At 43.6% G+C, this 115,343-nt stretch carries 108 protein-coding genes, 1 tRNA gene and 1 pseudogene (2 of these 110 only partly in view); 59 read left to right on the top strand and 51 right to left on the bottom strand.

Annotated elements, in window-relative coordinates:
- On the bottom strand, positions 1-212 hold the beginning of the coding sequence (locus SWP_RS21060) for an Rsd/AlgQ family anti-sigma factor (RefSeq protein ID WP_044556158.1). Its footprint begins 256 nt before the window's first position; only the first 212 of its 468 coding nucleotides appear in the window; the start codon lies at positions 210-212; the stop codon falls past the left edge of the window.
- A 525-nt stretch (positions 213-737) separates the two neighbouring features.
- On the opposite strand from SWP_RS21060, the gene hemE reads away from it, so the two are divergent.
- Complete coding sequence (gene hemE, locus SWP_RS21055; RefSeq protein ID WP_020914699.1) at positions 738-1,802, top strand: uroporphyrinogen decarboxylase; 1,065 nt, start codon at positions 738-740, stop codon at positions 1,800-1,802.
- 223 nt (positions 1,803-2,025) lie between these two features.
- A complete protein-coding gene (locus tag SWP_RS21050; RefSeq protein ID WP_020914697.1) occupies positions 2,026-2,238 on the top strand; it encodes a hypothetical protein in 213 nt (70 codons plus the stop codon).
- A 109-nt stretch (positions 2,239-2,347) separates the two neighbouring features.
- Here the strand turns inward: SWP_RS21050 and SWP_RS21045 are convergent, their stop codons facing one another.
- From SWP_RS21045 to SWP_RS21030, 4 genes are all read right to left on the bottom strand, one after another.
- The gene (locus tag SWP_RS21045; protein WP_020914696.1) at positions 2,348-3,889 is read right to left on the bottom strand and encodes a sensor histidine kinase; all 1,542 of its coding nucleotides are present in this window, start codon (positions 3,887-3,889) and stop codon (positions 2,348-2,350) included.
- Positions 3,890-3,938: 49 nt separating this feature from the next.
- Positions 3,939-4,676, bottom strand: coding sequence for a response regulator transcription factor (locus tag SWP_RS21040; protein WP_020914695.1), 738 nt, complete (start codon positions 4,674-4,676; stop codon positions 3,939-3,941).
- Between the two features lie 90 nt (positions 4,677-4,766).
- Complete coding sequence (locus SWP_RS21035; protein WP_020914694.1) at positions 4,767-5,498, bottom strand: spondin domain-containing protein; 732 nt, start codon at positions 5,496-5,498, stop codon at positions 4,767-4,769.
- A 10-nt stretch (positions 5,499-5,508) separates the two neighbouring features.
- Entirely contained in the window at positions 5,509-6,210 is a 702-nt protein-coding gene (locus SWP_RS21030) for a spondin domain-containing protein (RefSeq protein WP_020914693.1), read from the bottom strand.
- Between the two features lie 195 nt (positions 6,211-6,405).
- Between SWP_RS21030 and SWP_RS21025 the strand changes: the two genes are divergently transcribed.
- Positions 6,406-7,209, top strand: coding sequence for an SDR family oxidoreductase (locus SWP_RS21025; RefSeq protein ID WP_020914692.1), 804 nt, complete (start codon positions 6,406-6,408; stop codon positions 7,207-7,209).
- Between the two features lie 306 nt (positions 7,210-7,515).
- Here SWP_RS21025 and SWP_RS21020 read toward each other — a convergent pair whose 3' ends face one another.
- The 3 genes from SWP_RS21020 to purH all read right to left on the bottom strand — a co-directional run bounded on the left by SWP_RS21020 (position 7,516) and on the right by purH (position 11,294).
- Positions 7,516-7,704 (bottom strand): hypothetical protein, encoded by a 189-nt coding sequence (locus SWP_RS21020; protein WP_044556157.1) that lies wholly within the window; start codon positions 7,702-7,704, stop codon positions 7,516-7,518.
- Between the two features lie 515 nt (positions 7,705-8,219).
- Positions 8,220-9,515, bottom strand: coding sequence for a phosphoribosylamine--glycine ligase (gene purD / locus SWP_RS21015; RefSeq protein ID WP_020914689.1), 1,296 nt, complete (start codon positions 9,513-9,515; stop codon positions 8,220-8,222).
- 189 nt (positions 9,516-9,704) lie between these two features.
- Complete coding sequence (purH, locus tag SWP_RS21010; protein WP_020914688.1) at positions 9,705-11,294, bottom strand: bifunctional phosphoribosylaminoimidazolecarboxamide formyltransferase/IMP cyclohydrolase; 1,590 nt, start codon at positions 11,292-11,294, stop codon at positions 9,705-9,707.
- A gap of 327 nt (positions 11,295-11,621) precedes the next feature.
- On the opposite strand from purH, the gene zntR reads away from it, so the two are divergent.
- From zntR to SWP_RS20990, 4 genes are all read left to right on the top strand, one after another.
- On the top strand, positions 11,622-12,125 hold the full coding sequence (zntR, locus tag SWP_RS21005) for a Zn(2+)-responsive transcriptional regulator (protein WP_020914686.1): 504 nt from the start codon (positions 11,622-11,624) through the stop codon (positions 12,123-12,125).
- 2 nt (positions 12,126-12,127) lie between these two features.
- Positions 12,128-13,444 carry an SO_0444 family Cu/Zn efflux transporter gene (locus SWP_RS21000; protein ID WP_020914685.1) on the top strand — a complete coding sequence of 439 codons (1,317 nt, stop codon included), beginning with the start codon at positions 12,128-12,130 and terminating at the stop codon, positions 13,442-13,444.
- A gap of 392 nt (positions 13,445-13,836) precedes the next feature.
- Positions 13,837-14,487: a thiol:disulfide interchange protein DsbA/DsbL gene (locus SWP_RS20995; RefSeq protein ID WP_020914683.1), complete on the top strand. Its 651-nt coding sequence runs from the start codon at positions 13,837-13,839 to the stop codon at positions 14,485-14,487.
- Positions 14,488-14,497: 10 nt separating this feature from the next.
- Positions 14,498-14,911, top strand: a complete 414-nt coding sequence (locus tag SWP_RS20990) for a thiol-disulfide oxidoreductase DCC family protein (protein WP_020914682.1) — start codon at positions 14,498-14,500, stop codon at positions 14,909-14,911.
- Between the two features lie 75 nt (positions 14,912-14,986).
- Here the strand turns inward: SWP_RS20990 and SWP_RS20985 are convergent, their stop codons facing one another.
- A complete protein-coding gene (locus tag SWP_RS20985; RefSeq protein WP_020914681.1) occupies positions 14,987-15,718 on the bottom strand; it encodes a YebC/PmpR family DNA-binding transcriptional regulator in 732 nt (243 codons plus the stop codon).
- Between the two features lie 124 nt (positions 15,719-15,842).
- The gene (locus SWP_RS20980) at positions 15,843-16,760 is read right to left on the bottom strand and encodes a LysR family transcriptional regulator (RefSeq protein ID WP_020914680.1); all 918 of its coding nucleotides are present in this window, start codon (positions 16,758-16,760) and stop codon (positions 15,843-15,845) included.
- A gap of 124 nt (positions 16,761-16,884) precedes the next feature.
- Between SWP_RS20980 and SWP_RS20975 the strand changes: the two genes are divergently transcribed.
- On the top strand, positions 16,885-17,250 hold the full coding sequence (locus tag SWP_RS20975; protein ID WP_020914678.1) for a hypothetical protein: 366 nt from the start codon (positions 16,885-16,887) through the stop codon (positions 17,248-17,250).
- A 90-nt stretch (positions 17,251-17,340) separates the two neighbouring features.
- Here the strand turns inward: SWP_RS20975 and SWP_RS20970 are convergent, their stop codons facing one another.
- Positions 17,341-18,273 (bottom strand): LysR family transcriptional regulator, encoded by a 933-nt coding sequence (locus SWP_RS20970; protein WP_020914677.1) that lies wholly within the window; start codon positions 18,271-18,273, stop codon positions 17,341-17,343.
- A 110-nt stretch (positions 18,274-18,383) separates the two neighbouring features.
- On the opposite strand from SWP_RS20970, the gene SWP_RS20965 reads away from it, so the two are divergent.
- From SWP_RS20965 to SWP_RS20950, 4 genes are all read left to right on the top strand, one after another.
- The gene (locus SWP_RS20965) at positions 18,384-19,457 is read left to right on the top strand and encodes an HlyD family secretion protein (protein WP_020914676.1); all 1,074 of its coding nucleotides are present in this window, start codon (positions 18,384-18,386) and stop codon (positions 19,455-19,457) included.
- Positions 19,457-21,043 (top strand): DHA2 family efflux MFS transporter permease subunit, encoded by a 1,587-nt coding sequence (locus tag SWP_RS20960; RefSeq protein WP_020914675.1) that lies wholly within the window; start codon positions 19,457-19,459, stop codon positions 21,041-21,043. Before SWP_RS20965 ends, SWP_RS20960 begins: the two co-directional genes overlap by 1 nt.
- A 90-nt stretch (positions 21,044-21,133) precedes the next feature.
- Positions 21,134-21,595, top strand: coding sequence for a GNAT family N-acetyltransferase (locus SWP_RS20955; RefSeq protein ID WP_020914674.1), 462 nt, complete (start codon positions 21,134-21,136; stop codon positions 21,593-21,595).
- A 200-nt stretch (positions 21,596-21,795) separates the two neighbouring features.
- Positions 21,796-22,680, top strand: a complete 885-nt coding sequence (locus SWP_RS20950) for a radical SAM protein (protein ID WP_020914673.1) — start codon at positions 21,796-21,798, stop codon at positions 22,678-22,680.
- Positions 22,681-22,697: 17 nt separating this feature from the next.
- Here the strand turns inward: SWP_RS20950 and SWP_RS20945 are convergent, their stop codons facing one another.
- On the bottom strand, positions 22,698-23,534 hold the full coding sequence (locus SWP_RS20945) for a mechanosensitive ion channel family protein (protein ID WP_020914672.1): 837 nt from the start codon (positions 23,532-23,534) through the stop codon (positions 22,698-22,700).
- Positions 23,535-24,006: 472 nt separating this feature from the next.
- On the opposite strand from SWP_RS20945, the gene SWP_RS20940 reads away from it, so the two are divergent.
- Complete coding sequence (locus SWP_RS20940; protein ID WP_020914670.1) at positions 24,007-24,465, top strand: hypothetical protein; 459 nt, start codon at positions 24,007-24,009, stop codon at positions 24,463-24,465.
- A gap of 47 nt (positions 24,466-24,512) precedes the next feature.
- Here SWP_RS20940 and SWP_RS20935 read toward each other — a convergent pair whose 3' ends face one another.
- Positions 24,513-24,728, bottom strand: coding sequence for an HP1242/YdcH family protein (locus SWP_RS20935; protein ID WP_020914669.1), 216 nt, complete (start codon positions 24,726-24,728; stop codon positions 24,513-24,515).
- A 376-nt stretch (positions 24,729-25,104) separates the two neighbouring features.
- Here SWP_RS20935 and udp point away from each other — a divergent pair, with 376 nt between their 5' ends.
- Positions 25,105-25,863, top strand: coding sequence for a uridine phosphorylase (udp, locus tag SWP_RS20930; RefSeq protein WP_020914668.1), 759 nt, complete (start codon positions 25,105-25,107; stop codon positions 25,861-25,863).
- Positions 25,864-25,960: 97 nt separating this feature from the next.
- Here the strand turns inward: udp and SWP_RS20925 are convergent, their stop codons facing one another.
- The gene (locus SWP_RS20925) at positions 25,961-26,713 is read right to left on the bottom strand and encodes an outer membrane protein OmpK (protein ID WP_044556575.1); all 753 of its coding nucleotides are present in this window, start codon (positions 26,711-26,713) and stop codon (positions 25,961-25,963) included.
- 425 nt (positions 26,714-27,138) lie between these two features.
- On the opposite strand from SWP_RS20925, the gene SWP_RS20920 reads away from it, so the two are divergent.
- The 4 genes from SWP_RS20920 (at position 27,139) to SWP_RS20905 (ending at position 30,436) form a co-directional block, all read left to right on the top strand.
- Positions 27,139-27,618 carry an NfeD family protein gene (locus SWP_RS20920; RefSeq protein ID WP_020914666.1) on the top strand — a complete coding sequence of 160 codons (480 nt, stop codon included), beginning with the start codon at positions 27,139-27,141 and terminating at the stop codon, positions 27,616-27,618.
- Between the two features lie 402 nt (positions 27,619-28,020).
- The gene (locus SWP_RS20915) at positions 28,021-28,950 is read left to right on the top strand and encodes an SPFH domain-containing protein (RefSeq protein ID WP_020914665.1); all 930 of its coding nucleotides are present in this window, start codon (positions 28,021-28,023) and stop codon (positions 28,948-28,950) included.
- Positions 28,950-29,891 carry an SPFH domain-containing protein gene (locus tag SWP_RS20910; RefSeq protein WP_020914664.1) on the top strand — a complete coding sequence of 314 codons (942 nt, stop codon included), beginning with the start codon at positions 28,950-28,952 and terminating at the stop codon, positions 29,889-29,891. Before SWP_RS20915 ends, SWP_RS20910 begins: the two co-directional genes overlap by 1 nt.
- A gap of 131 nt (positions 29,892-30,022) precedes the next feature.
- On the top strand, positions 30,023-30,436 hold the full coding sequence (locus tag SWP_RS20905) for an NUDIX domain-containing protein (protein WP_020914663.1): 414 nt from the start codon (positions 30,023-30,025) through the stop codon (positions 30,434-30,436).
- Here the strand turns inward: SWP_RS20905 and SWP_RS20900 are convergent.
- Complete coding sequence (locus tag SWP_RS20900; RefSeq protein WP_020914662.1) at positions 30,420-32,552, bottom strand: putative bifunctional diguanylate cyclase/phosphodiesterase; 2,133 nt, start codon at positions 32,550-32,552, stop codon at positions 30,420-30,422. The two genes, SWP_RS20905 and SWP_RS20900, sit on opposite strands and share 17 nt — an antisense overlap.
- A gap of 489 nt (positions 32,553-33,041) precedes the next feature.
- Here SWP_RS20900 and SWP_RS20895 point away from each other — a divergent pair, with 489 nt between their 5' ends.
- From SWP_RS20895 to SWP_RS20880, 4 genes are all read left to right on the top strand, one after another.
- Entirely contained in the window at positions 33,042-33,395 is a 354-nt protein-coding gene (locus tag SWP_RS20895; protein ID WP_020914661.1) for a RidA family protein, read from the top strand.
- A gap of 102 nt (positions 33,396-33,497) precedes the next feature.
- Complete coding sequence (gene uvrD / locus SWP_RS20890; RefSeq protein ID WP_020914660.1) at positions 33,498-35,663, top strand: DNA helicase II; 2,166 nt, start codon at positions 33,498-33,500, stop codon at positions 35,661-35,663.
- 143 nt (positions 35,664-35,806) lie between these two features.
- Positions 35,807-36,670 carry a 4-hydroxybenzoate octaprenyltransferase gene (ubiA, locus tag SWP_RS20885; protein WP_020914659.1) on the top strand — a complete coding sequence of 288 codons (864 nt, stop codon included), beginning with the start codon at positions 35,807-35,809 and terminating at the stop codon, positions 36,668-36,670.
- Positions 36,671-36,948: 278 nt separating this feature from the next.
- Positions 36,949-37,485 (top strand): hypothetical protein, encoded by a 537-nt coding sequence (locus SWP_RS20880; RefSeq protein WP_020914658.1) that lies wholly within the window; start codon positions 36,949-36,951, stop codon positions 37,483-37,485.
- Here SWP_RS20880 and SWP_RS20875 read toward each other — a convergent pair.
- Positions 37,482-38,399 carry an alpha/beta hydrolase gene (locus SWP_RS20875; RefSeq protein ID WP_020914657.1) on the bottom strand — a complete coding sequence of 306 codons (918 nt, stop codon included), beginning with the start codon at positions 38,397-38,399 and terminating at the stop codon, positions 37,482-37,484. The genes SWP_RS20880 and SWP_RS20875 overlap by 4 nt on opposite strands.
- Before the next feature lie 193 nt (positions 38,400-38,592).
- On the opposite strand from SWP_RS20875, the gene SWP_RS20870 reads away from it, so the two are divergent.
- The 8 genes from SWP_RS20870 to SWP_RS20835 all read left to right on the top strand — a co-directional run bounded on the left by SWP_RS20870 (position 38,593) and on the right by SWP_RS20835 (position 45,519).
- A complete protein-coding gene (locus SWP_RS20870; RefSeq protein ID WP_020914656.1) occupies positions 38,593-39,642 on the top strand; it encodes a hypothetical protein in 1,050 nt (349 codons plus the stop codon).
- 1,257 nt (positions 39,643-40,899) lie between these two features.
- Positions 40,900-41,394 (top strand): hypothetical protein, encoded by a 495-nt coding sequence (locus tag SWP_RS20865; protein ID WP_020914653.1) that lies wholly within the window; start codon positions 40,900-40,902, stop codon positions 41,392-41,394.
- A 73-nt stretch (positions 41,395-41,467) separates the two neighbouring features.
- Complete coding sequence (locus SWP_RS20860) at positions 41,468-41,929, top strand: metal-dependent hydrolase (RefSeq protein WP_266197973.1); 462 nt, start codon at positions 41,468-41,470, stop codon at positions 41,927-41,929.
- Between the two features lie 75 nt (positions 41,930-42,004).
- Positions 42,005-42,526 (top strand): jacalin family lectin, encoded by a 522-nt coding sequence (locus SWP_RS20855; protein WP_143711218.1) that lies wholly within the window; start codon positions 42,005-42,007, stop codon positions 42,524-42,526.
- A 635-nt stretch (positions 42,527-43,161) separates the two neighbouring features.
- On the top strand, positions 43,162-43,626 hold the full coding sequence (locus tag SWP_RS20850; protein WP_020914650.1) for a hypothetical protein: 465 nt from the start codon (positions 43,162-43,164) through the stop codon (positions 43,624-43,626).
- A 231-nt stretch (positions 43,627-43,857) separates the two neighbouring features.
- Entirely contained in the window at positions 43,858-44,748 is an 891-nt protein-coding gene (locus tag SWP_RS20845) for a hypothetical protein (protein ID WP_020914649.1), read from the top strand.
- A gap of 45 nt (positions 44,749-44,793) precedes the next feature.
- The gene (locus SWP_RS20840; protein WP_044556156.1) at positions 44,794-45,027 is read left to right on the top strand and encodes a hypothetical protein; all 234 of its coding nucleotides are present in this window, start codon (positions 44,794-44,796) and stop codon (positions 45,025-45,027) included.
- Positions 45,028-45,114: 87 nt separating this feature from the next.
- Positions 45,115-45,519 carry a hypothetical protein gene (locus tag SWP_RS20835; protein ID WP_020914648.1) on the top strand — a complete coding sequence of 135 codons (405 nt, stop codon included), beginning with the start codon at positions 45,115-45,117 and terminating at the stop codon, positions 45,517-45,519.
- A 125-nt stretch (positions 45,520-45,644) separates the two neighbouring features.
- Here SWP_RS20835 and SWP_RS20830 read toward each other — a convergent pair whose 3' ends face one another.
- From SWP_RS20830 to SWP_RS20760, 13 genes and pseudogenes are all read right to left on the bottom strand, one after another.
- Positions 45,645-46,901: a Y-family DNA polymerase gene (locus SWP_RS20830; RefSeq protein ID WP_020914646.1), complete on the bottom strand. Its 1,257-nt coding sequence runs from the start codon at positions 46,899-46,901 to the stop codon at positions 45,645-45,647.
- Positions 46,902-46,906: 5 nt separating this feature from the next.
- A pseudogene (locus SWP_RS20825) lies at positions 46,907-47,256 on the bottom strand (LexA family protein); the annotation flags it as partial.
- 163 nt (positions 47,257-47,419) lie between these two features.
- Entirely contained in the window at positions 47,420-50,515 is a 3,096-nt protein-coding gene (locus SWP_RS20820; RefSeq protein WP_020914643.1) for an efflux RND transporter permease subunit, read from the bottom strand.
- Complete coding sequence (locus SWP_RS20815) at positions 50,490-51,119, bottom strand: HlyD family secretion protein (protein WP_044556155.1); 630 nt, start codon at positions 51,117-51,119, stop codon at positions 50,490-50,492. Before SWP_RS20815 ends, SWP_RS20820 begins: the two co-directional genes overlap by 26 nt.
- Positions 51,120-51,204: 85 nt before the next feature.
- Positions 51,205-52,725 carry an FAD/NAD(P)-binding protein gene (locus tag SWP_RS20810; RefSeq protein WP_020914641.1) on the bottom strand — a complete coding sequence of 507 codons (1,521 nt, stop codon included), beginning with the start codon at positions 52,723-52,725 and terminating at the stop codon, positions 51,205-51,207.
- A complete protein-coding gene (locus tag SWP_RS20805) occupies positions 52,715-53,923 on the bottom strand; it encodes an MFS transporter (RefSeq protein WP_044556154.1) in 1,209 nt (402 codons plus the stop codon). The genes SWP_RS20810 and SWP_RS20805 overlap by 11 nt, the downstream gene beginning before the upstream one ends.
- Before the next feature lie 4 nt (positions 53,924-53,927).
- A complete protein-coding gene (locus SWP_RS23115; RefSeq protein ID WP_020914637.1) occupies positions 53,928-55,163 on the bottom strand; it encodes an ATP-grasp domain-containing protein in 1,236 nt (411 codons plus the stop codon).
- 17 nt (positions 55,164-55,180) lie between these two features.
- Positions 55,181-56,374 (bottom strand): ATP-grasp domain-containing protein, encoded by a 1,194-nt coding sequence (locus tag SWP_RS20795; protein WP_044556153.1) that lies wholly within the window; start codon positions 56,372-56,374, stop codon positions 55,181-55,183.
- A gap of 115 nt (positions 56,375-56,489) precedes the next feature.
- The gene (locus SWP_RS20790; RefSeq protein ID WP_020914634.1) at positions 56,490-57,767 is read right to left on the bottom strand and encodes an ATP-grasp domain-containing protein; all 1,278 of its coding nucleotides are present in this window, start codon (positions 57,765-57,767) and stop codon (positions 56,490-56,492) included.
- 783 nt (positions 57,768-58,550) lie between these two features.
- On the bottom strand, positions 58,551-59,372 hold the full coding sequence (locus SWP_RS20780; protein WP_020914632.1) for a glutamate racemase: 822 nt from the start codon (positions 59,370-59,372) through the stop codon (positions 58,551-58,553).
- A gap of 891 nt (positions 59,373-60,263) precedes the next feature.
- A complete protein-coding gene (locus SWP_RS20770) occupies positions 60,264-60,842 on the bottom strand; it encodes a nucleoside triphosphate pyrophosphohydrolase family protein (protein WP_020914631.1) in 579 nt (192 codons plus the stop codon).
- Positions 60,843-60,973: 131 nt separating this feature from the next.
- Positions 60,974-61,267, bottom strand: coding sequence for a hypothetical protein (locus tag SWP_RS20765; RefSeq protein ID WP_020914630.1), 294 nt, complete (start codon positions 61,265-61,267; stop codon positions 60,974-60,976).
- Complete coding sequence (locus tag SWP_RS20760) at positions 61,268-61,501, bottom strand: hypothetical protein (RefSeq protein WP_020914629.1); 234 nt, start codon at positions 61,499-61,501, stop codon at positions 61,268-61,270.
- Between the two features lie 368 nt (positions 61,502-61,869).
- Between SWP_RS20760 and nhaC the strand changes: the two genes are divergently transcribed.
- A complete protein-coding gene (gene nhaC / locus SWP_RS20755; protein WP_020914628.1) occupies positions 61,870-63,372 on the top strand; it encodes a Na+/H+ antiporter NhaC in 1,503 nt (500 codons plus the stop codon).
- 60 nt (positions 63,373-63,432) lie between these two features.
- Here nhaC and SWP_RS20750 read toward each other — a convergent pair whose 3' ends face one another.
- The 5 genes from SWP_RS20750 to SWP_RS20735 all read right to left on the bottom strand — a co-directional run bounded on the left by SWP_RS20750 (position 63,433) and on the right by SWP_RS20735 (position 68,399).
- The gene (locus SWP_RS20750) at positions 63,433-64,953 is read right to left on the bottom strand and encodes a winged helix-turn-helix domain-containing protein (RefSeq protein ID WP_228371172.1); all 1,521 of its coding nucleotides are present in this window, start codon (positions 64,951-64,953) and stop codon (positions 63,433-63,435) included.
- Between the two features lie 371 nt (positions 64,954-65,324).
- A complete protein-coding gene (locus tag SWP_RS20745; RefSeq protein ID WP_020914626.1) occupies positions 65,325-65,948 on the bottom strand; it encodes a TlpA family protein disulfide reductase in 624 nt (207 codons plus the stop codon).
- Positions 65,941-66,417: a cytochrome c-type biogenesis protein gene (locus tag SWP_RS20740; protein ID WP_020914625.1), complete on the bottom strand. Its 477-nt coding sequence runs from the start codon at positions 66,415-66,417 to the stop codon at positions 65,941-65,943. The genes SWP_RS20745 and SWP_RS20740 overlap by 8 nt, the downstream gene beginning before the upstream one ends.
- Entirely contained in the window at positions 66,404-66,538 is a 135-nt protein-coding gene (locus SWP_RS24660) for a hypothetical protein (RefSeq protein WP_266197796.1), read from the bottom strand. The genes SWP_RS20740 and SWP_RS24660 overlap by 14 nt, the downstream gene beginning before the upstream one ends.
- A 7-nt stretch (positions 66,539-66,545) precedes the next feature.
- Positions 66,546-68,399 (bottom strand): heme lyase CcmF/NrfE family subunit, encoded by a 1,854-nt coding sequence (locus SWP_RS20735; RefSeq protein ID WP_020914624.1) that lies wholly within the window; start codon positions 68,397-68,399, stop codon positions 66,546-66,548.
- Positions 68,400-69,001: 602 nt separating this feature from the next.
- Here SWP_RS20735 and SWP_RS20730 point away from each other — a divergent pair.
- The 11 genes from SWP_RS20730 to SWP_RS20680 all read left to right on the top strand — a co-directional run bounded on the left by SWP_RS20730 (position 69,002) and on the right by SWP_RS20680 (position 80,148).
- Complete coding sequence (locus SWP_RS20730) at positions 69,002-71,035, top strand: multiheme c-type cytochrome (RefSeq protein WP_020914623.1); 2,034 nt, start codon at positions 69,002-69,004, stop codon at positions 71,033-71,035.
- Positions 71,036-71,107: 72 nt separating this feature from the next.
- Positions 71,108-71,536, top strand: coding sequence for a rhodanese-like domain-containing protein (locus tag SWP_RS20725; protein WP_020914622.1), 429 nt, complete (start codon positions 71,108-71,110; stop codon positions 71,534-71,536).
- 60 nt (positions 71,537-71,596) lie between these two features.
- The gene (locus tag SWP_RS20720) at positions 71,597-72,388 is read left to right on the top strand and encodes an FKBP-type peptidyl-prolyl cis-trans isomerase (RefSeq protein WP_020914621.1); all 792 of its coding nucleotides are present in this window, start codon (positions 71,597-71,599) and stop codon (positions 72,386-72,388) included.
- A gap of 42 nt (positions 72,389-72,430) precedes the next feature.
- Complete coding sequence (locus SWP_RS20715) at positions 72,431-73,147, top strand: formate-dependent nitrite reductase (protein ID WP_020914620.1); 717 nt, start codon at positions 72,431-72,433, stop codon at positions 73,145-73,147.
- A gap of 53 nt (positions 73,148-73,200) precedes the next feature.
- Entirely contained in the window at positions 73,201-73,905 is a 705-nt protein-coding gene (locus SWP_RS20710; RefSeq protein WP_044556150.1) for a 4Fe-4S dicluster domain-containing protein, read from the top strand.
- A gap of 2 nt (positions 73,906-73,907) precedes the next feature.
- Positions 73,908-74,855 carry an NrfD/PsrC family molybdoenzyme membrane anchor subunit gene (gene nrfD, locus SWP_RS20705; RefSeq protein ID WP_020914618.1) on the top strand — a complete coding sequence of 316 codons (948 nt, stop codon included), beginning with the start codon at positions 73,908-73,910 and terminating at the stop codon, positions 74,853-74,855.
- Positions 74,856-74,978: 123 nt separating this feature from the next.
- Positions 74,979-75,464 (top strand): nitrous oxide reductase accessory protein NosL, encoded by a 486-nt coding sequence (locus tag SWP_RS20700; RefSeq protein WP_020914617.1) that lies wholly within the window; start codon positions 74,979-74,981, stop codon positions 75,462-75,464.
- A 20-nt stretch (positions 75,465-75,484) separates the two neighbouring features.
- On the top strand, positions 75,485-76,816 hold the full coding sequence (gene nosD, locus SWP_RS20695) for a nitrous oxide reductase family maturation protein NosD (RefSeq protein ID WP_044556149.1): 1,332 nt from the start codon (positions 75,485-75,487) through the stop codon (positions 76,814-76,816).
- Positions 76,806-77,798 carry an ABC transporter ATP-binding protein gene (locus SWP_RS20690; protein ID WP_020914615.1) on the top strand — a complete coding sequence of 331 codons (993 nt, stop codon included), beginning with the start codon at positions 76,806-76,808 and terminating at the stop codon, positions 77,796-77,798. The genes nosD and SWP_RS20690 overlap by 11 nt, the downstream gene beginning before the upstream one ends.
- On the top strand, positions 77,795-78,640 hold the full coding sequence (locus tag SWP_RS20685) for an ABC transporter permease (protein WP_044556148.1): 846 nt from the start codon (positions 77,795-77,797) through the stop codon (positions 78,638-78,640). Before SWP_RS20690 ends, SWP_RS20685 begins: the two co-directional genes overlap by 4 nt.
- Before the next feature lie 230 nt (positions 78,641-78,870).
- Positions 78,871-80,148: a winged helix-turn-helix domain-containing protein gene (locus tag SWP_RS20680; protein ID WP_044556147.1), complete on the top strand. Its 1,278-nt coding sequence runs from the start codon at positions 78,871-78,873 to the stop codon at positions 80,146-80,148.
- A 531-nt stretch (positions 80,149-80,679) separates the two neighbouring features.
- Here the strand turns inward: SWP_RS20680 and fre are convergent.
- Both fre and ubiD read right to left on the bottom strand, forming a co-directional pair.
- Complete coding sequence (fre, locus tag SWP_RS20675) at positions 80,680-81,390, bottom strand: NAD(P)H-flavin reductase (protein ID WP_020914610.1); 711 nt, start codon at positions 81,388-81,390, stop codon at positions 80,680-80,682.
- 73 nt (positions 81,391-81,463) lie between these two features.
- Positions 81,464-82,945: a 4-hydroxy-3-polyprenylbenzoate decarboxylase gene (gene ubiD, locus SWP_RS20670; protein WP_020914609.1), complete on the bottom strand. Its 1,482-nt coding sequence runs from the start codon at positions 82,943-82,945 to the stop codon at positions 81,464-81,466.
- Positions 82,946-83,500: 555 nt separating this feature from the next.
- On the opposite strand from ubiD, the gene SWP_RS20665 reads away from it, so the two are divergent.
- From SWP_RS20665 to SWP_RS20635, 7 genes are all read left to right on the top strand, one after another.
- Positions 83,501-83,998: a hypothetical protein gene (locus tag SWP_RS20665; protein ID WP_020914607.1), complete on the top strand. Its 498-nt coding sequence runs from the start codon at positions 83,501-83,503 to the stop codon at positions 83,996-83,998.
- Positions 83,999-84,051: 53 nt separating this feature from the next.
- Complete coding sequence (locus SWP_RS20660; protein WP_020914605.1) at positions 84,052-84,642, top strand: hypothetical protein; 591 nt, start codon at positions 84,052-84,054, stop codon at positions 84,640-84,642.
- Positions 84,643-84,946: 304 nt separating this feature from the next.
- Positions 84,947-85,363, top strand: coding sequence for a type IV pilin protein (locus SWP_RS20655; RefSeq protein WP_020914604.1), 417 nt, complete (start codon positions 84,947-84,949; stop codon positions 85,361-85,363).
- Positions 85,364-85,813 (top strand): pilus assembly FimT family protein, encoded by a 450-nt coding sequence (locus SWP_RS20650; RefSeq protein WP_020914603.1) that lies wholly within the window; start codon positions 85,364-85,366, stop codon positions 85,811-85,813.
- On the top strand, positions 85,810-86,223 hold the full coding sequence (locus SWP_RS20645; RefSeq protein ID WP_020914602.1) for a type IV pilus modification PilV family protein: 414 nt from the start codon (positions 85,810-85,812) through the stop codon (positions 86,221-86,223). Before SWP_RS20650 ends, SWP_RS20645 begins: the two co-directional genes overlap by 4 nt.
- Positions 86,223-86,777, top strand: coding sequence for a PilW family protein (locus SWP_RS20640; RefSeq protein WP_020914601.1), 555 nt, complete (start codon positions 86,223-86,225; stop codon positions 86,775-86,777). The genes SWP_RS20645 and SWP_RS20640 overlap by 1 nt, the downstream gene beginning before the upstream one ends.
- An 8-nt stretch (positions 86,778-86,785) precedes the next feature.
- Positions 86,786-88,465 (top strand): pilus assembly PilX family protein, encoded by a 1,680-nt coding sequence (locus SWP_RS20635; RefSeq protein ID WP_020914600.1) that lies wholly within the window; start codon positions 86,786-86,788, stop codon positions 88,463-88,465.
- Positions 88,466-88,519: 54 nt separating this feature from the next.
- Here SWP_RS20635 and SWP_RS20630 read toward each other — a convergent pair whose 3' ends face one another.
- Positions 88,520-89,029, bottom strand: a complete 510-nt coding sequence (locus tag SWP_RS20630) for a TlpA family protein disulfide reductase (protein WP_020914599.1) — start codon at positions 89,027-89,029, stop codon at positions 88,520-88,522.
- Positions 89,030-89,218: 189 nt separating this feature from the next.
- Positions 89,219-89,887, bottom strand: a complete 669-nt coding sequence (gene lepB, locus SWP_RS20625) for a signal peptidase I (RefSeq protein WP_020914598.1) — start codon at positions 89,885-89,887, stop codon at positions 89,219-89,221.
- Between the two features lie 285 nt (positions 89,888-90,172).
- On the opposite strand from lepB, the gene SWP_RS20620 reads away from it, so the two are divergent.
- Positions 90,173-90,263 (top strand) — tRNA-Ser (locus SWP_RS20620).
- A gap of 315 nt (positions 90,264-90,578) precedes the next feature.
- Here the strand turns inward: SWP_RS20620 and SWP_RS20615 are convergent.
- The 7 genes from SWP_RS20615 to SWP_RS20585 all read right to left on the bottom strand — a co-directional run bounded on the left by SWP_RS20615 (position 90,579) and on the right by SWP_RS20585 (position 98,910).
- Positions 90,579-90,971, bottom strand: a complete 393-nt coding sequence (locus SWP_RS20615) for an SAM-dependent methyltransferase (RefSeq protein WP_020914597.1) — start codon at positions 90,969-90,971, stop codon at positions 90,579-90,581.
- Complete coding sequence (locus tag SWP_RS20610; RefSeq protein ID WP_020914596.1) at positions 90,968-91,873, bottom strand: DMT family transporter; 906 nt, start codon at positions 91,871-91,873, stop codon at positions 90,968-90,970. The genes SWP_RS20615 and SWP_RS20610 overlap by 4 nt, the downstream gene beginning before the upstream one ends.
- A gap of 242 nt (positions 91,874-92,115) precedes the next feature.
- Positions 92,116-92,940, bottom strand: coding sequence for a helix-turn-helix transcriptional regulator (locus SWP_RS20605; RefSeq protein WP_020914595.1), 825 nt, complete (start codon positions 92,938-92,940; stop codon positions 92,116-92,118).
- A 181-nt stretch (positions 92,941-93,121) separates the two neighbouring features.
- A complete protein-coding gene (locus tag SWP_RS20600) occupies positions 93,122-94,186 on the bottom strand; it encodes a hypothetical protein (protein ID WP_020914594.1) in 1,065 nt (354 codons plus the stop codon).
- A gap of 67 nt (positions 94,187-94,253) precedes the next feature.
- Positions 94,254-97,169 (bottom strand): TonB-dependent receptor, encoded by a 2,916-nt coding sequence (locus SWP_RS20595; RefSeq protein ID WP_020914593.1) that lies wholly within the window; start codon positions 97,167-97,169, stop codon positions 94,254-94,256.
- Between the two features lie 343 nt (positions 97,170-97,512).
- The gene (locus SWP_RS20590; protein ID WP_044556146.1) at positions 97,513-98,391 is read right to left on the bottom strand and encodes an AraC family transcriptional regulator; all 879 of its coding nucleotides are present in this window, start codon (positions 98,389-98,391) and stop codon (positions 97,513-97,515) included.
- Positions 98,392-98,475: 84 nt separating this feature from the next.
- Entirely contained in the window at positions 98,476-98,910 is a 435-nt protein-coding gene (locus SWP_RS20585) for a DUF3859 domain-containing protein (RefSeq protein WP_020914592.1), read from the bottom strand.
- Between the two features lie 297 nt (positions 98,911-99,207).
- On the opposite strand from SWP_RS20585, the gene SWP_RS20580 reads away from it, so the two are divergent.
- Entirely contained in the window at positions 99,208-99,849 is a 642-nt protein-coding gene (locus tag SWP_RS20580; RefSeq protein ID WP_044556145.1) for a DsbA family protein, read from the top strand.
- A gap of 116 nt (positions 99,850-99,965) precedes the next feature.
- On the opposite strand, the gene SWP_RS20575 is transcribed toward SWP_RS20580, so the two are convergent.
- The 5 genes from SWP_RS20575 to arfB all read right to left on the bottom strand — a co-directional run bounded on the left by SWP_RS20575 (position 99,966) and on the right by arfB (position 102,546).
- Complete coding sequence (locus tag SWP_RS20575) at positions 99,966-100,319, bottom strand: hypothetical protein (protein ID WP_020914590.1); 354 nt, start codon at positions 100,317-100,319, stop codon at positions 99,966-99,968.
- 98 nt (positions 100,320-100,417) lie between these two features.
- Positions 100,418-101,080, bottom strand: coding sequence for an SDR family NAD(P)-dependent oxidoreductase (locus tag SWP_RS20570; protein ID WP_020914589.1), 663 nt, complete (start codon positions 101,078-101,080; stop codon positions 100,418-100,420).
- Between the two features lie 25 nt (positions 101,081-101,105).
- Positions 101,106-101,561, bottom strand: coding sequence for an acetyl-CoA carboxylase biotin carboxyl carrier protein (gene accB / locus SWP_RS20565; RefSeq protein WP_020914588.1), 456 nt, complete (start codon positions 101,559-101,561; stop codon positions 101,106-101,108).
- Positions 101,562-101,576: 15 nt separating this feature from the next.
- Positions 101,577-102,029 carry a type II 3-dehydroquinate dehydratase gene (gene aroQ / locus SWP_RS20560; protein ID WP_020914587.1) on the bottom strand — a complete coding sequence of 151 codons (453 nt, stop codon included), beginning with the start codon at positions 102,027-102,029 and terminating at the stop codon, positions 101,577-101,579.
- A 94-nt stretch (positions 102,030-102,123) separates the two neighbouring features.
- Positions 102,124-102,546 carry an alternative ribosome rescue aminoacyl-tRNA hydrolase ArfB gene (gene arfB / locus SWP_RS20555; RefSeq protein ID WP_020914586.1) on the bottom strand — a complete coding sequence of 141 codons (423 nt, stop codon included), beginning with the start codon at positions 102,544-102,546 and terminating at the stop codon, positions 102,124-102,126.
- A 197-nt stretch (positions 102,547-102,743) separates the two neighbouring features.
- Between arfB and SWP_RS20550 the strand changes: the two genes are divergently transcribed.
- The 6 genes from SWP_RS20550 to SWP_RS20525 all read left to right on the top strand — a co-directional run bounded on the left by SWP_RS20550 (position 102,744) and on the right by SWP_RS20525 (position 110,131).
- The gene (locus SWP_RS20550; protein ID WP_020914585.1) at positions 102,744-103,103 is read left to right on the top strand and encodes a SpoIIAA family protein; all 360 of its coding nucleotides are present in this window, start codon (positions 102,744-102,746) and stop codon (positions 103,101-103,103) included.
- A 68-nt stretch (positions 103,104-103,171) separates the two neighbouring features.
- Positions 103,172-103,348, top strand: coding sequence for a DUF3012 domain-containing protein (locus tag SWP_RS23745; RefSeq protein WP_020914584.1), 177 nt, complete (start codon positions 103,172-103,174; stop codon positions 103,346-103,348).
- A 171-nt stretch (positions 103,349-103,519) separates the two neighbouring features.
- A complete protein-coding gene (locus SWP_RS20540; RefSeq protein ID WP_044556566.1) occupies positions 103,520-103,927 on the top strand; it encodes a hypothetical protein in 408 nt (135 codons plus the stop codon).
- Between the two features lie 346 nt (positions 103,928-104,273).
- On the top strand, positions 104,274-105,581 hold the full coding sequence (locus SWP_RS20535) for a TolC family protein (RefSeq protein ID WP_044556143.1): 1,308 nt from the start codon (positions 104,274-104,276) through the stop codon (positions 105,579-105,581).
- Positions 105,582-105,592: 11 nt separating this feature from the next.
- Positions 105,593-106,870: an efflux RND transporter periplasmic adaptor subunit gene (locus SWP_RS20530; protein ID WP_020914581.1), complete on the top strand. Its 1,278-nt coding sequence runs from the start codon at positions 105,593-105,595 to the stop codon at positions 106,868-106,870.
- A 12-nt stretch (positions 106,871-106,882) separates the two neighbouring features.
- Positions 106,883-110,131: an efflux RND transporter permease subunit gene (locus SWP_RS20525; protein WP_020914580.1), complete on the top strand. Its 3,249-nt coding sequence runs from the start codon at positions 106,883-106,885 to the stop codon at positions 110,129-110,131.
- A 320-nt stretch (positions 110,132-110,451) separates the two neighbouring features.
- Here the strand turns inward: SWP_RS20525 and SWP_RS20520 are convergent, their stop codons facing one another.
- The gene (locus SWP_RS20520) at positions 110,452-111,714 is read right to left on the bottom strand and encodes an alpha/beta hydrolase (protein WP_044556142.1); all 1,263 of its coding nucleotides are present in this window, start codon (positions 111,712-111,714) and stop codon (positions 110,452-110,454) included.
- Positions 111,715-111,982: 268 nt separating this feature from the next.
- On the opposite strand from SWP_RS20520, the gene SWP_RS20515 reads away from it, so the two are divergent.
- Both SWP_RS20515 and SWP_RS20510 read left to right on the top strand, forming a co-directional pair.
- Positions 111,983-113,023 carry a cytochrome-c peroxidase gene (locus SWP_RS20515; protein WP_020914578.1) on the top strand — a complete coding sequence of 347 codons (1,041 nt, stop codon included), beginning with the start codon at positions 111,983-111,985 and terminating at the stop codon, positions 113,021-113,023.
- Positions 113,020-115,343: the 5' portion of a PAS domain-containing hybrid sensor histidine kinase/response regulator gene (locus SWP_RS20510; RefSeq protein WP_020914577.1), read on the top strand. The gene runs 481 nt beyond the window's last position; only the first 2,324 of its 2,805 coding nucleotides appear in the window; the start codon lies at positions 113,020-113,022; its stop codon lies beyond the right edge, outside the window. Before SWP_RS20515 ends, SWP_RS20510 begins: the two co-directional genes overlap by 4 nt.

Below are 115,343 nucleotides of genomic sequence, written 5' to 3'. Positions count from 1 at the left end.
AAATGTCCTTCCGAAACATAGTCCATTAATTGGTCACAAAAGGCTTTGACGGAGTCAAAAGCTGGTAAGGTGTTTTCGGTAATTTCATAAGGTGGAATGCCGGCAATCTGGCAGTAGTTAATCAATAGGTTACGGCGATTGTTTAGCCATTGATCTATAAGAGTATTGGAACCACCCCATTTTTGTTCGGCTTTTTCTAACTTTCTTAGCATGATCTTTCCCGTTATGAAACTATCCCTAACTTCTAATGTAGGGAGAACGGAGACTTTGATCAACTGTTTTCGGACGATTTATGCTTAATCGTTAAATGGACAAACCAGCTTGAAATAGAAAGTTGAAATGGCAGAAAAGAAAAAGCCCAGCGATAGAATGCTATCGCTGGGCGAGTAAAGTTTTGCGGGCTCGATGCGACGAGCTTCTTGATTGTTCTTGCTAGCGCAGACTTTTTATACCAAAGCTGACCAGTAGGTGCAACTTTTTTCTGTCACATTGAGAGTTGTACAGCCTAGGTTAAGTCAAGTTATGGTTACAGATCGCAGTTATTACAGATATGAGATCTAGCATTAACGGCTTAGAAATAAGACTGTTAGTAATATAAATATGTTAACTGCGTCCTAGTTGCGACTATTTGTCGAGTTACTGGTCACATAATTTCACCGATAGAGGTTACTTTACTAACGTAAATGCTAAACTACTGACCCAAGCGGATATCAATATAAGTTTAGGAATCAAGCCAAATGGCAGAATTAAAGAATGATCGTTATTTACGTGCGTTATTAAAACAGCCTGTCGACAGAACTCCTGTCTGGATGATGCGTCAAGCTGGTCGTTATCTTCCAGAGTACAAAGCAACCCGTGCTGAAGCCGGTGATTTCATGTCGCTTTGTAAAAACCAAGACTTGGCTTGTGAGGTAACTCTGCAACCTCTACGTCGTTACGACCTAGATGCTGCGATTTTATTCTCTGATATTCTTACTGTTCCAGATGCAATGGGACTTGGTCTGTACTTTGAAACCGGTGAAGGCCCACGTTTTGAGCGTCCTACAGACACAATCGATTCAATCAAGAAGCTATGCATCCCAGATCCAGAAGATGAGCTTGGTTACGTAATGCGTGCCGTTAGCACTATTCGTCGTGAGCTTAAAGGCGAAGTACCATTAATTGGCTTCTCTGGTTCACCTTGGACTTTAGCAACTTACATGGTTGAAGGCGGTTCAAGCAAGACATTTGAAAAGATTAAGAAGATGGCTTACGAAGAGCCAGCAACATTGCACATGTTGTTAGACAAGCTAGCTGATTCTGTGATCTTATACCTGAACGCTCAGGTTGCTAACGGTGCACAATCTCTAATGATTTTCGATTCATGGGGTGGCGCGCTTTCTCACCACGCATACCGTGAATTCTCGCTACGTTACATGCAGAAAATCGTTGATGGCTTAACTCGCCATGCAGACGGTCGCCAAGTACCGGTTACTTTGTTCACTAAAGGTGGCGGACTATGGCTTGAGTCTATGGCTGAAACAGGCTGTGACGCACTAGGTCTAGATTGGACTGTAGATATTGGTGATGCACGTCGCCGTGTAGGTAACAAAGTTGCACTACAAGGTAACATGGACCCATCAGTACTTTACGCATCTCCAGAGCGTATCCATCAAGAAGTGGAGCAAATCCTATCTTCTTACGGTGAAGGTACTGGTCATGTATTTAACTTGGGCCACGGTATCCACCAACACGTGAACCCAGAGCACGCGGGTTCATTCATCAACTCAGTACATGAGTTGTCAGGTAAGTACCACAAGTAATCTACTTGTCGTGATGATTAAAGCGAGCCAATGGCTCGCTTTTTTATTGCCAAAAATTGGCATGGTTGGGCTATCAAGCATCGCTAAAATGCATTAGGTTAAATTAAGAAAATCACAAAGCTAGCAAGTATCTGGATTACAGATGGTTACTAACTTTAGGTAGTGATTGCAGTGTTTTATTATCAATCCATCAAATTAAAACCTACGTTAAGAGGCGACAATTATGAAACTACCTATTCTTTTTAGTGCTATCTGTTTAGCCATTTTTATTGGTTTGCTACAGGGCAGCCATTACTTTTATGTTGCGAATGCTGATACTGAAATGGGGATCTATATGACTGCGGTATTGGTAATATTGATGTGGATGAGCTTGTTTGGTGTGTTTATTAGTCTTGCTTTCCCTAAGTTGAGAAAAGTATTTAAAGGTGTGTTTTAGCTGTATCTGTAATACCGCTTGGTGTTAGCTATACATATACGTCGCTAAGATTTAAACAGCCGACGCTGTATGCAGTCGGCTGTTTTATTTGCGTCGAGTCGATGAACTATCATTGATGAACGCTATTTTCGAAACCATCCTCAGCATTGAATGGCTTGTCGGCACTGGCTTGTTCATCAATTAGCTGTGGCCGAGTCTGTAGCTCAATTCTAAAGCAACTACCTTTACCTGGTTGGCTGTCAATTTGAATATCACACTTTAAAATGGCCAGCAACTGTCTGACAATTGCGAGTCCAACACCCAGTTGCGGCAAGGCACTTTGCTTGGCTGTCATAGCCATAGGTTTTTGCGTCATCTGCTTAAGCGCTGCAAGTTCATGCTTGTGCATTCCAGAGCCATTATCACTGACCTGCAGCCAGGTTGTTCCACTGGATTTATTCGCTATCGTCTTGATACTGATGACACCCTGTTCTGGGGTGTAGCGTATTGCATTATCGACGAGATTATTGAGGATGCGCAGTAGCAGCTGTCTATCGGTATTGATATAAAGACTTAGGGCGTCTTCAAAGTCCAATAGAATGTTTTTTCCATTGGCGCGCGGAGCGAACGTTTGCTGTAATTCATCCAGCACCTCTTGAAGTTTTATTTGTTGCCACTGCGGTTTCACTTGGCCATTCTCTAGTGCGGCAAGTTCCAGCATCTGCCCCAGTAATTGTTGCAAGTGTTGACTTGAATTAGCGGCTATCTCAATTAAGTCACTGCTACGTTCATGAGGTGGCAATAATAACCAAGTGTCGATATAACCCTGTAGTGAGGTGAGCGGCGTTTTCAAATCGTGGGACAGGTGCAGCATAAATTCATGCCGCTCCTCTTGTTGTCTATTGATTGCTTGATGTTGCAAGCTCAACGCTTGTAGCAGTGTATTGATATGCTGACTGAGCTGATTGATTTCGCTACTGCCGGTATATTTTCCCGGTAGTGTCACCCCAGAGTTGAGCTGTTGGGCAGCAACTAAACGTAGATCACTTTCGAGTCTGCTAAGTGGCGCAGTAAAAAGTTTAAGCAGCAGGATAAATAAAATGATTGCAAAGCCAATGGCAATCAAAATAGCAGTGGTCCAAAACTGTGGTGCTTGATGCTCACTGACAATACTCTGCCAGCTATCAAAGTCTTCCCCACCAATGATGACATAAAGGTATCCAGTCTGCTGCCCGCTTGGTGTAAGTAGTTTTGCGGCTGAGAAAATTTTATCTTTCTGCTTTGAGCGTGGATCGGTGCCTAATATCGGTAAGTTAACACCTTGAATAAACTGCTCAATGGTATCAGTATCAACCTGTTGCTGTTTGATTTTCTCCTCCTTAGCATCATAGGCAATAACTAGCCCCTGATTATCTAAGGTATAAATTTCGAAGCTTGGGCCTAGTAGCATGAAATCATGAAAGGCTTCTTTCAATGCTGCATCTGAAGTGATTCCTTTAGAGAGTAGCGGATTAATATGCGCCATATGTTCGGCGAGTTCGCGGTGAAGTGATTGCTGGATCTGATTGCGGCTAAACTCTTGGCTAAACTGCAACCACTGCCATAGAGCGATGAAAAGAATAAAAATCACTAAGGTCGCCGCGAGTAATATACGGCTAAACAAACTTCTCATATTGTGCTCTCCTGCTTAGCCCGCAATTATTCAGTCTTCATGCCCAGCATCAAGATGCAGCTTGGTTCGCTGGTGGGGCAAATTTATAACCGACCCCCCAAACTGTTTTGACTAAGTCTGTGGTGCAAGCATTTCTCGCCAACTTATTACGCAGGCGGTTGATGTGGCTATTTACGGTATGTTCGTAGCCTGAATAGGAGTAACCCCACACTGCTTCCAAAAGCTGCATACGGCTGAATACCTGCTTTGGGTGCTGAGCCAAATAGAGCAGAAGATCAAACTCTCTGGCTGTGAGTTCTAATGTTTCATTAAAAGCAATAACCTCACGGGTATTACAGTTAATGCTAATACCGTTGAACTCCAACGACTCATCTTGATGGGCTATTTGTGTTCCACGCCTTAATAATGCTTTTACCCTAGCTCTTAGCTCTAACACGCTAAAGGGTTTAACCAGATAATCATCTGCACCAGATTCAAGCCCTAAGACAATATCAGCTTCCGAATCCTTCGCAGTCAACAACATGCAAGGTAGCTCATTACCGTCTTGGCGGATCTGTTGACAAAGAGTGATTCCATCCCCATCAGGTAGCATTCTATCCATCAGGATAAGATCTATCTGCTTGGTGGCAATCACTTGGCTAGCCTGCTGTAACGTTACACAGTGAATAACTGCATGGTTCATGCTTTTCAGGTTAAGCATGACTAGCTTGGCTAAGTCTTGCTCATCTTCAATCAATAATATGGTCTTGCTTGAAACAGCTGAAAAATTGGTCGTTGATCCGTTCATGCCTAGCTCCCGAAGGCGGTCCCTTTTTAACAAGACCCACCTTTAAGAGCTTTTATTTCGATAAATTTTTAATCAATTTGCAAATTCACACTATTTAGTACGAGTTACCTTGATTAACAGTACAGGGTTATCGAAACGATGAGAGGCTGATAACACCGAGTCCATCAGGCCGTCATCCATGCTAATGACACCTGGATGAGCGTGCACTTTGTCGTTGTCATCACGTGCAGCATTATAGCCTTCACCACTATCAGCTGGACCGGGAATAGTCCCTTTGGCTTCAGAGTTTGCTTCGGTACCTGCATCGTAAGCGATGACGCGTAGTGTACTTGTATCGTTAACCGCTAACGCTGCCAAATCAAAACCTGTAGTTCCAGTAAATGCATCATTGGTATTAACCAGCATGGTCACAACTGACAGGTCAGCGACATCGGCTTGCTCAAGACTGATTGCAATAGTTTCAGTACCACCTGGAACCAAAATACCTGCACCGCTTATTAGCTCATTGACTCCAGTTTCGTCAGTTAAACCACTGCTATCACCAGATTCAGCTAATATCTCTAATGCAACACTGGCAGGCATGCCTGTACTCCAAAGCGTGCTGTCATTGGTGTGGGCAACGACTGCGACGGGAGACATGGGTTGGTTAGCCGTTAGGTTAGTGACGGTGACGCTATAGTCTTGCATCACTGGCGCAACCACAGGCGGGATAATTGGTGCCGGCGTATCATTGTCGTTATCGGAACAACCTGCTAACCCGATTGCTGCAAAAGCGACTAAAGCTATCGCATTACGTTTGAAAATATTTATTGGATAGTTCATGGCTTCTCTCCTACTTCACGATGACAGTCACTCGAGCAACAGGATTCAACCAGCGATGCACTCGGCTATCTAAGTCACTTGCGCCGCCATCCATATCGGTATCACCTAATACGCCAGGGTGAATATGCACTTTATCGTTGTTGCTGTTATCCATGATGCCTGTTGCATTCATGCCGCCATCGCCGCCAGGTGCTGCTGGGATCCCTGGGGTACCAGATGCACCGCCGCCATTAATTATCTCGTCATTGGCTTCAGTGCCGGCATCGTAAGCATTAACAGTAAAAGTGTATGTACCAGCTTCGGTTGGGATCTTCCATGCATCTAAACCAACAAAGGCATCATTGGTTGGTAACACCATGGCCGTTAAGGAAAGGTGGGTCATGTCGCCAGAATCTAGCATGATGCTGTCTACCTTAGCGCTTGGTGCAAGTAGCCCCATCGCTGGGTTAGCCACTGTCACTCCGCCAGCCCCAGTTACTGCGGCATCTAAATCGGCGATGTCGCCACCTTCAGCCATTTTTTGTAGTGCAGGGGTCGCCATTTCACCCGCTTGGAAAAGGTGGCTGTCCATATCGTGTGCTGCAATCAGTAGCGGTGTAAAGTAGTTACCATGGGTTAAGTTAGAAACACTGATTTCAAGCTCTGCCGCAGATGCCGGTAGGCTCATAAGGCTAGTGATAAAAAGGGCTTTAGTGAGTTTATTTATGTTCATGATTTATCTCCTTTGACTGTATAGATTAAGCATGACAAAGGGATCTCACCTGAATATCGCCAAATAATCACAAAAGTATAACAATTGCGATAAATGGTGTTTAATAAGGAAAAGTGTATATTTTAGATGTAGTTGCAGAATCACTGTTATTTAAAATTACTAATAGAACTGAGTATTGATCATAAGGACACTGAGATGGAGCAGCTTAAAGGGAAGGTCATTTTAATTACAGGCGCATCGGAAGGAATTGGTCGAGCGCTCGCGTTAGCATTGGCCCCGCTTGGCTGTAAGTTGTTGCTTACTGCCCGTAATGAATCCCGCTTAGCTTCATTGCAACAAGAGGTTAGTACGCTTGGTTCAGAAGCATTCATTCAAGTTGCAGATCTATCCGATTCATCGCAGTGCCGTCAGGTGATTACGGCCTGTATAGAGCATTTCGATAAGCTAGATATCTTGGTGAACAATGCGGGCATGACTATGTGGTCACGTTTTGATGAACTTGAAGATTTAAGCGTACTGTCGCAGATCATGCAGGTTAATTACCTTGGTCCGGCGTATCTTTCTCATGCTGCTATTCCGCACTTAAAAAAGAGCCAAGGACAGATTGTTGCCGTCGCGTCCATAACGGGGATGACGGGAGTTCCGACACGCTCTGGTTATGCAGCTTCAAAACATGCACTGATAGGTCTATTTGATTCGTTACGTATCGAACTGAGTAATGATAATGTGGCTGTGACGGTGATTTGCCCGGACTTTGTAGTGACTCAAACCCATAAACGAGCATTAGATGCTCAAGGTAAGCCACTCGGTGAGACACCGATGCAAGAATCAAAAATCATGACCGCAGAAAAGTGTGCTGAGCTTATGTTGCCAGCTATTGCTCTGCGAAAACGATTATTGATCACCTCATTTAGAGGCCGAATAGGGCGGTTTTTTAAGATAATTGCCCCAGGCCTGATAGACCTAATAGCGAAAAAAGCCATTGCATCAGGCCGGTAGCAACGCTGGTTTTACTTATTTAAATGTTTAACGATGGCCGCAGCTGCATCATCTTTAGTTGGTTTAATACCAATCAGTATAAAGATTTGATCGCTCAGCGAGAGTTTAGCGACTTTGAGGTAAGGCAATGAATGAAGAGCATAGTTATGCTACGTTCAAATTCATTAACGCAGCATCAAAGTCGCTAAAACTCGCCTTTAGGAGTGTTTTTGGCTTGCTACTTCTGCGTTGAACAAACTCATAAGGGAATAACCATTATGTCATTTATTCGCCTTGAATTAGCGTGCCAAAAACGCTCTGAGTAGATCAACTTCTTATACTGATTGGTATAATATCGGGTGGCTCCATTGGAATAGCCGGTGTATGACCAGTCATATTCTCAGCAATATGCAGCCAGTCTGGGTGCCAGTAAAATGAAGTGCCCGATAGACTATCCCAGTTATGCACGCCAGATGTTTCGCCTTGGTAGACAAGATCTCCTAGTGAATATTTCATGATTGATACCAACCAGTATAAAGATTTGATCGCTCAGCGAGAGTTTAGTGGCTTTGAGGTAAGGCAATGAATGAGGGGCATAGTTATTCTACGTTCAAGTTCATTAACGCAGCATCAGAGCTGCTAAAACTCGCCTATAGGAGTGTTTTTGGCTTCCTACTTCTACGTTGAATAAACTCAAAAGGGAATAACCATTGTGTCATTTATCCGCCTTGAATTAGTTTGCCAAAAAACACTCTGAGTAGATCAACTTCTTATACCGATTGGTATTACCCCTATATAGTGATTAATTTGTTTCTCTAGTGTTTATTTAGAACAAACATATTGCGCTTTGAGAGTAGAACTTTTTGTTAGCAAGATCACAAAAATACTGATTAGTTGATCTGCGTTCTGAGAAGGCTATGGCTCTGATGTGCTATTAAGCAGGTTGTGGCTAGATTGTTTTAATGATTAATACATCTATAAAAAGCCCAGTGAGAACTGGGCTTTAGTCGGTTTAGCAAAAGCCTATGGTTTTAGCTATTTTCTCTTGCGATAGCGCGGTAAGCGATATCGGTGCGGAAATACACGTCATCCCAATGGATCGCATCAACCAGTTGGTAAGCCGATGCTTGTGCTTCCGTTACGCTATTACCTAATGCCGTTGCGCAAAGTACCCGACCACCATTTGTCACAACATGGCCATCTTTCATACTGGTACCAGCATGGAATACCTTGGCATTGTTATTCCCAAGATCTAGACCTTCAATCACATCATGTTTGCGGTAAGCATTTGGGTATCCACCTGCCGCCAATACCACGCCAACAGCTGCACGTGAATCAAACTCGGCAGTAACCTGGTCAAGTTCACCACGGGTTGATGCTAAGCAAAGCTCAACCAGATCCGATTTAAGGCGCATCATGATAGGTTGAGTCTCTGGGTCGCCAAAGCGGCAGTTGTACTCAAGGACTTTTGCACTGCCATCTGGTGCAATCATCAAGCCTGCGTATAAGAAACCTGTGTAGACATTGCCTTCAGCGGCCATGCCATCAACCGTTGGCCGAATAACATTTTCAATTGTCCAGTCGTGAACAGCTTGAGTCACTACTGGCGCAGGAGAGTATGCACCCATGCCGCCAGTGTTTGGACCATGATCGCCATTATCACGCGCTTTATGATCTTGACTGCTGGCCATAGCAAGAATGTTCTTACCATCAACCATCACGATAAAGCTGGCTTCTTCGCCTTTGAGAAACTCTTCAACCACCACGCGAGAACCAGCTTCACCGAACAAGTTACCCGCTAGCATATCTTCGATTGCTGCATCAGCTTCTGCTTGGTCAGCCGCAATGATTACGCCCTTACCTGCCGCTAAGCCGTCGGCTTTAATGACGATAGGAAAACCAGTGCTAGCAGTCATTTCAGTAACGTAAGCTTTTGCGGGCTCAATCTCTGTAAAGTTTGAGTAAGCAGCAGTAGGAATGTTGTGGCGAGCTAAAAAGTCTTTCGTAAACGCTTTTGAAGACTCTAACTGCGCCGCGCCTTGAGTTGGACCAAATATTGGCAGACCTGCTTCATTAAAGGCGTCAACCACGCCTAGTGCCAATGGTACTTCAGGGCCTACAATGGTGATGGCGACCTTTTGCTCGGAAGCAAAAGCCACTAACGCAGAGATCTCTTCAACATTGATCGCAACATTTTCCAACTTTGGCTCTAGTGTTGTGCCGGCATTACCGGGTGCAACAAATACCGTTTCAACTTGTGCAGATTGCGCCGCTTTCCATGCCAGTGCATGTTCGCGACCGCCACCACCAATAATTAATACTTTCATATCTTTACCTTTTATAGCTGCGCCATTTTTCCTATCTTTGCATCAAGCATGCTCACGTATTGGCATAGGCTGTGCGTGCTTTCTTTGACATAGAAAAAATGGCTTGCTCTAAACGTTAAAAATCAATTTTTAGAAACTCTAGCATCCAATATTTAGATACCAATATATAGAAACTAGAGCCTTTATAAATTAATGACGGAAGTGACGCATGCCGGTAAATACCATTGCCATGCCATGCTCATCTGCAGCGTTGATGATCTCTTCGTCACGAATAGAACCACCTGGCTGAATGATACAGCTAATGCCCGCTTCTGCTGCGGCATCAATACCGTCGCGGAATGGGAAGAATGCATCAGATGCCATGACTGAGTCTTGAACAACGAGGCCTTCATCAGCCGCTTTAATGCCGGCAACTTTAGCGCTATATACGCGGCTCATTTGACCGGCACCGACACCAATTGTCATGCTGTTCTTGGCATATACGATGGCATTTGATTTAACAAATTTAGCCACTTTCCAGCAGAACATTAAATCTTTCATTTCGCTAGCTGTAGGCTGACGCTTAGAAACGACTTTCACATCATCAATACCCACCATGCCTTGATCGCGATCTTGTAGCAATAAGCCACCATTTACGCGTTTGTAATCGAGGCTAGTGGTTTTGCTTGCCCATTGGCCACATTCAAGCAAACGCACGTTAGCTTTTGCGGCAACAACGTCGCGTGCAGCTTGGCTAACCGATGGTGCAATAATGACTTCAACAAACTGACGCTCCACAATGGCTGCAGCAGTGGCTGCATCTAATTCGCCGTTAAAGGCGATGATGCCACCAAAGGCTGACGTTGGATCAGTTTGGAATGCGCGGTTATAAGCTTCAAGTAGGTTGTCACCAATCGCGACACCACATGGGTTAGCGTGCTTAACGATGACACATGCTGGCTCGTCAAACTCTTTAACACACTCTAGAGCTGAATCGGTATCAGCAATGTTGTTGTAAGAAAGTGCCTTGCCTTGCAGTTGAACTGCAGTCGCAACAGAGGCTTCATCTAAGTTGGTATCAACATAGAAAGCGGCTGTTTGATGGCTGTTTTCGCCATAGCGTAGGTCTTGCTTCTTAACGAGCTGAGTGTTGTATGTGCGTGGGAACTTAGAGTCTTCGTGACACTCATCTTTACTGTGAGCAGGAACTTTAGTGCCAAAGTAGTTAGCGATCATACCATCGTATGCTGCTGTATGTTCAAAAGCAGCAATAGCAAGATCGAAACGCGTTTCCAGCGTAGTGCTACCTTCATTTGCTTGCATCTCTGCAATCACGCGGCCATAGTCGCTAGCATTAACGATGATAGTGGTATCTTTGTGGTTTTTTGCCGTTGAGCGAACCATAGTTGGGCCGCCAATGTCGATGTTTTCGACAGCGTCCGCTAAGGTGCAACCTTCTTTAGCAACCGTTTCTGCAAACGGGTACAAGTTAACTGCAACCAAATCGATTGGATTGATGTTGTTTTGCTCCATAACGAGCTCATCAATACCGCGACGCGCTAAAATGCCACCATGCACTTTAGGGTGCAAAGTTTTTACACGGCCATCCATGATTTCTGGGTGACCAGTGTAATCCGATACTTCAATGACAGGCACACCATTATCTGCCAACAGGCGGGCGGTGCCACCAGTAGATAGTAGCTCAACACCTTGAGCATGCAACGCTTGTGCAAACTCTAAGATTCCGGTTTTATCTGAAACGCTTAACAGCGCGCGACGAATAGGTCTGGCATTATTCATTGTAGGTACAGGGTCCAGTAGTTATTTTAAGGATCTTTCGGAAAACAGAACAGTACTAGGCTTGCTTACCTCTACACTGCTTTCCAAAAGTCCCTCGCTATTTATACTCTCCCGTCACGGCGCGCGTATTTTACCGTAATTTTACCCTTGGCGGTGTTTTTTTCTGCGCGATTTCACAATACGGTAAACAGAACAAGCTTTGATCTAATTTTTTAGCCAGAATAAGCCTTGACCTTGGATACAACTCCAAGGTTTATACTTGGTTCATTGACAAGTATGTGCGCGATGATATTTAGCAATGTAAATGGTTTATACAAGGGGAAAGCGATGTATCGAATTGGTGAGCTAGCACAGCTGTGTGAGGTCAAAACGGATACGTTAAGGTTTTACGAAAAGCACGGTTTGCTATCGCCTTCCTCAAGGACTGATTCTGGTTATCGCATCTATACCGAAAATGACGCAGAACGCTTACGTTTTATTCTACGGGCTAAAGCGGTTGGTTTTACCCTCGCTGAGATCACCGAGCTGCTGTCAATTGAACTAGATAAGTCCAATTGGGCCTGTGCCGATGTTAAAGGTTTGGTGGATGACAAGCTAGCCAACGTAGAAGCTAAAATTGCAGAGCTAAATCATTTTCAGCTATCGCTACAAAGGTTATCCCAAGCTTGTTGCGGCGGGCCTGAAAGCGCAGAACATTGCTCCATTTTAGAAGCGTTAGAATCCAGTACTGACAATATTCGCTGTGAAAATCACAGCCATACTCATGATGATGAACAATTTACTAAAAATTGCCAAAACAAAGCAGTTAGTAAGAATTCAAAAGAGAAATAGTTATGTTATTAGCAAACTTTATCGACCTTTTCCTTGATTCAGCCCCATGGTTGCTACTCGGTCTATTTTTAGCTGGAATGCTAAAAATGTTTGTGCCTATGGCATGGATGCAAAAGCAACTGGGTGGCCATGGTGTTAAAACCACAGTCAAAGCTGCAGTATTGGGTGCACCCTTGCCACTTTGTTCTTGTGGCGTTATTCCCGCAGCTGTTGGGCTGCGCCGAAGCGGCGCATCTAAAGCGGCAACCACTTCCTTTCTAGTATCCACTCCAGAGACTGGGGTTGACTCAGTGACTGTATCATACGTGCTGCTTGGGCCATTTATGGCGATTGTCAGGCCTATCGCTGCTGTCACCAGTGCAATCGTAGCTGGTCTGCTGGTTGGTCGTGATGACGATGAGGCTAAGCCTGCCGTTGATACCAAAGAAGCTGAAGCTTCATCTTGTTGTAGCAGTAAAAAAGTTGGGCCAAAAGTTGCTGCTAGCAGCTGTTGTGCTAGTGAAAAGAAAGCCACTGTAACGATGAAACCAATGGCACAGAGTAGTGTTATGAGTCAGGCTACTAATGCCGCTCCGCTAAATTTAACGCCAGTGACAGAGCAGGTAAAATCAAGCTGTTGCAGCAGTGATAAACCGGCTGCTAAGGCTGAGAGCACATCATGTTGTAGTTCAAAGAGTTCAGACGCTGCTGAAGCTGAGAGTTGCTGTGAGTCGACTAAAGATATTGCCACTGAGCTTAAAGGCACATCCGTTATTAGCCGTATCGGTAAGGGATTGCACTTTGCTGCTACTGATTTAGTACGCGATACTACAGTTTGGTTATTAATCGGTTTGTTTTTTGCTGCGCTAGTCACAACTTATGTTCCTGGTGATTTTATGGCTAAATGGGGCGATGGCATTTTAGCTATGCTAGTCATGGTGCTGATATCTGTGCCTATGTATATCTGCGCTACAGCATCAACGCCTATTGCTGCTGGCTTGTTATTAGCTGGGGTTTCACCTGGAGCTGTATTGGTGTTTATGTTGGCAGGTCCTGCAACTAATATCGCAACCTTAGGCGTGGTGACTAAAGAGCTAGGTAAACGTGCATTGTTTGGCTATTTAGGTGGTGTGCTAGGCGTCGCGTTAGTTTCAGGCGTCTTGGTTAACTATCTGGTCGATACGTTTGGCTTTGTGGTAATGCCACAAGTGGGAGAGCATCATAACTTGTTGCCAGCTGCCATTGTTTATTCATCAGCGGTTGTGCTTGCTATCCTAATGGCAAAGGTATTTTTAGACATGTTACCCAAGAATTGGTGGCGCCGAGATTGCTGCTCATAATCAATCTTAATTAGTTATACGATTTAAAGGCACTCATTGAGTGCCTTTTTTATGCTAATTTAAAAGGTAGTTGATAAAAGATTTGTTAAGCAGTCACCTTTTTATACCAATCAGTATAAGAAGTTGATCTACTCAGAGCGTTTTCGGCACGCTAATTCAAGGCGAATAAATGACAAAATGGTTATTCCCTTATGAGTTTATTCAGCGCAGAAGTAGCAAGCCAAAAACACTCCTAATGGCGAGTTTTAGCGGCTTTGATGCTGCGTTAATGAATTTGAACGTAGAATAACTATGCTCTTCATTCATTGCCTTACCTCAAAGCCGTTAAACTCTCGCTGAGCGATCAAATCTTTATACTGATTGGTATTACAAATACATCGTAAGGATACTTGATGAAAAAATTACTGACGCTGTTACTTTTGACCTTTGTCGTTATTGGTTGCGGTGATAAAAATGCAACCGATGCTAATTATGTTGAAGGCGTTAACTATCGTGCGCTTGCAACTCCGATTGCAACCGACGGTGAACAGATCGAAGTGATGGAGTTCTTTTGGTATGGCTGTCCACATTGTGAGTCATTTGAAAAACCGCTGCATCAATGGCAAAAAACCATGGCTGCAGATGTTCACCTAGTGCAGTCACCCGCAATTTGGAATGATCTTATGAAGTTGCACGCCAAGGTATTTTTCATTGTGCAAAATATGGCTGATGCTGATAAGGCACATGCCGCGCTATTTCAAGAAGTGATGGGATTGCGAGAGATCCGCGATATTAAACTGCAAACACAAAAGCTGGCTGAGTTCTTACAGCGTTTCGGACTTAGTCAGACTGATTTTGAACGGCAATTGGCATCGGCTGAGATTAACCAACAACTTGCTCAAGCCATTAAGCTAATGTCTCAGTCTGAAGTCGATGGCACACCTTCAATTGTGGTAAATGGCCGCTACTTAGTACTGAATCAATCAGCAAAAAGCTTTGAGCAGGTATTGGATATTACTCGTTTTCTGGTCGAAAAGGAGAAAGGGCGTTTAGCTGAGAATTAACGGTGGGACAGTGCAAGCACAAGCACAATCACAGGTAATCATCTTTGATGGCATATGTAATTTATGCCACGGCGTCGTTAATTTCGTGATTAACCACGATAAACACCAACGGTTTGTGTTTGCCTCGCTGCAATCGAACACCGGTAGGCGTTATCTGTCTAAGTTCGGTGTGACTGAGGTTGCTTTAGATAGCGTGATATTAATAAAGGCAGATAAATGCTATCTGCGCAGTGATGCGGCAATAGAGATTGCAAAGTCTCTTGATGCACCTTGGTCACTGTTACGTTTTAGCTGTTTTTTACCAAAAATAGTACGTGATAGACTTTATAATGCACTGGCAAAGCAGCGTTATAGACTATTTGGCACAAGAGCTATCTGCCTGTTACCAACGGCTGCTGTTAAAAGTCGCTTTATCGAAGATTAATCGATAGCTATAAAACTATTAAAAAAGGCACTCAATGAGTGCCTTTTACGTATCGATATTACCTTGCTGAAAATCTTATGCCTCTGGTAACTCTGCATTGTGGTAAACGTTCTGAACGTCATCACAATCTTCAAGTGCAGCTAAGAATTTTTCAAACTGCTCAATCTCTTCTGCATCAGTAATTGCTGTCATAGTTTGTGGAACGAAAGTGATCTCTTCCATGACATATTCAGTTTCTGCAGGAAGTTCAGCCGCGAGTGCTGTTTTTACCTTGAAGAACTCTGTATGTGGAGCATAGACACTGATCATGCCATCTTCTAGCTCTACGTCTGTGACATCAACGTCCGCCATCATTAGCATTTCAAGGATCGCATCTTCATCATCGCCAGCAAATACGAATACCGCTTGGTGATCAAACATGTGACCAGCAGTGCCTGGGCCACCTAGTTTTGCGTCATTCTTAACGAATGCCTGACGCACTTGAGTAAAGGTACGCTTACCGTTATCTGTTAGGCAGTCAGCAATGACCATGCAACCACCCGGACCAAAACCTTCATAGCGAGCACTTTCATAATCTTCACCGCCACCGCCACGAGCTTTTTCGATCGCACGCTCAATAACATGAGCAGGCACTTGATCTTTCTTAGCCTTGGAAATCATTTGACGTAATGCTAGGTTGCCGTCGGGATCGAAACCACCATTCTTGGCGCAAACGTAGATCTCTTTTCCGTATCTAGAATAGAGTCTCGTCTTCTGCCCAGCAGTTTTCGCCATGGATTCTTTGCGGTTTTGGTATGCTCTGCCCATCTTGATCTTTCTCACTAAGCTTTAAAAATTGCCAGCAATGTTAGCAGCTTTATTAGCACAAATCAGGTACAGGCCTTTAAAAATACTAATCACGGTCAATAAAAGTTGCTATGCAGGCTTTACGCTAATTTTTATTCGAGGTGAAATATCGCATCAGAAGCTCAATGGTGCTTTTTATCAGTTGCGGTGGCTTATGGCCAAAATCATGTACGGCGTAAACCGCATTAAGTGGACATTGGTGGTCAGGCACTAACATGGCCAATTGATTTTGTTGCTCTGCTTGCTGAAATACAAATTCAGGTAATAGTGCAACGCCTAAGCCTGCTTTAGCTAAAGCGCAAACAGCGGATGAATTATCGGTGAATCGATTGGCGATAAACTCTAGCTTTTTTAGCATAGACGCTTGTTCGTAAGCAGGGTGTGCTAATGGCTCAAACTCATGCGTTAATCTTGCCTTTTGCCATGAGTTGGCTATGTAATCCAAAGATTGCCAATGTTCTGCATCAATTTCGTGCTTATGTCGCTCTATATACGTTGGGCTAGCGCAGACCACATCCCTAAAATTGCCGAGCTTACGCTGCATTAAATTGCTAGAAGGTAGTTTACCGACCCGAATAACCAGATCAACATCATCACTGAGCAGGTCAATACGTTGATCGGCAACTGAAATCGTTGGCTTTACCTGCGCGTTATCACGACATAGTTCAGCGATAGCTGGAGCAACGATTGAATCAATAAGCGCATGAGGTGCACTAATTCTTAATGGGCCAGCGAGCTTTCCGCCTGTATCGCGAGCTTCCTGCCAAGCAGTTTGAGAGATATCCGCCAATTGAATACAACGCTGATAAAAGTCTGTGCCTGCCGGGGTGAGTTGCTGTTTACGGGTGGTACGGTGAAGTAGTTGTACCCCAATTGCAGTCTCAAGGCTTTTTAAATGATGGCTTACAACCGACTTTGATAGATCTAGGTTTTCAGCCGCAGCACTGATTGAGCCTGCATCTACTATCTGTTTGAAGATCGCCATATGACGTAAGTAATCCATAATACCTCTAGCATTGTTCTGTTTAATCGAACAGTGGTTGCTGTATTGGCTAGGTTATCAATACCAATCTTAGCTGTAAACTGGCTGCATAATTTGGAAGAACAACAGCTACTGGAGCTTAACTATGTCTACGACTTTATTAAATGCAGTTAAATTAGCGAGTGAAACTTGGAAGAGTGGTTTTAATAGCCAAGACGCAAAGCAGTGCGCTGGGCAATATGAAGCGAATGCAACAATGAACGCACGACCATTCGGTGAGTTTGTGGGCAGAGATGCTATTGAAGGGTTTTGGCAAAATCTTATCAATGAAGGGTTTAATAGCGTAGAATATATCGAGCCTAACTTTAGTGTTGTCGATGAGAAAACGGTGTTATTGACCTCCTCTTGGAAGATGAATAAAGCCCATGGCGTCATTCATAAAGAGCTATGGGTACTGCAGCAAGATGGTAGTGCCAAGCTTGCTGGCGATGATTTTGAAGTACTGGGCTAATCTTGTTGGTACTGGGCAAAGTGAGTTTCGCTGCTCATCAATGATAATGCTCATCTTTAGGGCTCTTTTTGGAGCCCTGCTACCGTTTAGTTATTCTGGACGACAAATAAAATCTGGAACATCGATGACTTGTTCATGCCAGTTTTGAAACAAGTTTTTGTATAGAAACTCAGTAAATACACGATACTTTCTGGGAAGGTAGACTCGTTTGGGCATGCTGATAGTAATGAGGTTTTGCTTCATCGGATAGTCTTGAAGCACTGTCACTAATGAACCATTTTCTATCGCTTCACTAGCGATGATCATCGGCACTGTGGCAATACCAAGCCCTTCAATCGCGGCTTCACGCACCAAGGTGATATTATTGGTCTCTAGTCTAGATTTAGGTTCGAATGTTACCCACTTCTCACCATTAAACAGCGACCAGCTGTTATCTACATAGGGCGTAGAAAGGCGAATGCACTGGTGTTGGCTAAGATCTTCAGGGATCTGCGGTGTACCATGCTTGGCAAGATATTTCGGGCTGGCCATCAGCACCTTAGGAGTATTGAGTAAGGCATAGGTCTGCAGAGCTTCATTCCGTTTTTCAGTAATTTGGAATAAGAAATCAACCCCTTCGCCGATGACATCAACTTTACGGTTTGTCAGTTCGGCATCAATGGTTATTTGGGGATAAGCATTTAGAAAACGAGCAAGAATTTGCCCAAAATAGAGCTGTCCAAGTTCTATAGGACAGATAATTTTTAGATGGCCTGTGATTGTCTGCTGACTGGCGCTAAGTTGGTCTTCTGCATTTTGTAGCTCTGACAAAATATGGTGTACCCGGTTGTAGTAGTTTGCTCCTGCCTCTGTCAGTTTTAATGCTCTAGTGGTCCTAAATAACAGCTGCACCCCAGCATCTGCTTCAAGCTCTGCAATCTTTCGGCTGACGGTGGCTTTAGTGATCCCTAATGCTTTGGCGGCTTTAGTGAAACTTCCCTGCTCTACAACTTGCGCAAACATCTGCACTCTATTCAAATCCATATTGTTACACCTGTGAAACAGTGGGTATTTTTTTAGCTATCTAATAATAATACTGTGACAGTAGTAAAATGAGTCTCATTAATCAAGGATCAATGATTGGGGAGTCATATATGTCCGTAAATAAAATAGTTATCGCTACACCTATTTTACTGTTAGCCATCCTTGCTGGTGGCTACTACTGGTGGAACGAAGTACGTAACTTCGAATCGACAGATAATGCCTATGTTGAAGCTGATATCTCTAATATCAGCGTTAAAGTGCCGGGGTATGTTACGGCGACTTTCGTCACTGATAATCAGCATGTCGAGAAAGGCCAGTTATTGGCGCAACTCGAAGATAATCAATACAGAGCAAAAGTAGCACAAAATCAGGCCATGCTGGCTAGCGCCAACGCCGATCTGAAGACATTAGCAGCGCAAGTTGATTTGCAGCAAGCACTTATCACTCAAGCGAGTGCAGGCGTTGCTGCTGCAGAGGCTGAAAGGATACGTTCATCGCAGCAGCTTAATCGAGCCACACAGCTAAAAGTTAAAAACTACAGCTCACAAGATACCGTTGACGAAGCTCAGGCAGGCTTTCAATCTGCACTGGCTCACCTGGATGAAGCTAAAGCGGTTTTGGTGGCTAAGCAACGAGAGCTGGCCGTTTTTAAATCGCAACTTATTGAGGCCGATTCGAGCGTTGAGCAAGCTCAGGCTGGTCTCGCGTTGGCTAAAATTCAATTGGCAGATACACAAATAACATCCCCATTTAATGGCATTGTAGGTAAGCGCGGTGCCTTACTGGGGCAATACGTGCAACCAGGGCAAGCTATCTATAGTTTAGTTCCAGATAATGCCGTATGGATAACTGCAAACTTTAAAGAAACCCAAATCGAACACATGCAGCCTGGACAAGAGGTATCGGTTGAACTAGATGCGTTTTCTAATGAATCATTTATTGGAGTGATAGACAGTTTAGCTCCAGCATCTGGTGCTAAATTTAGCTTGTTACCAGCTGAGAATGCCACAGGAAATTTCACCAAAATAGTACAAAGGATCCCTGTAAGGATCAGGCTTGAATCAGCAACTTCTGGTGACATTCAACAGGTAAGAATCGTCCCCGGTTTGAGCGCATTAGTGAAGGTGGATACATCGAAAAGTGGCTTAACTGAAGCCGTTGCTCTTAACTCGGCTAAACAATAATGTCAGTTTTGCAGCAATCTCAACAAGCCAGTGCCCCCGCCTATGAGCAGGTAGAACGTGGCAGTAACCGTGCTTGGATAGCCGTTTTTGGCGGCCTGATCGGTGCCTTTATGGCGATTTTAGATATCCAGATCACTAATGCGTCGATGAAGGAGATCCAAGGTGGTTTAGGGGCTACATTAGAGGAAGGCTCATGGATTGCGACAGCTTACTTAGTCGCGGAGATGATCGCTATTCCGCTCTCTGGCTGGTTAAGTAAAGGCCTAGATATTAGACGCTATATGTTATGGAATAGCGCTATTTTCATTGTTGCTTCTCTGCTTTGTTCAATCGCATGGAATTTGGAATCGATGATCGCCTTTAGGGCGATGCAAGGCTTCTTTGGTGGCGCACTCATTCCGATGGCGTTTAGACTGATCCTTGAATATCTTCCGGATGATAAGCGCGCAGTGGGGATGGCACTATTTGGCGTGACAGCCACTTTTGCCCCTTCAATAGGCCCCACATTGGGTGGTTGGTTAACTGAGCAATTTAGCTGGCATTATCTGTTTTATATTAATGTACCGCCGGGATTATTGGTAATGTCTATGCTGGCATATGGCTTAGTTAAAAAGCCGATAAACTGGCCGGAGCTTAAAAACGTTGATATGAGCAGTATTATTACCATGGCATTGGGGATGGGCTGCTTAGAAGTGGTACTCGAGGAGGGTAGTCGTAAAGAGTGGTTTAGCTCAGATTTCATTCGAGATCTTGCGATTATATCAGCGATAAATATTGTTATTTTTGTTTATTTACAGCTGAAAAGAAGCAACCCCTTAGTGAACTTAAAGCTGTTAGGGCATCGAGATTTTGCGCTTTCTACCATTGCTTATTTTTTACTTGGGTTGGCCCTTTTTTCATCTATTTACATGGTGCCATTATACCTATCGCAAGTGCAGGATTATAACTCGCTAGAGATCGGTGAAGTACTGATGTGGATGGGATTTCCTCAGCTACTTATTTTGCCGTTTATGCCCAAGCTTATGGAGCGTTTTGATGACCGCTATTTAGCAGGGTTCGGTTTTTTTATGTTTGGTGTGAGTTATTACATGAATTGCCATATGACTGCTGATTTCGCTGGTCCGCAATTAATTGCTTCTATGGTAGTCCGAGCCATTGGTCAGCCATTTATTATGGTGCCGATTGGTATGCTGGCAACTGCGCATATACGCAAAGAGGAAAATGCTTCTGCATCCACAGTGCTCAATGTTATTCGTAACCTTGGCGGTGCCGTCGGCATTGCTTTAGTCGCTACCCTTACTGATAACTTAAGTCGGAGCCATTTAGCGCACATAAAAGAAACTGTCCCCGCTGTGAGCTCAATGGCTAATGAGTATTTAGCGGCAACAGCTAATATGTTGCAAGCGTCGGGCTCTGACCCAGTCACTGCAGGCTTACAAGCATCTGCCCTGTTGGGAAAAACCATGGCCAAACAGGCATCTATCCAGGCATATAATGATGTTTTTTTCATTATGTCAGCGCTGCTGATGGTAGCTGTTGTGGCGGTATTATCAATACGCAAACCGGCTGCCACCGTTATAAACTAAGCAATCTATTCGCTTAGCTAATATTGTCTGTATTTGTTGATTTTAAGAGGCTAGACTGCTGATAATACTGGTTGTTATGGAGAGAGACTTTTGTTGTGGAAATCGCTAGCTTTTTCGGAGCTTACACTCGATGAATTGTATGAGCTACTCAAGCTGAGAGTAGATGTGTTTGTGGTTGAGCAAAACTGTCCTTATCCAGAGTTGGACAATAAGGATCGCCATAGCCAAACCCAACACCTTTTAGGTGTCGATGGGCAAGGCGTCATTCAAGCTTATGCACGCGTGCTAGCGCCAGGTGTGAGTTACCCAGATGCCAGTATTGGCCGTGTGATTGTTTCTGAAGCAGTTCGCGGGGGGGGAGTTGCGCATATCTTAATGCAAAAGGCCATTTCGATATCAACCAAAAAGTGGCCCGAGCATAATATTCAGTTAGGTGGGCAGGAGCACTTAAAAGGCTTCTATCAAAAGCTCGGTTTTGAGCCCGTATCGGAAATGTATCTTGAGGATGGGATCCCTCATCTCGATATGCTACTAACGCGTGAAGCTTCATAGCATAAAGCTCTAGTTTTAATCTAAAGTAACTTGCTTTAATGGCATCTTCCTAAGGGAGGGGGTTGAGTTTACTTCAAATCTAATCCCGTTTAAGAGTGTTGTTATTTAAGGTTGAAGATCTTTATTGGCGAATAAAGATAGTTTTTTTGCGGTAAAAGTGTTCAACTTTATGTCCCCTTATCAATCAACAAAGGCGCGCAGTGCTAAATTATATTGAACCTGTATTTAGACCTCCTTCGGAGTGGAAATCACTCATTCTGCAGGTGACCAATGGTTGTAGTTGGAACCAGTGCAGCTTCTGCGATATGTACACTGCCAGCCAGAAGCGTTTTCGCGCGCAAAAAATTGATAAAGTAGAACAAGAGCTGCTCAAAGTCTCCAGCTCCCAAGCTCACATATCCAGAGTGTTCTTGGCTGATGGCGATGCCATGACGCTACCATTTGCCAGATTGGAAGAGATCTGCCTACTGATAAAAAAATACCTACCATCAGTGACACGGATCAGTAGCTATTGTTTGCCTCGCAATATTAACAACAAGACGCCGGAGCAGTTACAACGATTGCGAGAACTAGGATTAAGTTTGCTCTACATCGGCTGTGAAAGTGGTGATGATGAAGTACTTAAGCGGATCAACAAAGGGGAAACGTTTGCTTCCTCATTGGCCGCGCTGCAAAAGATAAAGGCGGCTGGCATCAAGTCATCAGTAATGATTCTAAATGGTCTCGGCGGGGTGTCGTTGTCACGGCAGCATGCACAGCAATCAGCAAAGCTGATGAATGAGGCACAACCGGAATTCTTGTCAACGCTGGTGGTGACGCTGCCACTGGGCACTCAGCGTATGGATGAGGCGTTTGATGGGCATTTCCAGTTGCCAAATCAGATGCAATTGTTTAAAGAGATGCAGTTATTGCTGAGTCATTTAGCACTAGATAAAACCATTTTTCGTTCTGATCATGCTTCTAATTACTTAGTATTAAAAGGCGTGTTGGGTAAAGATAAAGTCGCGCTATTGAGCCAGGTTGAGGCCGCAATGAATACGCCTGAACGTATTCAACTGCGACAAGAGTGGCAACGAGGTTTGTAGTATTGCTATAGCGGTGTTTATGGCGCTTGAATATGGATCTCTCTGACAGGGCAAGGGATCTCTATGTTTGCTTCTCTAAGTGCTTTGATTAAGCTGGAGTTGGTCTGGTATTTATCTTGGAAATAGCTTTCGGTAGCCACCCAATAACGAATGCCAATTTCAATACCTATACTATTAAAATCGTTTATCCCCACTTGTGCATGCTCACCATCACTCACCTGAGTGCTGTCTGTTAATACTCGTTTGAGGATTGCTACAACCTGTTCAGGATCGGTTTGATAGCTGATATTGAGCGTGGTTTCTACCAGCTTATTCGCAAATGAGTTATGCAATACCTCACCCACTATATGTTTATTAGGTACATTTATTTGTTCACCCTCTTCATTGGTGAGCACTGTCATTCCTAAATGAATATCCTTAACTAGCCCGCTAACTCCTTTTACTTCAATAGTGTTGCCGACAATGAAAGGGCGAGTCACTATGATAGTGATACCTGCGGCATAGTTTGCCAGCATCCCTTGTAGAGCTAGGCCTGCGCCTAACGATGCAGCACCAATCGCGGCAACCATAGGAGTAACGCTAATCCCAAGTTTTCCAAGGGCGATAACGCCAACTAATAGGATGATTAGGATACGGACAAAGTTACTGGTGAAATTACTGAGGGTAATGTCTATTTCATGTTTTTCAAAAAGACGGGTAACAAGGTTGGACGCTTTAGCTGCAACCCATAAGCCTATTAAAAAAATAAGCGCAGCACCTAAAATACTAAAGCTATATTGCACGATAAACTCAGTGATCATGCTATAGGCATTTTGTAATTGAGCTATCTCTTGATCTAAACCTTGTTCATTCATTACCTGATCCTTATACCCGTTCTACTTAAAGATGCTCGTTTCAGAGGCATTGTGCCAGTTCAATTCTAGGCGCATTAATGTAGAAATGGTTATTCCCTTTTAAGTTAATGCAACAACGAAGTGTGCAGGCACAAAGCCTTCTGCGATGGGTTTTAATGGAATTTACTCTGTGTTATTGATTTTACTAAGGGAACGACCATTAATGGCAATCCATGCCTTGATTAAATTCCATTGAACTCCCACTGAATCCTGCATCTTCAGGTAGAACGGGTATAATGCAACATATACACCTTGCAGCTTACTGAAGTTAAACTGCTTTGTAACTTGCTATTTACGTTGAAAATAGTTTGTCTTCAACTTTTACCTAGTCAGATAACGATCCGTGAAGATGATCATGGTTTGCTGTAAACCTTCTGTGATAGCTACAAGAATAGGTTATTCTCAAAGGTAATTCTAATCAGTGAGATCCACTATGAAAGCGATTATTCTAGTTATATGTAGTTTGTTTGCGACCTCTGTCTGGGCAAATACTTATGGTATTGGCGATCAGTTGGAGACACTAAAATTGCAGGATCAATACGAAGCAGATTACGCTGTTGATCACAATGTTACTAGAGTATTGTTTAGCCGTAGCATGGATGGCGGCAACCTTATTCAGGAAGCATTAGAAGCAGAGCCAGGGCTTTATGAAACTAACTCACTCGCTTACGTAGCAGATATCAGTGGTATGCCTTCACTCATTGCTCGCTTTGTGGCTATTCCGCAGTTTAAGAAGTTTGATTATAGAGTGGCATTAGATAGAGAGGGCGAAATCACCAAGGCGCTACCCGCTGAAAAAGACCGAGCGACGTTGATTGAGCTTACAGATAATAAGATCACTCATATCAGTTATTTTGAATCAACTGAAACATTGTTAGAAGCACTTAAGTAAGCTCATAAAAAAGGCGCGTTAAGCGCCTTTTTAGTTTTAGTCTCTAGCTAAGCTGAATGACCTTTCAAAATATCGTAGATCTCCTCTTTCAAATGCAGCTTCTGCAGCTTTAGTTCGTGTACCTCTGGGGTATAGTCGCTTGCGCTGTGCTGTTCCAGATTTTTAATCTCTTCATCGAGCTGATTATGCTTATTAAATTTTTTCTGGAAGTGAGTATCAGAAGTTTTAAGTTTGCTTATTAATTCTCTATATTCTGGAAACATGCAGGCTGTCCTTTTGCTGATATTTTCTTGTGGTTCAACTTTAAACTAGCGCGTTCTATTTGGACTATTTGTGAGTTAGATCATGTTTTGCTTTATTACTCAAAATTACTTGCGACTCTAGATTCAACTATTTGTTTTTAATATATTTTTAATCATATTGTTTGCTAAGGAAAATAACCTTAAGTGCAACTGGCGCTCTGCCAAACTACTGCTATATTTCTACCATTGTTAGCAATACCGTTTTGGTAACTAGATTACGACAATTCATTTACTCTTGGCGGAAAAAGTGTGATCAGGTTAACCTTATCGCGATCGATACTAGGTTAAAGTCGATTTATTAAGAATTTTATAATCAAAATTGAAAGGGGTTTTCACAATGTCTGATGTATTTCATTTAGGCTTAACCAAAGAGATGCTCGATGGCGCAAGTTTAGCTATCGTTCCAGGTGATCCAGAAAGAGTTAAACGTATTGCAGAGCTGATGGAGAACGCGACATTTCTTGCAAGCCACCGCGAATATACCAGTTATCTAGCCTATATCGACGGTAAGCCCGTTGTGGTGTGTTCAACAGGTATCGGTGGACCATCCACCTCTATCGCTGTTGAAGAGTTGGCTCAGCTAGGTGTACGTACCTTCTTACGTGTTGGAACGACAGGTGCTATTCAGCCACAGGTTAATGTTGGAGACGTGATTGTTACTCAAGCTTCTGTCCGTCTAGATGGCGCTAGCTTGCACTTCGCTCCAATGGAGTTTCCGGCGGTTGCAAACTTTGAATGTACTACAGCGATGGTTGAAGCGAGCCGTGATGCAGGTTTAGAGCCTCATATCGGTATCACTGCGTCATCTGACACCTTCTACCCAGGGCAAGAGCGTTACGATACGGTTTCTGGCCGCATCACTCGTCAGTTCAAAGGGTCAATGCAAGAGTGGCAAGATCTTGGTGTGCTTAACTATGAAATGGAGTCTTCAACGCTATTTACCATGTGTGCTTCACAAGGTTGGCGTGCAGCGTGTGTAGCGGGCGTCATTGTGAACCGTACGCAGCAAGAGATCCCAGATGAAGCGACGATGAAGAAAACAGAAGTGAGTGCTGTTTCTATTGTTGTAGCTGCTGCTAAAAAGCTGTTGGCATAAAGGAAAGTATTCTCTATAAGAGGGGTCTATTAGAGAGTTCAGATACTTAAGAAAAAAGGCGCATATTGCGCCTTTTTTATATCTGTACCAAACAGGTTTAGAAGTGATATTTTGCAATCACTGAGTAGGTGTTCTGATCGATACCATCGACACCATATTTGTTCTTCCAGTAATCGTATTCGATACCGACAAACAGTTTATTCTTTTTATGCTCACCGAAAACTACTGCGCCTAGATCATACTTTAGCTGTGGGTTGAAGTGAAAGTTGGTTTCATACGCATCTTCATCAGTTGCGAATACCCAATCAAAGAAGCCATCAAATACGATATTAGAATTACCAACAGGGAAGTCCATTCTAAATGCTGGAGTTAACTGCCAACCATCGCTGATGTTATCGCTACCCGTTGCGTGTCTGCGATAGGTATTGAGTTGAAAATAGCTGAAGTAGGGGACATTCAAATCCATACCTAAACCATATAGCCAGCTTTTTACTGGGCCTTCACCTTCTTCGAAGGTGAGCGCGAGAGATAGATCGCTAATTGGACCAATGGCGATCTCTTTACCTAGAATTTTCCCTGCGCTAAAATGGGTCGATATCTCGCCGTAAGTGGTGCTGTCTTTACCACCATTATTACCATTAAAATAAATAACATCTTGGAAAGCAAACCAATCACCATACTTCCAGTCACCTGCAGTTTCAAAGGTGAAAGTAGTTTGTGAGTCAGACGGTGCCAAGTCGTAATTATCACCGTATAGCGCTGTGACGCTTGCATCCCACCAATTAATCATATTGTCAGCCATTGCAGTTGGGCTGACGAGTAGCGCTAGGCATAACCATTTCTTATTCATCTCAAAACCTTTTGTGTGCAGCATGCGCTGCTTATTGTTAGGCAATCTATACACTCTATGGTGTGATTTATATTTAATTGCATTTATAAGGGGGCAGAGCAATTTAAAACGTTGGTTCGATAAGCGTTTTAATGGCGTGGAATATAGGCTGAAACTGAATATTGTTCAAAGAGTTTGTTACGATTTTTTGCGTTAGATTGTAAATATATTGCTGTAGATTGTAATTACACTGATTGAGGTGTAAAAAGGTGTCTTGTTAAGGCTTACTGCTAAGTGTAATTTATTCAGTGGTTTATGTTTGAGTCATAGGTGATTCCTCAACCTCTGTTTGTATGCTCTTTTTAGTTATCATGACATAATATGTCGCAAATAAAACAAACAGCTGATATAGTGATTGTCTGGACTCTTTCATTTCAGGGGGAAATATGGAGTTATCAAATCCTATCTTGATCTGGGCTGTCATCGGCCTATTTCTGATGTTAGCGGAGATTATTTTACCAGGTGGTATTGTGATTCTTCTCGGTGCTGCTTGTTTGGTAGTGGCTGGAGCATTAGCGACGGGTTTAGTTGAAGGTATTGTTCAAAGCCTAACCCTTTGGTTTATCGCTTCCATGGTGCTTTTACTGCTATTTAGGCAGGTAACGCAAAAGCTCGTAGGTGGTGATGCCCATGTGGATAATACCGATGAAGAGTTAGATCTCTTCAATCAATCTGCCATCGTCAAGCAAACAATCGGTCCTGCACAAAAAACGGGTCGTATCGAATTTCAGGGAAGTGAATGGCCTGCACTCGGTGATGGTAGTGAAATCGCTGTCGGTAGCCAAGTAAGAGTTATCTGTCGAGATAATATCGCCTTAGTTGTCGAGCCGTTAGCTGGGCAAGCTGAAAACTTAACAAATACCTAGTTGTACCAATCGGTATAAAGATTTGGTCGCTCAGCGAGAGTTTAGCGGTTTTGAAGCAAGGTCATTAAATGCTCCTGCATTAATGACATTCACCACATCTGACCTCCAGGGATGGAGGGAATGCCTTAAGCATGTCAGGAACATGCTAGGCCATGTGGTTTGCAGTGAGTGAAGTACATAGTTATTCTACGTTCAAGCTCATTAACGCAGTATCAGAGCCGCTAAAACTCACCTGTAAGGAGTGTTTTTGGCTTCCTACTTCGGTGTTGGATAAAGGCAAAAGGGAACAAGCATTCTGTCAATTATCCGCCTTGAATTAGTTCGCCAAAAAACACTCTGAGTAGACCAACTACTTATGCCGATTGGTATTACACTGTTTTTCTGTTGGGAAGGAATCTATACATGTTTATATTTACAATATTTGTTCTATTTGTTTTTTTCATCCTCTATAAGCTGCTACTTATTGTGCCAATGCGCGAAGTCAACGTGATTGAGCGTTTAGGAAAGTTTCGTGTGGTATTACAACCAGGGTTTCATTTTTTGATCCCGTTTTTTGATCGAGTTGCTTATAAGCATGAGATCCGTGAACAAGTTTTAGACGTACCACCGCAAAGCTGTATTTCAAAAGATAATACCCAGCTTGAGGTTGATGGCTTGGTATACCTAAAGGTGATGGATGGAAAGTTAGCCAGTTATGGCATTGAGGATTACCGTCTTGCTGCCGTTAACCTTGCACAAACAACTATGCGTTCTGAGATTGGTAAATTAAGCCTAAGTCAAACGTTCTCCGAGCGAGATAGCTTAAATGAATCAATTGTACGTGAGATTGATAAGGCTTCTGATCCTTGGGGGATCAAAGTGCTGCGTTACGAGATAAAGAACATTACTCCGTCTCGAAAGGTGATCCACACACTAGAGAAGCAGATGGAAGCTGAGCGTAGTAAACGTGCTGAAATCACGTTAGCTAATGCCGAAAAAGCGGCGATGATCAACCTTTCGCAAGGTGAACGTCAGGAAGCAATTAACTTGTCAGAGGGTGAAAAGCAGCGCCGTATTAATGAAGCAAAAGGTATGGCTGCTGAGATCACCATTATTGCCAAAGCGAAAACAGAAGGGATGGAATTAGTCTCTACAGCGCTCGCACAAGATGGTGGTAATGAAGCGATGAATATGCAACTAAAAGAGCAGTTCATTAGCCAAATTGGTAAAATTCTGGATGAGGCCGATGTGTCAATTGTGCCTGCTGAGCTGGCCAAACTGGAAGGTTTTTTTGAAGGTATGGAGCAAGTTACTCATGCCGTGTCAGCTAATTCAGCGAAAGGAGCACGCTAATGTTTGCAGCAATTAATACTGATCTGATTGTGATGGCAATTTGGGGACTTATCTTTGCCATTTTCGTGGTTAAGTTGTTTCAATCGATTCGCTTGGTACCGACAAAGTCGGCCTATATTGTAGAGCGTTTGGGTAAGTATCACTCAACCTTAGATGCAGGTTTCCATGCGTTAGTGCCTTTTGTCGATAAAGTTGCATATGTACATGACTTAAAAGAAGAGACTATCGACGTTCCACCACAAGAGTGTTTCTCTTGTGACGAGGTTAATGTTGAGGTTGATGGGGTTATTTATATTTCGGTTATTGATCCAGTTAAAGCTAGCTATGGTGTGGTTGATTATCGTTATGCAGCTATCCAATTGGCACAAACGACTACCCGTTCGGTGATTGGTACCCTAGATCTTGACCGTACCTTTGAAGAGCGAGATGTCATTAGTGCCAAGGTGGTTGAAGTACTTGATCAAGCTGGTGCTATGTGGGGGATCCGAGTTCATCGTTACGAAATTAAGAACATCACCCCACCTGAAACGGTTAAAAATGCCATGGAGATGCAAGTCAATGCTGAGCGAGAAAAGCGTGCATTGTTAGCTAAAAGTGAAGGTGACAAACAAAGTAAGATTAATCGCTCTGAAGGTGTAAAAGCTGAAACCATTAACCACTCTGAAGGTGAAATGCAACGTCGTATCAATGAAGCTGAAGGTAAGGGCGAAGAGATATTAACCATTGCTCGCGCAACTGCTGAATCGATCGAACGAATGGCGACAGTTATCGCAGCGCCTGGTGGTAAGAACGTGGTGCGTATGCAACTTGGGGCTCAATATCTAAAGCAGATGGACGGGCTGAGTTCAAGCAAGAGTAAAGTGGTCTTGCCGGGCAATATGATGGACTTTGACCATTGGATGAATAGTATCGGCCTAGAAGAATCTAAGACTAAAAAGTAGCTTTCGCTGCGTAAACTGAGTTGATACGTTACCAATTAAAATGCTGGATTTCATTAGGAATCCAGCATTTTTGTTTAGCGCTATTTTTCGCTCACGTACTATCATTTGTGAACCTTTAAGTAGGAGCAAGCATGGCATACAACGACAAATTTAGATTGAGTTGTCACGCAGTCATACTGCGAGAGGGCGTTGATGAGACGGAGGTCTTGTTGTTAAAAGCAACCTATGGCTCTTGCTCCTGGGGTCTGCCTGGCGGTGCGTTAGAACCTGGGGAGACTATCCATCAAGCGCTTATTAGAGAATGCCAAGAAGAGCTTGGTTTGAGCATCAATGTTCAATATCTGTCAGGGGTTTATTATCACAGCACGTATGAGTCCCAAGCATTTATCTTTCGCTGTGAAATTGATAAGTCAGCGGAAATAACATTGAGTGAAGAGCATTCAGAGTACCAGTTTGTTGCTATATCCTCGCTTTCTGTGGTGCAGAAAGCGAGAGTGCTTGATTGTATTGAATTTACAGGTGTTGTGATTAGCCGTAAGTTTTAACGGGCTTATCCTCTGAAACTATTTCAGCACTTTTCAAGTGAGGCTCTTTATTGATTTGGATGCTCTTAATATAATGTTCGCCAATTTTGAGTAGCTCGTCTAGAACGACGGGTTTGCTAATTAAAAAGCCTTGGGCGTAGTCACACATCATGAAGCTCAATTCATCAAACTGTTCTTGGGTTTCTACTCCTTCGGCTATTACTCGGATCCCCAGTGCGTGAGCCATTTCAATCGTAGCAATAATGAGCTCTTTACTGGTATCGTCCGTGTTCATGTCTTTGATAAAGCTACGATCGATTTTAAGGATCTGGAATGGGTATGTACGCAGATAACTGAGCGATGAATAGCCAGTACCAAAATCGTCCATCGAGATACAAAACCCTGCTTTACTTAGCGCCATTAAGGCATCAAGCGTATATGCGTGGCCGCTGAGCAGTACCCCTTCTGTTATCTCAAGCTCGAGATCCTTAGGTTTCATTCCTAACTGATTGACACAGTCATTGATAAGCTGGACTAGATTAGGGTTTCTAAACTGCCTAGGCGATAGATTAATTGCGACTCGAAACTCGTCATTGAAAGTCTGCTGCCAAGTAAGAGCCGTCTCCAATGCACGGTGCAAGATGAATTCGCCCATTGGTTCAATCACACCAGTCTGCTCAGCAATTGGAATAAACTCGGCGGGTGAGACAATGCCCAGTACGGGATTATCCCACCTAAGTAGTGCTTCCGCGCCCATAATGCTACCGTCTCGAATATCGAGCTGAATCTGGTAATGAACCTGTAATTCTCCACGTTCAAGCGCGCCATGGATCTGCTCCTCAATGGCTAAGCGTCGAGAAACTTCTTTATTCATTGCATGGGTGAAGTAGGAGTAGGTATTACGACCGATACTCTTAGTGTGGTACATGGCCGAGTCAGCGTTTCTGAGCAGCTCTGAAGGCGTTTTTCCGTCATTAGGGTAAATGGCGATACCAATACTTGCGGTCAAAATGAGTTGGCGGTTATCGATGTAAAAGGGCTTTCTAAAGCCTCCAATGAGGTTTTCAGCTAGGGGTTGCGCATCATTAGCACTGGAGAGTCCGTCGAGAAGAATGATAAATTCATCGCCACCTAGGCGGCCAACGGTATCCTCTTTTCGGGTCGCTTTCATGAGACGGTCGGCGGCAGTGATCAGTAGCTGATCACCGGCCTCGTGACCTAATGAATCATTAATCTTCTTAAAGTCATCTAAGTCTAAAAATATCACCGCTAGCATTTTACCACTGCGCGCAGAGGCATCGACCAACTGCTCTAATCGTCTAAGGGCGAGAAAACGATTAGGCAGATCCGTTAGGGCATCATAATGAGCTTGGTGGCGAATTAGTGCTTCTGACTCTAGGCGCTCACTATTATCGTGAAAGGAGATCACAGCCCCCATTTTGTTATCGTTTAATGTCATTGGGTGTGACCAATACTCGACCGGAAAACTACTACCGTCAGCTCGCCAGAAATGGTCCTCTTTTAGGTTGTCATCCCGTTTATCTTCTTGATCGATAATCGAACTGACAATAGCATTAACATCGTCAGGATTTTGGTGAATGAGACTGCGCATGTTGCAGGCGATTAACTGTTCTTCGCTACGATAGCCAAGTAGTTTCACACACTGGGGATTAGCAAAAATGCAACGTCCATTTTCGTCGACACCATAAATTGCGGCCGCAGCAGAGTCTAAAATTGCAGTTAGAAGGTGGTTTTTGCCGAGGATAGTTTGTTGATTGTGGTGTTCTTTGGCTGAAATATCCTGCAAGCGACTAAACATATGATTGAGCTCAACTTCAAGATAGCTTAATTCTCCATAATCACCGATTCTATTACGAGTATTAAGATCGCCATTAGACCAACGCCTTACACAATTTGTTAGGTGGCGAACTCGTGGTGTTATCGACAATAGTTGGAATGAGCTGACACTTAACACTGCGATATTAGCTAAACAAAACAGGCTGATGGTAAACAATAGCGTCATGTTTAAAGAGGGTTTGGCAATATAAAGGTATATTGCTAAACAAAGAGATATTACGCTGATGAATGAAAGGGTTAGCTGCCATGGCTTTAGTGTGTGTCGTTTCATTGTTAGCATACGCATTTCCTAACGTTGAGTTGTAAAAACAGCACCGCTTCTGCTGATAATTCAGAAGAGGTATTGCAACTTTATTGCTGTCTTTCTTAAAAATAGTTTTGCTTTGAGGCCATCAACGAAATCGCCAAACCGTCCTGAAGTTCCATCGCTTAAGGACTTTTTGGCAGGCAAAAATCGTGAAATGCATAAAGTAATGTCTAGCAAGGAATAACACTTATTTAGGTGTCTAAATATGTCGGTGTAAGAGCTGTGATTGAAATTTGCTGTAGAGGTCATTTTAATCCTTTAAAATATAAGAAATCAGTCCGTGATCGCTTGCCTTGCATTAACAAGTATAGGATCTAATTTCTTAAACAGGAAACAAGCAATTTAGCTATAAAATATCTATCTGAATGATAAGTGTTTTTCACTGGTTAATTTGCTCTTTTTCGATAGAATCCACTAAATTGATTCTGAGCCTAATCGCCAATAAATGAGTATGAGTTGAATATGAGTATTGAAAGAATAGAAACCGGTAGTCGAATGAGCCGCATCGTGAAGCACAACGGTACCATCTATCTGTGCGGCCAAGTCTGTAAGGATGGCGAACAAGGGATTACTGAACAGACAAGTTCTATGCTAGAAAAGGTCGATGCGCTGCTAGCACAAGCGGGTAGCGATAAAGAGCACATCTTATCGGCGACTATTTATGTTAAAGATATGCAGTACTTTGCCGAAATGAATGCCGTTTGGGATGCTTGGGTGCCTGAAGGTCATGCGCCAGCACGAGCATGCGTGGCGGCTAAAATGGCTCGCGAAGCACTGCTAGTCGAAATATCAGTGGTAGCTGCGGAGAAAGTTTAAGGCTGCATAGCGGCGATTTTTACGGTTAAGTTCTGCCAGTTTTTATCGGCTATAGGATTGAGGTTCTGATATACTGCCAGCCTGATTTTTTTGGAGGCAATAATGGACGTATCTTCTTTACTAGACGGCCTAAATGACAAGCAGCGTGAAGCCGTAGGCGCGCCGCAATCTAGCATGTTAGTGTTGGCTGGAGCGGGTAGTGGTAAAACTCGAGTGTTAACACACCGAATCGCTTGGCTAATGCAGGTCGAACAGCAAAGTCCTTACGCTATTTTAGCGGTAACGTTTACCAATAAAGCAGCTAAAGAGATGCGTGAGCGCGTCGAAAAAGTCGCTGGTGGTAATATGAGCCGCATGTGGATTGGTACCTTCCACGGTTTAGCTCACCGATTACTGCGCACCCATTATAAAGAGGCCAACCTGCCGCAAAGCTTCCAAATTTTAGATTCCGATGATCAACTACGACTGATCAAACGCATTCTAAAAAGCCTAAATTTGGATGAGAAACAGTATCCACCAAGGCATGCTCAAGGCTATATCAATGGTAAAAAAGATCTTGGTCTTCGTCCATCGCATATCGATGCGGGCGGCTTTCCTATTGAGCAAAACTTACTGAAAATCTATCAGGTTTACCAGGATTCTTGTGACCGCGCAGGTCTGGTCGATTTTGCTGAAATATTACTGCGCGCTCATGAGCTGTGGCTCAATAAACCGCATATTCTCGATCACTACCAAGACAGATTTAAACATATTTTGGTCGACGAGTTTCAAGACACCAACGCCATTCAATATGCTTGGATCCGTGTGCTCGCGGGCTCGAGCGCTAACGTGATGATAGTGGGTGATGATGACCAATCAATTTATGGCTGGCGTGGCGCTCAAGTTGAAAACCTGCATAAGTTCTTAGGGGATTTTCCTACAGCTCAGACTATTCGCTTAGAGCAGAACTACCGCTCTAGCGCCAATATTCTTAACGCCTCTAACGAACTGATCGCTAACAACCCTGATCGCATGGGTAAAAAGCTTTGGACCGATGACAAAGATGGTGAGCCGATAGGGCTTTATTGTGCCTTTAATGAAATGGATGAAGCGCGCTTTATTGTGGGGCGGATTAACGATTGGCAGGATGAAGGTGGCAAGTTAGCAGATTGCGCCATTTTATATCGCTCAAATGCGCAATCACGCGTGTTAGAAGAAGCCTTGCTGCACAAGGGAATCGCTTACCGCATCTATGGCGGTCTACGATTCTTCGAGCGCCAAGAGATTAAAGACGCCATGGGTTACCTGAGGCTCATTAGCAATAAAAATGATGATGCCGCCTTTGAGCGTGTCGTGAATACACCTGCGCGCGGTATTGGCGGTAGAACCTTAGAGATAATGCGTACTACAGCACGTCAGCAAGAGCTTACCCTGTGGGATGCTTGTGTGCGTTTGCTAGAGGAAAAAGTACTTAGCGGCCGTGCAGCCAATGCCGTTCGTGGTTTTATGGACTTAATCGTCGCGCTAAGAGTAGACACTGAAGAGCAATCGTTACACAGACGCACCGACCATGTGATCCAAGCGTCTGGCCTTAAACTGATGTATGAAACTGAAAAGGGCGAAAAGGCCAGGGCACGCGTTGAAAACTTGGAGGAGCTGGTCACTGCAGCGCGCAGCTTTGTTGTGCCTGAAGAGCTTGAAGATATGGGCGAGCTTGACGCTTTCCTATCTCACGCAGCATTAGAGGCTGGTGAAGGCCAAGCCGACGAGTTTACCGATGCGGTGCAGTTGATGACATTGCACTCAGCCAAAGGTCTTGAATTCCCTATGGTATTCATGGCGGGCGTTGAAGAGGGTTTGTTCCCCAGCCAGATGGCAATCGATGAAGGTGACCGCCTCGATGAAGAGCGACGTCTTTGTTATGTGGGGATGACCCGAGCGATGCAACAGCTCTATATAACCTATGCCGAGTCTCGCCGCATATATGGCCGAGAGAGCTTTGCTAGACCGTCACGTTTTGTGAAAGAGATCCCTGAGCAATTTGTACAAGAGATCCGCATGCGTACCCAAGTGTCAGCGCCGGCAGTAAGTACACGTTTTAGCAAACAGGACAGCTCTTTTAACGAGTCTGGTTTCAAAATAGGCCAAAAAGTGAGTCATCCCAAATTTGGTGAAGGTACTGTTACCAATTACGAAGGCAGTGGCCCACAGGCGCGAATTCAGGTCAATTTTTATGATGTTGGCAGTAAGTGGTTAGTGATTGCTTATGCTCGGCTAGAGAAGCTATAACTGGACCCCTTTTAGCGAATTAGCGATAGCAGTTGAATACTGATTCAGCTCAGTCATAATGCAGAGACATCCCGAGCCAAAAGGATTTAAACTGGTTTGGGTATTAATTAAAGGCCGAAGACGTTTTAGGAGAGCCTAGTAAAATGAATTTAAGGGATAAATTGGATGTCTATCTGCGACTAAGTCGTATGGACCGTCCTATTGGCACCTTGCTGCTAATGTGGCCTTGTTTAATGGCATTATGGTTTGCTGCTGGTGGGATGCCAGATATTAAGGTGCTGGTTATTTTTGTCATTGGCGTGGTAGTGATGCGTGCTTGTGGCTGTGTGATTAATGACTACGCTGACCGCAATCTTGATGCACATGTTGAACGCACTCAGTCTCGCCCATTAGCCAGTGGTGAAATCAGCAGCAAAGAAGCGCTAATTGTTTTTTTGGTTATGGCGCTGTTCGCCTTTTGCTTGGTGTTGTTACTCAACCCGCTAGTGGTCAAGCTATCAGTAGTTGGTATCATTCTTACTATCATCTATCCGTTTACCAAGCGCTATACCAATATGCCGCAGATGTTCCTTGGCACGGTTTGGAGCTGGTCGATTCCAATGGCCTATGCAGCACAAACTGGTACGGTTCCGGCTGAAGCTTGGTGGCTGTTTGCTGCGAACTGGTGTTGGACGGTTGCTTACGACACCATGTATGCCATGGTTGATCGTGATGATGACCTCAAAGTAGGCATTAAATCGACGGCTATTTTATTTGGTAAATATGACCGACAGATCATTGCAGCCTTTCAGTTCGCCGCCCTCGCATGCTTTATTATTGCAGGGTTAATTGCTGAACGTGGAGTGATTTATGGCGGCGGTATTCTTGCTTTTATCGGCTTCGCCCTATACCAGCAAAAACTGATTTTTGGTCGCGAAAGAGCGCCTTGCTTTAAGGCATTTTTGAATAATAACTGGGCCGGCATGGCACTGTTTATAGCGCTTGGATTAGATTATTTAGTTTTTTAATTGTAGTACCACTTACCTCGGCATCACTGAGGTAATGATAAGTTCATCATTATAAACGCCTTCTATCTGAAGGCGTTTTTTTATGGCTAGCTGCTGCACCGAAAAATGGGCATTGCGCTGCCCAACCTTGCTTGAACAATTGCAGAACTGTCTATACTTAATGTGTCACGGGTAACCTACATAGTCCATTTGGCCATCATTTTAGCATCCACTTAAAACGTTACCTCATCGAGACTATGGCGACAAACAAAAGGAATTGTTTGCATGGAGGAGAGCGTATGTCGAATTGGGTAACGAGTTTCGATTCGAGCCAATGGGCCGACTATGAATTAGCACTATTGATGGTCGCTATTCTAATCTTGGTTATTTGGGTTTGCGTATGTTTGTTTAAGCCTCAAGGGGCTTTACGTTGGACCGCAGCGGTATTGAGCTGCGTTGTCGTTAGTGGCGTGTGTCTTACAAGCCGTGTCGATGCACTACAGTTAAGTTCGTTGTTAACTAAAGGGCAGAACATCGAGGTACTCGATGGTAGTTATCGTTACGGACGTTATCATTTCCCCCATAATTCTGCTCATGGTGTCGATTTTCGAGAGATCCATATTGGCGGGCGCATATTAAAGTTGTACCACGCTGGTTATCTTGAACATACGCGCTGCTATCGCAGTTTTTATAACAGCAATGAGTTCGATGACAATGCCCAGCTACGTTTATACATACATTGGTATGAACATGAAATCGAACATAATAACGATACCGTTAAGATTAGAACCCCATGTATTCTACGCATTGAACAGCTTGGCACTGAAGCAGTCTAAATAACCTTTTCACTGACGCCATTGCTAAAGTTAAACAACCAATAAAGCCCCTGTATGGCACTCGTCGGAAAAGCCGTTTCATGGCTGGCCTCGTCGATAACCTGTAATTTGCTATTAATGCCTTTCGTCGTATTTTTTTGGCTATTAATGCTGTCGAGCGCTGCTTTAAATTGCTGCGCATTAGCGACCATATCAAAGTTTGAAAAGCCGCCATCGCGATTATGTTCTAGCGAACCTATACCAATAAATACGTTGGCTTTTATATTACTCAAGGTCTTTTTTTGCTGCTTCATTAGCTCAAATATCATCTGTTTATGCCACCAAAAGGATGGGCTGCCGAGCACATAGTTACGAAACAACTCAGGCTTTTTAAGAAGAATATAACCGCCTAACAGCCCCCCTAAAGAGTTGCCAACAAAAGTGCGTTGTTTAGGCTCGGTTCTGAAATGCTGTTGCATATAGGGCAATATTTCTTGCTGTAGAAAGGCAATGTGCCTATCAGCACCACCGGTCTGTTTTTTCCAACTGTTATCAATGCTTGGGGTAAAATCTCGCACTCGGCTCTTGTCGCTTCGAAGGCCATGTTGCCATGAGATCCCAACTAATATCGCCTGCTGCATTTTATTCGAGTTCATTGGAAAGCGAGTCGCACCTGAGACAATCTGAAAAGCATACATAGCGTCGGTGATGTAAATAACCGGGTAACGTTTAGCCTTGTTGCGCTCTGCGCTATAGCCTTTAGGTAGCTTAATATAGAGCTCATAGCTTCTATCGCTATCTTGCAGCGCCACGGTTTGGGTTCGAGGAATAGTGAACGGGGGATTATCGTCAGCGTTGGCGCTTGTTAATGCGGATAGCATTAGCAAACTAATGAGAGCCAATAAAGAACCTGAGCGGGAGAGTAACTTAAGCAAAAGACTGCTTCCTGAAAAATGACGGTGAACGGCTAAACATACGCACAATACATCGGATTTGGTAGTACTAACATTAGTTTACACTTAAGCATGGGGTTGTCTGCGGGCTTAACTTTCAATTAGCGTGATATATGCGTACGTTAAGTGAAGCGTTAAATAGTAACAATAATCATAATAATCGCAGGGAGCTAATATGCGGCGCAGCGTAAAGTTCAGGATAAGCTTTTTAGCACTGGCCATTATCAGCTATGTGTTAGGTTTTAACACTCTTCCAGACACGTTATTAACTGATATTGATGAGATAAAACTAGCTGCTGTAACAGGTCTCTACTTTGTGGTTTTACCTTTTTTTTATTGGTTGTGGATAATCAAAGCAGGCCAGCAAAAAGCTTGGAAGTTATTGCTCATTTTTAGTCTAAGTGGCTTGATGGCTAGGCTAAGTTTTCCTGCCGAAATTGCCAGTTATTTTGAATTTATTATGTGGTTTAGGTACCCGATTATTGCCATATTGCTCATCATTGAGCTGTACTTGATGGTAAGTATTGTCAAAGGGCTTTGGCAAGCGCGGAGCTTGAAAGGCGACCCTAGAGTTCATATTGTTGAAAAGTATCAAAACGAAGATGACAAGAAGCGCTCTTTAGCATTGGTGTTGGCGTCAGAGCCTGCTAGTTGGTACTACGCCATCCCTTGGTTTACCCGCAATCATGTCGAAAGTGATCATTCAATAGCGCTGTTATCAGGCAAGCCTTGGGCATGGTTATTAATGCTGTTAGCAACGGTGGGGTCGGCCACTGTGGTGTATTTTCTACTGGCGCAGTGGAGTGAGTTAGTGGCGATTATCATCTCCAGTATTATTGCTTACGGGGTTATTTTTATTACCGCAAACTACCGAGTTTCACGCCACTACTCCGTTTATATCCAACAGGACAAACTGATCATTAACAACAGCATGTGGGGCTTTTTGGCTATCGATATAGATGATATCGCAGAGGTCGAAGTTGGCGAGTGGCACAAACAAACTCAAGACTCAGAGTTACTCTGCATCGGCCGTGGAGCAAGCGCTAATTTACAGCTTAAATTCAGCCAACCACAGACATACTTTGGTGCACTCGGCCAATTGCCCGAGCAGATAGAGGAACTTAAATTAGTCGTCAGTGACCCACAAGGCTTAGCCGCTGAGCTTGGATTATTGCGCTCGCAGGACACAGAGCCCTCAACGATTGAAGTGGCCAAAGCGGGCTGAGAGTGAGCTGGTAAATGGCTTTTATCTGTTTATGGTAATTGTTTTTTCTAGCTCAGTTTTGGACAAAAGTTTGTTGGTGCTTAAAGCACTTCTGCATCTAAAAGCCAAATCACTCAAACTTCGTTTGATGTAAGGTCGTGGCGCTTCGCCCACACCCGAGCCAAGGGGGATAGCGCTTGTCCCCCTTAACAAACCTTCTGCGCCCCAGACGAAGTTGTCTCCCTTGTACTTATTCGAAATAACCTAACGCTTCCGATGGGACATCTGATGTAAATGGATTTACGAATGCCGTGATGGCGTGGTCAATGATGTTCCCGACTTCATATAGACATTCCCATATCCATATGGGGCAGATGCCAAAGAACGGCCTGTCCCGCGAAAGCTATGCCCAACTCTGATAGGCAGGATGCCTGAATGTCTTGAAGTGCATGGATGCATGAGAAAGACCGTGTGGGCATTACGGCTATTTCTTTAACGTACTTCGGCAACTTCAATGGGGGATGGGCGTATTTTGTAGGTCAATCATGGCTTGTTTACAATTAAGTAATTGACTAAAGACCAAGCCCGTTATTGGGCTGGAAGTAGTTTACCTAAAGAGGCTAAAGCCGCGTTGTGGTTAGGAAATGCATGGTTTTTACATGAAATTTATTCAGATTACACTTATCCAGATTGCACACCAGATGACCGCGCTGTCTAATCACTCAATAGACTGTTGAAGTCTTAAATAGTCGTTTACTTAAAGGCTAGCAAACTACATTTGTTAGCCTTTATCGTACAAACCTAACTAATGTCGCCTTCCTTTATTTAAGTCATTTTATTTCAAATACTTAATTCTTGATTTCTTAATGTGAATAGGTACGTCATGCTTTTCGTTCTTAACATCCATTATAATCTTTGCATTTTGAGGCTATAAAAAAGGAGTTTTATGAAAAATATTATTATCTTTATGTTGCTATTATCATAGCTATAGCTATGCCGCTCAGGATGTGTAATGTGATGAAGTGGTTGGTTTGGAACTGCTGAGTCAGCATCATTTTATTATGTTGAGCGAAGTACACGGGACAGTTGAAGTACCTAAGCTATATGGTGAGGCATACCATCATTGATAATCCGGGTAAAATTGCGGTGATGCTTGAGCTACTTATATCGTTGCGGCAAGCTTTAAACTAATATGTTGACGAGAAAATAACTCTGGAGGCATTTTTAGAGCACCCTGCTTGCTCTCCTAAGTGGCAGGATGGTCGTTATAGTTCAGCGATGCTTACTTTGATCAATAAATTGAAAACTCTTCATCAAAAACTTCCCAGTAAAATCGATATAGTGTTGATCGATGTATTAATGGAAAACCTTTCTGGGAAAAGTAAAGCAGAGGTTTTATCAAGTAATATACTGAAAGTTTCAACATCTCCATATGAAAGATTATTACTATTAATTGGAAATTATCATAATCGAATTAATTTACAGCAGGACGAATCAGTAGCAACTGAATTGGCTGAGCTGTCTCCTTTCACTTTGACGGTTAAAGCTCCCCGAGGGAGTTATTGGGCGTGTACTGGACGAACAGCAGCAGAGTGTAAAGCTAACAACTTTGATAAGGGCGTTGTAACTCAGCCAGAAGGTGTTTCTCTATATGTCGATAACACTGAAAACCAGTATAATGCTTGGTATCAATTTAAGCAACTAACGAGCTCCGAACCGGCACGAAAATTAGCGCTGGAAGCTGGTATAAGTAGGACCTTGCGCAACGAGTGATATAAGTCAAGTACTAGACTAAATGCAATCGTTTTGTCGTTTATCAGGGAGGAGAGGCTAAGAACAATTACCGATTCATGTTGCGCCGGTGGTTATTGGTGCTACAGCACCAGACTGGATGGAGTGGCTAGTAAAGCTTACTGGCCGCCACATAAAACACCGCGGTGTTACCCATATCCTAACCCACTGGCTAGCCGCAGCATTAGCAACCACCTTCCTGTTCGATTTCCATGGCATAGCCGCCGCGTTTGCCTGGGGCGGCTTCTCGCACATTCTCACCGATGCAATGACGGTATCTGGCGTGCCATTTACCCCCTACAGCGATCGGCGCTTTCATTTGTTTGGTGGACGTTTTAGAACCGGCGACCCAGTGGAATACGGCATTAGCTTTGTGGTAGTGGTGCTGTGCATCATGCTGATGAAGCTGATTGGTGATACCGGCTTTATGCCGTTCTTCTACGATTGGGCTGGCTACTACGGCAACGGCGTTATCGATGCATACGAGTGGAAACAGAACAGATTTAGGATTTTATAGTAAGAGTATATTCGCCAGTTTCAGGCGAGAAGCAACCGAGTTTTACCCACAACCAGTCAATATTAAATGGAGATTATGATGACTAAAACAATTTGTAAGGTGCTGACGCCTTCTCTACAAATCAGTAACGCTGTAAAAATTAGTAAAGTCAGAGTGCACTGGTACACAACCAGTAATGGCTTTACTCACATCACAGGCTTACAACTTAAATGGAGTAACAACAGCACAGAAACTGACTGGTCAGAAATGATTGGTGATGGACAGCCTGGAAGAATGCCAGAAGGGGTGACATTCGCTTCCAACATCAATACTTTTGCCCTTGATAAAGGCGATTTTATTAACGAAGTGATTTGTGTATATGCGCCCCCAGGAGGAGGCCAAGATACTGCATTAAATGGTATTAAGTTCACCACTAAAGATGGCAAGAACTCTGGTTACTATGGCCGCGAATTTTCAGAAGGTGCGACTAATAGCACGTTTAGTATCGCGCACCCAGAAGGGCAGCTCTATGGTATTTCAGGCAGCTATGATGGTGGTTCGATACGTACAGTCGGCTTTACTGGCAACTTTAGAACCAGTGATATTAAGGATGATTAAATAGGCTTAATTCAGCAAGGAAGTTGGAGAAAATAGCCTCCAACTTCCTTCCGCTGCTTGATGGAATATTACCAGAAGATCATTAAGCATTGCTTCTCTTAAAGTAATCATTAGGGCTTACCCTCCTCAAGCAAAACTGATTTCATTAAACTTTAAAAGGATTTAGAAATATCAGATAACCAACAAATTAATACGGATAAAAGCTACACCGGTACTTGGAATTTTTATGAAAGGCAGAATGACAAAGTTGATACTCTAGCCAATAATTTAAAAATATTTGTTAATAAAAACCTAACTTATAATCAGTGTGCATCAGTCAAATTCTGTGTTTCTAATCCTGAACGAGGTTTCGCTCAAGGCGTAGTTTTTTACTCTACAGGTTCCTATCTTTCGTTATCTCCCGCTTGATAACGTAACATAATCAAAGGTATTTTTAGTGGTTGTGAAACAGTAACTTAAGTAAGAATGTATTCAGAAGGATAAAAAACTAATCTGTAATATAATTATACTCGTCAGCATTTCATTTAACTAACTCAAATGTAAAGTGACAATATGCGCGAATCAAACAACCACTGAATAGCTCGTTGGACAAAGCATTCGCGAATTGACTTCATTGATACTTAAAGGACTATATTATGAATGACCAAGTTAACATTAAACCTGAAGATATTGAAACGGAGGGTGCTATTTCTGTAACGGAAGACAGAATTCAAGCCTTAAACTCATATATTGACATTAGAGCAAGTGGTTGCAAAGTGGCAGTTTCAAATGTGAGCACTCATGGTACGATTATCACTGTAAGTGGTGTAAATCCATACAGTTCAATAGAGTTTTCAATGAACAGTAGATATCGCGGAAAATATTCATTAGCTGAACAGAACTGGTTTAACTTTAATTCGGCAAGGAAAGATATTTATTTCGACAATAAAGTACTCGTCAGGCCGACGGGGTATAGAGGTGCGAAAAGCAGCGCGATTGTATTTACAGAAAGTCCAGATAGAACAAATACAGGTACTAGTTCAAAGGAGATAAAAACAGACTTTTCTATTGTTAACTTGCATGGGTCAATCGATGACCCAACGCTAATTATACGCTGGTAACTTGGCTTAGTTAAACCACTAAAGGAATAGCTAGCAATGGATCTGTAGCAGGCCAAATTTAACGATGGCCTGCTATTATGTATCAAAACACACCTATACAGGCCCAATGCTGAAAGTCAGCTCCTAAATACCCAACCTGCTAAAAACTCAGCTACCACTAAAAACCATTGAAAACACAAAGTAAGTTAGGCTAGCATGCTTTAACAGCTCATAAAAACAGCACTTGATACTGTGGCACTCATCCCTTTTGCATTCAAAGCCGGTACAGAGACACTTGTCGATATCAGCGAAGTCCCTCGTGGCAAAGCTTGTGCCTGTGTTTGTCCATCCTGCAATATTCCCTTAATCGCCAGACACTGCACAGAAGACAGAGAAGATCACTTCGCTCACGACCCCGCATTTAAAGATCATAAAGACTATATAGATTGCGATTTTTCGCTGCATGTCGCGATGAGGTTAATGCTAAAACAACTGTTAGCCGCTGCTACAGCGATAGCTTTACCTGATCACAGTATTAAAGATCCGTACACTAAAAAACTGTTAGACGTCACGCAGGCCCAAACCTTAACGTACCAGAGCATTGCAATAGAGCAGGCTGGGTTCGATGCAGTGATTAGCAAAGATAACTATCAGCTAGGGATCTTCATTAGCTATCACCCCCGCCGAAGCAGCATGCCGCAAGCCAGCGGCAATATCAAAGGTATAGTGCAACTAGACATCACTCACATTGAGCATATAAAGCAAAAAAGTCAGGTATTAAACAGCAAGAAGTTTTTAGACTCATTAATAGCAGAGCAATCAGAGATTAAAAGTTGGTACTGGCATGTAAACCAGGACGCTTGCCTTAATGCCTGCAAACGAGAGCATCTACAGCAAGAAGCCAAGAAAAACGAACTGCTGAACAGTGACAACCAGTATTACAGCGATACCGTTAAACGGCGGGCAAAAAAATACCAAGAAAATACAGCGAACATGATTACAACAGCAGGAACTAAAACGGTATACCGCTGCTATACATGCCGTATAGATTATCCAAAGACAAACGCCACTAATACCTGCCCAGTCTGTGAACATGAGCTATGGCAGACAGAAACGCCAGTTTATAGAAATCAAGAAGACTAGATAAATGTATAACAATTGATATACATAACTAGGGGTATTACTTATATGAGCTGTAATCAACTTTGTACCATTATCAACAACTCTATTTGTATGAACCTGTGTGCAATGGGGTTAGAACCTAGCGGCTATCGTGTAACCAAGCTGGGGAGCTACTGGTTACTGACCCATTCAGAGCTTAAAGAGCCGCTAGCACGGCTACATGAATCGGAACATATAGCTGTAGAACAGCTTCAGAAGCACTTGTTGAATCTTGATAAAGTTACACAATCAAAAATTTAATATTGTAATCCTACCTCTTAGAGCCAATTAAAAATTTTGCGGTTGTCTCCTATACTGAGTTGTTGCTTACTATCTTTAGGAAGGGAAATGAATAAAGATGATGCTTACAAAAATGCATACCCTTTAGTAGCAGGGTTAGTAGATAGACAAATGTTGGCGTGCCGTCCTGTAATAGAGCTGTACTCAAGTCGTTTTACTGAAAAGCAGCACTTACAGTATATTGCTTTTGTCCTAGGAGTTATTGAAAACCATTGTAAGGAAGAGTTAAGTGTCTTAGTCAATGAATTTAAACTTACAGACTTTTTAATTTACTATGAGGACAAAATAGGAGGTGGACTTTTATACCATTGGAAAGAAATGCTTGTTAATGAAACCTTTCATCGAGAAAGGTCATTAGGATATGATTCAGTCAACATGATTACTGAATCTAACCGAAATCCTGAAGACGTATCAAAAGAATATTTAATTAAGGCGCTTAATATTAATGTGTAATGCAGCCACTGATGAAAACTCAATAACAACTGTCATCGCTAGGCTAAGAATATTAATCATACTGTGGGCCATAAAATCAGAGTCTACAAACTAAACATATTTTTATCCAAATCTACGTTACAGCTTCAACACCTGATCTGCGGTACACACCCCCATTTGGTTGTGTACTGCTTTGTCAGTAAATCCCTTCGCATCGACCACTTTTGCTCTGCGCCTTGTGCGGCTAAAAATAGCGTATCGGTGCCATAACGCTGATTAATATCATCGTAAGTAAGCATAAGTTTGGGGTTAGAGGTACTGCCACTAAACAGATCTAACTGGGCGTTAGTGGTACTGGCCAAATCAATCAACCCCACACCGACTTTGTAGTACCGCACACCAGGACGGAATAGCTTAGGGATCACTTTAGACACCGCAGCGCTTAACTCAATCGTACTGTCAGTTGGGTAGGGAAAATGCACCACGGTTTTAAAGCTTTGCGGCCTTTCGTCATAAGGGGAGTTTGAAGCAAAAACTAGCATACTCTTACAGCTTGAACCCTGCTGGCGCGCTTTAGTAGCGGCAATAGCGGCATGCTTGCACAGTGCTTGCTGCAGAGCCTCGATATCCGTTATTCGCTCACCGACACTACGCGTCGAGAAGATCTGCTTTTTATCTGCACGCGCTTCATCCCATTGCTTACAGACTTGGCCGTTTAGCTCACGAACAGTACGTTCGACCTCGATGCTAAATTGCTTACGCGCTAAACCTGCTGGCATATTGGCAAGATCTAACGCGCTATGGATATTCATCAGTGCTAGCTTTTTAGTGATCTTCCGACCAATGCCCCAAACGTCACCGGCCTCTAGTTGATGCAGTACTGCCAGTCGCTTCGATTCATTATCAAGAACACAAACCCCGTTATAGCCAGCGAGCTTTTTAGCGGCGTGGTTTGCTACTTTTGATAGCGTTAACGTGGCACCAATACCCACACAAACCGGTAAGCGTGCTTCTTTCCACACCGCTCGCCTTATTCGTTGGCCTTGTGCTTCTAAACATGGGATTGCAGGGTAGCAATGCGCAAAAGACAAGAAGGATTCATCTATCGAGTAAATGTGCTGCTCAGGCGAAAAACGGCCGATGATCTGCATCATCTTAGCGGAGAGATCACCATAAAGTTCATAGTTGGATGAAAGCGCGATAACGCCTTTCTTTTGGCAAAGATCTTTGATTTGAAAATAGGGCACAAACTTAGGTACACCAGCTGCCTTTGCTTGGCGATTGGCCGCTACCACACAGCCGTCGTTATTCGACAGTACAATAACCGGCTTACCACGCCAATCAGGACGAAATACTTGCTCGGCACTGCAGTAAAAGGAATTGGCATCGACTAGGGCAAACATAACGATTAACCGTTAGCGGCTAACAATGGGCTAGCGCGGTGACAGCGAACAGAACGGATCACTACGCCTTCAATTGAGAACTCGTCATATTCATGGATAGGTACCGGTTGATGCCGTTCATTAGACGAGAGTAGCAGTCGTGATCGGGTATCAATAATCTTGCAAACAAACTCGCCGTTAAGGTTAGCGACTATCACGTCGCCATTACGCATTTATTCATGGCGATCGACGATAAGAATGTCGCCATCAAAGATCCCAACGCCCTGCATTGAATAGGCTTGGGCTTGCCCGATAAAGAGCGCTAGGGTGAACAACCAAGGCTTAAAGGCAGCTGACAATAGTCAGCTGCAGGGCTTTAGGGAGTAGCAACGGGTTTAATAAAAGCCGTTAACCTATTTAGGACTAGAAAAACACGCAAAATAGCGCTTGAACCTATATATAAATACTTTAACTCTAAGTCAAATTATTATTGTCAGAACTAAATTTAACTCATAGCTATGAGTGGGTTAACCCCATCACTAACGTGTAGATCCAATTAAAGCTGATGGCGAAATCGGTGTACTAATTTTTGCGCTATGCAAGGGCTTAAACCAAAGTAATATCACTGGAAAGACAATAATGGTTAATCCTGTGGCGATGAGTAGGCCGCCACTAACACTTATACCGAGCGGTTTTAATATATCTTGACCAGGGCCAAAACCGACAGCGAGCGGTAACATCCCTGCAAATGTAGTCAAATTTGTCACTAACAGTGAACGAAACCGTCGACTGATACTTTGGCCTATGACGTTGATCGAATTTTTACCTGGCGCCTGGTTCTTTTGGTAAAAATCGAGTATTAATATTGAGTTATTAACGGATAACCCGACTAAAATCAACATACCCAACATGGAGTTTAGTGACAAAGTACTTTCAAATACGTAAAGAGAAACTACGCTACCAGTGATGCCAAACAATACAACGGACATCACGGCCAATGAGCGAGCAACCGTTTTAAAGTGGTATAAGACCACTAGAAATACAGACACGATTGAAAATATGAACGCCGTAACTATGGATTCCAGACCTTTAACCATTTCTGTACTAGGGTTGGTTTCTGCAAAGGAGTTATCTCCTAATTCAGCCCTCAACAGGGCAACTAATTGGTCTATTTGTGCTTCAGTTACTCCAGGATTACTCCATAGTTGCAAACTGAAAGTAGGTCTGGTGTTGACCGAATAGAATTCTCGCCAGCTGCGGGTAGCCGATAACGTAACCAAATCGCCGATAAAAGCTTTGTGACCATTGATCTCATACGGTGTGTCCAAGATATCAAATGCTTTTGTAGACTGTTCTGAGACACTCAGGTATACAGGAAAATCTCCTTGTTCCGTTGTTATGTCGGTCAGCTTTTGTGGCGCAACTGCATGTTTGACGTAAAGGGTCAGTTGGTCAAGCTCTCGAGCAAAACCTCGGTCATCTAGCAAGCTGTCAACGGTGGTTGATTTTAGATTCAGATTTACTTCATCGACTTGCCTGTCACTAGGCTTAATTTTAACTCTATTGATATTTTGCGACGCTTTTACAATAGCTTTAGCCCGTATGAGTAGCGTGCGGTTTTGACTGTCGCTTGCAGAGGTGAATAGTAACTCTCTGGCAGGGTAGTCTTTGATTTTCAATGATGATGTTATCCAGGGTTCATAGCTTAGTTCGGCATTAAATAGTTTTTCATCTATGCTGGACAATGCTTTGAGTAACTGCGCATTGTCGTCGTAGTTTTTAACGTGCAGCGATAGATAGGCATCATTTTTGCGAACGTCAATGTAAATGAATTTGAGTTTGTCGGCTGCTAATTGTTCTATTTCCTGCCGTAGAGGGCGAATAATCGCCATTTTCCGATCAGGCGCTAAACCAGTAGCATTAAATAGCACATGCACGTCAATGATTTGCGCTTTGGGCTGGGCGACCACTTCGAGGTCAATTTTAGGTATAAGTTCAACAACCGTGTAAATGCAAGCCGACAAGATAACAAAAGGAAACACCCACTTAGCCGTTGGAATGACATTGATGAGACGTAAGAAATAAACGCTGATGCCGTTGTTGGACTGACCTGATAGTTTGGATTGTGCTTGGGGTTTGAGCACCAAAAATAACGCTGGAATAAAAAATAAGCTGACAAATAATGATGTGACCAAGATTGAGACCGTGACCAATGCTAAATCTTTTAATAGTGTAGCGGTCAAAGGCTCAGTAAAAGCAAGCGGTAAAAAGACCACAATAGAGGTTAAAGTCGATGTAATGATGGAAGGCCTAATTTCATTTGTCATTGACTGGATCAGTCGTAACAGGTCTATTTTTCCTTTATTCTGTTGTTGCTGGTAGACCAAGCTGTCGATGACCAGAATAGAGCTATCTACTACCATACCAATGGAGATACTCATTGCACCAAGAGATAATAAATTAATACCGACGCCCAATACTCTCATGACCAATATTGAGATCACCAAACACAGCGGCATTGAGATACAGATGAATAAAACACTGGATAGTTTTCTGTAGAAACACAATACCACTACAGCCGCTATGGCCATACCTAATGCGATGGCGAGCAAGATATTGATAATTGCTTCTTCAATAAACTGTTTAGGGTTGTTGATGACCAAAATATCGGAGCTCTCCCTGGAAAAGCTTTGAGTCAATTCAATAAATTGACGTGATACTTCATACATATTGGCACCAGGTTCAGGCCAAATAGCAACGGCTATTACCTCTTCATCATTAAAATAGAAAAAACGGTCAGCGTCTTTTTTCTCTAATCTGACGTCGGCGATATCTTTAATCAACAGTTTGTTACCAGCTATTGATTTTAGTTCAATGGCGCTAATTTCTGCCACCGAGGTATAACCGAGTTTGAAGTTGATACCGATGTCACCGGTGTCTTCACTTTTTAGCCTACCTAAGTCAATATCGACTTCATTGAAAGTTAACGTGTTGATCACAGTAGCAAGCGAGACCCCGTACTTCATCATGGCATAGGGTTTTAATTTAATTAAAACTTGCTGGGATGATGCGTCTGAAACCCAAGCCGCCCCCACGCCTTCAATGCCTTCAAGTTTGGGGATAAGAGCATTTTTAATCAGGCTGCTCAGGGCTGCTGTGTCTAATTGGGTCGATTTAAAGGCAACATAATTTTCAGATGCTGGGTCAAAAAAGTCGACCCGGGTTGCGGGTAGGTATTTCGGTAATTGCGCTTGATAAAATGACGCAATGGTTTCGACATCCCGTTTGGCGGATTGTGAATTAGCGTTCCAAGAAAAATTGACGAAAAAAACCGCTTTTCCTCGTGTGTAGGTTGCTTCAACGTCTTCAACATTTTCGATAGTGCGAAAGGAACGTTCGATTTTTTGGCCGTAATTAATGTAAAAGTCGTGACTATCCTGGCTAAAATTCTGGGTCACCCGAATGGTTGGTTTATCGATGGGTGGATAAATTGAGATCGGTAATTGAGTGGCAATTCCAGTTCCCATCACCGCCAACAATAAAAAAAGATAAATGATGAAAACTGGTCTGGTGGTAATCAATGAACCCATGACGACAATACTCTGTGATTTAAAGCGTTGTTTTAGCGCCAGCATCAATCGATACTTTTGCTAATACGCCAGGTTTAAGGAAATTGACACAGCGACTATCTTTAAGACAGTTGGTAATATCAAAGTCAATCTCGACACGAACTCCAATGTTCGGTCCACTTTCACTATGCTCAAAAGCAATCACTTTTCCCTTGATGGCAAAGGGGGTGCCGTCAGGATCCAAGGAGACTGTCACTGGTTTACCAATAAACAAAGGTGCAGTATCTTGGCGATGAATATGGCCTACCATGAATAAATCTAGCTTGTTAGCCAGTTTGGCAATCTTTTGGTAACGAGCCACTTTATCGCCTTGTCTAACATAGGTTTTGGCGACTAGGGTATTATGTGACAGGGTAAATTCTTGCTGAACCGTCAACGTCGGATCCAATGGGAAAATACTGAACATGAGTTGTGTACCGTCAATCACTTGCCCGGCATGAATGTTCATTTTATTGACAATTCCATCAAATTTGGCGACCAACAAATGATGCTTCTTATAACCACTAACGGCGATAAAACTGACCGGTTTTTCAATGCTGCTTTTTGCCATTACTGTGACTATAAAACAGCTAAGCAAGATGGTCAGTAGCAGTAAAACTCTTTTTAACATGGTTAAAATCACTCTGTAAAAATTGAAAATGCAAAAGCGAGCCTTGCTACAGGCTTGCTTTTTCATGAGTTTGATTAAAATGGGTCTAACCGGTCAAAAGCGCTTCGTCAAATGTTTGGACAAACACTGAAGGTTGGTTGTAAACCTTGGCACTGTTGGTTTTGGCGATAAAAGCATTGACCACAATATGAGATTGCAGTAACAACACATCAACACTGTTGACCATGAAGTATTCACCCACTGACAGTTGTCCAATAATCGATAAATTTGGATTAATCTTGCTGTCTGCCGATATCGAAAAATTGGTTTTTGGATCAATGCGCACGCCACCGAAGGGATGAATAGTACATAACCCTTGATCAACCATTGAGTGGATCAGTGACTGGCTCAATTTGTCACAATGACGTTTTATACCAGTACAGTTAATCACCACATCAAACCAACTCTCTTGGCCATTTTGATATCCAACCCGGTAGCCTTTTTCGACATCATGGTTGATGTCTTTTAGCCCAGAGGATACTTCCAGTTTGCCAGTTTGGATCAATTGCCTGATCCTGCCGTCGCTACTACCAGGCATTGTTAACCGGAGTAATACCCAAGCTTCAGCATATCGCTTGAAGAACAGGTTTCGGTCTGCTTCTGATAGGCGTTTCCAGACAAAAGAAATCGACTCGCTGGCTGCTAACAATACTTCTCTCATGTTACGAACTTGCTCTTCATCGCCATCAAACACTTGATTTCTAGCACCATTGAATAATCCAAAGATCCCCAGTTTGATACCCGCTGCCTGCAAGTCTTGATTAAGTAAACGAGCCACCGCTTTGAGTGATATTGGCTCGCCAGGCTGGGCCAGTTTGGCAATGTTTTGTTCATTGAAATAGGTCAACTCTATGATATGGAAGGCCAAACCTGCTTTGGAGGGTAAACCACTATTGCGAGAAAGCATGGTTATTTCGGCGTCAGGTTGCATTTCGCTGATTTGGATAGCCAAGTCAACCGCCGTCAATCGAGTGCCGATTAATGCCACTTTCACCCCTTTTTTAAGGGCGTTAAATTGGTTAGCAGGATAAGGATTCGAGTAATATCCGGAAGTGCCTATAAGATCATATGGATCAGCCTTGGTATCGTTGCCAACACACGAAAAAATGTGATCGTATTCGAAGTAATCACCTTCGCAGGACAACAAGCACATCTTTTGACCTTCACGTCTCATGTCTGTTACGGTGCTATTCAAAAGATTGACGTCACAATTTAGTTGCTTTGCTCGGACTTTCGAATGTTGAAAAAGCCAGCTTAAAAATTTTCCAAAATAATGTCTGGGCAAATATGTATCATCAATAGGGTAATCTAACTCAACAAATTGTTGTTGATTTATCCATGCTAAAAAATCGCCTTTTTCTGTGACAAACATCCTGCGAGTCGTCCGGTTAAGCAACAGCATGTTTGATTCATAACGATAAGCCAAACCAGGTCCAAAACGACTAGACTTTTCAAATACATCGATCGATACGTGACCCAACTTTTGTTGTTCAACCGCTTTGATCAAGTTCACTAGTATTGCTGTACTGGCCAGCCCAGCTCCTATGATACAAATATTAACTGACATCCTGACTCAACTTATAATTTCTAAAACCGAAAGAATTTTGTGCCATGGTATAAACGCCTACTGCTATTACCATGGCTATACAGGCACAAACAACTGAAAAGCCCAATGAGGCCTCGAAACCGTTTCTATTGAGTGCTGAAGCGCCCAAAGTGCTAACTGTAATAAAAAATGAATTACACACCAGCTTTATAGAAGCGAGCCTCCCTTTAATTTGAGGTGGTGATATTTGCTGTAACGTAGTACTCCACACAACGGTCGACATCGTTAAAAAACCGCCAAATAGTGCAATCAGTGTGATAACTACGATGTCAGGAAACTGCAGCCAAAACGCAACAAAGGTTAATCCTGCCGCCATAATTGAAAGCACTGTCATATCTAGGCGTATACCCAATTTCTGCTTACGTTTGACTATATAAAAACCAGCCAATATCGCACCAGCAGCAAAACTCATGTCCAATATGGTTAACCACCTTTCAGCCGAATCATAATTTCGTCTGACGACAGGAGCCAACATGAGGTTAAAGAGGCCAATAAAAGCAAAATCAAGTGCCCCTATGATGTAAACCCCCATCACAAAAGGGCTCTTTTTGATGAAATCAAAAACGGTTTTCCAACTGGCTTTAGCCACTTGATTTGAGGTTTTGTCTAGTCCTTTAGGTTTCAATTGCCAATAACCTACCAATGACAACAAGTAACAGCCGCCAACACAGGTGATCACCGCATGCATACTAGCAAGCTCAAGCAATACACCAGCCAACACCATTCCGACTATCTGGCCTACTTGAAGAGCTATCGAGATATAGCTGTTGATTTTTTCATATTGGTCACTACTCACAACCTCTGGTACGATGGCAAACGTCGCAGCACGAAAGAAGGGACGACAAAAATTGATCACTAGTGCCAACCCAAATAGCAGCCCAGCAGGTAACGATACCTGAGACCATGTTAGGCCTACGACCGCCAAAAAGACGGCTGAAATTAATGCTGCATTGATGACCAAAACGCGTTTAGGCGAATAGCGGTCAACAAAGCTGCCTGAAAAGCCTTGCAATAACAACGAAAACACAAATTCGCTGGTAAATGCCAGTGCAAAGGCCAATACACTGTCGGTCAATTCGTACAACATCATCCCCAATGCCAAGGTAAACAACCCTTTGGCGACATTGGTAAAAAATTCACTGATAACTAGTTTTAACATGATGTTAGTGCTCTATAACGGGTTGTGACCACGTTAACTTAAGTGTCAACATAGCTGCGGCTCTTTGCGCGTTGGCCAACGCTTCGTCACTGTCTCGACCGACAGCCACAATCATTGCCGCACGACTGAAACTGTCCTTGAACGACCCCATTCTACTACCGGGCTCTTTCATCAGTTTAACTTCTCTTACGTACTTAATCCCTCTAACTTCTTCGACGTTTTCAATCGATTGCAATGATGCGTTGTCATCTAGGTTGGCACACAGAAACCATACGGCAGAGGCCTGTTCAGCGACGATAGTATCGGGCAACAGTGGCATTATTTTTGTGCCTGTGGCTTGTTTGGCATAGAGTTGATACAAATCAACATGAGTTGAAAATTTGACTAAATCGGTAATTCGGTCACCACCTGCTCGAGTGTGGGTTTCGATAATTTGAGGCCCCTTGGCCGTCAAAATAACCTCGGTATGGGTTAATCCTTGGATCACTTCCAGTGCGGTTAATACCCGGCTGACATAATCATCAATGGATTGATGCTCACTGTCGGTAATACGGGCAGGCACAACATGCCCCATTTCAACGAAGGTTTTGTGGTCAATGAACTTTTCTGTAACGGCTACAATTCGGTGCTGACCATTTTCTGAAATGGCTTCTACACTGAATTCTCGACCTTGTAAATATCCTTCGATGAGCACTGGAAAATCATCTCCACAGGCTTTAAGCCTCGTCAGAGCTTCAGCTGCCTGATGTGGATAATAGAGGATTGAGATCCCACTGCTACCCGTTCCAGCATAGGGTTTTACAATGGCAGGAAACGTCATCTGGTTTATATACCGGTCAAAACTCTTTTCGTCTTGTGCCAGATGACACTCTACTTGTTCGATATTGGCTGCTTGTAACACTTGGCGTGTTTGATATTTATCATGGGCCAATTCAGCAAGGCGGCTATCGACGCCATATTGAACATCAATCGCTTCACTTATCGCGATTGCCAAATGTTGAATATCATCGTGATAGGTGCAGATACCATCAAAGGCACGACAATTGTGCAATGCAACGACTATATCAACAATGTTTTGAGTCGACATGTCACTATAATAGTAAATGGATTGGTAGGGCAGGGTCAGATCAACCGCAAATGCACTGCTTTTTTTCATCAACCAAACTATTTCATAACCTAACTCAAACAGGGCTTTGTGTCCGGGGCGACAAGCACCTATCAATAATACTCTTTTCATCATAAATTACCTCTAAGTCATTATATTACGTTATTTATCACGGAGTTAACCTGCTCTACAGTCTCTCCTTTGGCCATGATATAGCCTAACCTTTGTCCTGAATGGGTCGCTCGACTCGCCGCTTTCCATTGTGAATCTGGTTCTAATGAGATACGGATAATTGATGGTTCACTGATTCCGACCACTTGCGGCCGTCTGAGGTTGTGGGTGTCAGGCATAATAAATCGAATTGCAGCTGCCGGGCTTCTGGTTGTTGGAGGAGCGGAGGGCAATGATAACAAATGAATGATTGTTTCTTTGATCTGACTGATGCCTGTAGTGATCTCAGTTAGCTCCCAAATTTGGTCTCCGCCGATGCGAATTTGCGACTCGATGATATAGGGCCGACCATTCCAAATTTTGATTTCGGTGTGAGCAGGCCCAGTTTGGTGCTCTATCAGGGTCAATAAACGTAAAACCAAGGCATAGATCTCATCAGACAGCTGTATGGGCAAATTAGCTGGTTGACAATGTCCTTCTTCGACAAAAAATGGAGGGCCTTGCACTTGTTTTTGCGTGATCGCAACTATTTGATGTTCGCCAGAACGAGAAATTGTTTCTACGCTGATCTCATTTTGACTGTCGATATAGGTTTCTGCAATTAATGGGTCACTAGAGTATTGGGCTGCATGATCATAAGCATCGGCAATTTGATCTTCGGTTTCAATCAAACACACCCCGGCACTGGCTGCTCCTCTACTGGGTTTGAGGATGATGGGCAATGACTGTTTTTGGCAAAATTCATATAACTGTTCTAGCGATGAAATTTCACTGTATAACACGGTGCTGATGCCAGCCTTTGCAATGGCTGCTCTCATCGCCAATTTGCAACGGGTCAATGCCAGTGCAGTGCCTCCAATGTTGGACGGTATCGACAATATTTGGGCTATTTCGTGAGTGACTTCCTGTGTAAACTCTAAAAAAGTCACTACCGCATCAATCGGTCGTTTTCGGTGGATTTCAATCGCCAGCGCCATGACCTTTTGTATGATGTCCGGTTGTACCATTTCAGCTTGGGTAATTGGTAGTTCGACATAGTGGCTGGCCGATGCTTGTTGTCTATCCGTGGCCAGATATTCCAGTTGGATCAGTGAATAATCTTGTCCCAGCTGGTTAATTCGCGCCGTTGTGTGATCTTTTGCTCCAATGAGCAAAACGTGCTTTCTCTGTGTCATAATAATCCATTGGTACCAATAGAGCGCTAGCACTTATTGTTAAAAATAAGCACCATCTATTCAGGTTCTTCATTGTGTTAGGTCGCGAGCAAAACCCCTTGAGGGGTCACTTAACCTAATTAATTTTGGGGCGATTTAATGAGATTACCGCTTGAGTGTTGTCATAACTGATCGGCGTATATTGCTGACAGATATAATCAAAATCCACCTCAAGGGCTTTCGGACAAGGGTTTGTCACCAGTACTTTACCGGCGAAATCCAGATTACTGGAGGTATTAGCCAACTCCTGATCGGCATCGACATACCATTGTATATCGAAGTCACTACTTATTTTCGGGTGATGGAGTTGTTTGATTTTACCGTCTCTTTTGGGGAGTACGGCATAGAAGAAAGGTATGGGTTTGAAGTTTTGTGCAGGTTCGAGCAAATGCTGAGCATTATTTCCCATTTGCACTGTCAACTCGATATCATACAGATTGAATCCAAGCCAGTTTTGGTAAATAGGCACGATACTCAGACCAGGTGAGCGAGCGGCAACTTCAAGGAAAACTAACTCGCCGTCGGTTTTCGCAAAAACTTCCATATGAAAACAACCGTTGGGCTTTCCTAAAGCTGTGATACATTTTGCTGAGAAATCATTCAATCGAGTCGCTAGTTCAGTGGCAGGGTCAACTAAAAATGAACCCAATATTTTACCATCTTGGAATTCGGCATTAGGGCAACTGTAACGACAGGCATACTGGAATAGGAACTTACCATTCTGGATCACCATATCGCAGTGGTATAAGATGCCATCAATGAATTCTTCAGCCTGATAAACACAACCGTCATCAGCTGTTTGCGCCATAAAGAGATCAAAACCAGCTTGATTTTCAATTTTGAAAATGCCTCGACTACCAACAGATGAGCAAGGTTTTACTATGTATGGAGTGCCGATTTTATCAGAAAGTGACTGATGGTCCATATCGGGAGTGGAAAAGTCGGTGCCATTAACAAAGTGAGGTACCCGTAATAGTGCTTGATCGACTTTTTCCTTCATTAAGATTTTGTTGCGAAAAAGTGGCATATCGATATTTAGCGGCTCTTGCGCATTAAGCATTTTTCGCAATGTTTTTGCCGTAACAAGATTAGATTCTTGGTTGCAGAAAACGGCATCGATTCGCTCTGTACCACAAACCAAACGAATAGCTTGATAAATTTCTTCAGCACACATTTCGTAAGTCAATGCTTCACAATTGTAATGTTGCGGGACTTCAATGATAGTCGAAGACTGTTTAATTTGGTCAGGCAGGGTATTTTTGTCAACACAAACAACCAATTTATTGATAGATGCGAGTATGCACTCACTAAAAAAATCAAAATTTCTCACACCCAATAAAATTACATTTTTCATACTCTTCCCTGATAGCAAATAATTTTCCATTTTTAACGGCAATGATGAGTCGTTAAGCACTCTATATTCTGGATATATAATTAAGGCGGAAGAAAATTAGTGGAAATGACGTTATAAGTAAAATGAAAAATTTACATATTACCAGGTAAGGAGTATAAAAAACTAAGAAACATAGAAGCAGTGGTTCATTGCTCCAACGCTTTTAATCTAGAGCGAGATCAAAAAATTTAACCACTTAGCTGAAAATATTTCAACATCTAATGCCGTGATGACTTTATGTTCTTTATTCAGAGGCCAAACCTTGAGCCCCTTTTCTTTTACTAACTTATTGAAGCGAGCAGACTGGCCACTTAAGTTGCTGATCCGTTTTTTAACCGCGGGGTCATTAGGAGGATATTTAGGGGTTAGGCTCATGCTATTTGAAACAGATTAAAAAAATACGGTGACTCCAGCACAGGGATTCCTGTTTCATTACACCATTGTTGGCTCATAAGTAAGGTCACCCTAAAGGCGTTATATCAAGCATTTAGTACATGAATACAGGTAACTGGGCGACAACTCTAAGACCAAGTAATTTCAGTTGATGGTAAATACTTCTCGCCCGTCAATAGACTGTCGATTGGACAACTGAAAACAGATGCCAAGTCAATAAGATTTGAAAATCAGCTGCATTAGCGCTGGATGCCACATTGAATAAGAGTTCTGTTAAATATCTCTAGGCAACGGTTCTGCTTATTTACAATAACAGGTAATCCACTAAAAATATTTTTATATAGAACTAGGTTAGAACGATCTTGATAGTCTACTTTCTTGAGGAATATCAACTTGTTCAATAGGGATATTAATGTTCAATTTATCAAGCATTTTTTTGAAATCTTCAACACTAAATTGGCTTTTTTCTGATGTGGACACCAGACCGAGTATATCACCAGAGCCGTCAACCACAGACCTAATACCAGCAACCACATCGTCTGCAGGGTCAAGGAAATTAAGTGTTGGATATAAGGTCGTAAAGTAATCCCAAAGCCAGGGTAAATGGGTACTAGAAAGGGTGAAAGTGTCCATTGTCGGATATTGAACCAACAGGGTATCAATATACCGCTTTACTGTTTCTTTTGTTTTTTCTTGGTTAAATAAAAATTCACCAGACTCCACTAAATGGACCAATTCAGATGCATCAAAACTCTTCGCTTGCTGACCTTTAATGACATTATTCTCAATATAACGAGTCATTTGTTCACTACAAACCAAAGATTTAACACCCAGTACGCCAACTAGTGAAGAAGTTGAAATATCAAGGGCTTTTTTGACAGGAGGATAAACACCAATAATTGGCACGTCAATCAATTCTCTGACCTGTTCCAACACTGTAACAGAGGGCACGTTCGATGCCAATACTATCAATTGTGGTGAATAGTTATCCTGTAAAAAATTCATTGCACTATAGATGAGGGATAACAACTCAGGCTGGGTTTTGTGACCATAAGGAAAAGACGCACGATCTGCCAAATAAACAAGATCGGCTTTAGGAAAAGCTTTTCTTAGCTTTTCGGTGATTGAATAACTACCTATACCGGCATCAAATATGGCAATGGCTTTTTGCATGTATATGACCTTAAAAATTGAAGCGCTGTTTAGAATAACAACACGCTGATAATAGGCAACGTATCAGGCTTAACGATTCTTTCATTCTTAAACTTAAGCGAGAGCGCCCTTTTCAAGGGCGCTAAAAGTGGCATTAACGAAAGACATAACTCTTTGGCATGCATGTCATGGCCAAAGAGTTTAACTACTATTAAATTAGAAACAAGTAGTTATACCAATAAAAGTAACTTATTGGTGGTAAATTTAGAACAGGCGACCTAGTTGATTAAGGTATTAGCTTTGTGGTCGAAGTGTAGTGGTCAAGAAATATTGGCCACAGTCTTAGAGTTTAACCAGAACAATCATTCTGATTCATTGGGCGAAGCACCACGACTTTTCTTTTAATGAAAATGAAAGGGAAGCTTCATCAGTGTAACGAGGATTGGTGCATTTCCGCGTTAAGCATCAAACCGCAAGAGGACAAATTGAAACACCAGTTAACCAGTGTAGATACGGCTGAAGCCGTCGAAAACATGGCCAATTCTGTTCCATACATAATTTGGCATTCCCTCCGTCCATGGAGGTCTGATGTTTTCGTTGAGCATACAGGGACGTACTTGAAGCGTGCTTTAGCAGTGTCTGCACATACCCTGCGGGAGGCAATTAATATTCACGAGGCCACTAGTTCAATTAGGTTGCTTGGTAACACCAGTCAAAATGTAATTAGTCTTCATTCGAAGGCTAACCCATATAGGTACAAAAATGAGGCAACTTTCCAGTATTAGAAGTAGTTTCAAGGAACTTGAAAGAGGCAAAGTGCAGATAGCGCAGACAGGATTAACTAAGCAATAGTCAAAAGTAAACAAGTTAGGGTATAACCTAGTACACCCTAACTTTAACGAAGCAACCCAATTAAGCTTTAACGAGCTTATCTAAATCCGCTGGACGATAGTACACCGACTTAAGCACCTTACCTTGGCGAACAATCTTACCGGCCATATCAACATCCTTAGCGCACTTAGCGATAATGAAATCACCTTTTGTGCTACCAACAATCTCTACGCCTTGCTCAGCGTAAAAAGCAACTGTCTCTGCCAGCTCTTGCTCGTTGCGACACACTTTGCTCATGTTGCTTGAGTGCACTTCATCCCAGCAAGTCACAAAATCGATTTCACGGTTTTTAGCCACATGTAACAGCAGGTCAATCACGTAGCTTATCTCAACACGGTCGGTCAGTTGAGTTGCACCTAAGTGCACTAAACGGCCCATTAATACATAAACGGAGTCGACAATAGCGTCAGCTTGTTCCACTCGGCTGTCGGCTTCAGCAAGCTCGGTGAGCTCCTCGATAGCAAGGGAGGTGTGCAGAGTATCGGCTTTATCATCCAGTGTTGATTCATCTTCAATCGGCAAATCAAAGGTTGCCCGAAACTCTCTAATATCACGGTAAAGGTGGTCGTAGAGTGGTTGATCTAAAGCGGATAGTTTCATTGGTATTGCCCTTGGCGCTAATATTCAAAAATTGACGCCATAGTAAAGAAATGAGCTTAAAAATGAAAGCTTGCTCAATGAGTCTGCTGACTCAAGGCTATGTTGTTATGTTAAGGCTTGGAATTAGCAAGCTAATCCTCGCTAAGGCCTGAAAATAGAAACGCCATGATAGTGGTTAAAATACCCACTTCAACATCTTTATTGGTGCTTTGCTGACCATTAATATTGTGTGCATCTTGCTCTTCTCTCGCTTCGCGTGCTCTGTCTGCACCTGTAATGAAAGGTTCTGCAACGGATTGAGTTTGTTGCACACTGCATCCCGTTAAGGCTGGCATAACCAATAAAATTGCAACAAGCAGACATGTTGCTGTAGTGCGGTGCTCCATGCTGCTGACTAAGAAGTTGTCATGTGCTTTTGCAATCATTTAGTTCTCTATTTTTAAGTGCTCAACAACCAGAGAGATCAGTTCATTGAGTAGCGGCTGCAGCGAATCTGCGCTGATATCTAATGCTAGCCAGCCATCGGTGCTCATTATCTCTAATGAGGTGATGATAATTGGCGGTTGAGCTGTTTCATTCGGCATCTTCACAGCTAATTGCCCAGCGATCCTAAAGATACCTTTTTCGGTCGTAAGGCGACTGATATTAAACACTTGCATTGCGACAGTACTTTTACTGAATGATGCTGCTCACCATAAAATAATTATTCACACAATGAAAGAAGATGCAGCTTTGTTAGAAAAATTTCCAACTTGAGCCACTTTTTTCTGTTTCTAAAAATTATTTTGCAAATATGTCTGTCAGCCTTAAAAACTATATTTTTTGCATAATAAGCTGTCATGGAGTGACTAGGTTGAATGGTTAGTCTGTTCTGTAGTGGATGTAGGTGTTACTGAAAGGGGGGCTGAAGCTAGTTGGCTGGACGCTGATGTTGCATTTATGTAAGGATTGTCGGCTTGCTAAATCAGTTGCCAGTCAAAGAGGCGATATAACCTAGCAAAAGATAACAATAATAAAAGGATGTTGTATGACCTCAAATAATGACGCTAATCCGTCACCCACTGAAGAGAAACCGCAACATAGGTTACCTTCATTATTCGATGCATTGCTGCCTATCATCGCGCTGGTGATTATGCTGACCGCTGCGGTGTATCTATTCTCATCTGATAGCTCCTATGGTGCCAACCAGATTGCATTGATCATGGCGGCGTGTATCGCTTTGGTGATCGGTTGGAAAAATGGCTATAGCTGGAACGAGATGGAGAAGGGGATTGTACGCAGTATTGGAGTGGCAACTGGTGCCTTACTTATTCTGTTTACGGTCGGTTCGCTAATTGGTACTTGGATTTTAGCAGGCACTGTACCGACGATGATCTACTACGGCATGCTGATCCTTAATCCTGAATATTTCTATGCAGCTTGTTGCTTATTATGTGCAGTGGTCGCTATTAGTATCGGCAGTTCTTGGACTGTAGCGGGCACCTTAGGTATTGCATTAGTCGGCGTGGCATCAGCCATGGGACTCAGTGTTGAAATTACTGCTGGTGCCATTATCAGTGGCGCCTATTTTGGTGACAAGATGTCACCGATGTCAGACACCACTAACTTAGCTCCGGCAGTGGCTGGGACTGATATTTTCTCTCATATTCGTCATATGGTGTGGACCACCGTGCCGAGCATCATTATTGCGCTGATTATCTTTTTGTTCATAGGTTTAAACAGTGAAGCGACGACCAATAGCAGTAACTTTGAAACGACCTTGTCCTTGATAGAAAGCCAGTTCGCGCCGGGCTTACACCTGTTATTGCCATTGTTGGTGGTGTTGTTTCTAGCCTATAAGAGAATGCCTGCATTCCCAACGGTGATCATCGGCACTATTGCAGGGGCTATCTGCGCTGCAATCTTTCAGTTTGATGGGGTGGTTGCACTTGCACAAGATGAAACACTATTGCCTGTTGTTGCATTGGTGAAAGGCATTTGGATCGCCATGTTTAACGGCTATAGCGCGAGTACTGGTGATGAGGTATTGGATAGTTTATTAAGCCGCGGCGGTATGAGCAGTATGATTAATACGGTGTGGCTGATCTTATGCGCAATGACATTCGGTGGCATCATGGAAGTGACAGGTCTGCTTAAGCGCATACTGCAGGGCATTTTAGTAGGGATTAAATCAAGTGGCAGCCTGATTATTACTACCTTAGCCAGCTGTATTGGCGCTAACTTGATCACCGCCGATCAGTTTATTGCCATTGTATTGCCGGGACGTATGTTAAAAGTAGAGTACGCCAAGCGTGGCTTGGCACCAGTGAACCTGAGTCGGGCATTGGAAGATTCAGCCACTATTACCAGCCCACTGATCCCTTGGAATACTTGCGGCGCCTACATGGCGAGCACCCTTGGCGTTGCGACAATCGCCTATCTGCCTTACGCATTTTTTAACTTAGTTTGCCCGTTTATTAGTGCGGCTTATGCCCATTATGACTTTAAAATTGAGCGCTTAGAGCCTGAATTAGAGGAGGCAATCGCGTAACCCATTTGACTGTCAGATAAGGCCGAGCATTTTAATATGCTTGGCCTTTTTTATGGGGCATTAATTCTCTATTTGCCACTGTCTTTGGTTATTCATCTCGGAGACCAACACTTGGAAGCTATCTTGATTTTGCAGGTAGTCAAAGCTTGGGTGAAGTAGTAATAGCTCGCTGTTGAGTAAGCCCTGATTGATCGCCTGGATCAGATAACGCAAGCTATCATCAGTTTGCCGTTGATGTGCGTAAATCAGCGCCAATGACAAGCTGTCTTCAGCTCTATCAGAGCCGTTAGTGAGCCGGAGTTTGTATTGCTCAATCAGTGATACTGCAGCGAGATCTTGCTGGCTTAGATAAAGCAGTAATTTGGCATGTTGGCGAGTATGGTGATTGCTGCTGTTAATGTGTGGAGCAATCGTTTTGGCCGCCAATTCAAACTGCTGCTGATATAAATAGCTTTGCGCCAGACCATAGTGATATTGGAACTGCTGCGGATGCGATAATAGTAACTGGCTAAAGTGATTTTGCGCCGCAGTTAATTGCCCCTGTTGTAGCAACCAAATCCCAAGAGTGGTGTTGCCAAGTACAGAGTCAGGTTGCAGCAGTAGTGCTTTGTCGAGCCATTGTCGAGCTTGTGAATATTGGGTGAGTGCGAGTAAGGTTTGTGCCTTGTGCACCATGCTGACGCTGTTGGTGTTATCTCTATCGAGTGCTTTATTGTTCCAATATAACGCCCGTTGTAGCTGCCCCATTTCTCGATAAATAAATCCTAAGTTCGACATGGCTTCGCTAAAATCACTTTGCTTTTGCAGCGCCTTTAGGTTGGCATTGGCGGCTTTGGTTAACCAGCCCTTATTGTAGTAAGCCAGCCCTAGTGCTTTATAAGCTTGAGCTAAATTGGGATCGAGTGCTATCGCTTTATAGGCGGCATCTATGGCTAACTGTTGCCAATGATTATCACCATTAAACTGAAATACTCCTTGGCTGTAGGCATCTGATAAACCAGCGTAAGCTTTAGCCATATTGGGATTGATCTCTATGGCGGATTTGAACAGTTTGATAGCATTTAAGTTATCTGCTTGGCGATAGCGATGATAGTAATCTAGCGCCTTACGATAGAGCTCATTATCAAAGCCTTGGGCTTGTTGCTCAGCCATGGTTTCGCTGACAGATTTGGGAATATTGTGGCTAGAGGAGATAAGCAGGGCGATGCAGGCAAACAGTACCACAATAGTGGCAAGCCCTAGTGAGCTAGCCTTCCAGAATAAAGGATACCCTTGGCCAGCTTTAGGGCTGACATAGCTATCATTGGCTAAGCTTAATTTTACGCCTAAAGAGGAGTCGGCAATCGGCGTTTTCTTTATCTCGCCAATCATGCGGTAACCACGGCCTCTGATCGCTTCGATATATCTAGGTTGTGAGGCATTATCTCCTAATGCTCGCCTTAGTAGTTTTACCCGTTGCTTTAATGTTTCATTGCCTACTACAGTGTCGGGCCAGACCTTTTCGACCAGTTGCTGTTGGCTCAATATTGCAGGAGAGGCCTGTAAAAGCGTGCAAAGTAGCTGATAGCTTAACCAAGGCAGTTTAAGTTCTTCGGTGTCATTGCGAACAAGCGTTCCAAGTTGGGTATCTAACTTAAAGTCAGCAAATTGGTAGTGATAATTGATAGTGCCATCCTATAGCGTGCCAGTGATTGGCCTTTACCTTGGTAAATGATATCTACTGCATACTTATAACTTAAATGCAGAGAGTTTTAGCATCAGCTTGAGCCTATACTCCATATCTACTTTACCCATGTTTCACCAACTGACAACTGCTTTCACCAAGCTTCACTAAGATTTACTTAGCCTTTCACCAAGCAATTTGAGGCCGTTCTACAAAAAAAGCCCTGTTAGTTTGCACCAACAGGGCTGCTCTATAGATATGTTGAGCTAGAGCTTAGCGAGGAAAAGGGTTAGCGTTTTGCGTATTTATCGATGAGCTTTTCAAGGTAAGGCTGGATATTTTTATCTCCCCAATCGAGGTAGCCACGTAAAAAGCCAATTAGGTTGCCGGAGCCGTCAAATACATAAGTGGCAGGTACGATATCAGCCGGCATCACCTGGCCGATATTCATTTCAGGGTCTAGCCATGTTTGGTAGTAACTAAGATCGTGACGTTCTAGGAATGCGGCTACTTTATCACTCTCTTCATCAATCGATATCGGCAGCACGACAAGGTCATTATTGATATTGGCTTGGCGAATTGCTTCCATCTGTGGGATCTCTTTAATACAAGGTGAGCACCAAGTCGCCCACAGACTGACGAGTACCACTTTGCCATCAAATTGTTTGAGGTTTACAGCGTCTCCTTTGGTATCACTAAAGCTAACATCGGGCACCTGTCTTGCTGCACTCATCTCGACAAATCGGGACATGATCATCGGTTTTTCAATCGGTTCACCGGTATCGTAAACTTTATTGGTAGGTACCGATGCCAGTGTAGAAAAAGCCAGACCTAAACTAAGGCTAATAAAAACCACAGAGGAGAGTAGTCGCTGTTTGGCTTTAAAGCCTTTATGCATAAGTGACTTAGTCATGTGAAGTATCCTGAGTATTTTTCGAAACAATGAGTGTTGGTTTAATAAAAAAGAACCCGCCTATAAGCACCATAATTACTAGGCCTAGTGGCAATAGCCAAAGTACAGCGGTATTGCTATTTAGCGGTGGCATATAGCGGATCTTGTCGCCATAGCGAGCAACCATAAAATCGATAATGGCCGCTTTTGATTGCCCCTCTTCTAACATTAAAAATATTTGCCCTTTCAGTTCACTGGCGATCTGGCTTTGCGAGTCGAACAGGTTTTGATTCACCGCCATGGGGCAGCGCAGTTCTCGAGCTATTTCAAAGCCGATGATCTGTTTTTGCTGTTCGCTGTAGTGAGTTGGGGCGTTATGTTCTTGAGCGAATACAGTGATACAGATAAATAGCTGCAGCAACGCTAACACCGCAGTTGTGAAGAGCTTTACAGCAATCATATTATTGAGTGAGTCACTAGGCAGTTTCATTACAAAGCTCCTGGTGCTGGCGGGACTTTACTGCGGAATAGACCAAACTACGCTGAGTAAGAAAAATGGTAGTCAATCCACCAATCATCATTAGTAGCGCACCGAACCATATCCAGTTCACTAGTGGTTTATAGCTTATTCTGATGAGATATTCGTGTCATTAAGGTGTTATTGTCAGTCAGTTTCTGTCCCATAGAAACATAGAGATCGCCAAATAAACCGCTACGAATACCTGCAGCTGACATTTGCATCCCATTGGTTTTAAAGGTTTGCCTTTGAGGGTAAAGGTAGGCGATGAAATTATCTTGGCTATCTACCACTCTGATCTGTGCTTGAATCGCACTGTAGCTGCGATGCTCAACTGCCTGAGTCTCTTCATAGATAAAACTATAGCCACTTAGTGTTTTTCCTTGGCCTGGGCCCATCCGCAGTAGCTCTTCTGTTTCAAAGTTTGATACTAAAGTGGCGCCCAAAACGGATACAGCTACGCCAAAATGCGCAATGCACATGGCGTAAAAACGTATTGAGGAGCCATAGTTATCATTGTTTACTTCATATTTTCTAAAAGCGACTCGTTGCACTACCGCAAGCCCTGTGGCGCTCATGATCCATAACGCAGAGAACAGGCCGATTAACAACCAAATATTAACGCGAGCTTGCATCATTAGGCTAGCTATTAGCGCCATAGTCAAACATATCGCTGCTAATATTAGCGCCAGTTTAAGTTTGTTTCTTGATTGCCACCTTTGCAGAGGCGCAAAGCCCATGAGTAAAAATATAAGCGCTGCAATAGGTACAAAGATACTGTTGAAGTAGGGGGCTCCCACTGAAATAGTTTGACCGCTAATGACTTCAAAAAATAGTGGATAACAGGTGCCGAGTAGCACTGATATTGCCGCAACCACCAACAACATATTACCAAATAGAATCAAACTTTCTTTGGATAATAGTGAAAAGCCAAGAGGTGTTGATCTAATTTTTACTCGCTGGGCAAACAGCGCCAATGCAGAACCTGAGAATACAACCAACAGGATCAGTATCGACAAACCACGGGTTGGATCAGAGGCAAAAGCATGCACCGATTGCACCACACCTGAACGGACTAAGAAGCTACCGAGTAAGCTCAATGAGAATGCTAGTATGGCGAGAAAAATACTGCAGGAGCCTAGTATTCCGCGTTTGGCTGTCAGTAATATAGAGTGCACCATGGCTGTTGCCACTAACCAAGGAATAAAAGAGGCGTTCTCTACAGGATCCCAGAACCACCATCCTCCCCAGCCCAGTTCGTTGTAAGCCCACCAAGAACCAAAAGCATTACCGCCAGTCAAGAATACCCAAGCCAGAATCGCCCAAGGTTGCAGGTAGCGAGCATATTGCTGACAAAGACCGCCTGACAGTAAAGCGGCAATAGCGCCAGCAAAGCAGATGGTTAACCCTACATAGCCAAGAAACAGCAGAGGCGGATGAATAATAAGTCCAATGTCCTGCAGTATAGGGTTGAGATCTCTGCCTTCAATCGGGATATCAGGCAGTAACCGCGTAAAAGGGCTAGAGGTAAAAAGCAAGAATAGGCAAAATCCAAATATCAGTAAAGCAGCAACGGCAACGAGCTTATGGTGGAAATGTTGCTCGGTTTTCGGAGCGCGGTTAATGATAAAGGCTGTCCAAACCGCTATAGCTACTACCCAGAACAGCATTGAGCCTTCATGTGAACCCCAAACAGCAGCTACCTTATATAAGGTCGCTAATTGAGTGTTTGAGTTGTTGGCGACATAGGCGACAGAAAAGTCATTAACTAAAAAACAATAGGCGAGTATTGCTATTGCAGTTATTAAAGTAAAACACATCAATGTTGCTAATGGCTTGGTGTAACTTAATAGGTATTCACTATCTAACTTTATACCCGAAATAGTTACGATGGATAATATAAGTGATAACGAAGAAGATATTATTAATAATATTAAGCCTATCTCTGGAATCATGTCTGTGCCTATTTATTAAATTCAAGTAGTGAAATAAATACGTTCTACTCTATTACTATTAATTTTGTTCATTTGTTGTGCATATATAAAAGTGTTTTGTCTATTTTAAAATTAAGGGTTGTATTGATTTTCTACCATCCTAAGGCACAGCAATATGGATTAATGAGAGGCACTTCAAACTCTATAACCGTAAAAGAGAGGGCTACAATTTTTAATATATAAATTGTGTCTATTAGCTTTTTTTAGATCTAAAAATAATAGTTTTAACTCATGAAAACTTATCATTACAACACTCTATCTAGTTGTTACCAAAGAACTAAAAGTCTTTTACAACTCATCACAACTAATGCGTTTTTTTATGTGCTCTAGCGCATGTTTTTTCTACTTGGAATCAGGAGAATAGCGGTTGCTCAGTTGTTTAAGTCGTTCGGTGAACGGTTAGGTTTTGTAAAACATGTTTGATTTATTACGGCAGGCTTAGCTGGATAAATAGCAAATCGGTGAAGCTATTTATAGGTTGAGTAAAGTGAAAGTTAAATGTGATGCGTTAAAAGTACCAACAAAATTCAAAGAATAAAACTGATGATAAGTAGGAGTGAATGATGAGACGATGGAAACACAAGGTAGCATTAAGCGTGCTGTTTTGTTTTGGTGCCATTGCTAATGTGAACGCTGCTGGTGGTAAATACAACAGCGTACCAGAAATGGGCAAGACAGCTAAAGAAATGATTGCCGATTACCAAGGCACAGAGAAAGCTAACGGTGTTAAAACGCTACAAGATTATGTTGTCCAAGAGGCTGAACTTTTCGATTTTCTTTTCGAAAATCATCCTGTCTTTAAATACCAACAAGCCGGAAACTTAGTGGGTGATTACCACATAAGTGACCGTGGTGAAGAGTATTTTGATACTGGACATAGTCCCAAATATAGCAAGCTAGATGGTAAGCCACGCTCAATTCAATACCGTTTAGGGGCTAAATCAATTCTTGATTACCCAAACAACTTTGTTGGCCCTGAAAAATGTGCTGAATGTCATGCTGCCCAATATGAGAAGTGGAAGCGTTCGCGCCATGCCCAGACAGTTCGTTTCCCTGGAGAGCATCCAGAAGTGGATAACGATATTGAAAAAACCATGTATGACACTAAAGATACCTCAATTTTGCCAGACGGTATCACCCCAGACATGATCTACGCCACAGTCGGTACTCCACGTACTAAATATGGTTTTATTGATGCTTGGCTAGTACGCGGTACTTACCATATTGAAGGCGGCTTGCTACGTGATGGCAGCGGTAAAATGGTTGCCGGTGCAAACCAGTTCTCTCGTGGTTGGGCTGAGTGGTTAACCGACGACATGGCGAAGAAAATTAATGACGTCATTCCCGAGTTCCCAACTACCCTTGCGGCATTTGGTGGTTCAGGGTCACATCAAAAAGGTATGAGCTCTTATGGGGCTAAATACCGTAAAGAGATGTTGTTCCAACCGGCTTCGTCTTACTGTGAAATCTGTCATACCTTCAAGTTTGACTTCCAAAATAAGCAAGAATTCTTTGACGCTTTAGGCGACCCTAAAAAACTGCAAGAACATACCATTTCTAAAGGTATCGCTTGTGAAGAGTGTCATGGCGCAGGTGGTCACTTAGATGGTGGTACTGGTGGCATGCAGTCTAACTGTGAGCGTTGTCATCAACGATTCCAGTACGACCCAACGATGACAGAAAGTGCAGCTGAAAAAGGCAAGCCTGAGTTAGCGTTTGGCGTGAAGATGAAGTCTCTATGTCCTTCTTGTGGTACCGAAGGTTCACAGATGTTCGGTTCTATGCATTACGAAAAAGGCATGCGTTGTACGACTTGTCATGACCCTCATGAGGTGACTGACGGTGACTGGAAGTCTGGCTTTACTACACCAAAGCTGAAGAAAGACTGTAAAGATTGTCACGAAGCGCAAACTTTGATCGCTGAAAACACTAAGACTCACAGTGAACAAACATGTCAAAGCTGTCACATGCCTAACATGGGCAGCTGTGAAAACTTCAAAGCAATGCAGTTCCCAGACCAAGCCGGTTTTGATGCGGTTCGTAAGTCTCACATGTGGAAGATTGACGTCGACCCTGTTCGCAAGACGCTAAATCCACCAGAAGGCGAGCCTCGTACTCAAGGCCCAAGTGCTGGGAAAGGTTGGACGGTTGCGAAGAACGAAGATGGTCGTACTTACCTCGACTTAATGTGGTCTTGTGCACGTACAGCGATTTCAGATCATGACGTAGTAGAAAACAAAGGTTGTCATAGCCAGTTCCAATCAGAACTTGAAACAGGCCTGCACTATGAAGACCAAATGGAAATATACGGCGAAGTAATGAAATGGCAGACGCCTATTAAGGAAGTATACGGCCAAGTTGAGCAAGCGCTAGTGCGTATCGACCAACTACTTGAAGTGACCAAGCTTCCTACGGAAGACAAGACTCAAGTGTTACTTCTTGCTGAGAAGGCGCAACAGACCGTTGAGCTAATCAAGAAAGATGGTTCTTGGGGCGTGCACGGTTTCCGCTATAGCCAGAAACGTTTAGATGCCGCGCTAACTTATGTTACGCAAGCGCAGAACATCCTTGATGGTTCAGGTTACAAAGCTAAATAAGCGATAGGCCTTTAATAACCTCGACACTGGATTAAGTACCGGAAGGTGTCGAGGTATTAAGAGAGGGATGAGATGAAAAAAGCACTGGGTCAAATACTGGTAACACTGACATTAGTCGCAAGTTCGGCAAGCTGTTTAGCAGGTGGCGGCAGCGAAATGGCACCAGCACCAAGATATGAGCATCAGCTCAATACTATCACCATGCGCGAAGCTGAGATGTTATTGGAGCAAGGTGGAGTGACTTTCTTTGATGTTAATACTTTGGAGTTGTGGGCTGAGGGATACATCCCCGGCGCTATCTATTTCAATATTCAAGATTGGAGAACGCTACTACCAGAAAAGAAAGACACACCAATGGTTTTTTACTGCGCCAACCGTATCTGTAATGCCAGTGAGATTGCAGCAAGAGCGGTGATGAAAATGGGGTATACCAATGTGAAGCAGATGCCAGATGGGATATATGGCTGGCGACTATCAAACCGAGTGATTGAAAAACCATAGAAGATGGATCTTTGGCAATCAATTTCGTGAATATTAATTTTCCTAAATGAGATGATAAAAATGACAAAAATTACTAAAACTTCCCTCGCTGTTGTAGCAGGTCTTTCACTATTTATTTCTGCAAGCAGCATGGCAAATACACCACTCAATACTGAAGTTCAAAAAGAGTCTTACAGTATTGGCGCCTCTTTAGGCAAGTATCTTTCTAGCCAGATCTACTCTCAAACAGAGTTGGGTGCCGAAGTGGATGTTGAGCGAGTGATTGAAGGGGTGGTAGATGCCCTGCAAAACAAAACACAATATTCAGATGAAGAGATTTTAACTTATCTGAATCAACGCGCAGAGCAATTAAATGCTGCTAAAGAAGCGGCTAATGAGCGCATCGCACTAGAAAACATGACCGCAGGCAGTAGCTACCTCGCTAATAACAAAAAACAAGCCGGTGTCATCGTTACCGATTCTGGCTTGCAGTATCAAGTCGTTGTAGAAGGTGAGGGACGTAAACCTAATCCTGAAGACGTGGTTACTGTGCATTACAAAGGTTACTTGATAGACGGTACTGAGTTTGACAATTCTTATGAGCGTGACGAACCAAACCGCTTTGCACTCATGAGTGTTATTGAAGGCTGGCAGGAAGGGATCCCGCTGATGAATGAAGGAGCGACCTATAAATTCACTATCCCATCAGAGCTTGCTTATAGCACAAAGCAGGTTGGCATTATTCCACCTAGCTCAACATTAGTGTTCGAAGTTGAGCTGGTTAAAGTTGAAGCGCCAGGTGAGAACGCGCATGGCATGGGATTAAGCGGCATGGGTATGGGTGGCATGATGGGGTCGGGTAGCGGGCATTAGTCGCCACGTACTCAACAAGTTAAAACAAATTAGAGAGTCACTATGAGTAGTCTTGCTGTTGGTATTGGTTTTTGTCTGGTTAGCGTTATTGCGTGTGTTTGGGGCCATCACCTTCAAGCTCATCATCTCAAACGTACTGCGCTAGCGAGCCAGGAGGCTGCGTCGACTGCTAAGGGACGAGCTTTTAACGGAGCGGTACCAGCAGCAATCTCTTTAGTGATGTTAATCATTCCCTTGATGGTTTACAGCCAGATAGGGCGATTTAGTGAATGGGATAAAGGAGTCATTGACGAGAACATTGATTATCTGATCGCCGCAGATATCAATAAGAACGCACGAAAAGTAAATGAGCAACCTAACAATGAAATTGCATTATTAACTTTAGCTCAATCGTACGCAGAGGGCGGCTTATATGCCCAATCGATAGCAACCTTAAATGACTTACTGAGCATCACTGGTGATGACGCTAACACGTTAGGGATGAAAGCCACTGCTATGTACTACCGCGACAACCGTGAGATGAGTATCGAAACTAAATTAGTGCTGGCTAGAGCGCTAGCACTGGACGAATTTGAGTTTCAATCTCAGTTACTTATTGCTACCGATGCATACCTTAATCAAGAGTATGAAACTGCAATCACTCACTGGCAATTGCTGCTACGCAGTCAAAGCCAACGCTTTAATCGAGCTCCAATTAATAATGCAATTTTAAAAACCGAGCAAAAAATAGCTAATCGTTCAGTGACTGCATCTGAGTAAAGTCACACCAATAAAAAATAGGTCAGCAAGATAGCTGATAGATGGAGGATGCTGTGAGTGAAAATATAGAGAGACGGAGGTTCCTTAAATGTTTAGGAGCCAGCTCTTTGATAATAGCGCCCTTAGGGTGCAGTTCTATCGAAGAGGAGTCAGATGCAAATAAACCCCATTATGTGATGGTGTTTGATCAAAATAAATGTACTGGTTGTGGCGAGTGTAAGGACGCTTGTAACGTTACCAATAATCTCCCTGATGGCAAATCACGGATGATCATGGAGCAGCAATCAGGTGGAGTTGCAGGTGAAACTTGTCCGCACTGTGGCAAGAAGAACTGCGACTGTGAACGCAAATATGTACGAGTTTCGTGTCAGCAATGTAAGAACGCTCCTTGTGTCACTGTCTGCCCAACGGGCGCTGCTCATCGAGATGAGAAGACGGGCATAGTGACGATGGATGCATCTAAGTGTGCGGGCTGTAAGTACTGTATTGGCGCTTGTCCATATGATGCACGTTTCATCAACAAAGAGACTGATGTTGCTGATAACTGTGATTTCTGTTTAAACACTAAGTTGTCGAAGGGTGAGCTTCCAGCTTGTGTGCAGCAGTGTCGTTATGATGCACTGATTTTTGGTGATGCCAATGACCCAACCTCTTATGTCAGCAAATTATTAAGAGTGAAGGATTCTGTGCGGATCAAGCCTGGGTTTGGTACCGAACCTAGCTTGCGATACATACCAATTGTTAAGTTAGGGGTGTAGCAATGGATGGAACTATTGATTTTACCATGGGCTTGTCACAAGGCATTGCTTGGCCTTGGCCGATTGCGGTTTATCTGTTTTTTGCGGGAATTTCCGGTGGTGCGCTAGCCACCGCGATATTTATCCGTTTTTATAAAAAGCAGACTGAGAATACCGCTTTTTACAAAGCAGCGGCGATAATCTCATTTGTCACTATCAGCTTAGGCATGTTGTGTTTGGTTTTAGACCTAACTAATCCGCTGTTTTTCTGGCGAATTCTAGTGTACTACAACCTCAACTCAGTCATGTCGATTGGTGTGATTGCGTTGACGGCTTATATTCCGCTAACGGCGATTATTGCACTATTAGCATTGGAAGATGAGCTACGCGCCATTCCAGCACTCAAAGTGTTAATGCCAGTCATTGAAAAGCTAAAAGCAGTGCGTAAGCCGATGGAAGTGATGGTGCTGATATTGGCGTTATCTGTGTGTGCTTATACAGGTTTCCTTATCTCTGCGCTTATCCGTTTCCCGATTATCAATACCTCGGTATTACCGGCGTTATTTATTGCGTCTGGGATCTCGGCTGGTGCAGCATCAGCAAAAATGCTGGCGGTATCACTCTTTAAAGAAGATCTGCATAGCCAAGATATGAAGCTGTTACATGGTGCTGAGTGGCCCATCATGTTTGCTGAAGCCATGTTCATTTTCATGATTGCTACCTCGTTGATGACGGGCAATGCGGGTGCACAAAGTGCGTTCGCCGCGTTCCATACAGGCGAGTGGGCTAATGTGTTTTGGTTCGGTGTGATTGGAATTGGTTTTGCCGGTCCACTGCTGCTGAACTTTGCGACCAGTAAGTCGTTTAGCCATTCAGCTAAGGCGTTTTACGCTTCAGGTGTTTGTGCTGTGACAGGCATGATGTGTTTGCGTTTATTCATCTTGTACGCGGGACAAAACTTTGCCATTTAATGTTCAAAGTTCGTTTGACTGATGCGAGTAGGTCAACCCCAATTGCGCCGCCCCTGCAGGGTTGCAATTGGGTGTTGTACCGAAAGTTAGCTAGATATTGTAAAAGAGAAACTGAGGTTATTGATGAAAAAATTCTTGTGCTTGCTACTACTGCCTTTGTTATTTGCTTGTAGTCAAGGTGCCGATGACAACATGGTTATAGAAGCACCTGCTATTCATGACCATGACCGCTGTCATATGTGCGGCATGATGATTAAGAAATACCCTGGCCCTAAAGGACAAGTTCATTTGAAAGGTCAGCTGGTAACTCCAAAGTTCTGCTCGACTCGCGATATGTTCAATTTTGTACTGCAAAGTGAAAACAAGCGTCAGGTCACTCAATTGTTTGTGCATGACATGGCGATAACCGATTGGGCCGCCCCACAAGATAGTGCTTTTATTGATGCTAAAACCGCTTGGTATGTCTACGGCAGTAGCATGAAAGCAGTTATGGGGCCTGCAGTGGCCAGCTTTGGTACTAAAGAGGCAGCGTTAAAATTTGCCGAAGAGTTAGGCGGTATTGTGCTTAGTTATGATCAAATTGATACCAACTTGCTTGCTGGTGAGTGAGCAGAACTAGGTTAGGTGCTATGACTAAATTAGCTGTTATCCCGGTTACTATTTTGTTGATTGCAAACGCAATGCTAAGCAGCAACTCGATGGCTGCGATATGGACAGTCAATAATAGCCAAGACCTACAGCATCAATTAACTCAAGCAGGTATTGGTGACACCATTATCTTAAATTCTGGCCGTTATCAGGGAAACTTTGAAATAGGCAAAGCGCTGACAATTAAAGGCCAGCATGGTGCCATTATTGATGCCAAGGGGCTGGGCAGTGCAATAAAAGTCAGTGCTAATGATGTCACGATTGAGGGGCTTAGAATTGAGAGTTGGGGCAGTGATCTGTATGAACGTGATGCGGGTATTTTGATCATGGAACAAAGTAAAAATATCAAGATAATGCACAACAATCTACAAGGTGCTGGTTTTGGGATCCGTGCAGATCATAGTGAGCAACTAGCAATACGTTACAACCAAATTCACGGTAATCCCCAATTACATGTGCTTGATAGGGGAGATGGTATTCATCTTAATCGAGTGCAGCAAGCCGTGGCGGAGTTTAACCACATTGAACACGTTAGAGATGGTGTTTATATCGAATCTAGCAAAGGTAGTTTAGTGACAAATAACCACTTTTATCATCAGCAATACGGTATTCATTACATGTATAGCGAACATGATGAAGCCTATGATAATCATAGTGAAAATGTCAGTGGTGGTTACGCGATAATGAGCTCTAAATTCGTGTATTTGCATCATAACCGAACTGAGCATGCCACTGAGTATGGGGTGCTGCTCAATATCACCAACGGTGCACGTATTGAGTTCAATGTACTGCGCAATATTCATAATCCTCAAGGTCAGGAAGCTTTAGGTAATCAAGGCAGAGCAATGTTTATTTATGGCGCGTTAGATAATGAAATCCGTGGTAATGAGTTTGCCTTGAGTGATATTGGCATTGCGATGGCAATGGGTGGAGAGAAGAATCGTATTTATGAGAATAACTTTATCAATAACCTTACCCAAGTGAAGTATGTTGGCGATGAACTACTGCAGTGGAGCCAACAAGGGCGCGGTAACTATTGGAGCAGTTATATGGGGTGGGATCATACTCAAGATGGGATCGGTGATCAGAGCTATCAACCTAATGACTCTATGGACAAATTGTTCTGGCGCTATCCAGAGGCTAAGTTTTTGATGAATAGCCCTGTAGTGTCATTATTACGTTGGGTTGAATCACAAATGACGGTATTTACCGCTACGGGTATAAAAGATGATTTCCCTTTGATACAACCCACTCAGATTAACCAAGCAATCGAGTTGACAACTTCTGCCAGCGAGCTCGTTTATGAACACTAACCTCAATTCCCTGAGTGGAAAGCCGGTTGTAAGGCTTGAACATGTCGGTTTACGCTTTGGTGACTTCGAAGCATTGCAAGATATCAATATCGAAATATTTCAGGGGCAAACCCTTGCGTTACTTGGCCACAATGGTGCTGGTAAATCGAGTCTGATCAAGTTGATTCTGGGGCTGCTAAAGCCAACGACAGGTAAGTTAGTCGTAAACAATAAGCCTAATCAATCGAGTGTTAATCTGGGGTATTTACCCGAAGATGTCAGCTTTTATGACAAATTGACTGGTCTTGAAGTGTTGCGCTATTTCGCCGCGCTAAAAGGCATTAATAGCACACGAGTAAAGCTATTAATTGAAGAGTTTGAGCTCGGTTATGCGCAGCACAAACCGTTAAAAACCTACTCAAAAGGGATGAAGCAACGCTTAGGAGTTGCTCAGGCTATTTTATCTCAGCCAGATATTTTACTGCTTGATGAGCCAACGGTGGGACTTGATCCACAGGCGTCGCAGTTTCTTTATCAGAAAATAGATTCGCTCAAGCAGCAGGGTTGCGCCGTGATTGTCTGCACCCATGAATTGTCGATGGTAGAGAAGCATCTTGATAGTGCTTTACTACTGGCTCAAGGTCGCCGGGTGGGCAGTGGCACACTCGATGAGTTACGCCAAGTGAGTGGATTGAAAAGCCAAATAAAGCTTGCTGATTTTACCAGTATTGTGCAGCGCGATAGCTTTTTAGCCTCATTTAGCCAAGGGCAAAAATTATTGGTTGATAGTGATGAGCGCAGCGCGGTAGTGGAATACTTGGTACAGCAAAAACAGTGCAGTGACTTTAGTGTTATCGAGCCAAGTTTAGAGTCTATTTACCATCATTGTATGTTGCAGCAACCCGATAGAACTGAGTCAAACGCTGTGGCAACAACACAGAAAAGCTGGCGACAATCGCTACAGCAACTCCTTCGTCCAACGGTGAGTCAGAGTCCATTATGATTAGTATGCAGTTAACATCGCCAGTTTGGGTTATTGCTAGTAAAGAGCTGCGGGACAGTTTACGAAATCGTTGGATACTGTTTATGGGAGGCATGTTTATGATGCTATCTCTGTCAGTCACCTTTGCAGGAAGTGCGGTCACCGGTGAGTTGGCATTGCCTCCGTTGGCTAATTTAATGTCGAGCCTTTCAACAACCGCAGTATTCATAATTCCTTTAGCGGCAATTTTACTTAGTTACGATAGTTTTGTTGGTGAGCAGGAGGCGGGAACTTTACTGCTACTGCTGTCATACCCAGTCAGTCGCAGTCAAATATTAATGGGCAAACTTTTAGGCCACTGCTTGGTGATGTTTATTACCACTAGCTGTGCTTTTGGCGCTACAGCAGGGCTGTTATTAGCTGCGGGTAGCGAGTATTCAGCCAGCCAAGTGGTGGAGGTATTTGCTAAGTTTATTTTGAGTAGTAATCTACTGGCACTGACGTTTATTTTAATCGGTTATATCGTCAGTTTGCGAGCAACGGAAAAGGCAAAAGCCGTCGCTGGTTTGCTGTTTGTATGGTTCTTATTGGTACTTATCTATGATCTATTATTGCTGAGCGTGTTGGTATCTGATGTGGGGTTTATGGACAAGCAGTTACTCAATATTCTTATCGCATTGAACCCAACTGATCTCTATCGAGCAATCAACTTGGTAGCACTTGAACATCACAGCTCTGGTGCGGCGTTATCGATGATCGCTGATATTGATTTAAGTGCAACAGCCATGTATCTGATAATGTTTTGCTGGATTGGTATACTGCTGCTCATTTCGCAAAAATCATTTAGTGCTAAACCACTATAAATCATTTCCTTTTATAAGTTTGGGTATGGCATGATAGTGCAAAATTAGAGAGTGCTAATTTGTGTGATGTTAATTATTTTTCAATTTGTGAACAACGACATGCAGCTATTATTTATTGCGAGCTAATTGAGGTTACAATCACAGAAAAAATTGTTCCTATCATTGATAATCCATTGTAATGTGCAGGTTTAATTGACCTACTCGATTGACGACATTCTAAGAGGTTAACCTTGCTAAAAGTTACTCCTTATCTGGAGCTAGATGAGCAGGCTAAACAATTGATGGATCGTGTTAAGAACACGACTATCAGTTTGACGTTTTCAGAATCTGCGGTTTTACATCAGTTACTCATTGCTGATGGTGTGTGTGGAAAGGAAGAGCTGCTCGCGATAGGCTGGCCTGATCGTGTTGTTGCGGCTACATCTTTAACTCAGTGCATTAGCACTTTACGTAAAAAGCTAGAAAACTATCCTGAAGTACAGCTGAAAACAGTAGCTCGCCGTGGCTACGAGCTGCATATCTCAGAGCGATCTCACATCAAGATGTTAGCGGTGAATGATGCTGAATCGATAAAAACAGCACTCATTGATGTTTCGATGATGGTAAAAATTGCCGGCATTGTGTTGGTGTTATTACTGATCCTTTTTGGCTGGTATAACAGCGATTATCATCGCAGCGTTAAGAATAGTAGCTTGTGGAATGCTGATAAGAAGATCCCTTTAAATATCGGTGGCACTAAAGAGATTGTGCCGATGTTTTATAAGAGCGAGGTGGAGCATTTACACCACTCTATGTGGCAAAAGCACCTTGCCCCCGAAAGTAATCATCTAGATAATTTCAAAAACTTTGAAGGTTTTACCGCGACCGACGGACGTAACTACTCTATGGCTGTTTGTCCTAATGTTGTAAAAGGCCAATGCTCTGGTCTTGGATTAATGAATATAGCCGCGATAGATCCGAATCCCGCAGGGCTAAACATCAATCAGTTTGCTGAGCTTTCAGAGCGTCTTGAGAAGCGTATTCGATATAACAAAATCATTATTCCTCATGATAGCAGTGATGGCGACATCACTGAGCATCACTACCATGCCGATGTGTATTTTCCTGTGGCTGGCGAACTGTTAGTCCGCGCAGATCTGAGCCTATCTTTGATCTATGAAGGGGAAGATAGCGGTCAATTTTATTCGGCAACCTGTATCACCGATGAAGACTGTTTAACGACGCCGATCAAATATAAAGTTCGCGGCACCTTTAAGCAGTATCAGCAGAAAATAAGCGGCATGGCGGTTGATGTGTTCCAAGTTCAGCTGAGCCAAAAGGAGTTTATAAAGCCAGAGACAGTAAGCCCATCGGCAATGCATTTTTATAGGGCGATCAGAAAGCATGATATTACCGATGAAGAGCTGTATTTTTATCGAGTTTATACTGATGAGAAAAGTGCGGTTTGGATTACACCGATTCTAGGCAGTATTGTGGCTTGGTATAAGTACGATCAAGTGAGAATTTAGCTATTTATACCAATAGCATTAAAAGTTTGACCATTCAGCGTTTTGAAACCCGCACTACGTGAGCCCCTCAGTCTTTCCACTTCTGCTTTGCATTGGCTTAAAAGGGAATAACCATTTCTTAACCGATGCGCTTTAAATTGAAAAGACTGAGGTGCTCTGAACTGGCCAAATACTTAATGCAATTGGTATTAAAGAATGTATAAATAATAAAAAGTGTTTATACCAATCAGTATAAGAAGTTGATCTACTCAGAGCGTTTTTGGCACGCTAATTCAAGGCGGATAAATGACATAATGGTTGTTCCCTTATGAGTTTATTCAACGCAGAAGTAGCAAGCCAAAAACACTCCTACAGGCGAGTTTTAGCGGCTTTGAAGCTGCGTTAATGAACTTGAACGTAGAATAACTATGCTCTTCATTCATTGCTAACCACATGGATGTGGTGAATGTCATTAATGCAGGAGCATTTAATGACCTTACCTCAAAGCCGCTAAACTCTCGCTGAGCGATCAAATCTTTATACTGATTGGTATTACTTTATAAAAGCAAATGCATCGCCGTAGAGGTGATCTTCTTCAACGCCAATACTGCGGAACACTTCTCTAGCTGCCCCGACCATATCGAAACGGCCTGCAATATAGATGTCATAGCCATTTAGGCTAACAAAATCAGCTTTAATCTGTTCGAGTAAATTGGCTTGCTTACCGTTCCAGTCAGCAGGTGCTTCTTCGACAACTGGTACAAAGTGAAGCCAAGGGTGGGCGTCATGCCACTCACGTGCTATAGCTTGATAGTACATCGCATCGGTAGTACGGCAACCCCAATAAAGAGTGGTTTCAATCGTCTGGCCAAGTGCAATTTGATGCTCAACAATACTTTTAATGTAGGAGAAGCCCGTGCCGCCGGCAATTAAAAGACGCGGACGAACGCTGTCATGGCGGAGGTGTGCATCGCCGCCAGGCACTTCAATATCGATTGTACCGTTATTGGCTAAGCAATCTTTAAGACGCTCAACTACTTGCATAGGGTAGCTCTCGCTAACTGCGGCGCCTATATGCAGCTCAATCGCTTGGCTATCTGGCGCTGATGCGATAGAAAATGGGCGTTTGTCTTTTTCGCCCATGACTACGCAAAGGTATTGTCCAGCCTTAAAGTCAAAGGCTACAGTAGGTTTTAAAATAACCTGAAATACCGCATCATTAAACGGTGCGACTTTTTCAATTGTACAGCTAATGGTGTTCATCTTGATTCCTTGATGAGCTTCTCTTTGGAAGCTTATTCAACATATTTTTGCACATTGCTTAGGCAATAGTACGTTATAGGGTTGGCGCGTCATCTATTCCTAGATCGCTCCAGATCTCATCGACTTTTTGTTTGACGGCTTCATCCATAACGATAGGGGTTCCCCATTCGCGATCGGTTTCACCTTCCCACTTATTAGTCGCATCCATTCCCATTTTTGAGCCTAGCCCAGCAACAGGTGATGCAAAATCGAGATAGTCGATAGGGGTATTTTCTATCATTACGGTGTCGCGCTTTGGATCCATTCTGGTGGTAATGGCCCAAATGACATCGTTCCAATCTCGGCAGTTGACGTCTTCGTCGACGACAACAATAAATTTGGTGTACATAAACTGGCGTAAGAATGACCACGCCCCCATCATCACTCGCTTAGCATGACCTGGGTATTGCTTGCGAATAGAGATCACTGCCATACGGTATGAGCAACCTTCTGGCGGTAGATAAAAATCGATGATCTCTGGGTACTGTTTACGCAGAATCGGCACAAAGACTTCGTTGAGCGCTACACCTAACATTGCGGGTTCATCAGGTGGACGGCCGGTATAGGTGCTGTGGTATATCGCATCTTTTCGATGGGTAATATGGGTCACAGTAAATACAGGGAATGAGTCGGTTTCATTGTAGTAACCTGTATGGTCACCGTATGGACCCTCTTCTGCCATCTCTTCAGGATCGATATAACCTTCTAAGATGATTTCGCTGGTGGCTGGCACCTCTAAATCACAGCTTATCGCTTTGCATACTTCGGTGCGTTCACCCCGCAAAAGGCCGGCAAAGGCATACTCACTCATAGAGTCTGGCACAGGGGTTACCGCACCTAATATGGTGACAGGGTCTGAACCTAGAGCGACCACAACAGGGTAGCGATCACCGGGGTGTTTCTCTTTAAAATCTTTAAAGTCTAATGCGCCGCCGCGATGGTCGAGCCAGCGCATAATCAGCTTATCTTTGCCGAGTAGCTGTTGACGATATATCCCTAAATTTTGGCGTTTTTGACGTGGGCCTTTAGTGATGGTGAGCCCCCATGTCACTAATGGTGCAACGTCACCTGGCCAGCAATGCTGGATAGGAAGCTTGGTGAGATCGACCTCTTCCGCCGTTTTCACGACTTCTTGGCATGGAGGGTTGCGCACAGTTTTAGGTGGCATGTTGAGCGCCTGCTTAAACATAGGGATCTTTGAGATCGCATCTTTAAAGCCACGTGGCGGTTCAGGCTCTTTAAGGAACGCAAGGAGCTCACCGACATCGCGTAGGGCGAGAGGGTCTTCTTTTCCTAAGGCCATAGCGACGCGTTTTGGCGTACCAAATAGATTCGCTAGTACCGGCATGTCATTGCCAACAGGGTTTTCAAATAACAGAGCGGGGCCTTTTGAGCGCAAGACGCGATCGGCAATCTCTGTCATCTCCAAATGAGGGTCGACGGGATGACTAATACGCTTAAGCTCACCATTACTTTCTAGGTGCTCTATAAAACTGCGCAAATCCTTAAAACTCATAGGGGAATTCTCATCGCTATAAACTGTGATATGGCGCGCACTATAGCATTATTCACGTAGCCGTTAAACGCTTGTTCACCAATGGACAGAATGCTAATAAAACTGCAGCTGATATATATACCCGTTCTACTTGAAGATGGTCGTTTCAGAGGCATTGTGCCAGTTCAATTCTAGGCGCATTGACGTAGAAATGGTTATTCCCTTTTAAGTTAGTGCAACAACGAAGTGGGTTGGCACAAAGCCTTCGTTGATGGGCGTTTCTTATATAAAAAATATGGGCTTTACTCTATGTTATTGATGTTACTAAGGGAGCGACCGTTAATGGCAATCAATGCCTCGCCTACATGAATGTAGGTGCTTAGGTTCTGCATGGAGCAATGCCTTGATTAAAGTCCATTAAACTCCCACTGAATCCTGCATCTTCAGGTAGCACGGGGATAGCAAGCTTGAACCGAGAGTCGCATATTAAATGAGATTGGCGTTAGCGCCAATTAGGCGTAAAATGAGTCTGTGCTTTATGTTTTGCTAATGTGGCATTGGCGCAGGAGTATAACGATGAAACTAAATTTATTTAGACTTGCCGCCATCTCACTCATGACGTTATCGAGCTCGGCAATGGCGGGGCAGCATGTAACCCCATCACTTTTGGTTGCTAGTAACGTGAGTGTTGGTGTCGGCTGGGGCAGTGGTTGGAATTCAGGCTTCAATGATCCTTGGCGCTGGAATGTTGGCGTGTCTAACGGTTGGTACTCCTATCCTTATAGAGGGCGTTATTATCGTCCTGGCTGGGGATACTATGGCTCTCGCTGGGGTTATGCAGGCAATCGACATCTATACCCCTACCGATACCAGCAGCCAAGTTATCGCCGCGTTGAACCGAAAGTGATTGCACCACCAGAAAGAGTCACGACGAGTGTGAGTTATGCGACTGGCCTAACTCACCTGCCTGAAAATGCCCGAGTCATCCAAAAAGATGGTCGTACTGTTTATGAGTGGCAAGGGGTTGAATATCAATTTGATTGGAACACTAGGACTTATAACAAGCTCGATTAGACTCATCATAATCGCTTTACAATAAAGCACATAACAAGGATGGATTAAGATAAATGGACTGGATGCAATTTACTATTGAGCTAATTGATAAGTTAGCTTGGCCACTGGTACTGGTGTTTGCAGTGATTAGCCTTAAGCGACCTCTATCTAAACTTATCCCTTTGGCCAAGAAGCTAAAGTTTAAAGATTTAGAGCTTGAGTTTGGCCAAGAGCTTAAGGCGGTAACTCAAGAAGCTGAAGGGATATTCCCTGAGCTTAAGGACAGTAATCGAAATATACTCATTATGTCGGCGAGCCAGCTTCCTAATTCTGCTGTTATTGAAGCTTGGGAAGCTGTCGACTTAGCGGCTGAAAAATTAATTCACTCCCGTTGCAGTAACATCACTTTAGACAAAAATACCCGCTATAAGCATATCGAAAATATATTGATCTCCGAACAACTCATTAACACTAAACAGGGAAAGTTATTTAGTGAATTAAGGCAATTGCGCAATAAAGTTGCCCATGCTGTTGGCTATGAAGTGGATAAGGTACAAGCGGTGCAATATATCGAACTCTGCTTTAAGCTTATCGAGCATCTACAGGGTTTAACACCTTCCGCTCTGCAAGTATGTCAAGCTTCTGTTAGCGACGTTGCCAGCTAACACTGCCATGACACTATAACGTTTGTTGATAGCCTGTATGCATCTTTGTCACACGACTCCTATCTCATAGCTAAAGCCTTTATCGCGTACTGCATTTAGGCTTTAAACTCCTGCTTCCCACATTGCTGAATAACTTTCATGTTAAGTCGGTCTATCTGACTACAAGTTACTGTCTTTCATTAGTTTTTTTCAGCATTATTCGGTGAGGCAATATCCCTGACTATGGTATCTTGAGTTGGTTTTATTCTGGTTTTTATTACTAATAAATTTTACTAGTTACAACTTTAGTTAAGGTCTTTCAGGGATGGTAACCGTAACGAGAAAGCTGCAGGCTTTCACTTTAATCGAATTGTTAATCGTGATCGCAATCATGGGGATTTTGGCGACTGTAGTACTGCCGTCTTATCAATCCTATATCCAGGATGGTCGCCGAAGTGAAGCGCAGCGCACTATTATTGAGCAAGTCGCATTGCTGGAACGGCAATATACACGCATGGGGGGGTACCCTGATGGCTTAGCCGTGCCTGCAAATGACAGTAAGTATTACTCTTTTAGTTATAAAGTGTCTGAAGCGGCGGCGGGATCAGAGGCGAGCAACGATGCAACCACATTTACACTGACGGCTACACCTAAATCGGGCACCTCACAAGCAGGTGATCGTTGTGGCGCATTAAGCATTAATCAGCAAGGGGTGAAAACGCCTGCTCAAGGATGTTGGTAGATGCATTCCTTCACAGCCCCGACAAGCAAAGGCTTTACTCTGATAGAGCTACTCACAACATTGGCGATTGTAGCTATCGCTGCCAGTACAGCTGTCCCTGCTATGAGTAACCAAATCAAAAATAACCGTTTAGTCAGCAATGCCAATCAACTACAAAGCGTATTTAAGTTTGCCCGCAGCGAAGCGGCTAAGCGTGATTTAACCATTTTGATCAATGAAGATGCGGGAAGTTGGTTAGTGCAGTTAGAAGGTGAAACTTTGCAGGAGTTTCGTGTCAGCCATAATGACATCGCTGTCACAGGACTTAAAGATATGACTTTATCGCGCTCAGGAGAGGCCGAGGCCAGCAAGATAAAAATAACTGATAGTGACAGTGGCACCACCGATTACTGCTTCACTATTTTAACTAGTGGTCAGAGTTATTTAACTAAGAGTAATCGTTGCTCATGAATACACTCAAAGCTATCCGTCAGTCAGGGTTCACTCTTATTGAAGTGCTTATTGCCCTTTTTCTATCGACGATCATCTTACTGGGTCTCGCCGCGGCTGAACTAAAATCTCTGCAGTATGCAACCAATAGCTTTAATTACACCCTCTCTTTAGTTCAGGCACATAACGCGGTTGAAAAAACGTGGTCAAAACTGTGTGACTTGCAAACTGGCAATATTAGCTACGATAACGACTTTGTTACGAATGTTCAGCCACAATTTGCAGCTTATACCTTGACGCTAGCTCCTGCTGCTGGGGCGGGGTTTAACAATGAGTTGGAGGTCGATGTGAGTTGGAATGATGCTCGAATGGTGGACGGACTCGAAAGCCGAATTCGAATCGATGCTATGTTCCCGCAGGTGTGCTCTTAATGTTGATACTCACTCCTACTCTAATGAAGCAAGCTGTGAAAGGCTTTTCACTTATTGAGGTGATGGTTGCACTGGTCATCAGCACCGCGTTAGTGCTAGGTGTATTTGGCGTTTATTCATCAATCAGTACCACAATACTAACCAGTAAAAGTCTTGAAACGACCCAGGAAGTGGTGCGTTTTAGCGTGCAGGTGTTTAGCCGTAGTTTAAAGCAAACCGAAATGGAACCTAGCATAGTTAGTCATGGTAGCAGTCTGGTGGTAGAGCAAGTCGCTAATGTGAAAGCATGTGACGGTTCAATTCCAGATAAACCTTATAAAGAGACCTATGTCGTTGTCTCGCCGCTACTGCAGTGTACTTTGACCATTGATGGGGCGGTATCAGCTCCTAAAACGATTCTCAACGGTATTACGGCTATAGAGTTTCACCGTGAAGATGATTTGATGCGCATTCTAGTGAGTCCCAGCTTCTTACCGGAAAGTTTTATTGGTGGGCAGGTACGAATAGATATTGCACTGACCCGAATTATTCTCTCAAAAGCATTTTCTTCTTAGGCGGTTCCATGTATTTATCGCATTCATCTCAACAAGGTATGAGCCTAGTTACTGTTATGCTGCTCAGTTCACTGGCAGGTATTTTAGTTTTAGGTTCTCTGCGCGATAACATTATTCAAGAGCGGCTGAGTGGTAATTTTCAAAAGAAGATGAACGCGCAGCTAGTGGCTGAAAGGGGGATATTTGAAACCCATGCTGCTCTGTTGGCATCGCTTCAGGATAACCCTGATTCAACATTAGAAGAGCTGATGGCTGCAGTTGGAGGAGATAGCTTAGCCAGGTCAGGTAGTGGTGGATTGAGTGATATGCGCTATAGCGTTGACTTGTCGAAAGACGCCTCGGGGCAACTTTTACTTGCCAGCCGAGGCAAGCGCTTTGAAGGTTCTTCTGCTTTAAAAGCGAGGTTTGAATTGACCTCTGGTGGCGGTAGCTCACCGTTTGCCAATGCCATTGTTGGCTGTGAGGGAGTCAATATCACCGGTAGCGCTAAGATCGATAGTTTTAATTCGAACACTGGTAGCTATGACCCTAACCTTCCTGGTGAGAATGCCAATGTCACAACGATAGAGGAAGATGCTGATGTGACCTTAGCGGGTCATTCACCTATTTTTGGGGATGTTGCTGCAACGGGTAATATTGTTCTAGGGGGCTCTTCACCGGTAGAGGGTAGCTTGCACGCAAATGGCGATATCACTTTAGGACAAAGCCGAGTCAGTGGCAGTGTGTTAGCACGTGGGAATTATAGTCAAGCTGGTGGCTCAGTTGGTGGCTACGTGCGTGCAATAGGGGATGTGTTCATGAACTGGGGCGCATCGATATTAAACCCTAACAATACAGAGCCAGATATTCTTTATGGCGGCGCAGCAGAGTTTAAAGATAACTGGAATCAAAAAAATCAGGCAGGAACGCTTTATAGTAGTGGTTTATTTCGAGTAATGCCTGAGATAGAAAAAGTCCCTGAGAGTAATGGCAGTGCACCCGATCCATCCGATCCTACTAATTCAGACGGTGTCGTTTGTGACACCATGGGGATCACTGATGAAATCGCAGCTGTTGATGATGGCTTGAGTACGCTAGCGAGCATAGAGGTTGGTCCCAATAAAGGATTTGAGTTATCGACTCGTCTTGGTAGGTTTTACCGTGGTAGTGGCCCATCTTCGACGCCTAAAAGTGCAATTTTCCTTGGCAATGTTCAAGATGTTTACAAAGTGAGCCGCTTTGCGATGACATCGAATGCTAAAGTTAAGATCAGTGGCGGTGATGTGTTTATGTATGTCGAAGGGGACTTTCGTGTTGGCGGTGACACTGAAATGATTATTGAGGAAGACAGTAGTTTAACTTTGTTGATTAAGGGTAAGGTTATATTGGGCAATGGGGCACGAATTATTGCAGAGAAACCTGGATTAACCAGTGAGAGCAAGCGACCGTCTATGTCTATCTATTCATCTAATGCTGATGAAACTGGTGTGGAAGTCAGTGGTGACTTAGCGTTCTATGCCGCGGTATATGCGCCTTTCACTGAGGTGAAAATATCAGGCAGTGGTGAACTTTACGGCTCGGTGAGAGGTAAAACAGTTTCTGTTCCTGGCGGCTCAGCGATTCATTATGATCATGCTCTTGCTAATATAGATCCGCCGGGTGGATTAGCTGGCAAGAAAAAACTCAGACTTGTTGGTTGGGAGTATTAGGGCTGAATAGCAACTCAATTAAGTCTCAGTCGAGTTCAGCCCTGTATTTATAAACTACCAAATCACTTCGGTAATCACATTTTCAGTCTCACCGACTAAGGTTTTAACTACCTCGTTATTGGCATCTAGCAAGATCAGTCTAGGTATGCCGATATTGGCAAATTGATTGTAGATGCTTCTATCGCTATCTGCGACTAGAGCGAAATTAAGTTCATACTCTTTGGCAAACTTATCCAATGTTTGCTTATCTTCCTCTCTGCCTACACCTATAATATCGACATTGGGACTCAAATATAGATCTGATGCAGTAAGGTGTTTCATGGTGCGCTGCGAATCATGACACCAAGTGGCGAATAAGATCAGTAACTTGTTATTGCTTGATTTGCTTAGATCAATAGTGTTTCCCTGAGTATCGATAAATTGAGTCACAGGTACCTTATCACCCGCTTTTACATAGGTGAGATATTCGGGCTTCTCTTGGTCAGCGCTGTGGCCTGCATTCGTTGCACAGCCGGAAGTGATGAATAAAAGTAAGCTGCTGAAGATAAGTGTTAAAGCTCTCATAGTGCGTCCATGTGTTTGTAAGTCGACCTAAAGTAACAAAGCTTAGAGTGATTGTATAATGGCTGTCTTGGTCGCTGCATCCAATAAGGTTTTTAGCTACTGCTATATGTTTGGCCATCACCCTTTTACAGTCCCTAACTATGTGCTTTGAGTGACTGCCCTGTAAGGCAGTTAGGGTAAAGTCGTAGGTTACAGCGGATGAAAGAAGCGCTCTTGCCTTGGCAGGTAGTAATTATCATAGTTTGCCGAGAACACCACGTTACTGGCGCGGCCGACAATTTCAGCTCGAGGCACAAACCCTATCATTCTTGAGTCGCTACTGTGGTCGCGATTATCACCCAATACTAAGTAATGACCTTCGGGCACGGTTATTGGGCCAAAGCTTGATTGGCGAGTAATCATGCCTTGCCCTGCTATTCCTGCAACGTTAACTTGGTGATTGTTCCCCAAAAGGTGTTCGGTTCGCGTTTCAGAGCCGTCAGCATTCGAAACACTTGGGGGGCTGTATGCGATTGTTTCACCATTAATAGATAATACGTTGTCTTGCATAGAAATAGAGTCGCTGGGCAAACCTATCACTCTTTTCACTAGCTTCTTGTCACTAGCCTTTGAATCAAAGATAACGATATCTCCTCGCTGTGGGTTGGCAAGTTGAGTGATAGATATATGGGTAAACGGAATACGCAGATCATAAGCCATCTTATTAACCAACAAACGGTCACCTTCAACAATCGTTGGTTTCATTGACCCTGTCGGCACGCTATTCCAATCGGCAACAGCACTTCTAAAAACCAGCATTAAAGAAACAAATAAGATAAGCGAACGATTCTGTTTAAGCAGTTTTAGTAATTTTTTCATGCAATAGTTCCTTTATTGAATAGCGGTTTAGTTCCTTTTTCAGACTCCGAGAGTTCATTTAGGTTCGTATTTAAGCGAAACCTAAAGGTAAGCAAATATGAATTTTTAGCTGCATAGAGAATGATGACTAAGTCGTCACTGAAATTTATGTAAACCAAAAAGTATAATTTTACGGCTATAAAACCGCTTTCTTGAAAAAAAAACCATTATTGGTCTATTTGTTGCTCAGTTAAGCAAATATAGGCTTTACATTTAAACTCGATATCCCTATTATTCACGGCGTTCGGAGAGATGGCAGAGTGGTCGAATGCACCGGTCTTGAAAACCGGCATGGGTTTGTAGCCCATCTAGGGTTCAAATCCCTATCTCTCCGCCACATTAAGACGAAGGGCTACCAGAAATGGTAGCCCTTTTTCGTTGTCGAGAGAAAGACCCCTAAGGGTTCCTATTATTCAAAGTCAGCTATCTCTTTGCCGCTTTAAGACGAAGGGCTACCAGAAATGATAGCCCTTTTTCGTTGTCGAGAGAAAGAACCCTAAGGGTTCCTATTATTTAAAGTCAGCTATCTCTTTGCCACATTAAGGAAGCCCGCTATCGAAAGATATCGGGCTTTTTGCTTTCTGGATTTTGAGTTTAGTATGACAAGATAGAATCTTAGGCTGCTGTTGATTCGAGCCTGCTATCTTGAGTGTTAAGTTTCCCTTAGTATCGCCGGTTTTATGTCGATTAAAGCTGTGCCGTTTAAGCAGTCTAGCCCTTTGACTGTGATACATCCCTGACTGATTTTTTCAATAGGTACGACTGCAGCGACTACAGGGTTTGGACGATGTGGTGAACGCAGCGCAAAGGTGCCGATTAGGGTTCCATCTGCAAGCGGTTGCTGAATTAAATCTCTGTCGACGTTTTCAAACCAGTACAGTACTAAAATCCATTGCCCGACTTCCAGTCCTGTAAGACCTTTTTGGTAGGCTTTATCAAGCATGAGCCCACAAATTGGTCCATTAGCTTGAATATTGTTTGGGCAGCTTATTGTATCGCTATAAGGGGTCTTGATATGGCCAATAGGCTTTAGTTCGAATGTCATTTGGCTTGCCTCGAATTATTGTGTGTTTGCATGCTGGATAAGGTGTAGAAGAACACTGTGATAAGAATGATCCCGCCGCCAATTAGACTCTCGAGCGCAGGGATTTCATTAAAGAAGAGTAATGCCCAAATTGGTGCCAATACAGTTTCTAACATCATCGTCATTGAGACCTCTGCGGCAGTGATATGACGGGTTGCGACCATGGCTAATACGCGGCAAATTGGCGCAGTAAATAACCCCATAGCAGCCATAATTAACCAGGTATTGAGGTTGTATTCAGTGGGGGTTGCGAAGAAAAGCATAACGATTGCTAATAGCATCCCTCCTAGGCCGACAGTTGCTAAGCGGCTAACGTCCCGATATTTGCGTAATAGGGTAAACATGATTGCTAAACAAGTGACCGACAGTAGCGCGAGCAAATCGCCGAACCAATTTCCCGAGCCGACAGAACCTGATACCACTACGCTTATCCCGATCATTACCGCAATAATAGACAGCCAAGTAGCACGGCTGGTTATCTCCCTTAGGAGCAACCAGCTAAATACAGCCGCGAGCGCCGGCGTTGCGCTGAGAATGACGAAGGTGTTAGCGATAGAAGTATTTTTGATGCTAAAAACTAATCCTGCTGCACTGCCAACCATTAAGCTGGCTGTTAGCAACAGTGGCCAGCCACTGAGCTTTATGGCCTGTACGAGTCCGCGCTTATCATTGAGCTGTAATACTATAGGCATGGATATTGCCGTAAACAGTCCAAAAAGGAAGGCGGTGTCAAAGCCACTCACGCCGGCAAAGCGAATAAATATAGGATCTATACTCATAAGCACTGCGCCTAATATGGCCAAAGAAAAACCTTGGAGCTTGGTATTATGATTTGAAAACGAAGTGGCACTTATGCGGGTCATTGCTGACTCTCCAGTAAATTAAACTGTGGCAATTATCATAGAGAAGTCAGGGGCGTGCATACCTTATAGTGTGGTACTTTTTGAACATTTTGGTCGTAAAGGTGTTTGACTTTTAGCACTGGTTAATTTGCTATCTATATTAAGCCGTTGACTGTTTCAAAACTATTAGATGTGTCAGTGCGATCAGCTTTCGTAGAAATGAGAGGATTATTTGCCGTCTAATTAGAACCGAAATGTTATCTTTATTTTTCCCAATCAAACCGAAATGATTGTGGCGACTTACCAGACAGACGTTTAAAGAAGCGGCAGAAATAGCTAGTATCTTTATAACCCAATTCAATCGAAATAGTCTTGATACTCTTGTGGGAAAAGGCCAACTCTCGTCTCGCCTCAACGATGACTTTATCATGAAGCAATTGAGTGACCGTTTTACTAAATTGCTCCTTACTTAGCTCGTTTAGTCTTTTGCCTGTCATGGCGAGTTTTTCTGCATAGAAGGTCACCTCTTTGTGTGTCTTAAAGTGATCATCAATGAGTTCAAGCAGTCTTACCATTCTTAGGTCAGCGCTAGAGGTGTAATCTTTATGATCGTCTAAATAACGCATCATATAGCGTAAAAAAGCCAGTAGTAGAGTGCTCATCAGAGCTTTGTCTGCTGTTGTACTATTCTTCTCTTTAATCAGTATGTTCACTAAGCTACGAATATCTTCTTTACCTTTTTCATCTAAGGTTAGGTAGGGTTTATCGCTGCGATTTTGCAGAAACAGCCTATCAATGGGGAGTTGGCTTTGGGATTCAGCATTGATGAATTCGGCGTTGAATGAAATTGCGCAGAACTTGTTGGGTACTTGTTTGACATCGTGAACTTGGCCTGGAGCGATGAAAAATACCTTATTAGCCAGCATTGGGAATTCAAGGAAGTCTATGCTTTGGTAGCCTTCCCCCTCTAAAACCCAAAAGATTTCGAAATATTCATGCCTGTGTGGAATTGGGGTTTCTATGGCGGGCTCATCAAGCAGCTCGATATCGAACATGGCGCCCTCAGGTAACCGTTTTATCTCGATCATATTTGTCCACTCTGGCGCGCATTGGTGTTAATAGCAATTAGTATAAGAATAAGATGAAGGGCTAACAGAAATGATAGCCCTTTTGTGGGAGGAAAAATAGCAACTCATTATTGTCGATGCTGAAAGCGGCGAATCTTGTATCGTTGCAGAATGACTCTTCGGCTAAGACGCTGACAAGTATTTATTTAGCTGCACAATTGTTCACTGCGCTCTGGGCGATTGAGCAGTTCAGCAGTGCTTCTGGGCCAATACCGGCAAAGCCTTTACCCAATGCGACCTGACCCGATATTAAGTCTTGGTACCAATCTACCCAAGGGTATTGGTAGCCGTAGGCTTGCGCTGAATGCAAAATCAATTTGTCTTTTGGGGCGATGGGCGTGTTAACACCTCGCTGTGGGTAAAACTGTTCAATCACCACATGTAACCACTCATGAGTCCATACGCCAGGGTCGTCGTTGAGGTATTGATCTATTCTGCCCTTAACGCCAATCTCTTCAGGGTTAAATTTAACTGTCACATAGCCAGTTTTATTGGTTTCTTCTGACATAGGCTCAAGCCAAGCTAAGCCAAAGTAGGGACTTTTAAAACTGCAATCTTGCTGCTGCTCACGCCAAAAGTAGAATATGGTGTCGTATTGCCCTGGTTTTATATCGCTAAGCTGTGCAAGCCCTTGCTCTGGCTCAAGCGTGAACCAGTCATTTTTAGGGTTATGCGATAGCACTGCCGGAGCATTAAGATCTCTACGCTCTACCTGCCATTTGACCGTATTATAAGAGAAAGGCTCAATATGCTGCTTTAGGTTATGTTTAAAAAACTCAAAGCCATCATCTAAATCAGCCTTACTGAAGGAGGTGTTACATTGACCTAACTCTGTTTGCCCTTGGCTGGTGGGAACGCCGACAAACAGTGCTTTCCATACCTTTGGTGTTGCTAAATTGTCTTGGTTTAGGTGTATTTCTAGCGGTTGATTTTTGTAGGTCACTTCTCTCCTGAGATACTGCCTTTTAGCATCGGTGCCTACAGATATGAGATGTTCACCTTCGCTAAGGTTGAGCATATTGGGTGTGCTTAGCCCAGTATAAGCGCCGTCTAAGTATATTTTGCCAGCATCTTCACTGGTGACTAAGGTGTTGCCAATACTGCAATCGACAGTGGTTTGGCAGAGTTTTTCTCGGTTGCTCGCTTCGCTAGACAGAGATATTTGCAGCAAGCCTAGAGTGATAATAATTAGGGAGGTATTTTTCACAATGATATCCACATATTAGAAAAGAAAAACCGAAGCACTATAGTTAATGCTTCGGTTTTGCAGGGTCTTAGAAAGTATAACGTAAGCCTAATGCGTAGCTTCTGCCATAGCTCGACGAGCCTATGCCGTATTGTGCACTGCTGGCACCAGCAGTTAACAGCTCCGTTTTCATGGCATTAACCGTGAGGTATTCTTCAGGGTCAAGCAAGTTGTAGGCATCAGCGGATAACTGCAAGTTATCAGTAATGTCATACTTTAAACTGATACTTAGACTATCCCATGCTGGCGCTGTGGCTTGCTCAGTGGTAACACTGCCAAAGGTTTCGTAGGTCCAGTGGCTAACGTCACGAACGGTATAGTCCGAGCGATAGTTATAAGCCGCATTGATGCTAAAGTCTTCGATCTCATAGAACAGGTTAAGGTTAACTTGATGCTCAGATAGGCCGAAGAATGGGATTTCATCACCTTCGCTGTCATTTTTACCCGAGGTGCTGTTGTTATAGGTATAGTTACCAGCAACACCGAAACCTGCCAAGCTATGAGGTAAGAAGGCATCAAATGTTTGATACCAAGCCAGCTCGTAACCACGAATAAGGGCTTCGTTATCAGAGTTGTAAGATCTGGTGACTGAGAAGTCTTGCCCTGCGATCACTTCTGAGGTCACTTTATCTTCAAGCGTATTTTCAAACTTCTTGAAGAAGGTAGCAAAAGCTAGGTTGCCATCATCGCTGTAATACCACTCTAATGAAGTATCAAACTGCTTTGAGGTATAGGGCGCAAGTCCAGGATCACGCTCATACATAGTGCGCTTCTCTTTACCAGCAGATCCACCGTCTAGCTCAGGGCTGATATTTGTTTTAGGCGTTAACTGCGAAAGGAAAGGTCTAGATATCGCCTTTGCCGCAGCAAGTCTAAGTACCACGTCATCATGTAAGTTGATCTTGAAGTTCATGCTTGGCAGTACTTCAGAATAGTCACCGCTGTATTCAACTAACGTTTTGTCCTTCCAGGCATCATTGGCAAGGGTGCCATCACTGTTAAACGCTAGATTAGCGGGGTTATGCGAGTAACCGTAGGCAGTGACATCGGTTTTGATATAGCGTACCCCTAAATCTAGCATGTAAGGCAAGCCGAATAGTTCCTCTTCTAGCTTAGCTTCGAGATAAGCATGCACTGTTTCCTCTTTAACGCCATAGGTATTACCTCTTTTGGCGTTAGCTTGTGGCAGTAACTCTTGATAGGCGACAGGATCGAGTGTTTGGAAGTAGTTAAAGAGATTATCTACATTAATACTTGGCCAAGCTGACGGAAGGCTTGCGCCGCCGGCAAAGCTATTGCTTGAACCTGGAATGATGACATTGCTAGGCAGTTGCCACATAGTTTGGCCGCCAATATCGATAGTAGGCGCATCAAATGTCGGATTAACATCATCCATATGGTCCAAAGCAAAAATGCTTGGCGAGTTTGGATAGTAGTTTTGACGATCTTTTTGCTCAGAAGTATAGCCGCTACCAAAATATACTGCGGTTACAATTCCTTCCGATGGCTCCCAGGTACCATCAACGACAAAGCGTTGAATCTCATCTTCAATGCTGTCGCCATAACGACGACTGTGGTGGGCGCCATATTTCGCATTTTGATCAAGAGGCTGTGACAGTGAAATGTCAGGGATCGAAGAACCATTATTGAAATTAATGGCGGCGCCATCGACGCCCGCTCTGACAACAACCAGATTACCATTGCCGTCATCTTCATTTTTTGCCTTTGAAATTGAAGCATCAAAATTTAACGTTACTTCATCAAGCAGCCAGTTAGCGTTGAGGCCTACTTGGTAGGTATCACTTTTACGTGGCACCCCTGTTTCCAGTAACTCTACTGTGGCATCGTTCCAGGCTGCATCTGCTAAGAAGCCATCAGGCCCAGCATTAAAGTCGGTATAGGTAGCACTGGAGCTATAAACATTTGGCATCACTACCGTCATCGCTTTAGAGCGATTGTCGACATCGTAAGAGCTGTATAGGCCGTCTAAGTTAATATCCAAGTTGTCGCCAATGAGCCATTGAAAAGCGACCGTACCGCCAAAGCGTTCCCGTTCAGATTCGGTACTGGTTACGCGTGGCCAGTTAGGCATTCTGAAGGTGTCATTAATAGCGGCGCCTTCAGGTAAAGTGTCTTCTATATTATTAGGGTTGCTTCGATGGTGTAGTTCGTTGTATTGCCAATCATCCCAATTACTTGAAGAGTAAGCGTCGTAGCGACTGGTGCGTTTTGAGTGCACAAATGAGGCGAGAGCGCCAAAGGTACCGTCATTGAACACATCACTCATTATGAGCGAGGTTTTTGGGTTGGTTGACTCGGCGCGCTCATTGTATTCCCCCTCTACGGAGAGTACTAACGACTGGCCGACGTCGAGTGGCTTTCTTGAGTAGATGTTAACCACGCCACCCACCGCTCCTTCTTGTAACTTAGCTTGTTGAGTCTTGTGAACTTCGATTTTCCCTACAAGCTCAGAGGCAATCACATCGTAGTTAAAGTCTCTAGTTTGGCTGTCAGAGGCGAGCTTTCGGCCATTAAATGTGGTGACATTGTATTTACCGGATAACCCTCGAATGGTGACTTTTTGGCCTTCACCATCGACTCGGGTCACACTGACGCCGGGGATGCGTTGCAGAGATTCGGCAACGTTTTGATCTGGAAATTGGCCAATATCTTCAGCCACAATCGCATCAACAATGTTGTCTGACATTTTTTTGATGTTTTGCGCTTCTTTCAGGCTACTTACGATGCCCCTTACATGAATAACTTCAACTTCTTCATCTTGTTGTTGGTTTGTCTCAACTGAGAGTACTGGCTTTTCAGTTGGTTCTGTTTCTGCGGCAACCGCAAGATTTAGCGTGCCATTGAGAATTAAACATACCGCAGAGGCGATTGGCGTTAACAGAAACTTGTTGTTTTTAATTGTTCTTTTTATTCGACTGGTCATCTATCTTCCCTTAAGTTATGACTTAATGAGCCTTGGGTGAAATATTTAAAACTCAGCAAGGCTTGGTCAGATATTGAACGACTAGGTGGTTAGGGTCGTCCTAGAACAAGAGGGATTGCTCCTGAAAAAAGTTTTATGCAGGGCGAAGGAAGTTGACTGAGGAAAGGAAGCAGGGTCTCATCTTGTCATGGAACAAAGGGAATATTTAAAAGTAGTGTTTTTGGCTTGCTACTTCTGTGTGGAATAAACTCAGAAGGGAACACCATTGTGTCATTATTTACTTTGGATTAGCCTGCCTTGAATGAGTTCGCCAAAAACACTCTGAGTAGATCAATTTCTAATACTAATTTGTATTATCTTTCAATGCGAAGTAGATATCGGTAATCAACTCACTTTCAGAAACCTCAGGAAACAGGTTGATATAGTGAAAGAACAGTGGAAAATCGCGGAGATTTTCACCGCTGGTTGGTAGCCATTCACGATAAAACTGGTAGATTTTATCGTCCATTAGCTGATGAGATCCTAAGTGGCGGATCTTAGCGAAGCGACCTCCTGGAATGCTTTTTGTGATAACCCCATCAGTATTAGGTTGAACCTCTTTAACGATTGAGCCGCATATATCAAAGTGAAACTGTGCGGCAGGCACTGTATTAGGGTCATTGTAAGGGATGCCAAATGTCTCACTGGTTGCAACTGGAGATTCTTGTGTTGCTTTGCGCCAGGCGATAAATTTCTGGATCGAATTGTTTAGGGTGTTAGCTGCTCCTAAGTGTTCAAATACGGCAATCTTGGTCGCTGTTCTCGTGGTGATGTCTACATTCAATGGGTCATTCCTCGTGAGTTGTACTTTCTCATATTCGTTACTCCATTGCGGCCAATTGGGCGTGAGTCGAAATTGAGAAGGTGTCTGGTTAAAGGCTTTTTTAAATGCCCGAGAGAAGGACTCTGAGTTTTCAAATCCAGCATCTAATGCGATATCTGTGATCCGTTCATTAACGTTAAATACTAGTCGATATGACGCCCGTTTTAGGCGCATCAACAATATGTATCTGGAGACGTTTACGCCGGTGACTACCTGAAACTGGCGGTGAAAATGGTACTTCGAGAAATGAGCGACCTGACTCAGCAGTTCTACATTAAGATCGTCGTCTAAATGGAGGGCAATGTAGTCGCAAATAGCGACTATTTTTGCTGAATAATGTTGTTTTGCCAGTGACTTCATTTCTAACTCCTCTCAAGTGCGCTGCTATTATTGCAGTGACTATTAAGTGTTACCTGACCGAAATTGCTGTTATGGGTAGCCAGCTTAAAAGCCGCGGCGCTTCCAGAAAGCGCCTATCTTGTCGTCCTCTTCATTCATATGAACTTTAAAGGTTTTCTCTGCGATGATTTTACCTTTAAGCTCAAGAGTCATCCGCCATTTCCCCACTTTATCGTGCTCAGGAGCCCAAATGGTGTCACCTATGTAGAACTTCCAATCATTTGATTTGACGTAGACTTCGCCATCAAAAGGTGGGCGAATATCACCATTATCATCAGGAATATTGGGATGATAGATGCAGTAGCGCAGAACTTGATTCTTGGCTTTTTTAATTTGAGCGACGAAGCCAAACTCAATATCAATTTCGGCTGGCACGTGCACTGTTGCTTTTGTGAGTTTAGGCAGCTCATCGCTGTCTTCGTCCCATTTTGTGAATATACCGCTACGGATGATGGTGACATCGGGTTTTAGTTTAGACACGGTAGACAGGTCTTCTTATGAGGATTTATAGAGGAATTATAATACGAAAAAAGCCACAAAAATGCATGCTATCAAGGCCAATACATTGAACGTGAAGATTTCTATCCAGTATAAAATGCTGTTTGATTGGACATTTTTAGTGAGCAATGTAATCTGAGCTTGTTTTTTGTGAAAAGTGCAGTCTATTTCTGATGCCTAACTGTGTGATATTGGACCTTGGCTGTGCAGTTATTTAGGAAGTCGTAGGCTTTCGGGCATAAGGCTAATGATAAATTCAATTTGGATAAAATCGGCTATATGAATCTTGCTACATTATTTTATGTTTACGATCCTATGTGCAGTTGGTGCTGGGGCTATAAACCAACATGGTCCTTTTTAGAAGAGCAGCTTAAGCAACAATTTCCACAACTAGCAATTGAGTATCGTTTAGGTGGACTTGCCGCCGATACTGATGAGCTTATGCCTGAAGAGATGGAAGATTTCTTACAGCAGACATGGCGGAAGATATCACAGCAACTTGGAACTCAATTCAATTTTGACTTTTGGGTGAAGTGTCAGCCCCGACGGGCAACTTACCCGGCTTGCAGAGCTGTGCTGCTGGCTCGAGATGTGGGGCTTGAGCAGTCGTTTTATTACGCTCTGCAGCAGGCTTATTATCTTGAGGCAAGGAATCCATCAGATGATGCTACATTGGTAGAAATAGCAACAGAGCTGGGAATGGATAGTGAGGCTTTTGCTATCGCGCTTAATAGCGAATTAACTCAAGCTCGTTTGCTACAGGAAATTAGTCAAACTCGACGGTTACCTATCCAGGGGTTTCCCTCTTTAGTGATGGCGTTAAACGGTGAACTCATATTAATCGAATTAGATTATAAAAATGCGCAAACTAGCTTTAATCAAATTGAAAAATTAATGCAGGAAGTGGTGATAGATAGTTAGAGGATCTATTTAGAGGAGCCTAAACAATCGATTTTAATTGGTGGAGAGCACTGCAGTAAAAGGCGTTAGGCTGCTTTTTTATAGTTAAAGCTAGTAACACTGAGAGTCTATCTATGTTACTCCACACAGTGCAGCTTATGGTCGCCGTCTATGCTGATAGTTAGCACCTTCATGTATTGACCATGGGTCACGTAACCACAACTACCTTTGATCTGTTTTCCCGACGATAACCTAACTTGGTAATGATACTCACCGTCGGCCTGCTCTGTGCTGTGATGTATGCGCATACTTTGCGATGGCTCAATATTATCGAATACTAGATTGTTGTTAGGAAGAGTGACTTCTACACGGGTGAGGAGTTGCCCTGATTGGTTGTTGATTTCAACGGAAGGCATAATGAAAAAATAAGCGTGGTAAGCAATAAATAAGCATAGCGCTGTACAGGTAAAGAATATAAGGCCGCTTCGCATAAAACCCCTTAAAGAATTTTGGTTAACATCAGCCAGTTTCGTTAAGTATAGAAAGCGATTCATTTTTTAGCTCTATACTTTTGATCTCGAGATTTGCCTTAACTGCGGTTAATGGTGATGTCCGATACATAACCATGCTCGGTTGCACTGAGCGCTTGCTTTAGCATAGTTGCAGCTTCCTCTGCGCTCATAAAACTATCGGTATTGAGGCTCTTGCCACTTGTGTTCCAAAAAGGGGTCGCCATACCGCCAGGGTATACAGCAATGAGTTTCATCGGCTGGCCTTTTAATTCTAACCTTACCGATTCCACAAGGCCGCGGACAGCCCATTTAGAAGCGCAGTAAGTTGACTCTTCAGCTTTGGCTAATTGAGCTGCGGTCGACATCACCATCACCACAGTGACTGGCTTACTTTTGTAACGCTTAACCGCTTCGCGTAGTAGCATAATTGCCGAGGTCACATTGTTATTCAATAGGTCTTTAATCGCTGATGGCGATTGTTGCTCTATCGGACCGAAGTAGCCACTACCTGCACAATGAATAATGGTCGAGGGTGTGTGAACTAGTGAGTCAAACAGGGAAACCACTGATTGCTCATCAGTTAAATCGCAGGCGTGAGTATTTATTTCGCCGTCAACTGATGTTGCGACTGCCTTTAGGCGCTGCGGATTACGACCGCTGATGCAAACAGGCATCTCTTGGCTGTAGATTTTTGCTAATGCGGCACCTAAACCAGAACTTGCACCAGTGATTAGAATCATTATGGTTTAACCTCTTAAAACAAGTTTACTCGATGACTAAGATTGCTTGCTCGAAATCAACCTGCTCGCCATCTTCAATTAATAACTTGCTGATCGTGCCACTTTTGTCTGCCGCGATGCTATTGATCATGGTCATGGCTTCAATGACGCACACTATGTCACCCTGTTTCACCTGTTGGCCTACATAGCATAAAGGCTTGCCGCTGTTTCTATCATTTAGATGAACAGTACCCACCATCGGCGATAGCAATGTATGAATATCAGTGTCATCGATATTGCTACTGAGATGACCAAGGTTAGGCGTTGCAATAGCGGCGGCAACGCTGCTTGCGGGGGCTAAGTAGGTTTGAGCTCCAGCTTGCATTGGCACTGGGCTATGGCGACAAATACGCACCGATTCTTCACCCTCTTTGATCTCTAACTCTGCAATATCAGACTCTTGCACTAACTCAATTAGCTTCTTTATTTTACGAATATCCATATTTATAGCCTGACCTTATTTCTGTTGTGAGGCTTTCAATTGAGCTATTACTGATTGCAACGCAAATTGATACCCTTGAGCACCTAAGCCGCAAATAATGCCCACTGCTTTGTCTGAAAAGTAGGAGTGATGTCGAAATGGCTCACGGCTATGCACATTGGATAGGTGTACTTCAATAAAAGGAATCGCCACGCCTAAGAGCGCATCGCGCAGTGCGACACTGGTATGAGTGAATGCTGCAGGATTGATAATCACAAAGTCTGCATCGGTGTTGTGAATTGCTTCAATTAAAAGGTGCTCAGCGTTTGACTGGATATGCTCAAGCTGGAGATTGGCATCTGCGGCTTGTTGCTGTAAGTCACTCACTATTTGCTCAAGGGTGTGATGACCATAATGGCCAGGCTCTCTGCGGCCGAGCAAATTCAAATTAGGACCATTTACGAGTAATACTTTGGCTTGGCTGCTCATGAAAAATTCCCTTGGATAAATCGATTAGAGTGCGCGAGATATTGATTTCAACAAAAAAACACGCGCTTGTCGAACTCAGATTTTTATCAACCTACTAATAGCCGCTTTTGTTCTGCCTGAGGGCTTTAGTTGCGCCTTTGTGTTTTTTTGCATCCATTCTTCGTCGCTGGCTACCTTTAGTAGGCTTGGTGGCAATACGCTTCTTTTGTACCGCGGCTACGCTGGCTACTAATGCGATAAACTGCTCAAGTGCTGTTTGACGGTTAAAATCTTGGCTGCGACTTTGCTGGCATTTGATGATGATTTTGCCACTTTTAGTGATTCTATGATCGGCTTTTGCAAGCAGTCGTGCTTGGTAAAACTCAGGCAAAGAGGAGTTTTTAATATCAAAGATAAGCTGAGCCGCTGTCGACACTTTATTAAGGTGTTGACCTCCTGCACCGCTGGAGCGGATAAACTGCCATTCAAGTTCACTATCTTGAATAGAAACTGCGTTGGATATTTTTATTAATGCCAATGAATAATGTCCACTGTAAAAGGTTCATTTCAAGCCCGAGCTGATGATGCTAAGCTTGATGAAGGTCAATGTTAACAGACTTTAAGCTAAAATAAGGGCTTAAGCCGCTTTTCCTTCAATTTTGATTTGCTATTATCGAGCAATTATCGATTCGACATTATAAGTCTAGTCGCTAGGGCCTAGGAGCTTGGATATATATGCTGTGTAAAATTCCAGATATCACTAAAGGCGTCATTAGTTTGTTTGCCAGCGGTCGTTTGTCGACTGAAGATTACGGCCAAATCCTACAGCCGATGATCGAGAAGTATCAAGGTAATACGGGTAAAGTGTGTTTATACGTTGAGGCTGATGTTTTGCTAGAGGGATGGGAGCATCAGTCATTAGCGGGCAGTGGCGAGGTACAATTACCCAACTTTGACGCATTGGTTTTGGTTGGAGGCCCTGATTGGTTTGGCAACGCGGTGAGATTACTTGGACCGTTTATGCAGGGCGAGGTCGCTTGGTTTCCATTAGAACAAAAGCAAGAGGCGATGAATTGGATTGCGGTACGTACCTAGGGCATCATTATTGGGTATAATAACGGAAATTGAGTCTGGAATACTCTCGACGATAAAAGGATAAATGGATGTCTGTATCAAAATTTTCAGTAGCAGGTTTTGCACTCGTTTTAGCTTTGGCTGTGACAGGTTGCGCACCAGAAGTTGGCAGTGAAGCTTGGTGTAAACAGATGAGTGAAAAGCCATCCGGTGATTGGACCGCTAATGAAGCTGCTGATTACGCTAAACATTGTGTATTTAAATAGTGTTAGTTAAGTCGTCACTTAATAGCATTAGAACGTCATTATTAAAATATAAAAGTTGTTTGCAGTGAACTTTAGGATATTATGCTAGTCCTATGTACAAGTTCTAGTATGTTTTAGTCTCGATTATAAAGGTGAAATTTGCGTTTATTTGCCCCTCAAAACCTCCTAAAGATGGCAACAGTGCTTATCGCTATTGTGCTCCTGCAGTTTGCAGGCGGCAATCTCGGCGCGCACCAGCTACATTTAGGTGATCATGAGGTGGAGAGTGAATCTCACCCACATATCCAGTTTACGGCTGATGTCACCACTTTTGCTCAATGTGTAGATGACTGTACCTGTCCTCTTGAGTTACAACAGAGCGACCAGGCTGACGCCGAAAAACATCAACATACTGTCGTTAAGACTGAATCTCAGAGCTTTGATCTGTGTCTTGACTGCCCTTGCCATGGTGGTCATGTGACCGCTATGTCAATTGAATCAATAACACCATCTGCGCCAGCAGGTGACATGCTCGTTAGCGGAGAGAAACAATATTTCCCTCCTGTTCAGCGACAAGATTACCGCCCTCCAATAGTTTGATCCTTTCCAGCATTAGCGTCTCTACCGCTTGAGTTAAGTCTGCACCTTTGGTTGTCAGTTAGCTCGACGGTTTATGCGAACCGTGCTGAATCTTTACATTCTAATGAGTATGAATAAAGCCTCAAGTAGTGTTCTTAACGGGTGTGAAACGCCATGTTTGAATGTTAGTAGCTTATCCATGCTGTTCTATAAAGATTGATACAGACCTGCCAAAGACTATTGAGTTTTCAGCAGTTTGTATGAAATTCGGTATATACACTTTTTGATTAAGACATATTTGAGTCGGCCTAATATGGCGCTCAATAGGTACTTAATGAAGAGTGTTGCCGGATAGATAGGATCCGCGATGAAAAAAACCATGATCGCCACTCTGTTACTAGGGTATTTGGCCGGTAGTGCCATCACCTCTCAGGCAATAGCAGCAGAAGCAGACTTAATGGCAGCAGTGCCTACCTCGCAGTTAAGCGTATCGAATAGTAGCCTAGCTCAGTTTAACGATTGGCTACCTCAAGTGATGTCGCGTTTTAACGCACTACCAGAGATTCAAGCGCAGAGTGCGCGTCGCCAGCAAGCGCAACTAAGCATACAGGCTGCAGACAGAGCCGTTTATAACCCTGAACTGGGTATGAACTATCAAAATGCAACCGACGACACCTACACTCTCGATATTAGCCAAACTATTGATTGGGGCGATAAACGGGGAGTCGCCACACGTAAAGCGCTGCTTGAGAGTGAAATATTATTATCTGATATTACCCTTGAGCGTAGCCAAATGTTGGCTGAGCGGCTGCAAGCATTAGCCAATCAGGGACAAGCCAAAAAAGCGCTGCAGTTTCAGCAACAGCAATTTAAGCGTGCTAAAGCTCAGTTGAGTATTGCTCGTCAAAGGGTGGAGGTGGGTGACATATCTGCTGTCGAGTTGCAGTTAATGGAGCTTGAAGTCGCCAGTAATGCAGCAGATTATGCGCTTGCAGAACAAGCTTCAATTGCTGCCGACGGTGCAGTACTTGGTTTGTTTGGCGAAGTTGAATTGCCTTTTGCCGATTTCCTTAATGCTCTTAGCATTCAGTCAAGCAAGATTGAGGTTTCTCCTGAACTGCCAGCACTGAAAAGTGCCTATCAGCAAGTACTTGTTGCCAGAGTGGCGGTTAAGCAAGCGAAGGCTGAGACAGCGGCCGATCCAACCATTAGCTTGAGCGCCGAACGAGAAGGCAACGAGAACAAGGTGGGAGTAGGGGTTTCTATTCCGCTGCAATTTAGAAATAACTACAGTGAAGTGATCGCAGTGGCAAACGAAGGGATCACTATCGCTGAACAAACTTACCTTGCCAAGGAGCGCGTATTACTGCAACAGCAAAAGCAGTTTTCATTGAGCCTACCTAGGCTCACTAAGCGTTATCAAGATTGGAGTGAGTTAGTGCTTACTTCTGGCTCTGAAGCGGCAAAGAACTTGGCACAGTTGTGGCAGACCGGTGACATAAACACCAGTGATTACCTGCAAAGTCAAAGACAGATGAGTAACAGCTACCTAGCGGGACTCGATTTGGAATCAGCCCTATATGAAAACTGGCTGACATGGATGGGAACCAGTGGACAACTTGAGTTCTATCTAAATCGCCAGCTTTCACAGACAGCGCGCTCAACAATTAAGTAAGGGCTTTGATTATGAAAAATATTAAAACAGATAGCATGAATACGGCAGAATATATGAATACGTCAACGGTTAAGCAAACTCAAAAAGCAGTTTTTGGTCTCAATGCGATTACGCGCGCAATGAGCTTTGGTCTATTCATGGCAATAAGTAGCGCGTTTATCATGCCTTTGGTGGCAAATGCTGGCGATGGTCATGATCATGCTGAAGAGGCGCCCGCTAAAGCGGTTGTTACCGAGGATGATGGTCACGGCCATGGCGCTGCTGGTGAGGCGGAAGAAGAGCATGGGCTGGACGCACTAAAGCTAACGCCTGAACAGCGTGAGTTGGCAGCTATCAAGGTGATCAGCTTAACGGAGCAAAGCTTCAGTTTAGAAGCGGTTGCAACAGCAACCTTGGTGGTTGACCGTGACCGTACTATCACTATCGCGCCACAGGTCGATGTACGCGTACAAAAACGCAATGTTGTGCCTGGTCAGGAAGTGCAGCAAGGCGATGTTTTGCTGACTTTAGGTGGTGTTGCTGTCGCTCAAGCACAAGCAGATTATATCAATGCTGAAGCTGAATGGAGCCGAGTTAAGCGCATGAGTAAGAGTGCAGTGAGTGCAAGCCGTCGACTGCAAGCTCAGGTAGACGCAGAGCTTAAGCGAGCCACGCTTGAGGCAATGAAGATGACGCCAAAGCAGATTAAAGCATTGGCTTCGAACCCTGAAACGATCGGCAGTTATCAATTACTCGCGCCGATTACCGGCCGTGTCCAGCAAGACTTAGCCATGTTAGGGCAAGTTATTCCTGCAGGCACAGCACTGATGCAGCTTACTGATGAGTCACATCTTTGGGTGCAAGCAGAGCTGACTCCAGCTCAAGCTGAAAAAGTCAGTATTGGTAGCAAAGCAATCGTCAAAGTCGGCGATAAGAGCCTAGAAGCTAAAATTATTGGCCGTTCACATGAACTCGATAGCGTCACCCGTACTGAGCAGATCTTAGTGAGCTTTGAAAATTCAGGTCATGTTTTACATGCTGGGCAGTTTGCTGAACTTTATCTTCCTGACGCGCAGCAAGGTGGAGTCATTTTGCCAGATTCAGCGCTGACACGCGGTGGCGATGGAGACTGGCAGGTGTTTATTGAAGATGAAGATGGTTTTGAGGCTCAAGAGGTTGAAGTGGTTGAACGTCAACGCGGTATGAACTTAGTTCGCGGTTTAGCATCAGGTTCTAACGTTGTTGTTTCAGGTGCATTTTTCTTGTCTTCAGAGCAAGCGAAGTCTGGCTTCGATATTCACAACCACTAAGAGGCGCTCACTATGTTACAGAAATTAATAGACGCTGCGATCCGCAATCGTCTGATGGTGGTGCTCGCGCTTTTAGCTGCGGTGATTGCCAGTGCAGCTATGCTGCCAAAACTTAATCTAGATGCTTTCCCTGATGTAACTAACGTTCAGGTGACAGTGAATACGGCAGCGGAAGGGCTTGCGGCTGAAGAAGTCGAAAAGCTAATTAGTTATCCTGTTGAGTCGGCCATGTACGCGCTGCCTTCAGTAACAGAAGTTCGCTCACTGTCGCGCACGGGCTTGTCAATTGTCACGGTGGTATTTGCTGAGGGAACTGATATCTATTTTGCTCGCCAGCAAGTATTTGAGCAATTGCAGGCAGCGAGAGAGATGATCCCTGATGGGGTTGGGGTGCCTGAAATTGGCCCAAATACCTCTGGCTTAGGACAGATCTACCAGTACATTCTACGGGCTGAGCCAGGTTCAGGCGTTGATGCGTCAGAGCTACGAAGCCTGAATGACTACCTCGTTAAGCTTATTATGATGCCAGTAGGTGGCGTGACTGAGGTGCTGTCGTTTGGTGGTGAGGTGCGTCAATATCAAGTGCAGATCGACCCGAATAAAATGCGCAGCTATGGCCTGTCCATGGAGCAAGTGACGAGTGCATTAGAGAGCAACAACCGCAACGCGGGTGGTTGGTTTATGGACCAAGGTCAAGAGCAGCTCGTTGTGCGTGGTTATGGTTTGTTGCCAGCGGGTGATGCTGGTTTAAAAGCGATTACCCAGATCCCTGTTGCTGAAGTGGCAGGTACACCGGTACGCGTGAGCGATATTGCTAATGTTGAATACGGCAGTGAGATCCGCGTTGGTGCTGTCACCATGACGCGCCGTGATGAGGCTGGTAATCAACAGGCACTCGGTGAGGTTGTTGCTGGCGTAGTACTTAAGCGTATGGGCGCAAATACTAAAGCAACCATTGATGATATCAGTGAGCGTACCGCTTTAATCGAACAGGCCCTGCCTGAAGGTGTGTCGTTCGAAGTTTTTTATGATCAAGCAGACTTAGTCGATAAAGCGGTGGAGACAGTGCGTGACGCATTGCTAATGGCATTTGTGTTTATCGTGGTGATCTTGGCGCTGTTTTTAGTCAACATTCGCGCCACTATGTTGGTGCTGCTGTCGATCCCAGTATCGATTGGTTTGGCGCTGATGGTGATGTCTTACTTTGGTATGTCTGCGAACTTGATGTCGCTTGGAGGCTTGGCGGTAGCGATTGGTATGTTGGTAGATGGTTCGGTGGTGATGGTTGAAAACATCTTCAAACACCTAACACAGCCAGATAGACGTCATTTATCCGAGGCGCAAGCACGTGCTTCAGGTGAAGTTGACCCACATCATGCAGATGAAGATGGTATTGATGCGGGTGAGCGTAGCGGTATTGCGATGCGTGTGATGCTGGCTGCAAAAGAGGTGTGTAGCCCAATCTTTTTTGCGACAGCTATTATCATCGTAGTCTTTGCCCCACTATTCGCTTTAGAAGGTGTTGAAGGCAAGCTGTTCCAACCCATGGCCATTAGTATCATTTTGGCGATGATCTCTGCGTTGTTAGTGGCACTTATTGCTGTACCAGCGTTAGCCGTTTATCTGTTTAAACGTGGTGTTACGCTAAAAGAAAGTGCAGTGCTTAAGCCAATTGAAGCGGGGTACCGTAAGTTATTGAGCGCTACAATGGCGAAACCGAAAGTAGTGGTGATTACTGCCGTTGTGATGTTTGCTATGAGCATGATGTTGCTACCAAGACTGGGTACAGAGTTTGTCCCAGAACTAGAGGAGGGGACGATTAACCTGCGGGTGACATTAGCACCGACTGCGAGCTTAGGCACCTCTTTAGAAGTTGCTCCTAAACTTGAAGCTATGTTGCTTGAGTTTCCTGAAGTTGACTATGCGCTGAGCCGTATCGGTGCCCCTGAACTGGGCGGCGATCCAGAGCCTGTGAGTAACATTGAAATCTATATTGGACTCAAGCCGATTGAACAATGGGAACATGCAGAAACACGTCTAGAGTTGCAGCGTAAGATGGAGGAGAGACTCAGTATCTACCCTGGTCTGTTATTTACCTTCTCACAACCTATTGCGACTCGTGTTGATGAATTGCTGTCAGGGGTAAAAGCTCAGCTAGCGATTAAGATCTTTGGTCCCGACTTAGATGTGTTGTCTGAGCGCGGTCAGGTGTTAACCGATTTGGTGGCTAATATTCCTGGTGCAGTGGATGTGTCCTTGGAGCAGGTGAGTGGTGAAGCACAACTGGTGGTACGTCCAAAGCGTGATCTGTTAGCGCGTTACGGGATCAGCGTTGATACCGTAATGGGCTTAGTGAGTCAGGGGATCGGCGGTGTGAGCGCGGGGCAGGTGATTGATGGTAACGCTCGCTACGATATTAATGTGCGATTGGCTGAAGAGTACCGTAGTGCACCTGACGCATTGCGTGACTTACTATTAAGCGGCGCTAATGGTGCCACGGTACGTTTAGGTGAAGTGGCCGATGTTGTTATCGAGATGGCACCTCCCAATATTCGCCGTGATGATGTACAGCGTCGTGTGGTCGTGCAAGCAAACGTAGCAGGCCGTGATATGGGCTCGGTGGTAAACGACATTTATGCCGTGGTACCACAAGCTGAATTGCCACCAGGTTACACTGTTGTGGTTGGCGGCCAATATGAAAACCAACAACGTGCTCAGCAGAAGCTAATGTTAGTGGTGCCTATCTCTATAGCATTGATTGCACTGCTATTGTATTTCTCGTTTGGCTCAATTAAGCAGGTCGGGCTAATTATGGCTAATGTACCATTAGCATTGATTGGCGGCGTAGTGGCTTTGTATGTCAGTGGCACTTATCTTTCTGTGCCAAGTTCGATTGGCTTTATCACCCTATTTGGTGTGGCCGTCCTTAACGGTGTGGTACTGGTGGATTCGATAAATCAGCGTCGAGCGAGCGTCAAGTCAGAGTCGAATGAGTCTCTTTTTGAAGCGGTTTATGAAGGCACTGTTGGTCGCTTGCGTCCAGTTCTGATGACAGCACTGACCTCTGCACTGGGCTTGATCCCTATCTTAATTTCATCCGGGGTCGGTAGCGAAATTCAGCAGCCGCTAGCAATTGTGATTATTGGTGGTCTGTTCAGCTCGACAGCGTTGACATTATTAGTGCTGCCAACATTGTATCGCTGGTTGTACCAAGATCGCGCTAACAAAGGTCTGAGCAAGGATTTTGAAGCTCTGGATTAATGGGGTTAGTGTAAGCGCCCGACATCAACTGTGGTAAGGGCGCTGAAGGTTTTCTTTGGCAGGGCCGCTAAAGGGGGTTGAAGTCGGTGTTCAGCATTAGTCTGCCTGATCCACCTATTTAGCCTTATATTGTTACGGTTGGCTGGTCACTTTGGCATGTGTTGTTTGGTTAAGACGCGGCAAGTTGAGCGATTTTTAGTCGCGCTTTAATTTGTCTCGAGGTTGCCTGATCTGCTTAATCAAGGCTCATGTTACGGCCAGTTAATTTAGTACGCGGAGCTGGATTGCTCCGCTTTTTATTTTAGTGTGCAATGATGAGGTTATTTAAGCTCCCACACCTCCCAGCTCTCCAATTGATATTTGTCTGCCAAGGCGAGTGCTTTTTCAAAGTGCTGCTGAGCTCTTTTTTCATCGCCTTCTGCCTTGTAGTAAAGGCTGAGCTGTTTGTGCCAATTTGGACTTTGCTCCCCCTCTAGCTTTACGTTCTCTAGTATGGTTTTAGCATGTTGGTTATCTCCCTTAATGAGTAACCCTTTGGCGACCTCAATGCTGACAATCGTTAATGACTCTGGAAAATGCTGTTTAATCGCAGCGAGTATTTCGTCTACTTTAGTAACCTGCTTCGACCAAAATAGGTATTTGGCAAACTGATAAGCGTGTAACCATTCAAACTGAAAGCCACCCCATTGTTGTTGCAACCCTTGGAAGTGTTTGATAACAGCATTATAGTCGCCAATTTCCACCATATCCGTGCCGTCAGTAGCATAGTTTGGTGCTAGAAATTGTAGAGCGTCATTCAGTGCCGGCAGGGCGGTTGTGAAATGGTTCTCGGTCGGGTAATGCTTAAATTGCCATTGCAGTGACTCCTTAGCAGAGGATTCAAACACGGTGGCGAGTTTATCCACTCCCATATCCTCTTCACGAGCAACGGAAAGAAACACAGGCGCGGTTAATTTATTTTGCTGTAATTTGAGAGCTATTTTACTGCTAACACTATAGTCGTCGAACCAAGCACTTGGGCTCATGGCTAGATAAGCATTAAATGGACTGTGTTCCTGCATCATACTGTAAAGAGTGAACAATCCACCGAGTGAGTAGCCGGCTAAGGCCTTTTGATTATTGCTCTTAAACTCGGTATCAATTAAGGGAACCAGTTCGTTGACTAGGTATTGCTGAAATAGTTCGGCACCGCCAAAAGCCTTATCACCTTCGACCTTCCAGGTTGTAGTAAATAGATAGTCATCATCACCTTGATTGGCAATTCCCACGACAATCATTGGGGGGATTTTTCCCATGCGGGCAAGATGTTTAGTTACTGAGGATACATGTTGAAACTGAAAGTCTGCATCGATGACATACAAGGTCGGATAACGTCTGTCGCTAGCATAATAGCGCTCGGGGAGAGATATCATAAAACGCCTAGCTTGTTTCAGTACGCTAGATTGATGTTGATATTCAGTATCACGAGAGACTGTGTTTTCTAGTCGCTGAATGTCGAAGGTTTTAGCGGCAACATCACTATAAACGATAAGCGTAAGCAGGAGTGCCAGAAGAGTATTTAATCGGTATGACAGTGTTTTCATTATATTCAATCTAGTAGGTTTGATGAGGTGTTATCAGCTTAGTGCTTTTGAGCAGCAAAAAAACATCCTGCCGGTGAAGTGTCATGTAATCCTTGGTGAAGTGTTAGTGAAGGCTATATATAACAGGCGTTTTCCCATTTTTTAAGCACTAACCGGTTTTAGCTGATTAATGAAATATTTAGTCGATTACTCGCATTATCAAACGTTTTTACTACACTAAAAAAGTTGTAGCGATGGAGTGCTACTCATAGGTACAGGGAGGTTAAGCATGATATTCAAATATCGCTGGGCGATTGCAGCTGTCATCGTGATCTGTTTCAGCGGATATCTTTATCTAAGCTTTAAAGAACAGACAAGTTTTGTTAACAAGGTTGAAAGTAACAAAAAGCAATCTTCTTTAGAGCAAACTGACACTCCTCCTCATTATGCCTCAATTGTCGCTGTTCCCACATTTGTATTCGAACAAGAGCAAAAGCCTCATATCGCTTTAGGTCTAAGACTTTTCTTGGATCCTCAATTGTCCTCAAATGGCGAAGTAAGCTGCGAGTCTTGCCACCATATTTACGATAATGGAGCGGAAGATATTAGGGTTTCCAAAGGAGTGAAAGGCGAGGGCAATCGGAACTCACCGACAGTCTTTAATATTGGTTTGAACACTCGTTTTTTTTGGGACGGACGTGCAAATAGCTTATATGAACAGATAGATGGCCCGATTCACAATCCATTAGAGATGAACAGCAATTGGGGGGATATTGCAGCGCGGCTATCCAGTCAGGCGAGTTACCAAAGTGCATTTGCTAAACATTATGATGAGGTGATCACCGAAGACACCATAAAAGATGCATTAATCACCTTTATGATGCAGCTCAATACACCAGGTGCGCCGTTTGATAAATACCTAAAGGGTGAAGCCAATGCTATGCCCCAAGCCGCTATCTTAGGGTGGGAAAAGTTTCAGGATTTGGGCTGCATTTATTGTCATCAAGGGCGCAATATTGGTGGTAACTTATTTCAAAAGTTTGGCAGTGTGGAGCCGGTAGAAACCCTTAATAGCGATCTCGGGCGTTACCAGCAAACCAATGATATTAACGATAAATATGTTTATCGCGTACCGAGTTTAAGGAACGTAGCACTTACTCCTCCCTACTTTCATGATGGACGGGCTCAAAGCTTAGAAGAGGCTGTCTTAGTGATGGCAAAAGTCCAACTAGGCAAGGACTTGGAAGCGACAACGGTAGTGGAGCTCATTGCATTCCTTGATTCACTTACGGCCCCTAACCCTCCTATTCTTAAGGAGCTGAGAAAATGATCAATTTAAGCTATAAGGCTCGCTCCAGTTGGTTGGTACTGCTGGCTACAGTGGCTTTATCCGCCATTGTGATTTTTATCGCTAAAGTTTATATCGTACAGCAGTATCAGCATGCCTATACCGAGTTAAGCCACAATGTTTTGTCTGTTAGGGATGATATTTTTAAAATAGAAGTGACTAATGGTAAAGATTATGACTCCATCTCTGATGCACTCGTTGGCACCGAGAGGCATGTCCAGCAGTTACAAAAGAGCTTACAACCCAATAATTTGTCAGTGATTGCGAGGGCGCTACTCAGTGATCCTCAAATCGTGCTGAATGCTAATCGCTTATCGGCTTCCGTTGCCTCATTGGTGGCTGACCTTGAAACCATTTTAAGATTGAAGATTTCACAAGAATATTCAAAGCATACTATCAATTTACTGCAACAAGAGTTGTGGCAGGAAATGCCAAATAGCGATGACCGCTTACATATGATTGGCCAAACCATGGAGCTCGCCATGTCTACTCAGGTGAGCCCTGAGCTGGCGTCATCCAATAGTTTTAAGAGCTTACGTATACACTCACAAATATTAGCGCGGATTAAACAGGATATTTCTTCTAAAACTCAGCAGGTATTGAATGCCAAGGTAAGAGAAGACATTAATGAGCAAGAGTTTTTTTGGTTATCAGTCGTAGAAGGTACTAAACAGAGTCTATTGGTCAGTTGTATGTTGCTGGTAGTTATATTCTCTCTATATTACCGAGTGCAGGTGCAAGAGCAGAGCCGAAAAGAGCGGAGGATACTGGAAAGCTTAGTGGCTTCAGAGCAAGAGAAGGAGATGCTGGCTTTGGTTGCCGAACATGCGCAGGATGGTTTTATCATCACTGATAAACAGGGTTTTGTGACTTGGCTTAATAAAGGTTTTACGACTATCTCAGGCTATACGCTCGCCGATCTTGAGGGTAAGAAGCCGGGAAGTATCTTACAAGGACAGGAGACAGAAAAGGGGGATGTAGATAAAATTAGCCGAGCCATAAAAGCCGGAAAATCGATAGCTTCTGAAGTTGTAAACTACCACAAGGATGGAACACCCTATTGGGTTGATATGACCATTAGCGCCGTTACGGATAGTGATGGCGATATTAGTAACTTTATCGCGGTTGAAAGGGATACCACTGCGCGCAAGCAGATGCAGGATGATTTAGCTAAAGCGGTGATTAAGGCTGACATTTCCAATAAAGCAAAATCAACCTTCTTAGCAACAATGAGTCATGAATTAAGAACGCCTCTTAACGGCATCCTAGGCATGGCACAAATTATTGAGCCAAATTTGGATAACCCTGAGCATCGAAAGCAGATCCAAATATTGCTGGAATCGGGTAACCATTTGACTTCGTTACTCAATGATATTCTCGATTTTTCTAAAGTAGAGCAGGGTAAACTAGAACTTGAGAGTGAGCTCTTTCGTTTTAATAGCGTGCTTGAGCCTATTAGCAAAACCTATGAGCCAATCTGTGACGAAAAAAATATCCAGCTGATTGTGCAAAATGAAATTGATGAAAAGCAGTGCTTTAAGGGAGATAAGTCACGTATAAGGCAGGTCATTTATAACTTATTAAGCAATGCCGTTAAGTTTACTGAGCAGGGAAGTGTCTCTCTTCTATTTAAGCAAGGGGTTAATGCCGAAGGTCAGCAAGGGATAGAAGCCACAATCATTGATACTGGCATAGGGATTAGGCCGGAGCGGTTGGCATCGATCTTTGACCCATTCGTGCAAGCGGAGTCTTCAACCACTCGTCAATACGGTGGTACCGGATTAGGGTTATCCATCGTTAAGCAATTGGTGGAGCTAATGGGCGGTACAATTTCAATCACAAGTCAGGTGGATAAAGGCACTCGCTTCGCCATTTTCTTGGTTATCGAGCAGGCTAGAGTTCAGGCTGAAAATACTGTGAGCAAAGGTATAGCACCAAGCAATTTACCTGACAGCATTAATATATTAATTGCTGAGGATAATAAGATAAATGCCTTAGTGGCTAAGACATTCTGCCAGCGTTTGGGTCATGTCGCCGATGTGGCTATCAACGGATTGGAAGCGATTAAAATGGTGCAAACCAACCAGTATGACTTAGTGGTGATGGATAATCATATGCCTGAGATGGATGGCATTGAGGCAACTAAAGTGATAAGAAGTCGACTGAAGTTGGATATTCCTATTTTTGCTTGTACAGCCGATGTTTTTCAGCAAGCGCATGACAACATGATAAATGCAGGTGCTAATCATGTATTAACTAAGCCGCTACAGGAGCAAAGTTTTAGAGATGCACTTAGCCAGCA

Source organism: Shewanella piezotolerans WP3, assembly GCF_000014885.1.
GTDB lineage: Bacteria > Pseudomonadota > Gammaproteobacteria > Enterobacterales > Shewanellaceae > Shewanella > Shewanella piezotolerans.
Note: the sequence above shows the minus strand (reverse complement) of the source record. Positions and strands in the feature narration are given on the sequence as shown.

What these genes read in the sequence shown, in the direction of transcription:
- hemE (WP_020914699.1), top strand. Translation starts at nt 738, where the DNA reads ATGGCAGAATTAAAGAATGATCGTTATTTACGTGCGTTATTAAAACAG.
- SWP_RS21050 (WP_020914697.1), top strand. Translation starts at nt 2,026, where the DNA reads ATGAAACTACCTATTCTTTTTAGTGCTATCTGTTTAGCCATTTTTATT.
- SWP_RS21045 (WP_020914696.1), bottom strand. Translation starts at nt 3,889, where the DNA reads ATGAGAAGTTTGTTTAGCCGTATATTACTCGCGGCGACCTTAGTGATT.
- SWP_RS21040 (WP_020914695.1), bottom strand. Translation starts at nt 4,676, where the DNA reads ATGAACGGATCAACGACCAATTTTTCAGCTGTTTCAAGCAAGACCATA.
- SWP_RS21035 (WP_020914694.1), bottom strand. Translation starts at nt 5,498, where the DNA reads ATGAACTATCCAATAAATATTTTCAAACGTAATGCGATAGCTTTAGTC.
- SWP_RS21030 (WP_020914693.1), bottom strand. Translation starts at nt 6,210, where the DNA reads ATGAACATAAATAAACTCACTAAAGCCCTTTTTATCACTAGCCTTATG.
- SWP_RS21025 (WP_020914692.1), top strand. Translation starts at nt 6,406, where the DNA reads ATGGAGCAGCTTAAAGGGAAGGTCATTTTAATTACAGGCGCATCGGAA.
- SWP_RS21020 (WP_044556157.1), bottom strand. Translation starts at nt 7,704, where the DNA reads ATGAAATATTCACTAGGAGATCTTGTCTACCAAGGCGAAACATCTGGC.
- purD (WP_020914689.1), bottom strand. Translation starts at nt 9,515, where the DNA reads ATGAAAGTATTAATTATTGGTGGTGGCGGTCGCGAACATGCACTGGCA.
- purH (WP_020914688.1), bottom strand. Translation starts at nt 11,294, where the DNA reads ATGAATAATGCCAGACCTATTCGTCGCGCGCTGTTAAGCGTTTCAGAT.
- zntR (WP_020914686.1), top strand. Translation starts at nt 11,622, where the DNA reads ATGTATCGAATTGGTGAGCTAGCACAGCTGTGTGAGGTCAAAACGGAT.
- SWP_RS21000 (WP_020914685.1), top strand. Translation starts at nt 12,128, where the DNA reads ATGTTATTAGCAAACTTTATCGACCTTTTCCTTGATTCAGCCCCATGG.
- SWP_RS20995 (WP_020914683.1), top strand. Translation starts at nt 13,837, where the DNA reads ATGAAAAAATTACTGACGCTGTTACTTTTGACCTTTGTCGTTATTGGT.
- SWP_RS20985 (WP_020914681.1), bottom strand. Translation starts at nt 15,718, where the DNA reads ATGGGCAGAGCATACCAAAACCGCAAAGAATCCATGGCGAAAACTGCT.
- SWP_RS20980 (WP_020914680.1), bottom strand. Translation starts at nt 16,760, where the DNA reads ATGGATTACTTACGTCATATGGCGATCTTCAAACAGATAGTAGATGCA.
- SWP_RS20975 (WP_020914678.1), top strand. Translation starts at nt 16,885, where the DNA reads ATGTCTACGACTTTATTAAATGCAGTTAAATTAGCGAGTGAAACTTGG.
- SWP_RS20970 (WP_020914677.1), bottom strand. Translation starts at nt 18,273, where the DNA reads ATGGATTTGAATAGAGTGCAGATGTTTGCGCAAGTTGTAGAGCAGGGA.
- SWP_RS20965 (WP_020914676.1), top strand. Translation starts at nt 18,384, where the DNA reads ATGTCCGTAAATAAAATAGTTATCGCTACACCTATTTTACTGTTAGCC.
- SWP_RS20960 (WP_020914675.1), top strand. Translation starts at nt 19,457, where the DNA reads ATGTCAGTTTTGCAGCAATCTCAACAAGCCAGTGCCCCCGCCTATGAG.
- SWP_RS20945 (WP_020914672.1), bottom strand. Translation starts at nt 23,534, where the DNA reads ATGAATGAACAAGGTTTAGATCAAGAGATAGCTCAATTACAAAATGCC.
- SWP_RS20940 (WP_020914670.1), top strand. Translation starts at nt 24,007, where the DNA reads ATGAAAGCGATTATTCTAGTTATATGTAGTTTGTTTGCGACCTCTGTC.
- SWP_RS20935 (WP_020914669.1), bottom strand. Translation starts at nt 24,728, where the DNA reads ATGTTTCCAGAATATAGAGAATTAATAAGCAAACTTAAAACTTCTGAT.
- udp (WP_020914668.1), top strand. Translation starts at nt 25,105, where the DNA reads ATGTCTGATGTATTTCATTTAGGCTTAACCAAAGAGATGCTCGATGGC.
- SWP_RS20925 (WP_044556575.1), bottom strand. Translation starts at nt 26,713, where the DNA reads ATGAATAAGAAATGGTTATGCCTAGCGCTACTCGTCAGCCCAACTGCA.
- SWP_RS20920 (WP_020914666.1), top strand. Translation starts at nt 27,139, where the DNA reads ATGGAGTTATCAAATCCTATCTTGATCTGGGCTGTCATCGGCCTATTT.
- SWP_RS20915 (WP_020914665.1), top strand. Translation starts at nt 28,021, where the DNA reads ATGTTTATATTTACAATATTTGTTCTATTTGTTTTTTTCATCCTCTAT.
- SWP_RS20910 (WP_020914664.1), top strand. Translation starts at nt 28,950, where the DNA reads ATGTTTGCAGCAATTAATACTGATCTGATTGTGATGGCAATTTGGGGA.
- SWP_RS20905 (WP_020914663.1), top strand. Translation starts at nt 30,023, where the DNA reads ATGGCATACAACGACAAATTTAGATTGAGTTGTCACGCAGTCATACTG.
- SWP_RS20900 (WP_020914662.1), bottom strand. Translation starts at nt 32,552, where the DNA reads ATGCTAACAATGAAACGACACACACTAAAGCCATGGCAGCTAACCCTT.
- SWP_RS20895 (WP_020914661.1), top strand. Translation starts at nt 33,042, where the DNA reads ATGAGTATTGAAAGAATAGAAACCGGTAGTCGAATGAGCCGCATCGTG.
- uvrD (WP_020914660.1), top strand. Translation starts at nt 33,498, where the DNA reads ATGGACGTATCTTCTTTACTAGACGGCCTAAATGACAAGCAGCGTGAA.
- ubiA (WP_020914659.1), top strand. Translation starts at nt 35,807, where the DNA reads ATGAATTTAAGGGATAAATTGGATGTCTATCTGCGACTAAGTCGTATG.
- SWP_RS20880 (WP_020914658.1), top strand. Translation starts at nt 36,949, where the DNA reads ATGTCGAATTGGGTAACGAGTTTCGATTCGAGCCAATGGGCCGACTAT.
- SWP_RS20870 (WP_020914656.1), top strand. Translation starts at nt 38,593, where the DNA reads ATGCGGCGCAGCGTAAAGTTCAGGATAAGCTTTTTAGCACTGGCCATT.
- SWP_RS20865 (WP_020914653.1), top strand. Translation starts at nt 40,900, where the DNA reads ATGCTTACTTTGATCAATAAATTGAAAACTCTTCATCAAAAACTTCCC.
- SWP_RS20855 (WP_143711218.1), top strand. Translation starts at nt 42,005, where the DNA reads ATGATGACTAAAACAATTTGTAAGGTGCTGACGCCTTCTCTACAAATC.
- SWP_RS20850 (WP_020914650.1), top strand. Translation starts at nt 43,162, where the DNA reads ATGAATGACCAAGTTAACATTAAACCTGAAGATATTGAAACGGAGGGT.
- SWP_RS20840 (WP_044556156.1), top strand. Translation starts at nt 44,794, where the DNA reads ATGAGCTGTAATCAACTTTGTACCATTATCAACAACTCTATTTGTATG.
- SWP_RS20835 (WP_020914648.1), top strand. Translation starts at nt 45,115, where the DNA reads ATGAATAAAGATGATGCTTACAAAAATGCATACCCTTTAGTAGCAGGG.
- SWP_RS20830 (WP_020914646.1), bottom strand. Translation starts at nt 46,901, where the DNA reads ATGTTTGCCCTAGTCGATGCCAATTCCTTTTACTGCAGTGCCGAGCAA.
- SWP_RS20820 (WP_020914643.1), bottom strand. Translation starts at nt 50,515, where the DNA reads ATGCTGGCGCTAAAACAACGCTTTAAATCACAGAGTATTGTCGTCATG.
- SWP_RS20815 (WP_044556155.1), bottom strand. Translation starts at nt 51,119, where the DNA reads ATGTTAAAAAGAGTTTTACTGCTACTGACCATCTTGCTTAGCTGTTTT.
- SWP_RS20810 (WP_020914641.1), bottom strand. Translation starts at nt 52,725, where the DNA reads ATGTCAGTTAATATTTGTATCATAGGAGCTGGGCTGGCCAGTACAGCA.
- SWP_RS20805 (WP_044556154.1), bottom strand. Translation starts at nt 53,923, where the DNA reads ATGTTAAAACTAGTTATCAGTGAATTTTTTACCAATGTCGCCAAAGGG.
- SWP_RS23115 (WP_020914637.1), bottom strand. Translation starts at nt 55,163, where the DNA reads ATGATGAAAAGAGTATTATTGATAGGTGCTTGTCGCCCCGGACACAAA.
- SWP_RS20795 (WP_044556153.1), bottom strand. Translation starts at nt 56,374, where the DNA reads ATGACACAGAGAAAGCACGTTTTGCTCATTGGAGCAAAAGATCACACA.
- SWP_RS20790 (WP_020914634.1), bottom strand. Translation starts at nt 57,767, where the DNA reads ATGAAAAATGTAATTTTATTGGGTGTGAGAAATTTTGATTTTTTTAGT.
- SWP_RS20780 (WP_020914632.1), bottom strand. Translation starts at nt 59,372, where the DNA reads ATGCAAAAAGCCATTGCCATATTTGATGCCGGTATAGGTAGTTATTCA.
- SWP_RS20770 (WP_020914631.1), bottom strand. Translation starts at nt 60,842, where the DNA reads ATGAAACTATCCGCTTTAGATCAACCACTCTACGACCACCTTTACCGT.
- SWP_RS20765 (WP_020914630.1), bottom strand. Translation starts at nt 61,267, where the DNA reads ATGATTGCAAAAGCACATGACAACTTCTTAGTCAGCAGCATGGAGCAC.
- SWP_RS20760 (WP_020914629.1), bottom strand. Translation starts at nt 61,501, where the DNA reads ATGCAAGTGTTTAATATCAGTCGCCTTACGACCGAAAAAGGTATCTTT.
- nhaC (WP_020914628.1), top strand. Translation starts at nt 61,870, where the DNA reads ATGACCTCAAATAATGACGCTAATCCGTCACCCACTGAAGAGAAACCG.
- SWP_RS20745 (WP_020914626.1), bottom strand. Translation starts at nt 65,948, where the DNA reads ATGACTAAGTCACTTATGCATAAAGGCTTTAAAGCCAAACAGCGACTA.
- SWP_RS20740 (WP_020914625.1), bottom strand. Translation starts at nt 66,417, where the DNA reads ATGAAACTGCCTAGTGACTCACTCAATAATATGATTGCTGTAAAGCTC.
- SWP_RS20735 (WP_020914624.1), bottom strand. Translation starts at nt 68,399, where the DNA reads ATGATTCCAGAGATAGGCTTAATATTATTAATAATATCTTCTTCGTTA.
- SWP_RS20730 (WP_020914623.1), top strand. Translation starts at nt 69,002, where the DNA reads ATGAGACGATGGAAACACAAGGTAGCATTAAGCGTGCTGTTTTGTTTT.
- SWP_RS20725 (WP_020914622.1), top strand. Translation starts at nt 71,108, where the DNA reads ATGAAAAAAGCACTGGGTCAAATACTGGTAACACTGACATTAGTCGCA.
- SWP_RS20720 (WP_020914621.1), top strand. Translation starts at nt 71,597, where the DNA reads ATGACAAAAATTACTAAAACTTCCCTCGCTGTTGTAGCAGGTCTTTCA.
- SWP_RS20715 (WP_020914620.1), top strand. Translation starts at nt 72,431, where the DNA reads ATGAGTAGTCTTGCTGTTGGTATTGGTTTTTGTCTGGTTAGCGTTATT.
- nrfD (WP_020914618.1), top strand. Translation starts at nt 73,908, where the DNA reads ATGGATGGAACTATTGATTTTACCATGGGCTTGTCACAAGGCATTGCT.
- SWP_RS20700 (WP_020914617.1), top strand. Translation starts at nt 74,979, where the DNA reads ATGAAAAAATTCTTGTGCTTGCTACTACTGCCTTTGTTATTTGCTTGT.
- nosD (WP_044556149.1), top strand. Translation starts at nt 75,485, where the DNA reads ATGACTAAATTAGCTGTTATCCCGGTTACTATTTTGTTGATTGCAAAC.
- SWP_RS20690 (WP_020914615.1), top strand. Translation starts at nt 76,806, where the DNA reads ATGAACACTAACCTCAATTCCCTGAGTGGAAAGCCGGTTGTAAGGCTT.
- SWP_RS20685 (WP_044556148.1), top strand. Translation starts at nt 77,795, where the DNA reads ATGATTAGTATGCAGTTAACATCGCCAGTTTGGGTTATTGCTAGTAAA.
- fre (WP_020914610.1), bottom strand. Translation starts at nt 81,390, where the DNA reads ATGAACACCATTAGCTGTACAATTGAAAAAGTCGCACCGTTTAATGAT.
- ubiD (WP_020914609.1), bottom strand. Translation starts at nt 82,945, where the DNA reads ATGAGTTTTAAGGATTTGCGCAGTTTTATAGAGCACCTAGAAAGTAAT.
- SWP_RS20665 (WP_020914607.1), top strand. Translation starts at nt 83,501, where the DNA reads ATGAAACTAAATTTATTTAGACTTGCCGCCATCTCACTCATGACGTTA.
- SWP_RS20660 (WP_020914605.1), top strand. Translation starts at nt 84,052, where the DNA reads ATGGACTGGATGCAATTTACTATTGAGCTAATTGATAAGTTAGCTTGG.
- SWP_RS20655 (WP_020914604.1), top strand. Translation starts at nt 84,947, where the DNA reads ATGGTAACCGTAACGAGAAAGCTGCAGGCTTTCACTTTAATCGAATTG.
- SWP_RS20650 (WP_020914603.1), top strand. Translation starts at nt 85,364, where the DNA reads ATGCATTCCTTCACAGCCCCGACAAGCAAAGGCTTTACTCTGATAGAG.
- SWP_RS20645 (WP_020914602.1), top strand. Translation starts at nt 85,810, where the DNA reads ATGAATACACTCAAAGCTATCCGTCAGTCAGGGTTCACTCTTATTGAA.
- SWP_RS20640 (WP_020914601.1), top strand. Translation starts at nt 86,223, where the DNA reads ATGTTGATACTCACTCCTACTCTAATGAAGCAAGCTGTGAAAGGCTTT.
- SWP_RS20635 (WP_020914600.1), top strand. Translation starts at nt 86,786, where the DNA reads ATGTATTTATCGCATTCATCTCAACAAGGTATGAGCCTAGTTACTGTT.
- SWP_RS20630 (WP_020914599.1), bottom strand. Translation starts at nt 89,029, where the DNA reads ATGAGAGCTTTAACACTTATCTTCAGCAGCTTACTTTTATTCATCACT.
- lepB (WP_020914598.1), bottom strand. Translation starts at nt 89,887, where the DNA reads ATGAAAAAATTACTAAAACTGCTTAAACAGAATCGTTCGCTTATCTTA.
- SWP_RS20615 (WP_020914597.1), bottom strand. Translation starts at nt 90,971, where the DNA reads ATGACATTCGAACTAAAGCCTATTGGCCATATCAAGACCCCTTATAGC.
- SWP_RS20610 (WP_020914596.1), bottom strand. Translation starts at nt 91,873, where the DNA reads ATGACCCGCATAAGTGCCACTTCGTTTTCAAATCATAATACCAAGCTC.
- SWP_RS20605 (WP_020914595.1), bottom strand. Translation starts at nt 92,940, where the DNA reads ATGATCGAGATAAAACGGTTACCTGAGGGCGCCATGTTCGATATCGAG.
- SWP_RS20595 (WP_020914593.1), bottom strand. Translation starts at nt 97,169, where the DNA reads ATGACCAGTCGAATAAAAAGAACAATTAAAAACAACAAGTTTCTGTTA.
- SWP_RS20590 (WP_044556146.1), bottom strand. Translation starts at nt 98,391, where the DNA reads ATGAAGTCACTGGCAAAACAACATTATTCAGCAAAAATAGTCGCTATT.
- SWP_RS20580 (WP_044556145.1), top strand. Translation starts at nt 99,208, where the DNA reads ATGAATCTTGCTACATTATTTTATGTTTACGATCCTATGTGCAGTTGG.
- SWP_RS20575 (WP_020914590.1), bottom strand. Translation starts at nt 100,319, where the DNA reads ATGCGAAGCGGCCTTATATTCTTTACCTGTACAGCGCTATGCTTATTT.
- SWP_RS20570 (WP_020914589.1), bottom strand. Translation starts at nt 101,080, where the DNA reads ATGATTCTAATCACTGGTGCAAGTTCTGGTTTAGGTGCCGCATTAGCA.
- accB (WP_020914588.1), bottom strand. Translation starts at nt 101,561, where the DNA reads ATGGATATTCGTAAAATAAAGAAGCTAATTGAGTTAGTGCAAGAGTCT.
- aroQ (WP_020914587.1), bottom strand. Translation starts at nt 102,029, where the DNA reads ATGAGCAGCCAAGCCAAAGTATTACTCGTAAATGGTCCTAATTTGAAT.
- SWP_RS20550 (WP_020914585.1), top strand. Translation starts at nt 102,744, where the DNA reads ATGCTGTGTAAAATTCCAGATATCACTAAAGGCGTCATTAGTTTGTTT.
- SWP_RS23745 (WP_020914584.1), top strand. Translation starts at nt 103,172, where the DNA reads ATGTCTGTATCAAAATTTTCAGTAGCAGGTTTTGCACTCGTTTTAGCT.
- SWP_RS20540 (WP_044556566.1), top strand. Translation starts at nt 103,520, where the DNA reads ATGGCAACAGTGCTTATCGCTATTGTGCTCCTGCAGTTTGCAGGCGGC.
- SWP_RS20535 (WP_044556143.1), top strand. Translation starts at nt 104,274, where the DNA reads ATGAAAAAAACCATGATCGCCACTCTGTTACTAGGGTATTTGGCCGGT.
- SWP_RS20530 (WP_020914581.1), top strand. Translation starts at nt 105,593, where the DNA reads ATGAAAAATATTAAAACAGATAGCATGAATACGGCAGAATATATGAAT.
- SWP_RS20525 (WP_020914580.1), top strand. Translation starts at nt 106,883, where the DNA reads ATGTTACAGAAATTAATAGACGCTGCGATCCGCAATCGTCTGATGGTG.
- SWP_RS20520 (WP_044556142.1), bottom strand. Translation starts at nt 111,714, where the DNA reads ATGAAAACACTGTCATACCGATTAAATACTCTTCTGGCACTCCTGCTT.
- SWP_RS20515 (WP_020914578.1), top strand. Translation starts at nt 111,983, where the DNA reads ATGATATTCAAATATCGCTGGGCGATTGCAGCTGTCATCGTGATCTGT.